This window comes from Christensenella sp. KGMB01412 (assembly GCF_055522415.1).
Map to the genome: position 1 here is coordinate 1 of NZ_JBVFVW010000005.1, position 115,343 is coordinate 115,343.

110 protein-coding genes and 1 other annotated feature (1 of these 111 running past the window's edge) are annotated in these 115,343 nt (G+C 47.1%); of the genes, 24 read left to right on the top strand and 86 right to left on the bottom strand.

Annotated features, from left to right (window positions below; all coding sequences use genetic code 11):
- On the bottom strand, positions 1–351 hold a 351-nt coding region (locus tag ACS5WU_RS09280), incomplete at its 3' end, for a recombinase family protein (protein ID WP_465089107.1).
- 406 nt (positions 352–757) lie between these two features.
- Between ACS5WU_RS09280 and ACS5WU_RS09285 the strand changes: the two genes are divergently transcribed.
- From ACS5WU_RS09285 to ACS5WU_RS09295, 3 genes are all read left to right on the top strand, one after another.
- Positions 758–1,939: an SIR2 family protein gene (locus ACS5WU_RS09285; RefSeq protein WP_465089108.1), complete on the top strand. Its 1,182-nt coding sequence runs from the start codon at positions 758–760 to the stop codon at positions 1,937–1,939.
- A complete protein-coding gene (locus ACS5WU_RS09290; protein WP_465089109.1) occupies positions 1,932–3,830 on the top strand; it encodes an ATP-binding protein in 1,899 nt (632 codons plus the stop codon). The genes ACS5WU_RS09285 and ACS5WU_RS09290 overlap by 8 nt, the downstream gene beginning before the upstream one ends.
- 157 nt (positions 3,831–3,987) lie before the next feature.
- A complete protein-coding gene (locus tag ACS5WU_RS09295) occupies positions 3,988–4,968 on the top strand; it encodes a hypothetical protein (protein WP_465089110.1) in 981 nt (326 codons plus the stop codon).
- Positions 4,969–5,230: 262 nt separating this feature from the next.
- On the opposite strand, the gene ACS5WU_RS09300 is transcribed toward ACS5WU_RS09295, so the two are convergent.
- From ACS5WU_RS09300 to ACS5WU_RS09315, 4 genes are all read right to left on the bottom strand, one after another.
- Positions 5,231–5,503 (bottom strand): hypothetical protein, encoded by a 273-nt coding sequence (locus tag ACS5WU_RS09300; RefSeq protein ID WP_465089111.1) that lies wholly within the window; start codon positions 5,501–5,503, stop codon positions 5,231–5,233.
- A 338-nt stretch (positions 5,504–5,841) separates the two neighbouring features.
- Positions 5,842–8,103: a WG repeat-containing protein gene (locus ACS5WU_RS09305; RefSeq protein ID WP_465089112.1), complete on the bottom strand. Its 2,262-nt coding sequence runs from the start codon at positions 8,101–8,103 to the stop codon at positions 5,842–5,844.
- A 13-nt stretch (positions 8,104–8,116) separates the two neighbouring features.
- Positions 8,117–8,551 (bottom strand): zinc-ribbon domain-containing protein, encoded by a 435-nt coding sequence (locus ACS5WU_RS09310; protein ID WP_465089113.1) that lies wholly within the window; start codon positions 8,549–8,551, stop codon positions 8,117–8,119.
- Positions 8,552–8,565: 14 nt separating this feature from the next.
- Positions 8,566–9,066 (bottom strand): hypothetical protein, encoded by a 501-nt coding sequence (locus tag ACS5WU_RS09315; protein WP_465089114.1) that lies wholly within the window; start codon positions 9,064–9,066, stop codon positions 8,566–8,568.
- A 95-nt stretch (positions 9,067–9,161) separates the two neighbouring features.
- Between ACS5WU_RS09315 and ACS5WU_RS09320 the strand changes: the two genes are divergently transcribed.
- On the top strand, positions 9,162–9,524 hold the full coding sequence (locus ACS5WU_RS09320) for a helix-turn-helix domain-containing protein (protein WP_465089115.1): 363 nt from the start codon (positions 9,162–9,164) through the stop codon (positions 9,522–9,524).
- A gap of 89 nt (positions 9,525–9,613) precedes the next feature.
- Here ACS5WU_RS09320 and ACS5WU_RS09325 read toward each other — a convergent pair whose 3' ends face one another.
- Positions 9,614–11,332, bottom strand: a complete 1,719-nt coding sequence (locus ACS5WU_RS09325) for a protein kinase domain-containing protein (protein WP_465089116.1) — start codon at positions 11,330–11,332, stop codon at positions 9,614–9,616.
- A 67-nt stretch (positions 11,333–11,399) separates the two neighbouring features.
- Between ACS5WU_RS09325 and ACS5WU_RS09330 the strand changes: the two genes are divergently transcribed.
- Positions 11,400–11,825, top strand: coding sequence for a hypothetical protein (locus tag ACS5WU_RS09330; RefSeq protein ID WP_465089117.1), 426 nt, complete (start codon positions 11,400–11,402; stop codon positions 11,823–11,825).
- Positions 11,826–12,275: 450 nt separating this feature from the next.
- Here ACS5WU_RS09330 and ACS5WU_RS09335 read toward each other — a convergent pair whose 3' ends face one another.
- The 26 genes from ACS5WU_RS09335 to ACS5WU_RS09460 all read right to left on the bottom strand — a co-directional run bounded on the left by ACS5WU_RS09335 (position 12,276) and on the right by ACS5WU_RS09460 (position 43,672).
- The gene (locus ACS5WU_RS09335; protein ID WP_465089118.1) at positions 12,276–12,770 is read right to left on the bottom strand and encodes a hypothetical protein; all 495 of its coding nucleotides are present in this window, start codon (positions 12,768–12,770) and stop codon (positions 12,276–12,278) included.
- Positions 12,771–13,259: 489 nt separating this feature from the next.
- Positions 13,260–13,484 carry a hypothetical protein gene (locus tag ACS5WU_RS09340; RefSeq protein ID WP_465089119.1) on the bottom strand — a complete coding sequence of 75 codons (225 nt, stop codon included), beginning with the start codon at positions 13,482–13,484 and terminating at the stop codon, positions 13,260–13,262.
- A 279-nt stretch (positions 13,485–13,763) separates the two neighbouring features.
- Positions 13,764–16,577: a PAS domain-containing hybrid sensor histidine kinase/response regulator gene (locus ACS5WU_RS09345; RefSeq protein ID WP_465089120.1), complete on the bottom strand. Its 2,814-nt coding sequence runs from the start codon at positions 16,575–16,577 to the stop codon at positions 13,764–13,766.
- 581 nt (positions 16,578–17,158) lie between these two features.
- On the bottom strand, positions 17,159–17,335 hold the full coding sequence (locus ACS5WU_RS09350) for a HepT-like ribonuclease domain-containing protein (RefSeq protein ID WP_465089121.1): 177 nt from the start codon (positions 17,333–17,335) through the stop codon (positions 17,159–17,161).
- 113 nt (positions 17,336–17,448) lie between these two features.
- Positions 17,449–17,847 carry an RrF2 family transcriptional regulator gene (locus ACS5WU_RS09355; protein WP_465089122.1) on the bottom strand — a complete coding sequence of 133 codons (399 nt, stop codon included), beginning with the start codon at positions 17,845–17,847 and terminating at the stop codon, positions 17,449–17,451.
- Positions 17,848–17,870: 23 nt separating this feature from the next.
- Positions 17,871–18,431, bottom strand: a complete 561-nt coding sequence (locus ACS5WU_RS09360) for a hypothetical protein (protein ID WP_465089123.1) — start codon at positions 18,429–18,431, stop codon at positions 17,871–17,873.
- Between the two features lie 55 nt (positions 18,432–18,486).
- Positions 18,487–19,281: a C40 family peptidase gene (locus ACS5WU_RS09365; RefSeq protein WP_302760329.1), complete on the bottom strand. Its 795-nt coding sequence runs from the start codon at positions 19,279–19,281 to the stop codon at positions 18,487–18,489.
- Positions 19,282–19,305: 24 nt separating this feature from the next.
- Positions 19,306–19,848, bottom strand: coding sequence for a DivIVA domain-containing protein (locus ACS5WU_RS09370; RefSeq protein ID WP_302760330.1), 543 nt, complete (start codon positions 19,846–19,848; stop codon positions 19,306–19,308).
- Entirely contained in the window at positions 19,824–21,164 is a 1,341-nt protein-coding gene (locus tag ACS5WU_RS09375; protein WP_302760331.1) for a hypothetical protein, read from the bottom strand. The genes ACS5WU_RS09370 and ACS5WU_RS09375 overlap by 25 nt, the downstream gene beginning before the upstream one ends.
- Complete coding sequence (locus ACS5WU_RS09380) at positions 21,161–22,954, bottom strand: hypothetical protein (RefSeq protein ID WP_465089124.1); 1,794 nt, start codon at positions 22,952–22,954, stop codon at positions 21,161–21,163. Before ACS5WU_RS09380 ends, ACS5WU_RS09375 begins: the two co-directional genes overlap by 4 nt.
- Before the next feature lie 30 nt (positions 22,955–22,984).
- Complete coding sequence (locus ACS5WU_RS09385; protein ID WP_302760333.1) at positions 22,985–23,533, bottom strand: hypothetical protein; 549 nt, start codon at positions 23,531–23,533, stop codon at positions 22,985–22,987.
- A gap of 15 nt (positions 23,534–23,548) precedes the next feature.
- Complete coding sequence (locus ACS5WU_RS09390) at positions 23,549–24,079, bottom strand: hypothetical protein (RefSeq protein WP_302760334.1); 531 nt, start codon at positions 24,077–24,079, stop codon at positions 23,549–23,551.
- Positions 24,080–24,212: 133 nt separating this feature from the next.
- Positions 24,213–24,845, bottom strand: coding sequence for a hypothetical protein (locus ACS5WU_RS09395; RefSeq protein ID WP_302760335.1), 633 nt, complete (start codon positions 24,843–24,845; stop codon positions 24,213–24,215).
- Positions 24,846–24,949: 104 nt separating this feature from the next.
- Positions 24,950–25,480 (bottom strand): hypothetical protein, encoded by a 531-nt coding sequence (locus ACS5WU_RS09400; RefSeq protein WP_302760336.1) that lies wholly within the window; start codon positions 25,478–25,480, stop codon positions 24,950–24,952.
- 13 nt (positions 25,481–25,493) lie between these two features.
- The gene (locus tag ACS5WU_RS09405; RefSeq protein WP_302760337.1) at positions 25,494–26,162 is read right to left on the bottom strand and encodes a hypothetical protein; all 669 of its coding nucleotides are present in this window, start codon (positions 26,160–26,162) and stop codon (positions 25,494–25,496) included.
- Positions 26,163–26,167: 5 nt separating this feature from the next.
- The gene (locus ACS5WU_RS09410; RefSeq protein WP_465089125.1) at positions 26,168–26,692 is read right to left on the bottom strand and encodes a hypothetical protein; all 525 of its coding nucleotides are present in this window, start codon (positions 26,690–26,692) and stop codon (positions 26,168–26,170) included.
- Positions 26,689–32,304, bottom strand: a complete 5,616-nt coding sequence (locus tag ACS5WU_RS09415; protein ID WP_302760339.1) for an alfin — start codon at positions 32,302–32,304, stop codon at positions 26,689–26,691. Before ACS5WU_RS09415 ends, ACS5WU_RS09410 begins: the two co-directional genes overlap by 4 nt.
- Before the next feature lie 30 nt (positions 32,305–32,334).
- Complete coding sequence (locus tag ACS5WU_RS09420) at positions 32,335–33,876, bottom strand: hypothetical protein (protein ID WP_302760340.1); 1,542 nt, start codon at positions 33,874–33,876, stop codon at positions 32,335–32,337.
- Positions 33,877–34,433: 557 nt separating this feature from the next.
- A complete protein-coding gene (locus ACS5WU_RS09425) occupies positions 34,434–35,039 on the bottom strand; it encodes a TetR/AcrR family transcriptional regulator (protein WP_465089126.1) in 606 nt (201 codons plus the stop codon).
- Positions 35,032–35,604, bottom strand: a complete 573-nt coding sequence (locus ACS5WU_RS09430) for a TetR/AcrR family transcriptional regulator (RefSeq protein ID WP_302760343.1) — start codon at positions 35,602–35,604, stop codon at positions 35,032–35,034. Before ACS5WU_RS09430 ends, ACS5WU_RS09425 begins: the two co-directional genes overlap by 8 nt.
- Before the next feature lie 172 nt (positions 35,605–35,776).
- Entirely contained in the window at positions 35,777–36,628 is an 852-nt protein-coding gene (locus ACS5WU_RS09435; RefSeq protein WP_059108852.1) for a tyrosine-type recombinase/integrase, read from the bottom strand.
- A gap of 331 nt (positions 36,629–36,959) precedes the next feature.
- Complete coding sequence (locus ACS5WU_RS09440; protein ID WP_302760344.1) at positions 36,960–39,749, bottom strand: AAA domain-containing protein; 2,790 nt, start codon at positions 39,747–39,749, stop codon at positions 36,960–36,962.
- 198 nt (positions 39,750–39,947) lie between these two features.
- Entirely contained in the window at positions 39,948–40,151 is a 204-nt protein-coding gene (locus tag ACS5WU_RS09445; RefSeq protein WP_302760345.1) for a hypothetical protein, read from the bottom strand.
- Between the two features lie 745 nt (positions 40,152–40,896).
- Positions 40,897–41,436, bottom strand: coding sequence for a methylated-DNA--[protein]-cysteine S-methyltransferase (locus ACS5WU_RS09450; RefSeq protein ID WP_302760346.1), 540 nt, complete (start codon positions 41,434–41,436; stop codon positions 40,897–40,899).
- A gap of 10 nt (positions 41,437–41,446) precedes the next feature.
- Entirely contained in the window at positions 41,447–42,907 is a 1,461-nt protein-coding gene (locus ACS5WU_RS09455; protein WP_465089127.1) for a DNA-3-methyladenine glycosylase 2 family protein, read from the bottom strand.
- 237 nt (positions 42,908–43,144) lie between these two features.
- A complete protein-coding gene (locus tag ACS5WU_RS09460; RefSeq protein ID WP_046442709.1) occupies positions 43,145–43,672 on the bottom strand; it encodes a nitroreductase family protein in 528 nt (175 codons plus the stop codon).
- A gap of 143 nt (positions 43,673–43,815) precedes the next feature.
- Here ACS5WU_RS09460 and ACS5WU_RS09465 point away from each other — a divergent pair, with 143 nt between their 5' ends.
- From ACS5WU_RS09465 to ACS5WU_RS09485, 5 genes are all read left to right on the top strand, one after another.
- Entirely contained in the window at positions 43,816–44,259 is a 444-nt protein-coding gene (locus ACS5WU_RS09465; RefSeq protein WP_046442710.1) for an Rrf2 family transcriptional regulator, read from the top strand.
- A 295-nt stretch (positions 44,260–44,554) separates the two neighbouring features.
- Positions 44,555–45,730, top strand: coding sequence for an MFS transporter (locus ACS5WU_RS09470; RefSeq protein ID WP_302762253.1), 1,176 nt, complete (start codon positions 44,555–44,557; stop codon positions 45,728–45,730).
- Between the two features lie 134 nt (positions 45,731–45,864).
- Positions 45,865–46,881 (top strand): NAD(+)/NADH kinase, encoded by a 1,017-nt coding sequence (locus ACS5WU_RS09475; RefSeq protein ID WP_465089128.1) that lies wholly within the window; start codon positions 45,865–45,867, stop codon positions 46,879–46,881.
- A gap of 99 nt (positions 46,882–46,980) precedes the next feature.
- A complete protein-coding gene (locus ACS5WU_RS09480; protein WP_302762326.1) occupies positions 46,981–47,469 on the top strand; it encodes a MarR family transcriptional regulator in 489 nt (162 codons plus the stop codon).
- 207 nt (positions 47,470–47,676) lie between these two features.
- Positions 47,677–48,957 (top strand): MFS transporter, encoded by a 1,281-nt coding sequence (locus ACS5WU_RS09485; RefSeq protein WP_465089129.1) that lies wholly within the window; start codon positions 47,677–47,679, stop codon positions 48,955–48,957.
- Positions 48,958–49,030: 73 nt separating this feature from the next.
- Here the strand turns inward: ACS5WU_RS09485 and ACS5WU_RS09490 are convergent, their stop codons facing one another.
- From ACS5WU_RS09490 to azlC, 17 genes are all read right to left on the bottom strand, one after another.
- Entirely contained in the window at positions 49,031–50,200 is a 1,170-nt protein-coding gene (locus ACS5WU_RS09490; RefSeq protein ID WP_046442715.1) for an N-acetylglucosamine-6-phosphate deacetylase, read from the bottom strand.
- A gap of 12 nt (positions 50,201–50,212) precedes the next feature.
- Positions 50,213–50,662: a hypothetical protein gene (locus tag ACS5WU_RS09495; RefSeq protein WP_302760975.1), complete on the bottom strand. Its 450-nt coding sequence runs from the start codon at positions 50,660–50,662 to the stop codon at positions 50,213–50,215.
- Entirely contained in the window at positions 50,659–51,096 is a 438-nt protein-coding gene (locus ACS5WU_RS09500; RefSeq protein ID WP_046442717.1) for a hypothetical protein, read from the bottom strand. The genes ACS5WU_RS09495 and ACS5WU_RS09500 overlap by 4 nt, the downstream gene beginning before the upstream one ends.
- A gap of 17 nt (positions 51,097–51,113) precedes the next feature.
- Entirely contained in the window at positions 51,114–52,082 is a 969-nt protein-coding gene (locus ACS5WU_RS09505) for a 6-phosphogluconolactonase (protein WP_465089130.1), read from the bottom strand.
- 21 nt (positions 52,083–52,103) lie between these two features.
- Positions 52,104–52,562, bottom strand: coding sequence for a hypothetical protein (locus ACS5WU_RS09510; protein ID WP_465089131.1), 459 nt, complete (start codon positions 52,560–52,562; stop codon positions 52,104–52,106).
- 11 nt (positions 52,563–52,573) lie between these two features.
- The gene (locus ACS5WU_RS09515) at positions 52,574–53,524 is read right to left on the bottom strand and encodes an ABC transporter permease (RefSeq protein ID WP_465089132.1); all 951 of its coding nucleotides are present in this window, start codon (positions 53,522–53,524) and stop codon (positions 52,574–52,576) included.
- Positions 53,521–54,525 carry an ABC transporter permease gene (locus ACS5WU_RS09520; RefSeq protein ID WP_046442719.1) on the bottom strand — a complete coding sequence of 335 codons (1,005 nt, stop codon included), beginning with the start codon at positions 54,523–54,525 and terminating at the stop codon, positions 53,521–53,523. Before ACS5WU_RS09520 ends, ACS5WU_RS09515 begins: the two co-directional genes overlap by 4 nt.
- 13 nt (positions 54,526–54,538) lie before the next feature.
- The gene (locus tag ACS5WU_RS09525) at positions 54,539–56,038 is read right to left on the bottom strand and encodes a sugar ABC transporter ATP-binding protein (protein ID WP_046442720.1); all 1,500 of its coding nucleotides are present in this window, start codon (positions 56,036–56,038) and stop codon (positions 54,539–54,541) included.
- 157 nt (positions 56,039–56,195) lie between these two features.
- Positions 56,196–57,257, bottom strand: coding sequence for a sugar ABC transporter substrate-binding protein (locus ACS5WU_RS09530; RefSeq protein WP_046442721.1), 1,062 nt, complete (start codon positions 57,255–57,257; stop codon positions 56,196–56,198).
- 71 nt (positions 57,258–57,328) lie between these two features.
- Positions 57,329–58,123 carry a creatininase family protein gene (locus tag ACS5WU_RS09535; protein WP_465089133.1) on the bottom strand — a complete coding sequence of 265 codons (795 nt, stop codon included), beginning with the start codon at positions 58,121–58,123 and terminating at the stop codon, positions 57,329–57,331.
- Positions 58,124–58,128: 5 nt separating this feature from the next.
- Positions 58,129–59,580, bottom strand: coding sequence for a xylulokinase (locus tag ACS5WU_RS09540; protein ID WP_465089134.1), 1,452 nt, complete (start codon positions 59,578–59,580; stop codon positions 58,129–58,131).
- 3 nt (positions 59,581–59,583) lie between these two features.
- A complete protein-coding gene (locus ACS5WU_RS09545) occupies positions 59,584–60,081 on the bottom strand; it encodes a secondary thiamine-phosphate synthase enzyme YjbQ (protein WP_046442724.1) in 498 nt (165 codons plus the stop codon).
- 27 nt (positions 60,082–60,108) lie between these two features.
- Positions 60,109–60,714, bottom strand: a complete 606-nt coding sequence (locus tag ACS5WU_RS09550; protein WP_046442725.1) for a KpsF/GutQ family sugar-phosphate isomerase — start codon at positions 60,712–60,714, stop codon at positions 60,109–60,111.
- Between the two features lie 4 nt (positions 60,715–60,718).
- The gene (locus ACS5WU_RS09555; protein ID WP_046442726.1) at positions 60,719–61,438 is read right to left on the bottom strand and encodes a triose-phosphate isomerase; all 720 of its coding nucleotides are present in this window, start codon (positions 61,436–61,438) and stop codon (positions 60,719–60,721) included.
- A 499-nt stretch (positions 61,439–61,937) separates the two neighbouring features.
- On the bottom strand, positions 61,938–62,723 hold the full coding sequence (locus tag ACS5WU_RS09560; RefSeq protein ID WP_046442727.1) for a DeoR/GlpR family DNA-binding transcription regulator: 786 nt from the start codon (positions 62,721–62,723) through the stop codon (positions 61,938–61,940).
- A 195-nt stretch (positions 62,724–62,918) separates the two neighbouring features.
- Positions 62,919–63,248: a branched-chain amino acid transporter permease gene (locus ACS5WU_RS09565; RefSeq protein ID WP_046442728.1), complete on the bottom strand. Its 330-nt coding sequence runs from the start codon at positions 63,246–63,248 to the stop codon at positions 62,919–62,921.
- Complete coding sequence (gene azlC / locus ACS5WU_RS09570) at positions 63,245–63,955, bottom strand: azaleucine resistance protein AzlC (protein WP_046442729.1); 711 nt, start codon at positions 63,953–63,955, stop codon at positions 63,245–63,247. The genes ACS5WU_RS09565 and azlC overlap by 4 nt, the downstream gene beginning before the upstream one ends.
- Before the next feature lie 251 nt (positions 63,956–64,206).
- On the opposite strand from azlC, the gene ACS5WU_RS09575 reads away from it, so the two are divergent.
- Both ACS5WU_RS09575 and ACS5WU_RS09580 read left to right on the top strand, forming a co-directional pair.
- Positions 64,207–64,668 carry a DUF6323 family protein gene (locus tag ACS5WU_RS09575; RefSeq protein ID WP_320607137.1) on the top strand — a complete coding sequence of 154 codons (462 nt, stop codon included), beginning with the start codon at positions 64,207–64,209 and terminating at the stop codon, positions 64,666–64,668.
- A complete protein-coding gene (locus ACS5WU_RS09580; protein ID WP_465089135.1) occupies positions 64,665–65,630 on the top strand; it encodes a DUF6179 domain-containing protein in 966 nt (321 codons plus the stop codon). Before ACS5WU_RS09575 ends, ACS5WU_RS09580 begins: the two co-directional genes overlap by 4 nt.
- A 39-nt stretch (positions 65,631–65,669) precedes the next feature.
- Here the strand turns inward: ACS5WU_RS09580 and ACS5WU_RS09585 are convergent, their stop codons facing one another.
- The 3 genes from ACS5WU_RS09585 to ACS5WU_RS09595 all read right to left on the bottom strand — a co-directional run bounded on the left by ACS5WU_RS09585 (position 65,670) and on the right by ACS5WU_RS09595 (position 67,225).
- Positions 65,670–66,518, bottom strand: coding sequence for an AraC family transcriptional regulator (locus ACS5WU_RS09585; protein ID WP_465089136.1), 849 nt, complete (start codon positions 66,516–66,518; stop codon positions 65,670–65,672).
- Positions 66,519–66,844: 326 nt separating this feature from the next.
- Positions 66,845–66,991, bottom strand: coding sequence for a cyclic lactone autoinducer peptide (locus tag ACS5WU_RS09590; RefSeq protein WP_082103375.1), 147 nt, complete (start codon positions 66,989–66,991; stop codon positions 66,845–66,847).
- A gap of 87 nt (positions 66,992–67,078) precedes the next feature.
- On the bottom strand, positions 67,079–67,225 hold the full coding sequence (locus ACS5WU_RS09595) for a cyclic lactone autoinducer peptide (protein ID WP_082103376.1): 147 nt from the start codon (positions 67,223–67,225) through the stop codon (positions 67,079–67,081).
- A gap of 669 nt (positions 67,226–67,894) precedes the next feature.
- Between ACS5WU_RS09595 and ACS5WU_RS09600 the strand changes: the two genes are divergently transcribed.
- The 3 genes from ACS5WU_RS09600 to ACS5WU_RS09610 are packed head-to-tail and all read left to right on the top strand — an operon-like array spanning position 67,895 to position 69,981.
- Positions 67,895–68,710 carry a sensor histidine kinase gene (locus ACS5WU_RS09600; protein WP_302761376.1) on the top strand — a complete coding sequence of 272 codons (816 nt, stop codon included), beginning with the start codon at positions 67,895–67,897 and terminating at the stop codon, positions 68,708–68,710.
- Positions 68,700–69,413, top strand: coding sequence for a LytR/AlgR family response regulator transcription factor (locus ACS5WU_RS09605; protein ID WP_302761378.1), 714 nt, complete (start codon positions 68,700–68,702; stop codon positions 69,411–69,413). The genes ACS5WU_RS09600 and ACS5WU_RS09605 overlap by 11 nt, the downstream gene beginning before the upstream one ends.
- A 10-nt stretch (positions 69,414–69,423) precedes the next feature.
- Complete coding sequence (locus tag ACS5WU_RS09610; protein ID WP_059108836.1) at positions 69,424–69,981, top strand: accessory gene regulator ArgB-like protein; 558 nt, start codon at positions 69,424–69,426, stop codon at positions 69,979–69,981.
- Here the strand turns inward: ACS5WU_RS09610 and ACS5WU_RS09615 are convergent.
- On the bottom strand, positions 69,978–70,115 hold the full coding sequence (locus ACS5WU_RS09615) for a hypothetical protein (RefSeq protein ID WP_465089137.1): 138 nt from the start codon (positions 70,113–70,115) through the stop codon (positions 69,978–69,980). The genes ACS5WU_RS09610 and ACS5WU_RS09615 overlap by 4 nt on opposite strands.
- Before the next feature lie 230 nt (positions 70,116–70,345).
- Between ACS5WU_RS09615 and ACS5WU_RS09620 the strand changes: the two genes are divergently transcribed.
- The gene (locus tag ACS5WU_RS09620) at positions 70,346–71,347 is read left to right on the top strand and encodes a 2-dehydro-3-deoxygalactonokinase (protein WP_059108835.1); all 1,002 of its coding nucleotides are present in this window, start codon (positions 70,346–70,348) and stop codon (positions 71,345–71,347) included.
- Between the two features lie 62 nt (positions 71,348–71,409).
- Here ACS5WU_RS09620 and melA read toward each other — a convergent pair whose 3' ends face one another.
- The 5 genes from melA to ACS5WU_RS09645 all read right to left on the bottom strand — a co-directional run bounded on the left by melA (position 71,410) and on the right by ACS5WU_RS09645 (position 77,698).
- A complete protein-coding gene (gene melA, locus ACS5WU_RS09625) occupies positions 71,410–72,747 on the bottom strand; it encodes an alpha-galactosidase (protein ID WP_059108858.1) in 1,338 nt (445 codons plus the stop codon).
- A 180-nt stretch (positions 72,748–72,927) separates the two neighbouring features.
- Complete coding sequence (locus ACS5WU_RS09630; protein WP_059108834.1) at positions 72,928–73,995, bottom strand: zinc-binding dehydrogenase; 1,068 nt, start codon at positions 73,993–73,995, stop codon at positions 72,928–72,930.
- A gap of 14 nt (positions 73,996–74,009) precedes the next feature.
- Entirely contained in the window at positions 74,010–74,990 is a 981-nt protein-coding gene (locus ACS5WU_RS09635; protein ID WP_059108833.1) for an ABC transporter permease, read from the bottom strand.
- A gap of 1 nt (position 74,991) precedes the next feature.
- Positions 74,992–76,485 carry a sugar ABC transporter ATP-binding protein gene (locus ACS5WU_RS09640; protein ID WP_046442736.1) on the bottom strand — a complete coding sequence of 498 codons (1,494 nt, stop codon included), beginning with the start codon at positions 76,483–76,485 and terminating at the stop codon, positions 74,992–74,994.
- Between the two features lie 64 nt (positions 76,486–76,549).
- A complete protein-coding gene (locus ACS5WU_RS09645; RefSeq protein ID WP_320606633.1) occupies positions 76,550–77,698 on the bottom strand; it encodes a substrate-binding domain-containing protein in 1,149 nt (382 codons plus the stop codon).
- A gap of 446 nt (positions 77,699–78,144) precedes the next feature.
- On the opposite strand from ACS5WU_RS09645, the gene ACS5WU_RS09650 reads away from it, so the two are divergent.
- The 6 genes from ACS5WU_RS09650 to ACS5WU_RS09675 all read left to right on the top strand — a co-directional run bounded on the left by ACS5WU_RS09650 (position 78,145) and on the right by ACS5WU_RS09675 (position 85,793).
- Complete coding sequence (locus tag ACS5WU_RS09650; protein WP_059108831.1) at positions 78,145–79,620, top strand: ATP-binding cassette domain-containing protein; 1,476 nt, start codon at positions 78,145–78,147, stop codon at positions 79,618–79,620.
- Positions 79,621–79,630: 10 nt separating this feature from the next.
- Positions 79,631–81,241, top strand: coding sequence for a response regulator transcription factor (locus ACS5WU_RS09655; RefSeq protein ID WP_302760075.1), 1,611 nt, complete (start codon positions 79,631–79,633; stop codon positions 81,239–81,241).
- Positions 81,242–81,282: 41 nt separating this feature from the next.
- Positions 81,283–82,626: a sensor histidine kinase gene (locus ACS5WU_RS09660; protein WP_465089138.1), complete on the top strand. Its 1,344-nt coding sequence runs from the start codon at positions 81,283–81,285 to the stop codon at positions 82,624–82,626.
- A 278-nt stretch (positions 82,627–82,904) separates the two neighbouring features.
- A complete protein-coding gene (locus tag ACS5WU_RS09665; protein ID WP_302760074.1) occupies positions 82,905–83,762 on the top strand; it encodes a transketolase in 858 nt (285 codons plus the stop codon).
- Positions 83,762–84,718: a transketolase family protein gene (locus ACS5WU_RS09670; protein ID WP_302760073.1), complete on the top strand. Its 957-nt coding sequence runs from the start codon at positions 83,762–83,764 to the stop codon at positions 84,716–84,718. Before ACS5WU_RS09665 ends, ACS5WU_RS09670 begins: the two co-directional genes overlap by 1 nt.
- A gap of 37 nt (positions 84,719–84,755) precedes the next feature.
- The gene (locus ACS5WU_RS09675; protein WP_046442743.1) at positions 84,756–85,793 is read left to right on the top strand and encodes a zinc-dependent alcohol dehydrogenase; all 1,038 of its coding nucleotides are present in this window, start codon (positions 84,756–84,758) and stop codon (positions 85,791–85,793) included.
- A gap of 47 nt (positions 85,794–85,840) precedes the next feature.
- On the opposite strand, the gene ACS5WU_RS09680 is transcribed toward ACS5WU_RS09675, so the two are convergent.
- The 20 genes from ACS5WU_RS09680 to araD form a co-directional block, all read right to left on the bottom strand.
- Complete coding sequence (locus ACS5WU_RS09680; RefSeq protein WP_302760072.1) at positions 85,841–86,851, bottom strand: alcohol dehydrogenase catalytic domain-containing protein; 1,011 nt, start codon at positions 86,849–86,851, stop codon at positions 85,841–85,843.
- Positions 86,852–86,855: 4 nt separating this feature from the next.
- On the bottom strand, positions 86,856–88,283 hold the full coding sequence (locus ACS5WU_RS09685; protein ID WP_465089139.1) for a response regulator transcription factor: 1,428 nt from the start codon (positions 88,281–88,283) through the stop codon (positions 86,856–86,858).
- A 277-nt stretch (positions 88,284–88,560) separates the two neighbouring features.
- Positions 88,561–89,007 carry an RrF2 family transcriptional regulator gene (locus ACS5WU_RS09690; RefSeq protein ID WP_302760070.1) on the bottom strand — a complete coding sequence of 149 codons (447 nt, stop codon included), beginning with the start codon at positions 89,005–89,007 and terminating at the stop codon, positions 88,561–88,563.
- A gap of 64 nt (positions 89,008–89,071) precedes the next feature.
- A complete protein-coding gene (locus ACS5WU_RS09695; RefSeq protein ID WP_302760069.1) occupies positions 89,072–90,445 on the bottom strand; it encodes an FAD-dependent oxidoreductase in 1,374 nt (457 codons plus the stop codon).
- Positions 90,432–91,328, bottom strand: coding sequence for a 4Fe-4S binding protein (locus tag ACS5WU_RS09700; protein ID WP_330697067.1), 897 nt, complete (start codon positions 91,326–91,328; stop codon positions 90,432–90,434). The genes ACS5WU_RS09695 and ACS5WU_RS09700 overlap by 14 nt, the downstream gene beginning before the upstream one ends.
- Entirely contained in the window at positions 91,321–91,479 is a 159-nt protein-coding gene (locus ACS5WU_RS09705; RefSeq protein ID WP_046442747.1) for a CD1871A family CXXC motif-containing protein, read from the bottom strand. Before ACS5WU_RS09705 ends, ACS5WU_RS09700 begins: the two co-directional genes overlap by 8 nt.
- Positions 91,476–92,627 carry a TlpA family protein disulfide reductase gene (locus tag ACS5WU_RS09710; RefSeq protein ID WP_302760068.1) on the bottom strand — a complete coding sequence of 384 codons (1,152 nt, stop codon included), beginning with the start codon at positions 92,625–92,627 and terminating at the stop codon, positions 91,476–91,478. The genes ACS5WU_RS09705 and ACS5WU_RS09710 overlap by 4 nt, the downstream gene beginning before the upstream one ends.
- Positions 92,628–92,647: 20 nt before the next feature.
- On the bottom strand, positions 92,648–93,073 hold the full coding sequence (locus tag ACS5WU_RS09715; protein WP_046442748.1) for a rhodanese-like domain-containing protein: 426 nt from the start codon (positions 93,071–93,073) through the stop codon (positions 92,648–92,650).
- A gap of 264 nt (positions 93,074–93,337) precedes the next feature.
- A complete protein-coding gene (locus ACS5WU_RS09720) occupies positions 93,338–93,661 on the bottom strand; it encodes a cell division protein ZapA (protein ID WP_052740282.1) in 324 nt (107 codons plus the stop codon).
- 64 nt (positions 93,662–93,725) lie between these two features.
- The gene (gene pheT / locus ACS5WU_RS09725; protein ID WP_302760067.1) at positions 93,726–96,095 is read right to left on the bottom strand and encodes a phenylalanine--tRNA ligase subunit beta; all 2,370 of its coding nucleotides are present in this window, start codon (positions 96,093–96,095) and stop codon (positions 93,726–93,728) included.
- A gap of 15 nt (positions 96,096–96,110) precedes the next feature.
- On the bottom strand, positions 96,111–97,127 hold the full coding sequence (pheS, locus tag ACS5WU_RS09730) for a phenylalanine--tRNA ligase subunit alpha (RefSeq protein ID WP_302760066.1): 1,017 nt from the start codon (positions 97,125–97,127) through the stop codon (positions 96,111–96,113).
- 26 nt (positions 97,128–97,153) lie between these two features.
- Complete coding sequence (locus ACS5WU_RS09735) at positions 97,154–97,912, bottom strand: TrmH family RNA methyltransferase (protein ID WP_046442751.1); 759 nt, start codon at positions 97,910–97,912, stop codon at positions 97,154–97,156.
- Between the two features lie 105 nt (positions 97,913–98,017).
- Complete coding sequence (gene rplT / locus ACS5WU_RS09740; RefSeq protein WP_046442752.1) at positions 98,018–98,377, bottom strand: 50S ribosomal protein L20; 360 nt, start codon at positions 98,375–98,377, stop codon at positions 98,018–98,020.
- A 27-nt stretch (positions 98,378–98,404) separates the two neighbouring features.
- A complete protein-coding gene (gene rpmI / locus ACS5WU_RS09745) occupies positions 98,405–98,602 on the bottom strand; it encodes a 50S ribosomal protein L35 (RefSeq protein WP_046442753.1) in 198 nt (65 codons plus the stop codon).
- A gap of 58 nt (positions 98,603–98,660) precedes the next feature.
- Entirely contained in the window at positions 98,661–99,206 is a 546-nt protein-coding gene (gene infC / locus ACS5WU_RS09750; protein ID WP_046442844.1) for a translation initiation factor IF-3, read from the bottom strand.
- A gap of 110 nt (positions 99,207–99,316) precedes the next feature.
- Positions 99,317–99,435, bottom strand: a sequence feature (ribosomal protein L20 leader region).
- Between the two features lie 128 nt (positions 99,436–99,563).
- Entirely contained in the window at positions 99,564–101,501 is a 1,938-nt protein-coding gene (gene thrS, locus ACS5WU_RS09755) for a threonine--tRNA ligase (protein WP_302760065.1), read from the bottom strand.
- 75 nt (positions 101,502–101,576) lie between these two features.
- Positions 101,577–102,953: a GTP pyrophosphokinase gene (locus ACS5WU_RS09760; protein WP_046442755.1), complete on the bottom strand. Its 1,377-nt coding sequence runs from the start codon at positions 102,951–102,953 to the stop codon at positions 101,577–101,579.
- A gap of 12 nt (positions 102,954–102,965) precedes the next feature.
- On the bottom strand, positions 102,966–104,153 hold the full coding sequence (gene nadE / locus ACS5WU_RS09765; RefSeq protein ID WP_465089140.1) for an NAD(+) synthase: 1,188 nt from the start codon (positions 104,151–104,153) through the stop codon (positions 102,966–102,968).
- Between the two features lie 26 nt (positions 104,154–104,179).
- Complete coding sequence (locus ACS5WU_RS09770; protein WP_059108703.1) at positions 104,180–105,166, bottom strand: helix-turn-helix transcriptional regulator; 987 nt, start codon at positions 105,164–105,166, stop codon at positions 104,180–104,182.
- Positions 105,156–105,833 carry an L-ribulose-5-phosphate 4-epimerase AraD gene (gene araD, locus ACS5WU_RS09775; protein ID WP_046442757.1) on the bottom strand — a complete coding sequence of 226 codons (678 nt, stop codon included), beginning with the start codon at positions 105,831–105,833 and terminating at the stop codon, positions 105,156–105,158. Before araD ends, ACS5WU_RS09770 begins: the two co-directional genes overlap by 11 nt.
- Before the next feature lie 223 nt (positions 105,834–106,056).
- Between araD and ACS5WU_RS09780 the strand changes: the two genes are divergently transcribed.
- On the top strand, positions 106,057–107,265 hold the full coding sequence (locus ACS5WU_RS09780; protein WP_302760063.1) for an OFA family MFS transporter: 1,209 nt from the start codon (positions 106,057–106,059) through the stop codon (positions 107,263–107,265).
- A gap of 129 nt (positions 107,266–107,394) precedes the next feature.
- Here the strand turns inward: ACS5WU_RS09780 and ACS5WU_RS09785 are convergent, their stop codons facing one another.
- A complete protein-coding gene (locus ACS5WU_RS09785; protein WP_046442759.1) occupies positions 107,395–107,799 on the bottom strand; it encodes a PaaI family thioesterase in 405 nt (134 codons plus the stop codon).
- 138 nt (positions 107,800–107,937) lie between these two features.
- Between ACS5WU_RS09785 and deoC (ACS5WU_RS09790) the strand changes: the two genes are divergently transcribed.
- Positions 107,938–108,642: a deoxyribose-phosphate aldolase gene (deoC, locus tag ACS5WU_RS09790; protein WP_052740287.1), complete on the top strand. Its 705-nt coding sequence runs from the start codon at positions 107,938–107,940 to the stop codon at positions 108,640–108,642.
- Between the two features lie 64 nt (positions 108,643–108,706).
- On the opposite strand, the gene deoC (ACS5WU_RS09795) is transcribed toward deoC (ACS5WU_RS09790), so the two are convergent.
- The 7 genes from deoC (ACS5WU_RS09795) to ACS5WU_RS09825 form a co-directional block, all read right to left on the bottom strand.
- A complete protein-coding gene (deoC, locus tag ACS5WU_RS09795) occupies positions 108,707–109,489 on the bottom strand; it encodes a deoxyribose-phosphate aldolase (protein ID WP_082103379.1) in 783 nt (260 codons plus the stop codon).
- Between the two features lie 21 nt (positions 109,490–109,510).
- Positions 109,511–110,476, bottom strand: coding sequence for an ROK family protein (locus ACS5WU_RS09800; RefSeq protein ID WP_302760062.1), 966 nt, complete (start codon positions 110,474–110,476; stop codon positions 109,511–109,513).
- A 19-nt stretch (positions 110,477–110,495) separates the two neighbouring features.
- Entirely contained in the window at positions 110,496–111,464 is a 969-nt protein-coding gene (locus ACS5WU_RS09805; RefSeq protein ID WP_052740291.1) for a uroporphyrinogen decarboxylase family protein, read from the bottom strand.
- A gap of 185 nt (positions 111,465–111,649) precedes the next feature.
- On the bottom strand, positions 111,650–112,834 hold the full coding sequence (locus ACS5WU_RS09810) for an ROK family transcriptional regulator (RefSeq protein ID WP_465089141.1): 1,185 nt from the start codon (positions 112,832–112,834) through the stop codon (positions 111,650–111,652).
- Positions 112,835–112,970: 136 nt separating this feature from the next.
- The gene (locus tag ACS5WU_RS09815) at positions 112,971–114,230 is read right to left on the bottom strand and encodes an O-acetylhomoserine aminocarboxypropyltransferase/cysteine synthase family protein (RefSeq protein WP_465089142.1); all 1,260 of its coding nucleotides are present in this window, start codon (positions 114,228–114,230) and stop codon (positions 112,971–112,973) included.
- A 40-nt stretch (positions 114,231–114,270) separates the two neighbouring features.
- Positions 114,271–115,002 carry an elongation factor P 5-aminopentanone reductase gene (gene ymfI / locus ACS5WU_RS09820; RefSeq protein WP_046442763.1) on the bottom strand — a complete coding sequence of 244 codons (732 nt, stop codon included), beginning with the start codon at positions 115,000–115,002 and terminating at the stop codon, positions 114,271–114,273.
- Positions 115,003–115,174: 172 nt separating this feature from the next.
- On the bottom strand, positions 115,175–115,343 hold the 3' portion of the coding sequence (locus tag ACS5WU_RS09825; protein WP_046442764.1) for a DUF2207 domain-containing protein. Its footprint extends 1,718 nt past the window's final position; the window shows 169 of its 1,887 coding nt (coding positions 1,719–1,887); its start codon lies off the right edge, out of view; it ends in the stop codon at positions 115,175–115,177.

Below are 115,343 nucleotides of genomic sequence, written 5' to 3' on the forward strand. Positions count from 1 at the left end.
TTTCTTCCTCATATATCTTCTCCTTTCTGTCATCGGGTCAAGTTCTGTCCGACAATCCACTTTGAATGTACCGAATATAATGCAAAGTTGTCGTTCCTTGGCTACCTCAATAATCTCACAAAGTTGTTTTGTACTTCTGGTAATTCTGCTAACCTCTGTCGCGATAATGGTATCGCCAACTCCAATGTCCAAAAACAACCTGTTTAGCTCGTTTCGATCTGTCTTTACTCCGCTCTCGTATTCTAAGTAAATATTTTCAAGCTTTACCCCCTTCAATTGTAGTTCTCGCACCTGACGTTTTATGTCCTGCCTGTTTTCGTCTGTTGAACATCTTGCATATCCATATAGCATTGCCACTCACTCCAATTTATATAATATGTGATACAATATTTCATTGCATACATATTATATGATGTTAACGAAAACATTCCGACCTTTTCTTTTATAAAAAACAGTCCTTTTGATGCTGATTAGAAGCCTTTTCGCCATGAGTAAAAATATAAACGAAAACATATGTTTGATTTTACAATTTTTTGAAGCAAAGGAATAAATTAGTCTTTCTCATATTAAATAAAGTGGTATAATAAAAATAAATTTTCTGCTATACAACATCAATATAAAACGCAACCAAAATTTCGACATCGTGTTGTTGAGATAATATGGAGTTCATATTATTTATCGAGAGGGATATAATGGCTATACTATAACCTAAGTTAAGGGTAGTAGTGATAACGAGTAATATTTAAGGAGAAGTAAAATGGAAGATAAGCAATATCAATTAATCAAAGGTACAATTGCTCATAAATTGAGTATTGAAGAATTGCGTATTGAAATTGCTCAATGTCTTCAATTTGAAAATCTTAACTTTCTAATTGGGGCTGGCTGCTCTAGCCTCCACATTGATGACGTAGAGAAAGCAATTCCAACAATGGCGGCACTCACAAAAGAGTTTTATGCAGAAAACGCTGATTTTACTACTCCAGATGGCAATGATGCTAAACACCGTTTTCCCGATAACCTCGAAGCCCTAATTAATTACTTGATGTCGATATATAATGTTTGTGATGAGAGTGAAAAAGATAGAATATTTGAGAAAGTCGAAATAATTAACAGGTTTATTTTTGATAAGCTTTGTTATACAGAAGAATGCATTGAGTTACTAAGTCTTTACAAGATCTTTTATCAAAAAATTGTAAAAAGGACGCGGCAGACCCCTGTTAATGTATATACCACAAACTATGACTTATATAATGAAATGGCATTAGATAGTCTCTCCTTTATGTATAACAACGGTTTCATGGGAAGTGCCAGACGTATTTTCAACCCCAATTCATATAATTATGTGATGGTCGAAAACCTCAACTTAAGTAAAGATGTTTGGAGAAGCGTAAGTAATTTTATTAATCTATATAAGATTCACGGATCTATAAATTGGGTTAAAGAACCTTCCGCGACTACAGATATGAGCATTATTGTGGAGAAGGATGTCGATGTGATACGCCAGCGCAATGATTTCAAGTCATTAATGATATACCCGACGCCACAAAAAGATAGATCCACCCTTATGGTTCCTTACTCCGACTTGTTCCGAATGATGCAGAATAACTTGTTGAAGAGTAATTCGACATTAATTACAATGGGATATAGTTTCAGCGATGAACATATAAATAGAATCATACTGAATGCTCTTTCTGTCTACAACTTTCGTTTAGTCATCTTTGGGGATTCTCCCAAAATACGAGAGTTGCAAACGATTGGTGATAGTCGTATTTGGATAATTAACTCAGATGATAAAATCCACTATTTTAAGAATATAGTTGAACGCGCGCTACCTCAACTTGACGAGGAACAAATAGAGGCTCAAAAGATGCGCGATTCAATAAATAAACTGGCCTCAGTACTAACAACTTCTACAAGTCGGAGTGATGATAATGCATGATAAAAGAGTTATCGGTAGGATTATCACAATAAACCACAACAATATTGTGGCTGAGATTTCCAATGATCTCGGCAACTACATTAATGTCTATGACGGAATACGATTTGTCGGAGAAATTGGATCGTATGTGGCTATTGATGATATTAATCGCCGAATAGTAGCAGAAATAATTGCGGTAGATGAGAAAAATGATTTGTCTTTTGAACGGCTAAATAAAGCAAGTAGTTCAAGGTACTTGCGTATCAGCCTTATTGGTGAAATAAGTAATGATTTATTTACCTTCGGTGTAACAAAAATGCCCCCCATTTTTTCCGAAATTAAGCTGATCAGTGAAAATGATCTTCAAACAATGCTGGACACACGTGATGATTTCCAACTCTGTGATGACGGCTGTACAAAACTAAAATCACTAACAATCGGAACTTCGGTTATATTTCCAGACTACAGGGTGAAAGTAAAATTGAATGACTTTTTCGGCTTTCATTTTGCTGTGTTTGGTAACACCGGTGCAGGCAAGTCAAATACTATTGCCAAAATGATTCAATCTATCTTCACTAAGACAAATTATTCGGCTTGTGGTGCAAAGTTTGTCATCTTCGATTCAAATGGTGAGTACAAAAATGCATTTCAAGAGATTCCACAATCCAATACAGAAATCAATGTAAAGTTCTTAACCACATCAGATTACGATTCTGATAAAAAAATTGTTATCCCCGTTTGGGCCTTGAGTGTTGATGACTGGGCAGTTCTACTACACGCGTCAGAAAAGACACAGGTGCCTGTTTTGCGGCGTGCGCTTGAGCTAATTAGGATTTTCGACTCTGATGACACCAAAAGTGGGGCAAAGGAGCTTAAGAAACATATTTTAGCAACTGTGGTAAAAGATATACTTGCTGGAACAGATTCACCCGCCGCAAAACACGATAAAATAACATCGGTTCTACAAAAATTTAACGAATCTGGTTTTGAACTAACCACGGAGATAACCATTAACGCTGAACTCGATGCAAGTACAAGAAGTGGTCAGTTCTCAATGGCTAAGGCTATTGAAATATCTTATGGACAAATGTACGCACCCGCAAGTGTAATTGCTTTTTGTGACACAGTGATCTTATCCGACATCAAGGAGGTTTCGAAATCGAAACAAATCATTCCATACTCACTTGAACGATTTCTTGAAGCTGTCAACTTTGCCATAATATACGAAGGCAGCACTAACTCAAACAGGATATATGAATATAGTGCAACGCTGGTTGCTCGTCTCCAAAATTTAATGGAAAGCGATACAGGAGATTTCTTCGCACAAACAGAGTATTCCACAGTAGAAGAGTATATTGATTCGATACTAGGAGATAACCAAATTCTCAATATTGACATTAGCAGTTTGGATGATTCTGCAACTGAAGTGATAACGAAAGTTATTTCAAAATTGCTCTTTGATTATTTGCGTCGTTTGACGCCTAGGAACTCTAAACCGATAAACTTAATTTTGGAGGAAGCTCATCGTTTTGTCCGAACGGATATGGATTATGGAGTGCTCGGATATAATATTTTTGAACGCATCGCCAAGGAAGGACGAAAGTTTGGCCTTTTATTGGGAATTTCATCCCAGCGTCCAAGTGAGCTATCAAAAACCGTAGTTTCACAGTGTAATAACTTCATCATTCACCGCATCCAAAACCCTGATGACATAAACTATATATCGCGTATGGTTCCATACATTAGTCAAGGTACTATCGAACGGATAACATATCTGCAACGAGGGTATGCTTTGATTTTCGGTACGGCTATCAATTTGCCTACAGTAACGAGCATTGAGAAGGCAGAACCCACACCAAACAGCGCTAATTCTAACATTGTAGAAAAGTGGTATGTCAAATCTGATGGATAAACAATGGCTATTATTAATGTGATATTATCTATATAATTGCACTGTGACATGTAACAAATGCATTGTTGGGATAATTGGAAAACATCAATAATCAACTTAGTCCTATAATCTGACTTTGAAATATAGAGGTATTTGTTTTCAAGTTATGGAGGTTGTCATGAAAGTTACTAGAAGCAATAAAGTTGACGGAAATATCGCAACAAGCTTATGCTCATATTTGACACAAATAAAGGATAGTAAAGATTTGCTTTTTAATTCTGAACATCCGTTAAAACACCCATTGGCAATTTACAATATCAGTGCCAGAAGATTTTTTGAAGCATATAACAAGTTGATAGATGTTGTAGGTTCTCAAAAAAAGGGGGATCCGACAAAACAAAATTTCTATTTGCCAACCAAAGAACTATTTGATAGTTTTAATTCGCATATAGATGGTATTTATCATATTTTCAAGTGCTTTTTTCCGGCATCATTTGTCTCAAAAGAGATAAATTTTGCCGACCGGTGGTTAGAAAGGGCAGCAAAAAACAACCAAATATGTAAGGATGCCTTAAAGGAATTTAAAAGTAACATATCTTTCTGTTTGCCCAATATAAAAATAAATAATAAGTTAAAACATAAACATGGCATAATTCATGAAATTATAATAAAGTCTTTTTATGGCAATGCTGTTGGTTTTTTCATTGAGGCAGTTGATTCATCAGGTGCCATTCTACCAGATGAGGAATTTCATAAAAAATATGGTACTGATAGTACTGGCTACAGCTATAACTGGCTATTACTGGAAATGCTGACACAGTTCTATTTTATTGATAATTATGCAGCAAAATCATTGAAAAAAATCATTGGAGGATTGAGTTCAATTGATATTCCTTTTGAAAAAGTAGAAATTCAAAATAGCGATATAATGGAGACGTACAAAAAGTTGGACACAACGTTATCAAATATACTTTTTCCTAACGAATACACAGCGGAAATTCCGCAAGTTGATTTTGATGGGGATACATTGACTCTTAAAAATCCCGCTTATAAGACCTATGCAAAAAGGTTTGTTCCGATATCCAAATGTCAAGTAAAATTGATATTACACCAGGATGGTATAACGACGAATTTTATATTGCCCTATGGTTCTCCATGAGTTTAATTTATTTCATATCACTACCAATCCATAGACTAGGGAGTGTGTTGATAAAATTGAACTACGTATTATGTTTAGACTAAATTCTTGGTTATAGTTTACAGAACCCAATGCATCATTATTGTAATAATACTATATAAGTTTGTATGTAGCGAGATGCAACTTCTATGTTAGGATAACCAATTTTAAAATTATGTGTATAGCAAAACCCTGTCTGCCTTGTGCACATAAGCAAACAGGATTTAATCAACATATGTAGTGCTTACGATTTACGCACCGTTTCTTGCATGTGATCTAAGCATACTTCCATTGTTCGAAGTAAAATAATCATTACTCCAATGTCTTCTTTATCGGCGCATTTGTTTTCTGGCTCGATTGCATTGCAATAATCTTGAAGCTCTTTTGAAGCTTCTATTAATTGCTGTTTGTGATTAGTGTTTTGCCGAGGAATAGATTTCCTTTCCCTTACAAGTTTGATTGCTTTTGGTTGTGAGGATGGCTTGCAGGTGCTCTTTTCTTTTTGTAATTGTAGCATTTGATTCTCCTTTAAATTTAATTTTCATGTAAAAACCTATAGTCGGGATTGTTACATAATATATAAAAATAGTCTTTTGTAAGCTGGAATAATTAAAAACGTTAATATTATACGATTTGAATTTGTTTAGAATTTACAAAATATACGGTTTTTGGTTTCAAAATTTAGTTGATTTTGCTTTAATAGTTGCTTTATGTGTAGGAATATTAAGTCTTTGATCAATAATTGTGGTTCTATGATATGCTTCTATATTTATAGTATATACTCTGTTTTATATTAGGGCTAGTGCAAAGAACTCCCGCATATTGTAATACGGGAGTTCTTTGGCAAGTATTGTTTTATAAGCTATTGAGGATTTTTGATATAGATATGTCCTGTAGCCCCAGCGCTGTGAGTAAATCCTGTGTTTTTCCCCAAAAATATTCAATGTTCGTTTTGGGTGCAAACGAATCTACCGTTGCGGTTAACATGTAGCCCGCGCTTTGACTGTCTAAACCCGCTTCAGCTAGAACTCGTCCAATGGGCGAATCATCTGATATATCAAAAGATGTTGTTCCCGATGATGCGTTTTTATTTTGCTTCAAATCAGCCACTACCAATTGTGAGGACAGTTTATCGCCATTTAACATTGCAAGGGCAATCGCGTTTTCTATTTGCGACACTTTTTTGTCCGTAAGGCTATCTCCGCCAATCAACACCGTTGCCGCCTTTACCGTGTTATTTGCATTATTAACAACAAAGTATAGATTGCCACTTTCGCAAGAAGTGCGGTAATAGGTATATGCTTCGTCCGACAAATCGTCCATAGGTGTACTATTTGCCGCCTCTGGAAATTGCTCTGAAACAGCAGTGACAAACTGTTCTTTTAAAATAGTTGCTGGCGCTGCATTTGCTCCTGCTTTTGGGGCGGCAGATGCTGTGCCACTCGTTGTGGTGGGATTAGGGACTGGTGGTGCGTCAGGGAATAAGGCTAAAATTTCAGGTTCTGTTGCTCTTACGAATGTCTTATCTCCTGTGTTTTTAAAATTGATATTGATTGTATTTGCGTCAATTGAGGAAACAATGATTGATTCTGTGGAAGCTTGTCCTAAATCGCCGCTTGCAAAGGAATCCGTATGTGATTCATGATTTTTATCAAGCCAAGTAACTCCCTCGTCTGTCAAGATATTATAATCTGTGATCTGTGCACCGTTAATGACATAAGCTAAGCGCTCCTGATCAAACTCTGACTGAATCCATATGCCATCTAATGTGGAGTTCGTGACAGTTGATAAATCAGGAGCAATAAATTCGTCTGGCTCATCTGGCTTATTGACATAAGCAAATTCTTTTGCATCATCGAAAAATCCATCGGTAATAGGGTTGCCGTCTAAATCAATATAAAAGCACTTAATATACTTTGATGTTGTTGGATTAGGAGCATCAGTATGTCGCTCAATCATCGCCAATCCGTGTTTGAACTGTTGACCGCTATCGCCGCTTTCGAGAGAAATAACAACCTTTCCTGTCCTATCTATATAATACCCACTGAACAATTCTTTGGTTGATTCCGCATTTTCGTTGATCGAACTTACACCAAGCAGTGATTGTTCGCTAAAGTTAAACTCGGTCGCAGCAGCATAAGCTAAAAAAAGCTGATAAGAATAAAGTGGCTCTACAATAATATTGCCACTGCTATCTATTATTCCCATATCGTCATTATTATCGCAAACCGCGTATAGATTCTCTGACAAAGGCCATAGGCTAGAATATTCCGTATTCAGGATTGAATTTCCATTGACATCCACAATACATGCATTTCCATTGACATCTTTAATAATATATCCGTTTGTAGATTCATCATAAATAACAGGAACAGTTATTGCGTCAAAGCCAGGTTCAACGCTCGCCAATTCATTTTGCAAATCAGCTTTTTTATACTCTAGCGATATAATGTCAGCATTAGCAAAATCAACATCTGATTCTATTGCCCATGAGTTATAAATCCTATTACCCACATATCCAATGTAAAGCGCCATATTATCGGGAGTATTTGTTGTTTCAAGGTTCCAAACAACTTCGCCGTTTTTATTTAATAAATAAGATGTAGCAATAAATTCTTCTGAAATTGTACCAACATTCACATAACCATTTTTATCAAAATCGCGAGCAACATAGTTATCTCCTTGCAACGGAATGATTTCATTTACGTTAATAATTACATTTCCACTCTTATCAATATAAAGAGTTTCCGAATCCCGACTTACAGATGCACGTTCTTGAGAAAATTTATTGGCACTGCTGAATTGAGGCTCAATAGCAATTTTACCGTTTGCATCAATATATCCCCATTTACCATTTTTTTTAACAGGAGCCAATCCTTCTGAAAAACTGCCAGCATCTTCATATTGCGGTTCTATTACAAAATCACCTTGAGGGTTTACATATCCCCATTTTCCTTCAATGCATACCGCCGCGACTAAATCATCATCTTTTAAATTGACTGCCTGTTTGTCTTCTTGTGTCGTGACAGATGTGGATGGCTCAGCGTCTTGCATTGCGCAAGCAAGAAGACTGAAACAAAAAATACTGCTAAGTAAAATACAAATCCATTTTTTCATATTGTAAATCCTTTCATTCGGACATTTTATAAATACGCCCGTTTTTTAGCATGATTTTTTTACTGCAAACAGAACAATCGGCACTTAGTGCCTTAATTGGAAAAAGCGTTTCATTGCCACAATAAGGGCATTTTACAACGTATGCTTTTAAAAAAAGAGGGAATAAACCTAATGTAAAAACAAACAGCGTTACTATGATCCATATTCCGATGTTCGCTCCACTCATTTGCGTTATGAAAATCAGCATAAAAATTCCGATTGGAATCATAAATATAGATACCCATAGATAAGATTTTACGCTCACAACTTTACAATTAGCAAGCAAATTACCTTGTTGTTCTGGTAACGGTTCGTTTCTCTCCGATGGTTCTGCCTCGATTCTTTTGCCGCAGTTGGAACAAAAGGCAGTATCATCAATGATTTCCTTTCCACAGTGTTTACAAAACATCATAAACCTCCTATCTATTTAGTCACGTCTTTTCCCATCAAGCGAAACAGCAGTCCGGAAATGAATACGCAAACCTCATGCGGACTCCCGTTTTGATCCTTTGCGCGTACAGCAACATATGTTGTTTTTTCAATGCCATATTGTTGTGCTAAATCAGAAATATAAATACTATAATTTTGTATATTGCTAAGAAATTGCTCCATCGTATCCGATTGAAATGAATATGAGACACCTTCCCAGTCAATTCCCTCATCGTTTGTTAAAAGTGCAACTTCAATAGTGTCTTCATACTCAAATACATACGGTTTCACGTCAAAATTTGTATCATTTTCGACTTCTTTCTTAAATGCTTCAAATCCTCCGCTTTTTCCAGATGATTTGGAACTGGTAACTGTTGTTGATGCAGCAGCAGACGCGGTTTGAGCAGGCTCCGTCTTTTTCGGATTTTGAGCAGAGCACGAAACAATGCCTACACACAATACACTGACCAGTAAAAAACAAATTATTTTTTTCATTTTCCCACCTCTTTCTTTTAATTATAAGGTCTGTTTGCTTATATGATTTATTAAATTATATGATAATCGCCTATACAATTCAAGTATATAACTGAATGGGCGGTGAATTATTTACTGTGAATTATCATGATATCGGGAAACGAATTCGTTCCAAACGAAAAGAACTGGGTATGTCGCAGGAAAAGCTGTCGGAAATGGTCGAGATTTCCGTCACACATATGAGCCATATCGAAACAGGTAATACAAAGCTGAGCCTTCCTGTTCTTGTAAAAGTTGCCAACGCACTAAAAGTAGGTGCTGATGAACTCCTGTGTGATACGCTTGTATCCTCCAAGCAAATCTACAATAATGAAATTGCAAATTTATTGGAAGGGTGCGACAATACCCAAATCCGTGTTATTACGGATATTATCAAAACAGCAAAGCAGTCCTTGGATAAAAACTATCCAAACAACTGAAATGCGAACAAAAAACCTCCTCCTGTGATTTATCTTATCAAAGGAAGAGGTGCTATTGTTGTGCTGTCAGCACAATATTTCATATAAAATTATGCTAATATCCTATAGATAGAATGTTCTGGATTTGCAATTGCGTTAAACTGCCAAGTAGCATCAGCTCCATCACACAGTAATGACCCTTCATTTGGTAGTGTCAGTACATAATAATTTTCTTCATTATTTGTTTCGAGCATACGGCAGGAACCATCAGGCTGAATTTTTAGCGTATAGATTTTGTCAGGAGTCATATTATTATATGCATCGAAATTGACATACTCATACGCCACACTTTCTGCTATCTCCAAGTATCGCGTATCTTCTAACGCAATACTTTGTCCGCTCTTTTCTTCGTAGACTGCCCGCCAAGCACCCTCGAAGAAATTAACGGCTTCGCCGCCTTCTATTACTGCCTCCGAAAACTCTATTGCTTGAAAGCTATACCCGTATATACTGTTTGGGTTCTCAACTATACGAACTAGCATATCGTAGGTAGAAGGAAAAGAATCTCCTTCCCACTCGACATCGGCGCTGTATTCATAATCTTTGTTATCATTATAAATAGTTGGTGTATCTCCAACGTACTCCACAGTTATTTTAGGAGAATAATCTCTTTTAGTAAAATAGTAGTAACCACCCCGCGCTTCACATATATAGTCTGGTGGTTGATAATTGTTAACGTCAAACTTGTCGTTGCCAAAGACAGACACAATAATTTCTTCTATTTGCGGCATGGATAACCTGACGCTGCGGGTAAATGAAACTCCTTGTTCTCTGTAGTCCTGCATATCATCCCTCAATGCAGTATTACAATATCTGTACAAAAACTGATTGATATATTCATTGGTCAATGTATCTTGCGGATAGGGAACTCCGCTTGCGTGCCACATTTCTGTGAGTACCTCCAATGGCTGAGAAAGGTTTGTGAGATTTGTTTCTTCAATATATTGTTCGTTTGTTTGCGGAAGTTTAGATATTTCGCTCGTTGTCTTCCATGGTTGCCATGTGAAAATAATCATAATGCATACTACGGCTATCATGCCTATCCATAAATACTTTGCTTTACCATTCATACGGAGCGCACGCTTTAGGTGCAATGCGTTTTTATATCGGTTGGCAGGCGATAGGTCTGTACATTTTTTGATGATATTACGAAAATAACCAGTTGCAAGTTTTTCACTGGGCTTCTTTCCTGTTAGCAACAGGTTTAACAATACGCCCAATGAATAAAGATCACTTCGCGCATTGGTCTGATGAAAGCCATATGCTTCGGGTGCGGCATAGCCATGCGTACCTATTTCAACGGTGTCATGATCAGAACTCTCGTCATAAAATCGTGCCGCATCAAAATCCAGCAGGGTAATATCCCCATGATCAGATAAAATAACATTGGACAACTTGATGTCCCTATGAATGATGGGCGGTACATGATTATGAAGCGAGATCAATGCATCACATAGTTGGCATGCAATTTCTTTGACTGCGACATGGGAGAAATTGTGCTTTTGGTCTAAATATTCTTGTAATGATTTACCTCGTACATATTCACGTAATACGATACATTCCTCTCCATCATCAAAAACACCGTATATTTCTGGAAGATTCGGGTGCTGCATCTCTTGCAAGGCAAGATAAATCTGTTTCTGGCTAGAACGAATCAATTTCTGAATGGCAACATGACCTGTTTTTCGATTTTTGACAATAAGAACCTTACCGGCCTTTAATTCACTGGTCTGTTCATATTCCCATAGCTTATATTGATAATCGCTCATGTTTGCCCTTTGACCTTTTTCGGTTTATGATATAAATTATATATATTAAATAAAAATGAGGCAAGTCATGCAGCACACAACCACTGAAAAACTAATGGGTGTTTTGAAAAATGCCAGTACTTTTGAAGATTTCTTGCAGCATACACAAACAAAGCAAGCTGAGTTTTCGCAGATGGAGTACTTTGATTATCTGTTCGATGTAAGGCAAGTAACAAAGTCACAAGTCATAAAGTCATCATTGATGGACACTTATTATGCCTATCAGGTTTTCAGAGGGGCAAAAACGCCTTCTCGTGATAAGCTTCTGTTGCTAGCATTTGCATTTCCTCTTGATGTAAAGGAAACGCAACTTCTACTGTATATCTGCCATTCGGAAAAATTGTATGTTAAGAACAAAAGGGATTCCATTATTCTGTTCGCACTGGAAAAGAGTTACTCGTTGGAAAAGACAAACGACCTGTTAGCAGAAGAAAACGTACAGACGCTTATATAATCTTGTACCAACTCCCCATAATGAATCGGCGCTATGGCTCGATAATATCGGCAGGAGAGCAGTCGATTTTAATATCATGTGGTTTTTTATTGTAAAAACAATGCTTTTTACCATTTTTTCCTCTTGCCTATACATTTGTATTGCCCGATCAATTCACCTCGTAAAACCATGGTAATTTATAATAAAAACGGTAGAAAAAACAGATTGTAACGTCGAGGATAAAATGATGTCTGACTTGACACTGGCAGGATGCAGTTACGATTAGTATGGCGTACATATGAATATTGCTTATACACCATACTAATATAATGCCCATATAATATACTTATATAGAATACAGAGATCATCCCATGGCGAAAACCCGTTTGCTGAAAGACTTTATCGCTGATTGTTTTTTCAATTCGGGTAAATATTATTTTTACCCATTGTTTTATTAGTGTCGTCGAAATATTATTGGTAAAATGTTTCCAGTATTTCTTTGTTATATCCAAATCGCACAACGCTGGCTTGATCAATAATATATTCATAGGGTATTTTGTTATCATCTCTACGTTGTGCAATTACAGGCATCTTTTTCACCTTGGTGTTTGGATATTTACTATAATATTGCTTACACTGAATCTGTGCGAATTCTCTTGCCGCTGATGCCGCATATAACCCGCCGAGATAGCAATGTATGTGCGGGAGTGACGATGATTGCTGCTTTGATATATTGGCAAAGCCTATCTTAGGTCTTCCTACAAGTCCGTCTCGCAAATTAATTTTTCGAGCCAAGTCTGCATTAACTGTGCTTAAACACATGAAAAATGAAAACCCGTTTTCACGCTTTCCTTGTAGACGCTTTAACGTTTTACATTGTGAGTTTAATGCTTTTAAGCCATCTTCATAGGTTAGGAAATGCTGCTGCTTGATATAGTATACTGTTTCCTTTGGAGGCGCGCTCATTTATGACACCTCCTTAGAAATCTTGAATAACAGTAATCTTTCGGCGGCTTTCTAGGAACCGCGATAATCAGTGCGTCTAGGTGTCCTGATGATTGTGATGGGGAACCCTCTCCGCCAAATAGGAAAAGCATCGTGCAAAGCGCGGTGCTTTTTCTGTTTTACGAAATGTTGACTCGAAGCCACGTGGGTTCATGCAGGACGAAGTCGCGCTATCCCACCCTCTCCGCCATTTTCAGAGGGTTTGTGTTTCTAACACTCACCCAGTACGTTTTCCATCGTTTTAGCCGATATTTCTTTGGACTTATAATCCAGATGTGCATAAATATCTGCTATTTTTTTATATGGCAATTCCTCACCATATCTTCTTGTATTTACAATCACAGCGCCGCCAATGAATAAAGATATTTTTATCGGCATAGTCAACAGTATCACTTTTATCGGAATTAACTGAAGGGAATATTATGGAAAAAAACACAATCATGCGGATTTTTAGATGGACGGGATAATTCGTTCAGAAAGCTCGGCAGCAAAATGGACGATTTCCCTTATTACAGTAAACGTATACGTGCTGCGCTTCGTTACGATATAGCATGCCTGTATCAAAAGAATATCCAATGCTTCTGCGTATCTGAGAACAATGATTCCGACATCACTTTTATGTCTTTGGTAGCAGAAATGCGTGATGATATAAAAAGACATGATATCGGCACCCATGTTTATTGTTCACCCGATCAGGATGATTTCATGACTTTCATAAAGAATTTGGCTCCATATTCAGGTATATCTTTATTTCTATGAATTCGGATTCTCCGCAAAAAGCGATGTTACAAAACATAAATTGCCTTATTTATGTCGACAGAAATAACAGGAAAAAATCACTTCCGGCGATTTTTAGTAATGCTCTAATGGAAGGCGTCGTTGTTCATTGTTTGACAGCTTATATTGACTTTCAGGATCAAACATTACAGATATTATGATGGCCATTATGACTTATTAAGTTAAATATCTGGCCATAATTTCGCTCAAGCAGCCCAAATCCACAGGCTTTGCAATGTGCTCATTCATACCCGCATTCCTTGCATGGTCAACATCTTCGGCAAAAGCGTTCGCCGTCATCGCTACAATTGGCAGTTTGCGGACATCTTTTCGATCCATGTTCCGGATTGCGGCAGTCGCCTCATATCCATTCAGGTAAGGCATCTGCACATCCATAAAAATAATGTCATAATACCCTTCCTGGGATGCTCCTACCATTTCCACTGCCTCCTTGCCATTACGCGCCCACTCAACCTGCAAACCGGACATTCGGATCAGCTCGCGCATAATTTCTCCATTTATTTCATTGTCTTCCACCAGCAGGGCGCGCTTGTCCTCAAGGTACATATTGCTGATTACTTCCGTTCTGGTAACCGGAGGATCGTCAGTAACCCCAAGTATTTTTTGAAAGCAACGGATAATCCTGCTTTTGAATAACGGTTTGGAAATAAAATAGTCTACTCCTGCTGCGCGCGCCTCCGCTTCTATTTCAGACCAGTCATAGGCGGCTAAAATAATGATCGGGATATCCGGCCCCACCTCTTCCCGAATTCTTTTCGCAGCCATAAGTCCATCCATTCCAGGCATCTTCCAGTCCAGTATCACAGCAAAGTAATCTTCCTGAGCCTGATGCCTGGTGCAAACACGCTGAACCGCTTCCTGTCCCGAGAAACACCACTCTCCCATCATCCCAATTTCATTCAGGATAAGGTTCGTGCTTTCCGCCGAAGCTTGTTTATCATCCACAACCAATACTGGCAGCCCGATCAGTTCTTCCATATATTCATGCTGTTCCCTGAGTAATTTCAAATGTATCGTAACCGTAAAACGCGATCCCCGCCCGTATTCGGATTCTACCTTAATATCTCCGTCCATCATACGGATCAGGTTGCGTGTGATCGTCATTCCAAGACCAGTACCCGTTTGCTTCTGCACATCGCTGTCCTTCGCCCGTGCAAACGGCTCAAAAATTATTTTCTGGAATTCTTCCGTCATTCCGATCCCATTGTCTTCAAAAACAAATTCATATTCTCCGTATTCCGGGTTTTTCATTGGTTTTTCTTGTATCCGGACATTTATTTTCCCGCCATCCGGCGTATATTTCGTAGCATTGCCAATCAGGTTCACAAACGCCTGCTGAATCCGGAGGCTGTCCCCAACAACACGCTCGTGCTTAATATTTACCACATTGACTTGTAGGTTATGTCCATGTTCATTAATCTGCGGCAATACCATTGTGATCAGGTTGTCGATCAGGTCGGCCAGATTGAATTCCTCATGCTGTAGCTCCATCTTTCCCGCTTCAATCTTACTCATATCAAGCACTTCATTAACAAGCGATAAAAGGTGTTTCGACGCTGAAGTGATCGTCCGCAGGCATTCCTGCACCCGTTCATGGTTTTCAATCTGTGTACTGGCAATCGCCGTCATCCCGATAATGGCATTCATTGGCGTCCTGATATCATGGCTCATTCTCGAAAGGAATTCTGTTTTGGCCGCATTCGCAGCTTCCGCACAATTATATGCCTCCTGCATCGCCTGCTGCTGCATGAGCTTCTCTGTTTTTACCTGGTCGATATCGAATTGGTATATGATGGCCTTGGTCGGTATTCCATCCTTTTGTTCTACAACCTGGAAACTGGTTCTCCACCAGTTTTGTTTTTTGCAGTTGGTCAAATATTCGATTTCAATACGGCGGTCCTGATGCAGCGCTTTTCTCAAAAAGTCTATGCTGGTAAACTCAATATATGCTTCCAAATAGTCAGGAGCTGCTACCGCCCTGCAGACCCATTGCATTGTTTCACTGTAACAACCGTCCGCTGGCAGTGTCGGAACAGGCTCCGCTCCCTCGAAGGAAAGCGTTGTATAAAAATCATTTTCCAAATCCACTTCAAAGATTCCAATATACTCGTCCTTCAGGCATTGCAGGACATGTTCCAGCTTCCGATGTGAACTTTCCCGTTGCTTAATATCCGTTATATCTGCAATCGTACCAACAATCCGTTTCGTGGTTCCTTTTTCTTTCATAATGGAATTGGTAATCGCATACCAGCGCTTTTCTCCTGTCTTTGCACTGTAAAGCTGTACTTGTACTGGCTTGAGAGTACTGCTTGTAAACATATTCTCCAGAATCATCACATCGTCTTTCGGACATAATTCTTCTTTTCCCAGTCTCTCATGGAAATGTTCAAAAGTATGACTTACTTCCTTTCCCCCACTCTCCGCAAGTGAAGGATAGATTGACAGCAGATCCTTGTCCACTTCATATTCATAGGTATACCGTTCGGAAGAAAAGACGATTTGCTGGTAGCGCTCATTGGCCATGTCCTTAACATACCGCTCCGTGATATCCCGGTAAACTCCTACCGCAGTTCCACTCGGCCTGCCGTCTTCATTCATAATCATACGGAACTTAAGATCATAAATCGTTTCCCGCCCATCTGCGGGAATCAGTTTTACAATTCCTCCCGCTTCTTTTTCTCCATGCAGCATCGCTTCATGAATCCGGATATATTCTTTCACGGATTCTTGGGCAATAATTCCCCGGTTTACCATTTCATAAGGAACCCCTGTTTGTATCGGTTCCACATGAAATGCCTGGGCCGTTTTCTCGTCCACCAGTATTTTTTGCTCATTTGTGTCATAGGTGAACACTAAGCTGCCGCTCTCCTCCGCAGCGATTTGGAATGCCTGCATACTGTTATACAGCTTTTCATTGCTTTCCTTGAGCGCCCTGTTTGCCTCCTCAAGGCATTTAACCTTCTGTTCCATTTTATACCTCTTAATGTACGTGTCCTTACTATTTTTGATACGCTCTTAATAATTTATTATCATGACTCCGCGCATAGATGATGCCGCTATTTATGTAAACTTCGGATGCACCTCCTGCATTTTAAGTAAATTGTATACATCGTCATTTTATATAATATCTTTCTACATCACAATCCCAATAATAATATATATTTTTGTGCTATTTTTGACAAGGTTTTTTAAAATATTTATATATTCACTATTCTTTTTTCATTGCGTTGCAATTCGTTTTTACTTCTGATTTCCATTCTTTCCAGTATCTTTCCAATTACATTATCACCGTATTTAGAAACTCCTTTTTCAACAAGCACCAATATCACAACTGACAGTAACTATTCTTTTTGTTAAACGCTCATAATGGAAAAAAGCCACCGGTTATCCTGATGAACTGGATAACCGATGGCTTTGCCCTATGAAGTTGATGCTACTTTTCTCATATAGTCAAGCGCCTTCTCAATGTGCAGCTCTTCTACCACAATTACATTTTAAGCAAAGTAGTGGGCTAATTTTTAATTTATTGCGCAGCTTTTACTACGGTATATTCATATTTTGAGATTATCCATTTCGTCTCGTAATGCTGGGATATCTTGCGTTATTGTCTCCCATAATACACCTACATCAATAGCGCCATAACGATGCGCCAATACATTCCTCATTCCACGAACCTTACGCCACGGAATCATTGTATGCGTTTCTCTATAAACTATATTTGTTGGCAATTTTACGATAATTACTTATGAATATTATAAAATCGTTTATCATTGATCAAAATATTTTCCGTATTTTGACCAACCGGCAACCCTCGTTGTATCCCGATATATAAATATGCCGATTATTTGCCCATAGCGTGTCCTTGGTAGATTTTTACCAGGGATGTTTCCTTCAGGCGTTCCGTTTCATTGGCAAAAAACTCATCCATGTATACCTTGAACGGATCGTTCTTCAGGAATTCCTTTCCTTCAATCATACGGATATTTTCAGACTCGAAGATATTGATCACATCATATACCGTTATACCCTCCGGTTTTTTCTTCAGGCGGTATCCGCCCTTGCATCCCTGCTCCGATTCAAGTAATCCTGCCCTCTTCATTTCGTTCATGACCTTCATACAATATTGGTAGGTGATCCCCGTCTCCTCTACGATTTCGCTCGCAGTGCTGAGCTTATTGCCTTTCAATATAATGTATTTCAATATCTGGGCGGCGTAAATCGTCGTTACTTTTATCTTCATCGCACCTGTTTCCTTTTTATACCTTAGTCGTCGATCCCCAACTTCAGTTCAAGTCCGTCTTCCGCATGGTCCAACCTGTCCTCTATCCCCTCTACCAGCCTTTCCATCTCCATATATGCTTCAATCGCAATATTCCCTTGTGTATACGCGCTTTCCAACTCCCATTCGATCCTGTCCAGTTGCTGTTCTGCTTCCTTCAGCTTTTGCCTGTTCTCCAGGTATAGATTCATCCGTTCCGCATAACCGCCAGCCGTTCCATCGTTCCCTACCTCTGCAATGACTGCATTTGCAGTTTGTTCTGCCTCTTTGATCCGTTCTTCAAAACCTGTGCCCGAAACCATCGTGCCTTCTTGCGGTTGCGCCTGAGTAGCTGTCGGCTCAGCCGCAGGTATGGATGTTCCTGCGGCTGACGTATTTGTTTGTTCCATCTCCCTTTCCCGCAGCTCTCCAACCTCCTGACGCAGTTCCCCGATCGCTTCCTCCAATTCGGATATATCCTGTTTCCCTACTGGTGCGCAGCCAAATGCCATAACAGCCAGAACTAATATCACCCCAACCAGTATCACATCTTTTACACGTTTCATATTTTCCCTCCACAAAACATACTTCGCGAAAACCGTTTGCTGCTGCCCCTGTTCTTTATCCATATATCTTTAGCCGCCCGAAGCCGTAAAAGTGTTCCGTCCAGTACGGTGTATCTACCCGGCTGTACCCGATCGGCTTCCCGCAGTGCAGCATATAGTTGTTCCCTACGTAGATCGCCACATGCGTCACCGGCCAGCTTGCCTCATACGTCCCCTGGAAAAATATGAGGTCCCCCGGTTTCGCCTCTTCCCGGGTTATCTTTTCGCATTCGTTATATATTCCCTGCGCGTTTGCCCGTCCCAGGTCATACAGCCCCGTCTGGTTGAATACCCAGCACACATACCCCGAGCAGTCAAACGAGGTCTCAGGCGTACTCCCGCCCCACACATATGGCATCCCGATATATTTCTTTGCCTCCGCCATCAGCTTCAGGTAACTCTCGTTGTTGTATACCTCGCCCGGGTATCCGTTTTCCCCGCCGTCTGTTATATGGCTTTCCGGCCGGTCGTCCCGCGCATATGTCGGCGCCGTCATAGAGATTTCATCACTGCGGATATATGCCATCGTTCCATCTTCCAGGCGTACAGCGTCAAAGCCGCCGTTCACATTGACTGCATATACCTCCAGTTCCTCCCCGATCCCGACTTCCTCAACCGTTTCGGCATCCTGCTCCGGTACACTGTACAGCACCGTATCGCACAATACGGTCCCAACCGTTTTCGGCTTCTTCTGCTGTTCCTGCGCTTCCGCCAGTGTCAGCGGCAGGTCGTACGCATACGCCCTTCCCGCCGCCAGCACCACAACAATGAGGAGAGCTATGAAAAAAACCGTTCCTTTCCTTCGCGTCATTCGATTTTGTCTCCGCACATCACTTTATTCTTCCCTGGTAAGCGGGCTGCGGAACCTCCGCAGTTGTTCCTCCGGTTCCTTTCTGCCCACCGCCTGCTTTTGTTCGTCCGCAGCGTTGTCAAACGGCCCAAGCTTTTCTTCCATCAGTTTTTTCTGCTCGTTCATAAAACCGTCAAGGCGTTCCCGGTATTCCCTGATCTGCTTTTCGCTTTTCTTTGTTTCCCTCCGGATATCCCGCAGCCGTATTTCGGCGCTCTCCACAATCAGGCGGGCATTTTCATTTGTTTCTTTCAAAATCTGCTGCGCCCGGCTTTCTGCCTCTTCTAATAACTTTTCCGCCTGCCGCCTGCCGGAGGCCGATACATTCTTCCCGCTGGGCAATCCCTGTTTTTCATCCTGAACATTCCTGCTTTTCAGGCCTTGTATTTCTTCCTCAAATTGCTCTATTGTATAAATCACGGCATCCAGGAATTCATCTACTTCGTCTGCATCATATCCTTTCATCCGCTTTTTGAACTCTTTCTCCAGAATCTCCTGTGCCGTCAGCTTCTTTTTAATCTGTTCCATTGGTTATCATCTCCTACCGGTCTATTCCCAAGCTCCTCGACATCCTTCAATAGCCTTGCTTTCTCTTCTTCCGTATATCCGTAATCTTTCAGCAGCAGTTGTTTGGCTTTGATATATGCCGCATCGTATTCCCCTGCCAGCTTCAGGCATTCCACCGTCCTCAGCTCCGCCGCGTTACGGATACTGCTGTCTGTACTTTCGCTTGCGCACTCATGGTACATCTTGGCCGCCATAATGTAATTCCCCTGCTCCATCAGCAGATATGCCTTTCTGAGTCCGTTTTGCAAATCATATCCGGCAGCAGGTATATTCCCATATCCCGCTGTATATCCATTGGTGTATCCCCTGGTAAATTCTATACCGTCCTTCCTGTATCCGAGCGCCTGTCCCCAATCCGCGGTCAATTCCTGCCTGCGATATCCCCGCTCCGCATTCTCCATTCCCCTTCTGGTTTGCAGTTCTTCGTACGCCTCCTGCCGCGCCCGCCGGCGCTCTTCTTCCTGCCGTTTGCTCCTCACACGCAATAAAACAAACACAATGGCCGCTGCCATTGCTGCGCCGCCGACTATCAGCCACAGGTACGGTATCTCAAGCCCTCCGATCACAAGACTGTCAAGGGCGCTTTTTTTCGGCTCTTCCGGTGCCAGTTCCGTCTCCAAAGACGTTGCCTGGGCCTTCGGCTCCATTGTTGCAGGCGCAGGCGTTACTGCCGGAGTCTGCTCCGGCGTTGCCATTGGCGTTGCAGATGCCTGCGGTACTCCCATCGCAAACGTCGCAAGCTGCTTTTCTGCCAAGCCTAACGCCTCTCCTTCCGCTGCATACAGCAGCGTCACTGTATAAACCTTTCCGCCGTATACAAGCGTCCAGAGCGTTTCCCGGTATCCGTCATAGTCTGTCCTGCTGCCTTCCACTGTGCTTGCATCTACGCCCCCCAGTGTATCTTCAGCTATTTCCCCAAACGTATATTGCCCGGCTTGTTCTTCTATCAAAGCCTCGATCCGTTGCGTGGCGGCCTCTGTTTCTGCCGTCCCCTCCGCAATATCTTCCGCTTCAATTTTCAGCGAGTATTGCAGGTTCCCTTCTCCCGTTTCTTCGTATACGCCGGTCAGCAGCAGGATTTCCGATTCCTGCTGTGCACTTTCCAGCATCTCCCCGCTCATGTTCGTATCGTCCGGCGTATAATAATATACCGTGTCTCCCTGTGGTATCTCTACCGAAAATGCCTCTCCTCTATATGTTTTTGCATAGGCTGCGCTACCCAGCAACAGGACTGCCGCCACCACAAACGCCGCCATCCACTTCTTTCGTTTCTTCACTCTATCGTGTACCGTTTTTCTTCCTGTTTTTTCTTTTTCTTCCGTACAATCAGGACTACCGCTATGATTACTGCTGCCGCAATGATAAATAGCCATGCCCAGCACGGCAATCCAAGAAACAGACATATTCCCATCGGGTGTCCGAACAGCGTTGTCATCAAGCAGATTGGCTTGCACTCTTCTGTGCCCTCAGCTTTAATCATTTCATCCCCTTGTCCAGCAATAACAATACTGCTGCCTTCATCCGTCTTTTCCCGGTAGCCTTCGCGCACCGCCACCACCTGTGCGTCCCCACCGTTTCTTGGTATTTCCACCTCAATAATGATACTAAATACGCCATCGCGCACTGTGATCCCGGTACCTTCATCCAGCAGGAGATTTGTCATACTGTCACGGTACAGGTCGAAATTCCTGCTGGCAAGCACCTTTCCCTGTTGCTTCACGTATACTGTATGCATACCCATTTCAACATCATGGATTTCTTCCCATCCTTGCTCATCCGTTCTTCCGTCCCTCACTGTGGAATGAAGCTCCAAATCCAGATTTGCCGCCGGTTCTCCGTCGTCGTACCTCACCCAAAATGCAATATCTACCGGCAGGCCCGCATACTTGTCCACATTCGCAGTGGACATAGGGCTTGTAGAGGCGTTCACAGACGCCGTTGGCGCCGGCCTTGCAGCTCCGCTGCCGCCACCGTTTTCCCCACCGATATGGCTCCCACCCGGATTTCTGCTTGGTACCGGCCCCGGCTGATCTGTTTGTCCCGGTTCCGGGGTATCTGTCGGCGCCGGTTCATCTGTTGGTTCTGGCTTCGGGGAATCTGTTGGTGTCGGCGTTGGTTCAGGTAGCACCTTTCTGAGCCTAATCGTCAACACATTGTTATCTGCCGGTATGCTTGCCGTTTCGCTGTACTGCACATAGCCCGGTGCCGTCACCGTTACCGGATATCCACCCGCATAAAGATCCAATATCTTGCCATGCCCATAGCTGTCCGTACGCACTGCCTGGCCACCCATATTGACTACCGCATCTTGTATCGGCACGCCGTTTTCGTCCAATACATACACATCCGTATCAAACTTCCGGCGCTGCATCACGATTTCTTCCGTATGGCTTGCTTCCGCGTTGTGGTCAATCTTCAACGTACAGGTATAATCTTCATGATACGGATGTGTCACATGCACCGCATACATCCCGTCCGCAAGCTCACAATTTGCGTGTCCCATACTGTCACAGGTATGCATATGCGCTGCACGCAGCACGGTATCTTGTATTTCTACCAACGCTCCTGCTACCGGCTGCCCAATCTCGTTTTTTACCACAAACAGGGTGGGCAGCTTGATCCGTTCAAGCTCTACCCGCACCTCCACAAGACCTTTCGTATAGGTCACAGGAATTTCGCCGCTGCTCTTGTATCCAACCGCGCTTACAATGAACAGGTAATCCCTTCCTTGGGTATACACAGGCTGCTCGCAAAAATATTGCCCATTCTCATTGGTTGCCGCTTTGGTCAGGTCAGGCTTATTCTCCGTCACGAGACGCTCCGAAAAGGTCGCTCCTTCGATCGGTTCCCCTGTTTCCTTATCTACAACTGTGAACAGGATACCGTTTCCTTTATTAGTCAGCTCTATTGTGACCGTACTGTCAAGATCATGCTCTTCCCCATACTGCGGATAATCCCCGCCCATATCCGTTGGCACTACCCCCGGCCCAATATCTACGGCAAGGCCTGTACCGCCGAGGCTAAAAACAACGCATATGATTAAGATGATGGCTACGCATTTCTTCATTCCTGTTACTTCCGTTCTCTTCCTTAGATATTAGTTTTTAACCAATATGTTGATACGCACGCCTGCCGTCCCGATCTCATTCTTGCTGTCCTGGTCATACGCCGTAAAGGTTGCTTTGCATGGATACTGCCCTGCCGGGAGGTTCTTGTCCAACTTCACATACTCCATGAAATATCCCGGATCGATCAGCCCGCTTTTGTAAATTTCCTCGCCATTGTCTTCGCGTGTTACCGTTACCGTCACCGCATAGCGGTTTGCCGGGATATTTTCGATGCGCATATTCCCTTCCGTATCTCCGCTTTCGTAAACAGGGTTTGGGTTGATCCCCACATTAAGCATCCCTTCCGCTACGATCGCGTTAAGACGCGCTTCCACATCTTCCTCGTCCATGCCCGGTATGATACCAAGTTCCGCGTTCTTTTCCGCCACCAGTGCCTGCTGCTGCTCTGCCGCATTGTTTTGCGGCTTGAACACAAGGATATATACCATAAGGGCTGCTACGATTGCGATCAGCAATATGATGATCACGATAAGGCCCTTCTTCTTTTTCTTTTCTTCCTGCTTTTTTCTCTCCGCCATCAAACTGTTCCCCTGTTAGTTGAGTATATTCAAAGTAACCTTGGCTGCTGCCGTACCAAGCTCGTCGTCCGTTTCCATATCTACTGCTGTGAATACCGCCGTGCAGGCGTATTGTCCCTGTGGCAATGCGGTACTCAGTTTTGCTTTTTCAATGTAGTATCCCGGATCGATCAGCTTACTTTCATAGACCACTTCCCCCGTGTCGTCACGCGTGATTGTAACTTGCGTACTGTAATGGTTTCCCGGGATGTTCTCGATGTTCAGCGTCCCTTCCACGTTTCCGTTTTCAAACACCGGCGACGGATTGATCGTGATATTCAGCATCCCCTCCGCCACTACCTGGTTGAGCGTCGCTTCAATATCTTCCGCACTTTTCCCCGGAAGTTGTCCCTGCAGGGCTGCACGGTCCCGTTCCTGCCGTGTTTGCGGCGTAAATGCTCCGCTAAAATACAGCGCCGCAACCACCGCAACTGCAGCAATCACAATAATCAGTATAATGATCCCCGTTTTCTTTTTCTTTTTTTCCTGTTTCACTCTTTGTGTCATAAACCATGCTCCTTTTGCCTCTTCGGGCCGGATTTGCACAAGGGACAGCTTACTCTCCCCTCTGCAAAACCGGCCCTGCCGGTCTTGCTTCCATCCAATCAGCGGATAGAATTGTCACTGAACTCGCTTTTTCTTATGCGTGTGCTGCAACCGTGAACTGTACCTTGAAGATGTCTGCCGCTACGCCATCCTGGAAATTCGTGTAGTCTGTGTTCGTGCCGCCAGCGGTAGCCAATACGGACAGGTTTGCCGTTGCGCCACCCTGGATGTTTTCATAGCCGCTCGCAATCGTATCCAGCTTTGACGTACCGCCCGTCGTTACGTCAAGATCGCCAAATGTGCCGCCGCACAGGCCCAGCTGAAGCTTGTAAGCGCCAGCCGTTGCTGCCGCCGGAGCCGCCTGAGACAGCGACCACTGTGTGCTGCCTGCTGCTACCGATGCCGTTACATCCGTAATGTCGATCGCGACCCCACTGCCATCGCCAAGATCCTTTGAATTGTTAATGATCGTGCAGTCTGTCGGTGCGAAGGTATTTACTTTGTTGTTCGTATTGTCTACCTGTACTGCCAGCGGGATCGTGATCGGCACTGTTGCCGAAATGCTGATCGGAGCCGTTTCCGACATCGCCAATGTGACGGTGGATTCCGCCGTGCCGGACTGCGCACCCTGTCCGATGTCCGGTTCAGCAGCCAACGCGATGCTGCCAAGAGAGAATACCATTACAGCGGCCATGGCCACTGCCACCAATGCTTTTGTTCTTTTCATTGTCTTTTCTCCTTTCGATCAGAACAAATATTTTTGTTGCCCTTAAATATTAAGGCTGTTTTATATATATATTAACGGTACGGGCCGTACCGTTAATATCCTGCTTAATTCAATACATGGATCGTGATTCGCGCTGCCGCGGTTCCCAGCTCCTCATATGTTTTCGGATCTACTGCCGTGAATACCGCCGTACACGGATATTCCCCTTTCGGAAGATCTACCGACAGCTTTGCGTTTTCAATGAACTGCTCCTGCTTGATCCCCTTGCTCTGGTATACCTCTTCCCCCGTATCGTCCCGCGTAATTTTCACCGTCATGTAATACGGGTTGTTCGGTACATTTTCAATCCGCAGGTTCCCTTCCGCTTCCCCATTTTCAAATACCGGGTTCGAATTGATCGAGATATTGAACATCCCATCGTCTACTACCTGATTTAAAAGTTCCTGAATATCTTCCTGTGATTTATCCTTGAAAAAACCGTCCTGCGCCATTTCGTCAATATCGAATCTGCCATATTCCTTATGCACAAGGTTCTGCCAGATGAAGTATCCGGCGACCGCTCCAATCGCTATGATGATCACCACCAATATGACGATCACTTTCCTGTTTTTCTTTTCTTCCTGCTGCCTTGCCATTTCCTCTCCTCCGTTATGCCCCCGCCTTCGAGACAAGGAACACTGTATCAAACACTACCTCTTCCCCCTTATGCGTACGCACAAGCGAATTTTCAAATTGTCCGTCAAATATGTATTCCGTCGCGCTTTCCGGCCCTATCATCCCCATATCTACCGGTGATGTACGGATTGTCGTCACATCCTGTGCCGGGAATTTGGTGATGCTGTTTCCCGTCGGCTGTATCTGCATGGCAACCTGGTGCTGTGTCAGCCGCGTCGCATCCCATTTGGCAAGCGTGACCTCACTCGTGCTGCCCGCCTGCCGGACAAACGACGTCATCGACACCTCCACCGAAGAATAAGCGCTGTTGTTGCGGACAGTTCCTATTGCTGAATAAAACTCTTTTTCCGCACCGTTATACATTGCCACCACCGATACATCAAGCGGCACCGTCACGTCTATTATGTCTTCCATGGGGACATTGAGATCCATCTCTCCGTCTCCATCAATATCTATTTCAGTATTTGCGTTACCCATATACCCATAGACCGGGGATTCATTTTTCATACGCTTATCCCCTTCGTCCGGCGCCTGTGTTGCTGTTTCTCCCGGCGGAGCGTCCACCCATGTTGGCGCGGCATAGGCTGTCGCGCCAAACAACAGCGCTCCCGCGAGGATCATTCCCATAACTGCTTTTTTCATTTTCTTTAACCTTCCACCGTGACCTTGACGACCGCCGCATTCTGCCCCATAAGTTCCTGCGTCTCCATGTCATACGCATAGATCATGGCAATCGCGTCATATTCGCCCGCCGCGAGGGGAACATCTAATCTGTCCCGCACGATACCGCTCCCCGGCGGCAGGATATCTGTCGCATAAATCTTTTCGTTTTCTTCTTCAAGGATCAGTTCTACCTTCATGCCATAGCGATTATGCGCCGGGCATTCGATCACCATTTCTCCCTCTGTCTGTGCATTCTCAAATATCATGTTGGAATTGATACGGAAGGAAAACATGCTCTCGTCTACCGCCTTTTGTAATTGCTCCCGCGCGTTATCCGGCGTAAGCTCCGCTGTATCCGTTGCCTTGTCGTCCACCACAAATGCCGCCCGCGCCTCCTGGCCCAAAACACCGGTGAAGAATAACAGCAGAAGTACTGCCGCAACTACTATGATGGCTGCTATGGCGATCATAAGCGGCCTCTTCGTTTGTTTCCTACGTTCCTTCCTCATCCCGTATAATCCTTCTCAAATAACAGCGTCATATTAAATTTGGCGCGCATTGCCTCGAGCGTCCGCAGTTCCATCAGGTCAAACTCCGGGATATCGCCTGCAAAGGTATATTTCCCGTTTTCGTTTGCTGCGCCCGCAGCCGTCTTTTTCGCAAGCTTTCCAAGCTCCACTGCGTTTTCTTCATCAAACGCCCCCGGCATCAGTGCTATCCGGGGCAATCCCGCAAACCCGCCGGCATCGTTTTCTATCCCGCTCAGGTACAGCGTCATCTGGTTCTTTCCAAGCTGTGTTCCCGGCGCAGCAAGCTCGAAGCCCTTACTGGAGTCATCCGCCTCGAAACCAACCAAGCTTACATTCAGCTTATTTGTCTCGCTGTTGTTGCGCACCGTGTACTCCGGCGCAAAGAACTTTTCTCCCGCAACATTCGGCAGGGCTGCAAACAGCATCTTTGTGGGCACGCTGACCGAGATCACGCCGCTCTGGTTCACCGCTTCCTTTTCTACCGCGTTTCCTGCATAGTCTTCCGCATAGATATAATGGATCGTATCCTCGATACTTCCATCGGTCAGGAAATAATAGTGGTTGCCGTCCGCGAAGGAAGTATCCTGCACTGCCGGAACATATGCGCCTCCCATTCCTTTTTTCCACTGCACGGTCGACGGATCCACTCCCGTCGCAGGCTCCGGCAGCCTTGGCGTATCTTCTACGGTAAACGCCACCTTCCAGCTTCCGTCTGCCTGCTGCTCATAGGTAATATTCGAGATATCCGGCGGAGTCGTATCAAAGAGCTGCGTTACTTCCACCGGCAGCGCCTCGCTTGCATTCCCGACCGCATCCACCGCATACACATAATATGTGCCAAGCTCTGTGATCTCGCCCGAGGTATATGCGCCGTCCTGCAAAGCCATCTCCTTTGCTTCGGAGCCATCTGCATTTGCAGACCAATACATGCTGCCCATACCGCTCTGCGCATCCTCTGCCATAGCCTGTATTCTGTTATTCCTCCCAAGCGCGGCATAGGTAATATCCGGCGGAGTGGTATCAATTTTGATTCCGACCGGTTTCATTGCAGTAAGGCCGCTTGTTTCGTCTGTTGCAGTCACATACCATATCCCGCCCGTTTTCACTTCTGCTGTGGAGTACGTCCCGTCCGCGTTTTCGGAAAGCGCATATTTCTCTCCGCTTCCGTCCGCGTTCTGCGAAATCTCCACCTTCTTCTGTATCGCCGTATCCGCGAACTTTACTTCAGCGGTTATGGTTTTTTCCGCATCTGCTCCCGTCCAGCCTTCCGGCTGTTGCGTGATTCTCATAATTTCCGGATTGCTTGGCAGCACAAGGTTTCCCATCTCGAACCGCAGTGGGCTACACGCATTTTGCCCTGTTTCGTTCTCATTCCATACGAATAGCAGGTAGTCCGGATCGCCGATAACGCTCTTGCCGTTCACCTTAGGCAGCACGAGGTTTTGCTCCCCGTCTGCCGACGAAATTTTCCCGATCCGCCCCGACCACTTCTCATGCGTCGTCTTGTTCACCAGCATCACGCTCATGTAGTTGTTTTCCCCATACGACGCGCCTTCATAGCGGATCACCATGCTTCCGTCCGAGGTCGCAGCTGCGGCTGTGGTTTTATCCGGCTGCAGCACTGCGTCCGTGCCATCCAGCCGGAACACGCGGTAGGTCTGCGCGTTTCCGATCTGCGCACCTGCGTTCCATATCCGCGTTTCATTTGCGCTATTGGATTTGAACGCGCCCATCGAACGTACCAACTTCGTATTTGCTTCCGGCGCTCCACCGCCATCCGCCGCGGGTACGAATAACGCCTGTGTATGGTCGAGATAAACCTCCGGGCGTATCCCATAGGTTCCCGTCACAACATAATTCTGCATCTGGCCGATCTGGTTGGCAGTCCACACGCGGCTTGTCGTCTTATATCCCGTACGCGTCCACCATGTAAGCCCCGTGGTCGGGGAACTGGTAAGGCCCGCATTACGGCTTGTATTGCCCTGCGGGAAATATGCCGTGTTTTCAAGCTCTGAACCAGTAGTATCCGTACCACTCGGCCCGTGATGCAGAGGAAACGCCGTTTGTCCTTCCGCCCCAACATCCGGCAGGTCGATCGTTTTTAGGCCGGGCGTATCCGCAACTGTGCCGGCAAACCGTTCCATTTCGGTCAGCAACAAACTTCCCGCATATGCTGTGCTCGTGCGATCATTGAATTTTGTTGTGCCAATCAGGTCTTCCGCGAGGTAAGCTCCCGGTTCCATCGTACGGAACAACGTATCGCCCATCCACACAAGCGCCTTGGTGCTGTCCATCTCCGCTGCGCTCACCGCGCCGCCCGGATAGTCCCCGCCTTGGTAATATGCGTCGATTCCACCGGTTCCCGATGGGCCAATGGGCGTTCCCCCGCCCGTAATGATCCCGTCTACCGTGACCGCTGCATTTTTACTGCGGTTTCCTGCTTTGTCGTAACAGAACACGTAATACGTCCCTGCCTGCGCAAGCGCCGGGGAATGGTATGTCCCGTCATCCTGCAAAGTAAGCGGCGTGCCGTCAGCCGCAGCTTCATCATTGTCTGTCAGCAGGTACACGCGCGACGAATCGATACCGCTTACAGGCTCACCACTCGGCCCGGCAGGATCGTTTGCCACAGCGACAATGATCTTGCTCTTTGCCGGATCCTCCGGGCTTTGCGATGCCGTTACGACCGGGGCAGTCTTGTCTGCATTGGTGACTGTAACCTCTGCCGCGGCACGGTTTCCTGCCTTGTCGTACGCGGTCACATAATATGTCTTGCCTTCTTCTACCTTCGCAGAGATGTATGTATCCGTATCTTCCTGCCTCGCCATTACCATTCCGGTTTCCGCATCCTTATCCTCGGATAGGTAAACCACGCCTACGCCTGACAGAGCATCCGTTACCGTGGCGCTGATGGTGCGATCCGCGTTCACCATTATGTTTGTGATGACAGGCGGCTCGCGGTCTATTCCGTCTACAGTAAACGCAGGTGATACCGATCTATTACCCGCCACGTCATAAGCAATTACATACCAGTCTCCGTTTTCTGTCAGCAAGGCGCTGTACAGGTTGCCGTCTGTTCCCTTTACAAGCGCAATGCCATCCTCCGTGTTTAGATCCTGCGTAAGGTAGGCGCGGCTCATTCCGCTCTTTTCATCGGTAATATCTACCGATACCCGGACGTTCATCCCATTGGCTTCCTGCTTCACTTCCCCTATTACCGGAGCCGCAAAATCTGTTTTAAATATGACGGGCAGGCTTGTCGCGGGATCGTTCCAGTTCCCCGCTTTATCTACCGCGCGCAGATAACCTGTCATATCTGCCGCCGGACTGTATTTTCCGGTATATCCCCCCTCCGGGCTTTTGGTTAACCCCGCAATAATATCTTCATTTGCCGTACTGTCCATGGTTTTCATCAGGTACACCTGGGCAATATCCGACATGATGTCCGTCTTTCCGCTGACAAGTCCTGTTTTCATCACATCTTCCACGCCTGCCGCCTCTACCTGCACAGTTTCAGCGCCAATATGCGCCCATTCCGGTATAACCGAGACAGAATCCTGCGCGCCCACGACAGGTGCCGTTGTATCGAACACCATTCCATCCGTTCCCAAATAGGTAACGTTTCCCGCATTGTCCGTCAGCCTGGCGTAGACGATATACCGATCCTCCGGCAGCAGTGTAAACGCAGCGTAATCCTTCCATGCCGAAGCATCCAGCGACGCTACCTGCTGGTGCGTCAGAGCGTCCGACGATATATAATATTGCGTCTGTTTCAACCCGCTCCCGCCCGTATCGCTGGCAGTGATAACGACCGGCTGCTGCTCATTAAAATATATGCCAAAGGTAACGGCGTTCACAAACGCACTCCATGGCGTATGCTCTCCCACCTTGATACTGCCCGTCGGCGCAGCGGTATCCCGTTTGGCGGTCACGTTTTTGACGGTGCTCAAATTCCCCGCCCCATCTTTTACGCGGATATAATAGGTGGTCTGCGCATCGGCGGGCGGCGTGACCGTCGCCGTTGCCGTCGCGCCGGCCAACGTCATTGCCGTGCCGCTTGTGGGACTGGACGACGATGTACTGTAAAACACCTGCGACACGCCGCTGCCTCCCGTATCCGCTATGTTTGGCACGGTAATCGTCCATGAGCTGCTGTTGCTCCACCCTGCGGGACTGATCGCCGGCGTGCCTGACGTCGGCGCAATCCGGTCGATGCCAGTGACCGCAACGGATGTCTGGCTACGGTTTCCCGCGTTATCATAGGCGATAATATAATAGGTTCCTGTCTCTGTCAGCGCACCCGACGTATACGTACTGCCCGACGCCGTCATCGCCGTGCCGCTCGTTGCGCCGCTCGTTTTGCTCCAGAAAACGCGGTTCACACCGCTTTGGCTGTCCGTTACTGTCGCACTGATCGTCTTGCTTGCCGCCCACCCGCTTGGATTTTGCTTTTGCCCGCTGATCGACGGGGAAGCCCGGTCGATATTATTGACCGTAACGGATGTCTGGCTGCGGTTTCCTGCGTTATCATAGGCGATAATATAATAGGTTCCTGTCTCTGTCAGCGCACCTGATGTATACGTACTGCCCGACGCCGTCATCGCCGTGCCGCTCGTTGCGCCGCTCGTTTTGCTCCAGAAAACGCGGTTCACACCGCTAGTGTCCGTCACAGTCGCGCTGATTGTCTTACTCTGCGCCCACCCGCTTGGATTCTGCTTTTGCCCGCTGATCGACGGTCCAGTAGAGTCTTTGGGGATATAAAGGGTTTTTTCATTCCCACGATTCGACGCACCATCCCTTGCCCAATATGTTATTGTTTTTCCAGCGACTTCATCCGCCTCAAAGTACAGATAGTATCCCGCCGAATCCTCAGACATCGACCATATATTGGGCTTGCCGCTTACAGTCAACTGTACGCCGCTTATACCTGATAGTGTGTCCCGAGAACCCGTTATTCTCAAAGTATATCTAGGATAAAACGTATTGTCGTATGTTGCCGTCATCGTCCCAGTAGTTGGCGGAGTCGTATCCCGTCTTGCTTCAGTAATCTTATAGCTGGAAGATACTCCCGATGCGGATACCGCTCTAACAAAATAATAGGTTACCTTATTGGCTGGAGGATCAATTAAAAATGAGAAAGTATAATTATTTTCTGTATCACCGAGCTTAACTTCCTTTGGATTATTGAAACTAGCTGTAGTGTCGTAGAGTATTGCCACCGCATTTTCCACTGTGCCTTTTAATCGAAAAGGTCCAGTACTATTGGTCCAGTTGGTTGTTGGTGAAACAGTTAGGGAAGTTACGGCCGCTCCCCCTGCCCTTGCCGCTTTTTTTTCCTCAATACCTTCCTCTAAATAAAATTCCGCTTCATCGGAATACACAGCCCGATTCTTGTTCAATTGTAATGGCAGCGCTTCGCTTATCTGCTCCGGCTGTTTCCGTGTCGTTTCTTCTCCTGTTTCCATTTGCATCGGAAGCTCCGCCGCATAGGAAACCGGAAGCACGCCCAGCATAAACGCAGCAAGGAGAACCATACTGACGATACGGATAAATTGACTTTTTTTTCCTTTCTCACTGTTTGCCTGTTTCATTCTGTTTCGATCCTGTTTGATTCTAATCCCTTACTGTTCCGCGCTCTCTGCCGCATGTTCCAATATGGCGCAGCGGAACCGCTTCCCGTGATCTTCTTGTGTTGCCGTAAAGACATATTCCGTCTCATTTGCCCCGGGAATATCCGTCCATGTCTGTCCGCCGTCTGTGCTTTCCTGCCATTGGTATACAAGCCCTTCCCCTTCGGCGCGCACGCGGAATGTTATATTGTCCCCCACCGCGCCTGTCTGGCTCTGCGGGTTTTCCACTATGGATATTCCGCTTGCAAGATCAACGCTTTGTTCGATTTGGCTTGGAAAGATATCGTCCAATGGCTCAAGCGGCTTTACCTCGTCGATCTGGTTCGGAAAAATCGGATCGATCGGCTCAAGCGGCTTTTCTTCATTTACATTTTGCGAAACGATGACCGGCGTGTAAAAGCGCACCTCGCTTTTACTGCCGTCCGCCCATTCCTTCTCATATACCGCTGCAATATCTTCCGCTCCCGTCTCGTCCCGGCTCACGACCTTCGCCCTGCCGTCATCCATATCGCTGCATTCAAGTATGATATTATCGAACGACCATTCCCGGAACAAAAGCCCAAAACGTTCCGCCGTTTCTGTGTTTGCCTGAACCTCCGCGCTTTTTCCGCCTGCCGCCAACGTCACATACGAAGGTTCCGGGGTTATTGTATATACGCCGTCCGCTTTGTTCATTAAGCTATCTACCCCAAACGCAGTATCGCTTCCATAGGCATTCGACCATAAACACTCGCGATACACGTCAGCCGGTGCGTTGTTGTTTCCCACAAACGCACCGTCCAGCTTCCCCCTGTTTGGGTTATCTGCATAGGCCTGTACATTACTGATGCTCTTTGCGCTCTCTATTACCGCCGCGAAACCACCCGACGCCTCCACTGTATTTTCATCCTGTTTCAGCAAGTCTCCTTCAATATATATATCCGTTATTTCAGCCTCGCCCGATATAACATTAAATAATATGCTTTGTCTGCTTTTTGTATTGACTTTAATGTCTGTCAGATTTACACTGCTTATTGCCCCGGTAAAATAATTGAATATGCCGGTGCCTTCATCTGATTGAATAACGAGGTTTGATATGCGATGTCCATTGCCTGAAAACTTACCGGAAAACGGCTTTTCACTGTTTCCGATCGGCGTAAACGAAGCGCCCTCGCCGTCGATATCCTGTATCAGTTCATATGTTCCATCCAGCGGGTAGCCTTCACTGCCGATCCTTTGCAATTCGTCCAACGTCGTAATTGCTATTGTGTTTTTATCCGGTGATGCTGTCTGCACAGGCTGTTCGAATATTGGCTCGTCTGCATCTCCTTGCGGCGCGACGTTTGCAGACGCAGTGGGTATATCCGATGGATCCGCTGCTCCCTTCTCGCCAGACAATTTGGGCTGAGCCGTCGTTTGAGTAACAATATCTTTTTTGCTCGGTATTGTTTCGTTCGTTGCAAAAACGGGCGCACAAAAAGACGCTGTGAGCAGCAAGCTCACCATGGCCGCTGTAATGATCTGTTTTACTTTTGCAGGTTTGTTGCTCTTCATACTCAATACCCTTTTCCAATCAAAACTCCCCCGGAGGAAACCCTGCGTTTGCTTGCTATAATTGATATTAACGCAATTATGGAGAAGAAACCTTTTTCCATACGAAATATTGATTGGAATTGTTGTGGCAATCCCGAATACAAAACAACAAAAACAATTAAGGCTGCCTTATCCAAAGCAGCCTTATCGGAAAATCCTGTAAATCTCCTAAATTTTTAATAAAATTTTACGCCACAAAATATAGTTGCAGATTATGCCATACATACGAATATATAACAATAATTCCATAATACAGGCAATTCTCAACTCTCAAAATTCTATTTTAATCATGAAAAATTTAAAAATGTAATTGACAAAAAATATTACAAAATGGTATTGTATTCTTGAAAATAATACTAATTAAGTGAAGGATATGTATTTGCATTCTGTAATATCAATTATAGCAAGCATATATGCAAATTTTTACGGGCATTGTGCCCGTTTTTTGTTATTAGTTACAGTATATCCTATTTTTTGGTAAAGCAATCGTTAATTTTTTCAAATATCCGTTCCTCGCCTTATCCTATATCGTCCGGTTTGGCTTTCAAGCCTAATATTTCCTCCATCATATAAACAACATATTCCTTGAGTCCGCATTGTAAAACAAGGCTTCCGCGAAGGATTCGCCCTGAAATCCCACGGATCAATGCACGGATCAGCATAAACGCTTTCTCCATATCCTCTTCCGGAACACCGGCCCTTTTATAAAAATCCGCCGCTATATTCCAGTATTCTTTCATTTGGGCTATGAGCTGCTCATTGTTTCCCGCATATTTGTCGATTTCGTGGATATTCTCCCCGGTTAAAAAAATCGAGGAATACCCTGGATTGTTTACATAGTAGCGTATCGATTCCTCGATAATCACCAGATATGCCTCTTCCCCTCTCTGCTTTCTCAAACGCGCCCGTTTCAAAACATAGTTACCCAGCGCGATCAGTATCCTTGTGTAAAGCTCCTGTACCAAGCCCTCTTTGGAGCCATACATCCGGTACGGCGCCTGTCTGTCGCATCCGCACGCTTCCGTCAGCTTTCTCACGGAAAAGTTTGCTATTCCTTCTTTCTCGATCATTTTTAATGCCGTTTTTATGAGCAGCTCCCTTTTTATTTCCACCTTATTACTCATTGCCGCGTTCTTCCTCCGCACGTTTAAACCACTTTACAAGCAATTCAAAATATTGCTTCCATTCTTCCCCGGGGACGACTGCCGGAAGAAGCTCCAGCACCGCGCCCGCGACGATAGTCTCATGTGTTTGGACGTCAATATTCCGTTTTTTATATGGATATGTACTGTACGGATAATCCACAATAAACCGGTTGACTTCCATATCCTTTTTCACGCAATATTGGGGAATTTGATTTGCAACAGGCATCCGCAGTAAAAAACCGTATTTTTCATTGTTTTTCCGGCAAACCTCTTCGATCACAAGCAGCTTTTCAACCGGATCGTCAATCCCGTGGATATTTTGTGCCTTCAGTTCTTCCGCAATTTCAAATATTACAGATTCCCTGATCGCCATAAGCAGCTCCTGCACATTCCTGAAATGGTTGTAGGGAGCGCGCGGCGTCATATTGCAAAGCTTGGCCACTCCGCGCATCGATAAATGGCCCGGCCCACCCTCTTTGATCATTTTGATTCCCGCCCGCACTAATTTTTCCCTGATTCGTTCGCTGCTTTGATGTTTTGTCATTGTTCCATCCTTGTTTCTGATTGTTATACCTGATTATATCCTGTTTCCCACAGAAATAATATACCCAGAATAAAAAAGGGGGATTCTCAGACAGGCTTCCTCCCCCGCCATCCCGGCCAACTTTCCCCACTGCATTTGACGCAGGGGGAAGTTTGACCATTACATGCTTTTATCACAAATCGACCGCCTCGATTTTCGCCTTTTTCTCTGCATTCGTTGTCCGCGTATAAATCCTCGTCGTATCGATGCTCGTATGCCCAAGGACGTCTGCCAAGGTAACGATATCGTTTGTTTTTTCAATGAACCGCTTGGCAAACAGGTGGCGCAGGTTGTGCGCAAATAGTTTTTCTTTTTTGATTCCCACTCTCGTCCCAAGCGCTTTCATTTCCGTACAGATATGCGACCTGCTGATTACTTCCCTGCCGTACTGGCCTCCAAAAATCACACCGCCTAATATGTCGTGATTCTCGCAATAATCCTCCAGCATCTTCCGCACTCCGTCTTTGAGCATAACGTTACGGATTTTTCCTTTATTGACGATCTTTGCTTCGCCGCGTTTAACAGCATCTACCGTTATATATTTTAATTCGCCCACACGTATGCCCGTTCCTGCAAGTGTGCGGATGATGTAATACATTTTGGGATTTCTCACCTTGGCCGACATCAGCAGCCGTTTGTATTCTGAAAAGGAGAGGACATTTTCTACGCTGTTTGATTTCTGCATTTTCAGCTTCTTCAGCTTCATAACCTCCATCCCCATAAAGGTGAATAAACCGTTCAGGGCGCTGAGCATCAGGTTCACTGACGCCGGAGAATATTTCGCAAGCAGCCATTCCTTAAATTCAACCGCGTTGATCTTGTTGAACCTGTCAAGGCTGCGTTCATCTCTCAGATACCGGATAAAGGCGTCAATATGCCGTGAATATGCGTTTACCGTATTTTTCGCTTTTTCCTGCATCATAAGGTACTCCACATACTCCTTTTTCTTTTTTTCCACTTCTTTCAGGGTTACATATTTGTTCATTCTTTCCTCCCATTTATTGCGTTAACCTACGCATAGTAAACATAACCCTAAAAAGTGGATAAACTATGTATAGTTTTTGAACAGGATGTTTCCGGCAGATTAAATTATTTTATCACAAAAATCAAAGGAGCCCGTACCGCAGATCGGGAAATTCGATTAAACAAACTGCAGGAAAAAAGGACTGACAAAATCAAGAAGTGTCGTTACAAAAATCAAAAGGACAAACACAAAAGGCAAAGCATATTAAATTCATGTCACCTTGCCTTCTTATCAGATATCATGATTTAAAAGCTAAAATCAATTCATCGCAAATCTGATTTTCAATTTTCAGTCAACTGATGGTTTTAAAATTAAGGTGCGCTTTCAACTGCCCCATAAACTCTTCTTTTGTATAAGCCTCCTTTGAAGAAATTCTCCATAATGGAATTCCCATATGCTCCAACGCTATATTCTTTTTTTCATCCCTTTCTTTTTGATCTGCTCGCATATGGCTGCTTCCATCCAGTTCAATGGCCAGTAGCGGATTATTGATTTGATTCAAAATGGTAAAATCGACATGTGTATTTTCATGCAGTACAAAACGCCTGATATCCAGATGAGAATCAAGAAATTTCTTATCAGTAACCAAATCCCCCAAAGGTAATTTCTTCCTGCACCGCAGCATTCCGCGTGTCATTTCACAAAAATCATTGATATGATCAAACAAGGCTTTTTCAAAAATATTATCCAAATCGTCCCTCGCAGTATACGAACGCATCTGCCTATATAAATCATCAAATATACAGACGGATTTATCAGGGATTTCTTTTCCGTAGGTTTCAATATAGTTGATCAAATCACACAAATCCTGATTCTTTTTTCTCAGATAATTCTTATCCGATACCAAAACAAATTTCTTTTTTGAACGCGATACTGCTACATTAATGAGTTCTTTGTTAAACATGCAATGGCCTCCCTCAAGATGCCGGTTTGCAAAATCCAGATCATTCAAGACCGTGGAAAAATACACCGTTTCCTCTTCCTTTCCCTGAAAGGCATGAATCGTTCCGCATACGTCTTCTGTACAATCCAGACGCATCCTTAAATGCTTTTCCTGCGCAGAAAACGGAGTAATGGCAAAGCTTTTTTCAAATTGGCCTCCTGTAACCTCTTGAATAGATTCAATCTCCCTATCATTATAAAAAGATTTTTCCTTTTCTTCTATAGCGGCGTATTTTCCTGAATCGACTGTTAATAATTGCATTGAGCCATGATTGGCTTCCGTATAAATAATCAGGGAATTATCATAGAAAAATTTATTGCAATAATTGATGATGCCATAGTCACAGCGGTAATGCTCCTGCAAAACAACAGGCCGTATATTCCATGTTTTTTCAATGCTGCTCAAAAATGTCTGCTTTGCGTAATCACGATCTTCATCAGGCGCCTTGATATCGGCAGGACAGTTGTTTCTGATGGCACTCAGTTGTTTCTGGTCTCCCACCACAACACAGTTGTCTGCTAAAGATAACATCGGTATGCCTGAAACCAGATCACATTGCGAGGCTTCGTCCATGATGATATAGTCGGCTTTTGTTCCAGCTTTCAGCATATCAAAAAAATGTTTGACCAATGAATCTGCCGTTGTCAAAAACACTGGATAGATCGTCCGCAACTGTTTTTTATATTTGCTGTAAAATATCCCGACGTCCTGCGAGAGAATTTCACACGCACTTGCTTTGTAATCCTTTTGGTTGCTTCGCTCATATAAGTAGTCCTGTAGTAGCAAAATAGATTCTTGTATGTATCCTGCCCCTGATTTGGACGCATATAATTCCGCCAATTCAGCTCTTCTCTCATCCAATTGCTCCTCCTGTAATTCCTTTCGGAGCATATCGATATTCTTGTTGAGATAGATATCCTCCAGTTCAAATTGCAGTAATAAGCCATCTTTTACAAATTGGTCCGTTGTCATGCTCCATAACAGCCGATTCAACAAACGATGCCACCAGGAAATTTCCCCTTTATCATCCAATTTTTGCAGAACATGGGCAATACGGTCAATTTCGCGGCGTAAAATCTCAAACCTGCTGCTTTTTTTAAAAAACCGGATATTACGAAAATCCTTTGACTCCTGAAAGGCCAACTTCCGCTTTTCTACATGCCGTAATTGATTCTCACATTCCTGTAGCCGGTTCTTTTTTTTGATGATACCATTGATACTCTCTTCTAACTTTTTCAGGCTATGGTATTTCTTATGGAGGGATTCTCCATTTCCGCCATGTGGCTGCATATTTTTCAAGTTCTCTGTCGTCTCATATACTATATCTCTTAGGCGGCTATTCAGTTCTTCCATAACCTTTTTGTTGCCAACCCTCAAATAAAAACGCGGTAAATTCAATTTATCCAATTCTTCTTCCACATTTTTAATTGCCGAATTATTTTTGGAAATAACAATGACTCGTTTTCCCCGTATCACAAGGTTTGCAACAATACTTAATATAGTAGTCGTTTTCCCCGTACCAGGAGGGCCTTCAATCACAGAAACCCGGTTATGCAGCGCTGCCTCAATCGCTTGTTTCTGTGAATAATTGGATTGGCTCAGCAGTATAACCGGCTGATTGTCGGCTTCTCTGCTCTTATTGACTTCTTTGGAAAGCAGATAGTTCAACAATAACCCATCGGCCTTATGATATATATTTCCAAATATGATATTATAAATATCTTGGGTATTACGTATGAAAAATTCCCGTTCCTCCGGTGATAAATCGTGTTTCTCTTTCGCGTGAGGGATAATATCCTGATAATACTTTTCATATCGCTGGATTAATTCCATCGCATCTTCAGCATTTTGCATTATCTCCGCAAAGCATTTTTTCTCATATTCCTGCTGGTTCGTTTCGTTTTCAAAAGAATAGTCGGCGACATTTTCAAATTTATATCCCTTACTCATCTTACTCTTAGAATTGGCAAAGCGTCCCGAAAAACTTTCTAATTCGATATGATCCACCAAAACATTCGTTGTTTTCCCTGTTTTTATATGCCTGACTGAAAGCACATATTGTTTTTCGCGAGCAAACTCTAAACAATGTATCAGTTCCTTTTGATCTGTCGCCATTTCATGAGCCTCTTCTTGTATCATAAGTATGAATCCAAAGCATCCACAATCACTTGATCTCTATGATCTTTTACAGCAAATTTGAACTTATGTCCCAATGGACAACAGCCTGATGCTCCGCCGTTCTCCGTTCTTTTCATGACATTCATATATTATCCTACCAATTCAAAAGAGTCAAACATTTCCAGGCACATCTCCATTATATTGCCAAAGTTATCCTCCTCAACGCTCATTCCTACTATAGTGCATAATTTGCCCTCTGCCAAAAAACACGATATGAATCGCATCAATATCGATTATATCGCCCGGTGAAGATGATTGGGCAACTCCTTTGGCAATCATCAATTTGTCAGGATATTTTGTTGCTTCCATTTCATATTGCATCAGAATCGCCGCATCGATCGCAGACAAATAGTCCTCATACATTTCCTTGCCTTCCTCCCTGTCATCCCTGTATACGGCACCGCGGAAGCCGTTAACGTTATATACGAACCGTCAATCGATGTACTCATGAATTTTAATATTAAATTATCGAGAACATAAAAAGGCTATCCCGAAGAATGGCCTTGCCGTCTATAGATTTTGCTTTTGTAATTATTAGAGCATAATATTACACCCGACCTCTTTCCTGAAGAAATCCGTCAGGAAATGGGTTCCCTGATCAAGCAGGAAGCAAGGCAAAAAGCGTGTCCATAAATGGCTTGTGGGCGCTGCCTGCTGCGCCATTTCCGCGATGATTCTCTTTTCAGTTTTTGCAACTCCAAGAGTCAACGCGGTTCATTATATGTCGACCGAGAACAGCGGTCATCTCAAACGGCCATACTGGAGGTGACACAAGAAAGTAATTCAAGGCAAAATTAGATACGTTGGAAGAAGCTTTTTATAACACCCTTTTAGCTGAGCAGAAATAACAAAAGAGTCTCCCGCCGAAGCGGGAGGCGTTCCTTTACTTTTCCGGTGTCTGTTCATCAGCTATTTTCATCGGATCATCGATGTGTTCGCTGGCTATTCCCATTCTATCTAATTTGTCTTTCACAGATGCTTTCTCTTTGATAACGGCATATTTGTCATCTACATAATATTTTCCGACAAACCCATTGAATAGCGCATGGCAGCGCACACCGTTGTATTCAGCCAGATAGTCGTTGTCCCAATACAGTTTTAACGCTTGCTATAGCGCCGTCCCTTTTTCAGGGATAAAAAAGCGTGACGTATCCACCCCTTCATGTTCAAGCAATTTGATTTTGGTTTCCACTCCACCGGCGTACCCCGTCAGGTTGCCATTCGATCCTACAACACGATGACATGGAATGATAATAGATATGGGATTATGCCCCACCGCACCTCCAACTGCCTGGCTGGACATACTCTTTTTACTTGTCCTGACGGCTATTTTGTTGGCAATCGCGCCATAAGTGGTGACTTCGCCATAGGGAATATCACATAAGATGCTCCAAACCTCCTGCCGGAACCCGCCGCCGATTGGTTTCAACGGCAACTCATAGATAGCCGGCTTTTCACCTGCGAAGTATCTGTCCAGCCACTTTTTCGTTTCAATAAACACCGGGAGATCATCTTTTTCTGTCATTTTTTCAGGAACCGTATTCCCAAAATATTTTTGTCCTTCCATCCACAGTCCAACAAGATTCTTTCCGTCACACGCAAGCGTAATTTTGCATATTGGCGAAGAGTAAGTGGTTGCATAATACATTTTTTCCTCCTCAAAGCGTATTCCAAAGGTTGACCGTTGCATAGCTGCGCCAAGGCCGCCACGCTTCCGCCATCTGTAATAATTCTTTCGGCGTATATGGCGCGAGCGCTTTTTTTACGCCCGCGTCTGTTTCCAGAAAAGCGTCGGGCCATCCCAAAGCGCGCATGGCAATATACTGCGCTGTCCAGTTCCCGATTCCTTTTATTGCCATCAGTTTTTTTATTTCCTCTTCCGGGTTTGCACACAGGTCAAGGTCAATGTCTTTCTTTTGAAGTGCGCGTGCAAGATCAAAAATCGTTCTTGACCGTGCGGATGTAACGCCCAATTCGCCCAAACGGCTTTCAATGTCGTCTCCAGGCGCAAGGATGTCTTCCGCCGACGGGAAAATATGCGTCAAACCATCTATCCCCGTCTCTGCATGCGTGCCAAACGCCTGCACCAGCCGGGCAGCTAAGGTGCCAGCCGCTTTGACAGTGATCTGCTGCCCTAAAACAGCTCTCACAGCCATTTCAAAAGAATCAAAGCAGCCGGGCAGCCTTGTTCCCAAAGTGCAAAGGCCGGGCCGGAGTTCGTTCATAGAGGAAAGCGTTCCATAGACCGCATCCGGATCGCAATACAGGTCAAAAAGCCTGCGTACCCGTGCCAGAACCTGAGGCAACGCCCGCAGCAGCGTTTCGCTTACAGTGACGGTCAATACATTCTTTTTGGGTTTATGGCCTACCTTTATCCAGCCGTAAACATGCTTTCCCTTTGCGCCGGTCAGGCACACTGTACGCATATATTCATTATTGCTTACCGTTTCTACACCTGTAATTGCGCGGTCTGCCAGAAAACCCAGAATTTGTTCCCAACGGTAAGGGGGGCGGTAGCCCAAAGCCAGCGTAATATTGTCATTGCTTTGTTTTTCTTTCGCCCTTTGCTTTCGCAGGGCGCCGGGCGAAAGATGATAACGTTTTTTGAATAGGTCGTTAAAGCGCCGCAAGCTTCCAAATCCGGCAGCCATTGCCACATCGAGAACCGATAAATCCGTATCTGTCAGCAGATTTTTTGCCAATAGCAGCCTGCACGTTTGGAGATATTGCACAGGAGATACGTGATATTCTTCTGTAAACACCCTTCGCAGGTGACGATCCGTACACCCAAGCTTCGCCGCAAGCTCCCCCACGCTTTGTCCGCTCCCACAGTTTTCTTCCAATAACCGCGCAGCTTTATGGACGAGCACAGCGGACGCATCCGTTACGGAAGTACCCGGCGCGAGCTCCGGCCTGCATAAAAGGCAGGGACGGTAACCAGCCTGTTCCGCTTCTGCCGCGGTGGAATAAAACGTACAGTTTTCTATTTTAGGCCGTTTCGCCCGGCAAACCGGGCGGCAGTAAATACCTGTTGACGATATTCCCACAAAGAAACGTCCGTCAAACCGCGTATCTTTTGCCATAAACGCATTGTATAAGCCGTTTTTGTTCCCAAGCATTTGCCTGCCTCCTCTGCTTTATAGTTTCATTATATCATAGCCGTTTTAAAAATCCGGCCATTTTCGGACATGGTTTTATGTTTTTTCTATATAGTTTAAATTTAATAGCCCCGGCGCAAAAAAACGTCCTTAAGGACGTTTCTTTGCATACAATAAATGTGCGCGAACACATACGGGTTCGCCAGAGCAAACCCGCAGGTATAAAGCGCTGTCGTATTCTTCCGCCCGAACCAGCGGCTAAACTACTCGAATATAGTCCTTTTTACGCTCAGCGGCCTCTGGCTGCTCACAGTCCGCATATCCCAAAGCGATTGAAGCGACGCCCATCATATTTGCAGGAAGCTTCCACTTTTTAAGCAACGCTTGTCCTTCCGGCGTTTCAAGCATTTCTTTTGTCCTATGAATCCAGCAACCGCCCAGGCCCGCCGAATAGGCGGCATTCAATAAATTGCCCGCAACCAAACTTCCATCTTCCACCGGAGCGATCCCATCGGTGGGAGCCAAAACGAGTATTATGGTTGGCGCGCCATAATAGGGATGCGTTTCTTCATTCCCATTCATAATTTTCCCATTTATTTTATCCAGTTCTTCCACGTATTCCTTATTTTGAACGGCAACGATGATAGGTTGCTGTTGACCACCAGCCGTAGGCGCATAAGTCCCCGCCTCCAAAACTACACCGAGCTCCTCTGCCGTTATCTGCTCCGGCTTGAATTTACGAATACTCCTTCTGTTTTTTAAAACTTCCAACGCTTCTTTTTTCATGATTTTTTCCTTTCTTTGCGACCATTTGTTTATTTGTAGTGTTAATAACTACAAATAATTATATTGTATTTTAATTGTAGTGTCAATGGCTACAGTTGATTTGTAACCAAAAGTCTATTAGAATAACAATAGAGGTATCGAATATGAGAATGAGCAGCAACTTTACGGTTTCAATTCAAATGTTATTATTGATGTTGATTTCCGGCAATCAAAAAATTACAAGCGATATTATTTCACAGAGCACGGGCGCTAATCCCGTGCTAATCAGGCAGCTATATAAGAAACTGAAAGACGCCGGTATCATTAAAGTGTCAACCGGTCAGGGCGTTACGACATTATCGAAGGATCCAAAGGAGATATCGCTATGGGATATTTATACGGCGGTAGAAAAGCACAATGTTGACGATTTATTTAAATTTCATCCTAAAATCTCCGACGGATGCCAAATTGGCCGTTTTTTCAAAGAAATCCTGAGCCCGCATTTAGAGGATGCAGTCGAAGCCTTGTCAAAAGAAATGTCCGGCGTTTCATTGTTCCAATTAGCAACGGAATGGGCTGAATTAAACAAGGAGACTGCGGGGACATAATTGCGGCGTCTGGTTTTTCGAGACAATTTCAACGTGTACTCAGTTTAAGGCGGACGGTATTTATATGTGGATATCAATGAAAAAGCTCATCGTAACCATAACGGTATTTCTTCTGGTACTTGCCTGTTATCCACAGCATTGAACCTGTAACAAATATTAAGGGCCTATTGGATGGTAACTTTATACAGACATATAAAGCAATTTTGTCAGGTTGAATTTTATTCATACAACTTCTGGCTTTTCCATAGCTCTCCATGCTAAAATATATTATTAAGGTATCAAAGGAGCTTGGGGAATGGTTGTACTGCTGGTTATCATCTATTTGGCTTTTATCAGCCTTGGCCTTCCGGATTCGCTGCTTGGCAGCGCGTGGCCCGCAATGTACGGCGGCTTTGGCGTAGATATCGCAAGCGCCGGGATCATTTCGATGATCATTGCGGGAGGCACTATCGTTTCCAGCCTGTTGAGCGACCGCCTGATCCGCAAGCTTGGCACATCTTATATTACGCTGATTTGCGTAGCGATGACGGCTGTCGCCCTTTTGGGGATTTCATTTTCAGGCAGCTTTATCGCCGTTTGCTTATGGGCTGTACCGTTAGGCCTTGGCGCGGGCTCCATCGACGCGGCATTAAACAATTTTGTTGCCCTGCACTACAAGGCCGCCCATATGAATTGGCTCCATGCTTTCTGGGGCATAGGCACCATCATCGGCCCCCTCATCATTTCATCGGTCTTAATACAGTCCGGCACATGGAATACGGCCTATCGCGTCATCAGCTTTCTTCAGTTCGGCCTTGTCGCTATCCTTATTTTTTCCCTGCCGCTCTGGAAAAAAGCCAGGTCTCCTTCAAAACCGGAAGAGGCGGATCAAAAAACATCGATCGCCTTGCCCACGGCAATACGCCTGCCCAAAGCAAAACCCACGCTGCTCGCCTTTTTCTGCTATTGCTCTGTCGAGGCAACCGTAACGCTTTGGGGCAGCAGCTATCTGGTTACGGTCAGGGGGATTGCTGAGGACGTTGCAGCGGGATGGATATCCCTGTATTTTATCGGTATTACGCTCGGCCGCATCCTGTCTGGTTTTTTATCCATGAAGCTGTCGCAAAAGCAGTTGATCCGCCTGGGCCAGCTTTTAATCGGCATAGGAATTATCGTATTGCTCCTTCCCTTACCCTCTCTCGCGGCGGTAGTCGGGCTTCTGTTTATCGGCCTTGGCTGCGCGCCCATTTTTCCCAGCCTTCTTCATGAAACGCCAAATACCTTCGGTAAAATCAATTCACAGGCGCTTATGGGTATACAAATGGCTTCAGCTTATGTCGGTACAACCTTCATGCCCCCGCTGTTCGGCTTGCTTGCCGAACGGACTGGCTACGGTGCGCTTCCCTTTTACCTGGGTGCGTTACTTGTGCTGATGGTATTTATGGTAAACAGGATTTATCCAAAGGCAAAAACAGCCCCCGGCAAAGCGTGAATCAATGTGCGGCAGCTTTTTCACTTGATTCCGTCAAAACGCCTTAACCGTCTTGTTTTTCCAGTATGATAGTGCTAGGATAAAGAAGCCGGCGGTTTGAAAAACCGCCTTATGCTTAATGCTGTGGCAATCGAATGAAAGCGGTGAATCATATGGGAACGATTGGAATTGTTGCAAATCCAAACTCCGGAAAAGATATCAGGCGCATCGTGTCGTATGCGACCACCTTCAACAATCAGGAAAAAATCAGCATCGTGAAGCGGATACTGTCCGGAATTTACGAGCTTGGAGACCATCATATTTACATTATGCCGGATGATAACCATTTGGGATATCACGCGCTGGACGGCATGAGTCAGAAAGAGATTCAGGACAGGGTTACCATCCCTGACCTCTATGTATCGGGCGACGCACAGGACACCTCCGATTTTGTGGATTATATGGCGCATGAATTGAAGGCGGACGTTATTATTGTGCTTGGCGGGGACGGCACAAGCCGCGCCGCAGCAAAAACGATAGGAGACATACCGCTGATTCCTGTATCTACGGGTACAAATAATGTTTATCCCCAGTTCATCGAAGGTACCGTCGTGGCAATCGCAGCTGCGGCATTAGCCGACAACGTACTGAAAAAAGATGATATTCCCCGCGGAAAACTGATCGAGGTAAGCGTTTCCGACGGTCAAACCGACATTGGGCTGATTGACGCAGTTGTTTCAAGAAAAAACTGTATCGGCGCGCGCGCCATTACCGACGAGGGAGATATCGACGCAATCCTCGTAACGCAGTCGCATCCGGCCAATATCGGCTTCTCCGCCCTGATCGGCTCTTCTAACATCGTATTGCCGGAAGACGATTACGGCGTATATGCGGCGCTTGACTGGCAGCGCAGGGATTATGTTGCCGCCATCTCTGTCGGCGTACTCGTACGGTTTGGCTTGCAGCAAGTCCGCACGCTGAAGCCAGACGAAGAGCTTCGGCTAAAGCCCGGCTATTTTGGCACGGTTGCGCTTGACGGCGAACGTGAAATAACTTTTTGTCCGGAAGACACCATTACAATGAAGATAACGCGCAATGGGCCTCGCAAGGTAGACGTAGCGCAAGCGCTTCAAAGGGTGGTGGATCTTGGTTATTTGCGCGCTTTGAAATAAACGGCCCTGTGGGCAAATCCAATACAGCCAATATTGTTGAAACGGAAACAAAAAAGCAATATACTGTTGTTACTATCACAATAAAAGGGAGGAAAGACCATGGATAAATCAGAGCAGGTTTTAGCCGGCCTTTGGGACTTGTTCAGCAAACGAATGTGGCTGGATGAATTCAGGATGAAGGCTGCGCTGAAGGAATATACCCCTTCCGAAGTACATTGCATCGAATATATTGGCAAAAATGAGGATCCCAACGTAACAAAGCTTGCGGAGGCCTTTTATATGACGAGAAGCGCCATCAGCAAATTAACAAAGAAACTCATAAAAAAGGGATTGATTGAAAGCTATCAAAGGCCTGATAACAGGAAAGAAATCTATTTCAAGCTTACCAGCCATGGAAAAACGGTAAATGAAATTCATAACCAGCTGCACAAAGAATCCCGGGAAAGGGATAGAAAAGTATTTGAACAGATGACCGCACAGCAATTTGACAGTATACTTCGCTTTGCAGAAAACTACAACAGGCATTTGGATGAACAAATCAAGAAATTGGGCGTTGATATTACATCAGGCTACTGCGACAGGCTGTAACCATAGCGCTCCTTTTTGCCTGCATGCAAAGCACAGGCGGTTTTAGCCGCAATAAACCCAGTGTTTTCGATGTAAAAATGTTAAGCGGCCCGCTTCCAAAAGCAGGCTGTTTTTTTATCCCCTTCATTTTTGTTGACAAGGACACAAAAATATGTTACCGTAGCTTTTAAGTCTTAAGACTCAATACGCTTTCGGAGGATACCATCTATGAAACAGGAAAAAGCGATTTTTTCAAGGGATTTTACGCTTGTTGCAATGGGCCAGATCATTTCCATATTTGGCAATCAAATTTTGAGGTATGCCCTTCCGCTCTATTTATTGAACCTTACCGGCTCGTCCGCCCTGTTTGGAACCATTTCAGCATCCGCTTTCATCCCTATGCTCGTTTTATTTCCAATCGGCGGGATCATCGCCGACCGCTTTCACAAGAAAAATATTATGGTGCTACTGGATTTTGGAACGTCAATTCTGATTTTCCTGTTTTGCCTGTTGGAGGGCAAAATGGATATTGTACCGCTTGTGGCAATCACAATCGTCGCGTTGTATGGCATACAGGGTGCTTACCAGCCCGCAGTACAGGCAAGCATACCTGTTTTGGTCAGTCCAGAACATTTGATGCAGGGCAATTCGATCATCAATCTGATCAACTCTCTCGCCAGTATGCTGGGGCCGGTTTTTGGCGGCATCCTGTTTTCTGTTTTTGGCCTGTCTCCTATTCTGTATGTAAGCATCGGCTGCTTTTTTGTATCCGCAATCATGGAAATCTTTATCCATATGCCATTTGAGAAAAAGCAGGAAAAAGGCAATATATTCGCAATAGCCATTGGCGATCTGAAAAAAAGCTTTCACTTTATGCTCCGGGAACAACCTGTACTGTGGAAAATATCGTTGGTTTATGCTTCTTTGAATCTTTTCCTGACCGCATTAATCCTGATTGCAGTTCCCGTCCTGGTTACGCAGCGCCTGGGATTTGCCGGGGATACCGCCAACCGGCTGTATGGATACGCACAGGGAGTCATCGCCGCCGGCGCGGTATTGGGCGGACTGCTTGCGGGAGTATGTTCTAAAAAATTGAAAGCAAAGGCAGGCCCGTTCCTGCTGATTGGCTGCGCGTTGTCTGTCCTTTTGGCCGGGATTGGGCTGCAAATGTTAAAAAATCCAATGGCTGTCTATGTTGCATTGCTGGTCGGCAGCGGCCTGTTGGTGGCGTTATCAACTGTATTCCAGATTCAGGTACTGTCATATTTGCAGATTTTAACCCCTGCGGATTTGATCGGAAAAGTAACGTCGTGCTTTATTTGCATCTGTATGTGCATGAATCCCCTCGGTCAGCTAATCTACGGTAATGTTTTTGAGAATATCGGAAATAATGTATATCTTCCATTTTATATTGCCGCGGTAATCGTGATTGGAATCAGCGTCGTTACCCGCCGTATTTTCAATGGAATCGATCCTTTGCTTGAAAACAGAAAGACCAAGGACTGCTAACCGCCGCCCCCTGGTCTTTTCCCGTCCTTATGAAGCAACCGGGCTTTTTTGCATAGGGGCAGGCCGATTATCCTCAGGCCTCCGCTCCTTCAAAAAACACTTTTTTAATACCGATTTTGTCATCCATAATCACAAGGTTCGCTTTCTTGCCTGTGTCGATGCTTCCAACCGTATCAAACATACCCAGCATCTTAGCGGGATTTGCGGTTGCAAATTTGATCACATGGCAAATGCCGTAGCCTGTGTGCATCATCATATTCCTGCACGCCACGTCCATCGTCATCCTGCTTCCGCATACCCATCCCTGCTTATCGTAACCAAGGTCCGGCGCTTTTGTACCGCCCATTATCGGCCCCTCCGGATCCGCACAGTCCAACGGATAATGATCGGTTACAAGAATAATTTTCTCCAGCCCTTTGATCTTGACCACCATACGCAGCATATGCGGCTTTACATGGATTCCGCGCGAGTCGCAAATCAGCTCCGCATACATATCGTCGTCATACAGGCATGCCTCATCCGGCCCGACGTCCCTGATGCCAACATTGCTTGGAATGATCGGATTAACCACGGCGGTTGCATTGCAGTGATGCGTCTGATTTTTCAGTCCATACTTTTTGAGCCGGTACGCCATATATGGCTTACATTCCGAGTGCCCCATAGAAAACACAACCCCAGGATTTACACGCAGCGCATACCTGACAAACGTTTCGATGTCATCACGTTCCGGCGCAACGCACCATACGCGCACATCCTTACCCGCATAATCCACCAGCTCCTGCATAACCGCAGTGTCAATCGCACCATGCCATTTGACATCGTTTGCTTCGGAACCGTATTTGGGATTCATGAACGGCCCCTCCATATACAGCCCGTCGATGATTTTTCCTGCGCCGCCCGATTTTTGTGCGTCGCGTATCAGGTCTATCGCATGCTTGAATTGCTCAAGGTCAAGGCTTTGGTACAATGCCGGCAAAACGCTCGTGGTGCCATGTGCCAGAAATTCCCTGCACGCCGTTTGCGGATCTTCATAGAAAAACTTGTTGTTCCCGCCATGGCAGTGTACGTCGATAAAGCCCGGCGCAGTATAATTCCCACCTGCGTCAAACACCTGCGCGTCCTCCGGAATACAGACGTCTTTCCCCGTTCCGGCTTCCAGTATCCCGTTTTCGTCAAACAGGACGGCTCCGTCATAAATAAGCCCATCCTCCAAAACGACCGTCGTATTTACAATCGCTTTCATGATATTCCTCCGTTATTTTTCCTTTGCGTACCATGTGCAGTTTCCCGCGCACGTCCCATCCTCATTGTACTCCGGCAGAAAATGCAGCTCGATTCCATATTTTTCAGCTACATGCCCATAGAGTGCATCGCAGTGGTCGCAATAGGTAAGCGCGCCGACATGAGGCTCCTGTCCCCTGCTGCGCACGTCTGCTACCGATGTACAGTTGCGAATCTGCCCATGGAATACGCCGTCCTCCATCCATGTTTTGAAATCGATCTTTTCTCGGGACAGCGTGCCTGTATCCCCTCCCCAGTATTTCATGCAGCCTTCCACGCCATAGTCGCGGATACATTCATCAAGATGCGCACAGTACTCGTCGGATATCTCACGAAATAAATCCTCAAGCGCTTCCGTTCCGAATTTTTCTTCCACATATCCAAAGGTCATGTTGTATGCCGCAATATAATCCCTGATCGTCATGCCGCATCCTCCTTTGTAAATTGAAATTTCAGCCTGCCGTCCGCGTCATATTTCAGCAATTCAAAACCAAGCTCCGCCATCGCCGCGACGTCCCCGTAAATCACTTCGTAGGAGCGGTAGTAGTTTTCACGCGGCATACCGCCAATTTCCAGATATTCCTTCTGCCAGATGTGATCCGGCATTTCGAGCACCTCGACGGTCAACTTGTTCCCGTCCTCTTCAAAACGCACCTTTCCTTCGTCTTCCTCGATAATCTCTCTGAAATAATCGCGGATATAGGGCAACCCACCCTCGCGGAATTGCTTTGCGAGCCCCGTATACACCGCCTTTGCGATATAGTGCCAATATTCCTCCAGAGCCTGCTTTCCATAGTTATCCTCAAACCAGTTGTAAATGATGCTGTATCCGCTATACCATTCCCTGATTGCAGCCATTTTTTATCCCCCCTGTTTCAGCGGTATTGCCGCTCTGTGTCATAATCAATCTTCTCCGCGAACAAATTTGAAATATAAACGTTCGCCCTGCATACCTGAATCAGCGAATCAGGCACAAGCGGCGTAACCGGTCCAAAGCAAACCAGGCGCGACATCATTTTTTCCCAGCTGATATCCGTATTGCCAATCAGGAAGTTATGGAATTCAAAAACCTCCCTGCAATTCACAAAATCGCGCGGGCCGATGGTCGCCGCGCGCGGCGGTACAAATGCGAGGTCCCCCGCAAGCCCAAAGCTTGCGTGCAGTGAATTTTGCGCCTGCGTTAAAATATGCAGGTCGGCTATCCGCGCGCCAAGTTTCAACCATTCGTCCGTGGGGATCACCTGGTCGCCATCCACGCCAAACTGCTTTACCGCATCGATAAACGCACTGTGCCCCGACCATCCGCATGCAGAATAGGCGATATCCGCTTCTCCCTCGTCTTCGATCATTTTAGAATACACTTCGATGTTTTCGTTTGTCGGATAATGGATATTTTTGATATCAGGGCGCAATTCTTCCCTCAGCTCATTCATAAAGAAACGGAAAAACGCATTTGTGAATCCCGCAGGATAGCTTTCCGGCGCAATCCGTCCATCCTGATCCGCCCATTCGTCCATCGTAAACACCACCAGATTGCGGCAGCTGATATTGCATTCGTTGAGCATATACGCAACCCGCTTATAAATAGCCGCAGGGTTTGGAAGAATCATCACGCATTTCTCATCCTTTTCGTCGCTGTCCCTGATCCGTTTGAACATATCTGTGAGCCACGCATACGAGATAAAGTCGTCATCCACGATCTCCAGCTTCCAGTTTGGGCGCGTCTGGTTGAGCGCCAGATAATCCTCCCTTCCCTTTTTCCTGCATTCGTCCAAAACCGCCACATCACGAAACGGAATCCCGGGATGCGGCTCGAATGTAAATTCCCTGCAAAAATTGCTCATTCTTCTTCCCTCCAATTTGTATTACTTTATTTTTTGCACCGTCGTCAGGCATTTACCGGCGCATGATCCATCCATGCCATACTCTATTTCTACGTCAAACGTCAGGCCATACCGGTTCAAAACCGGCGCATAAAGCGCGCGGCAATGGTCGCAATAGGTTATGTTCCCTGCGTACGGCTCGCATCCGCGCGCCCGAAGCTCTGCGACGGACGGGCATTCGTTCATCTCAATCATAAAAACGCCGTTTTCCATCCATATTCTGCACGAGGCTTTTTCACGTTCAAGCGTTCCTCCTCCGTCTTCTCCGCCCCAATATTCCATACATCCGTCGATCCCGCTGCGCTCCACGCATTCATTCAGGTGCACGCACCATTGATCGGAAATCCGGGAAAACAAATTTTCCAGAGCGCCGCTTCCAAAACGTTCTTCCACATAGCGGAACGTTTCGTTGTACGATACGATATAATCACGGATCGTCATATATTCACTCCTTATATCGCGCTTACCTTGCGATAGTTTGCAAAGCTTGTCGCGCCGATGATCGCAACCGTCATCGCCCCCTGTATTACCTGCTGGTAATATCCGGAAAGGCCGATAAGGCTTAACAGGTTTGTGAGCACGCCGATGATCATAAGGCCGATAAAGCTTTTTGGTATGCTCCCCACTCCGCCCGCAGGGCTGGTACCGCCGATGATAATGCTGGAAATTACGATCAGGTTCAGGCTGTCTCCCGCAATCGGCGTTGCGGACTGCAGCCTCATTGTAAGCAGGATACCCGCAAGCCCTGCGGTTACGCCCACAATCACAAAGGACATCGTTTTATAAAACACCACGCTGATTCCTGAATTGTTCGCAACCTCGGCGTTCCCGCCAACCGCATAGATGTTTCGCCCAAACTGCGTGCGCGTCAGCACATATGCGCTGATTAACCCCACGATAATGAAGATCACAGGAAAAATCGAGAACCCGCCGATCTGCATATTGCTGACCTGCAACACCTCCTCGGTGCGCGCGGGAACCGGCTGCCCCTGGCTGAGCATCAGTGCAAGCCCTTTATAGGCATACATCGTGCCCAGTGTGCCGATGAACGAACATACGCCCAGCTTCGCGACCAGAATGCCGTTTATAAGCCCCAGCGCTGCCGCAAACAGTAAGACCACAACGATCGCCAGACCAAAGCTCATGTAAGAGAGCATCTGCGCGAATAAGATTCCGCACAGCGTCAGGTTTGAGCCCACCGACATATCAAACTCGCCCGCAATCAGCGTAAACGTCATACCAAAGCTGATGATCCCCTGGATCGATATTTGCAGAAACAGGTTTTGCAGATTGTCGATCGTGAAAAACATAGAAGAGGCGCATGCGGCAAATATGATAACGATTACCAGAATGACAAACGATTTTTGTTCTTTTACAAATCCCAATGCTTTGCTGCTGTTCATCTCGATTTACCTCCTGCCCTTTTTACGCGAATATATACGTCGAGCCACACTGCAAGGACAAGGATCACACCCTGCGCCAGTATTTGTTCGTAAGCGCCCGCGCCCACAAGGTTCAGTACGTTGTTGATGATCGTATATACATATACGCCGAGTACTGCCCTCCACACGCTGCCATAACCGCCGAATACCGCGAAACCGCCGATTACGAGCCCGCTCATTGCCATCATTTCATAGTCGTCGCCCGAAAGCGCCTGTATCGCCATCGTGCGCGACGCAAGGAGAATACCTGCGATGCCCGCGCACAGGCCGGAAATCATAAAGCACTTGAGGCGGGTTTTTGTGATACTGATTCCCGCAAGCCTGCTTGCTTCCGGATTGATACCAACGCTCGTGACCTGCCTGCCAAATTTCGTCTTTCCCAGTACGACGCCCAGAATAACCGCCACAACCGCCATAATAATAACGATGTTGGGTATGACGTCAAAGGTCATTCCCTTTCCCAGGCTGCGGAAAAAATCGGTCGTGTTTTCCCGGAAGGTAGCGTTTCCTGTTACTGCCTGTGCAAGCCCCCGGTAGGCCATTTTAAGTCCAAACGTGATCATCATGATCTCGATTGCCCGCGCTTTTGTGATATAAATGATCAGCATATTAAAGGAGCTGATCCCTATTCCCACAAGCAACGCCAGTATAATCGCGCCCGCATCGCCCACATATTGCTGCATCACAACGGAAACCAGCGCGCATACCGCCATATTGATTCCCACGCTCAGGTCAATACAGCCTGAAATCAATACGTATCCCATTCCAATGGAAAGCACGGCAAGTACCGCGCCCTGCTTCAGTACGTTTTGGATGTTCGTATCCGTAAAAAACACCGGCGAAACGCATCCCGCGACGATCAGTACGATGACGAGCACCACAACGCAGGCATATTCAGGAACCTCTGAAAGGAGATTCTTAAACGATAATTTTCGATTTTCAAGACTTTTCATCTGATTCATAGTGCCACCCCCTTCAGTTTTTTAGAATAAGCTGCATAACGTTTTCGGCAGTGATATCTTCCTTGCGCTCAAGGCTTCCCTTGATCCTGCCCTCGTTTACAACAATAATCCTGTCGCTCATCGCCAGAAGCTCCGGCAGCTCTGAGGAAATGAATATGATCGATTTCCCTTCCTGCACAAGCCGGTTGATCAGCAAGTATATTTCATGCTTGGCGCCAATATCGATGCCCCGCGTCGGTTCGTCCAGTATGATGATATCGCTGTCCGCAAACAGCCACTTTGCAATGACTACCTTCTGCTGGTTCCCGCCTGACAGGTTGATCGCCCTTTGCTCGGTTGAAGGAGTTTTGATGGAAAGCAGTTCCACATATTCCTCCGCCACATCCTTCTCCTGCTTGCGGCTGACCATACCGCGGTGCGTCACCTTACCAAGGTTTGCGAGCGATATATTTTTGGAAATTGGAAACTGCAATAACAGCCCCTGTGATTTCCGGTCCTCCGTCAGGAGCGCGATCCGGTTTTTGATACTATCCTCCGGCCTTGTAATGTTGACTTTTTTGCCGCCGAGAAAAATCTCTCCCCCGTCAAGCTTATCCGCGCCGAAGATTGCCCGCACAATTTCCGTTCGCCCCGCGCCTACAAGCCCCGCAAGTCCAAGCACCTGACCTTTTTGCAGCGTAAAGCTGATATCCTCAAAAACGCCGTCACGCCGCAGGTCTTTCACTTCCAGAATGTTTTCCGAAGCCAGCACCGGCTGCTCGCGGACGGGGAATTCCTGTCCGATCGTCCTTCCGACCATATCCACAATGATTCCCTCGCGGGTTACGTTTTCAACGTTCTTTGTACTGATCAGCTTTCCGTCGCGCATCACCGATACGCGGTCGCTGATTTCAAGCACTTCCTCGAGCTTATGTGAAATGTAAATTACGGTCACGCCCTTCTCGCGCAATCCGTTCACGATCCTGATCAGGCTTTCGACTTCCCTCGACGTGAGCGTCGCCGACGGCTCGTCCATAATGATGATTTTGGAACCATAGGAGATCGCCTTAGCAATTTCCACCATTTGTTTTTCCGCCACGCTCAGGTCTTTTATGAGGGTGGTTGTATCAATGTCATAACCAACCTCTTTCATAAATTCGGCAGCTTTTCGGTTGGCCTCCTTCCAGTCGATCCACATCCCCTTCGATTTTGAGAGCCTGTCTATAAAAATATTTTCCGTGATGCTCAGCGCGTCTATGAGGTTGAATTCCTGAAAAATAATGCTTAGCCCTTTTTTGATGGCGTCCAGCGGGTTCCGAATTTTTTCTTTGATCCCATTAAGCCATATTTCACCCTGCTCGAGCGAATAAACGCCTGTCAATATTTTCATGAGCGTGGATTTTCCCGCTCCGTTTTCGCCCGCAATGGAATGTACTTCGCCTTTGAAAAAATCAACAGAGATATCATCCAACGCTTTTACACCGGGGAAAGTCTTGGTTATATTACGCAACGATAATATAACTTCCTGTTCCATGACGCTTCCTCCCTTATCCCTAAATTAAGTTTTACTGATTAAAGTGTGGTTCCCCGGCGGCAGAAAAGAACGGCCTGCCGCTCTTTTCTGCTTTGCACGGGAAGAAAAGATATGTTTTGTTTTTCGTGGTTTGAGTCTGAGTCAGAGTTTAAACGCCTTATTTTGCCGCTACGAAATCAAATTCAATCGAATCTGCCTGGTCAACGTTTTGCGCGGTCACAACAACCGGCGCTGCGTAATACTTTGGAGCAAACTCAGCCCCTGGATCGTTAAAGTAATCGGAAAGCTGCCTCATTGCAAATCCGCCGCACTGATACAGAAGTACGTACCCAAAGCAGGTGACGGAACCATCCTTGACATATTGCAGGTAATCCGGTATGCCGCACGCGCCGACAATCGCGATTTGCTCCGCTTTGCCCGCATCCTGCACTGCCGAAGCAGCGCCCAGCGCCATGACGTGATCCTGGCAGTAAATAACGGACAGTTCAGGATATTTCGTCATAAGGTCTTCTGTGATGGACATTGCCTTCGCGCTGTCAAAATCACCTGCAAAATCACCTGCGTAATTGATATCCGTATCCTTTGTCGCATCCTGGAACGCCTGAATGGTTTTATTGGTCGGATCTGTTCCTGCCGCGCCTGTAATGAGCGCTACCTGCGCGCCTTTGTCCTTATAATTTTCTGCAATCCATTCGCAGCCGGTGAACGCAAGGCTGTAATCGTCAACGCCCGCAAAGAACAGGAGCTGGTCCATACATTCCTTGTCCATTTCCATTCCAACGCCCACAACGGGAATCCCCGCTTCCTTTGCCGCCTGAATTGAGGGGAGCAGTGACGTGGTATCCGTGGGATTCAGGATAATCGCGTCTACCTTCTGTGAAATCAGGTTCGCCATCTGGTCCGCCTGCGTGGACGGATCGCCCTGAGCATCCAGCAGCGTTACCTTCCAGCCGAGCTCGTCGGCGACTGCCTGAGCCTCTTTTACGAGCGCTACGCAGGAATCTGCGTCCATCGAGTAAATTGCGATACCGACCGTCTTAGCCGATCCGCCGGTTTCCCCGCCGCCATTATCCGCGGGAGCCGCTGTTGACGCTGCTGCCGAAGCCGCCTCTGTCGAAGCCGCCTCAGACGGCGTTGCCGGAGCGGCGCACGCGCTGAGTAATACCATAGCAGCCATAATAATCGCTGTTGCCAAAGCCAATCCCTTTGTCTTTTTCATTTTGCACCTCCAATATTTTTTGTTTCGGTTCTTCCGAAAATTGATTTTAAGTTCATTCCCATTACCGGATTTTATTCCGGCAGAATAGTTTCATGAAAATAGTATTCCTTCAAAAAGCGTTTGAAATTTTTCCTGATTGCATCCACAATAACCTGCCCGGTCTGCGCGCTCGCCTGTGTGGGATCTCCGCAGGCTCCATATTTGGGCTGCTGTATCCCAAAGGTTGACCATACTACCTTTTGTCCGCCAAAGCAGGCGTCTCCCGCTACAAAATCCGAATGATGCTTCAGCAGATCGTCGCTGCAGAACTTTTCTTCCTTTACAAGCTCCGGGCTGATCAGCATTATAAGCGACGCTTCCCATTCCCCGGAATGGCTGCAGCCGCCGCGCGGGGATTTCCTGATCCGGTTAAACTCTGCCGCGGAAAACGCCACCGGCGAAGCCACTGTATAATAATATCCATACTCGTCGGCAATCAGCTTTGTGGCCATATTGAGCATGGGCCCATGCTGCCCGTGGCAATCGAGCATCAACAGCCTGGAAAAACCCATTTCCGCTATCGATGCACATATATCGTGGATCATATCCGCAAACACCTGCGGACGCAGGCGCATTGCACCCGGCCATTTTGCCACCGCCTTTGGCGTGTAGCCCGACCAAACAGCAGGCATCACCAATACGGGAATTTCGTCCTGTATTTCGTCGGCAATCTGCGCGCACAGGTATTCGGCGATCCTCGCGTCGCAATCCACCGGTAAATAAAGCGAATGCTCTTCCACTTCCCCCACCGGAAGGATAATGAGCGCATCCCGGTCGACATATTCCTTTAGCTCCGGCCACGTCTTTTCCTGAAAATAAAACGACATTTTATTCACTCCGTTTCTCTCATGTCAAAACAGCGTTTTCTCGTTGTTTCGTAATCAATGTATCGTTCCTTGTACTTTTCCACTTCACACGGCTGCGGCAGGAACTCCCGTTCCGGCGCAAGCGGCTTCGTTTCCATCCCAAGGCTTTTGAAAGCAAGCCTTGCCGCCCCGGCAAGGGCTGTTTCGCACGATTCCAGCCGCACCACGCATTTACCTGTAATATCCGCGATCAGCCTGCACCACAGGTCGCTCTTTGATCCGCCGCCAAATACGCGCAGCGTATCGGCGGCCTGCCCCGCCTTGTCCATAACATCCGTATTTGCTTTGATGTGGTATGCAATTCCCTCCAGAAGCGCACGTACGCATTCCGGTATCCCGCTCTGGAGCGTCAGTCCTGTAAATGCGCCCGCGCCTTCTCCCCAGTGCGGGGAGGCTCCCCCGGATAAATAAGGATAGAAATTCAATCCGCCTGTTTCCGCATGGGCCGCCATGCCGCTTAGCTCTTCATAATCCATGTTGGGCGCAAACTTTTTCCGGAACCATTCAAGCGCGGAGCCCGCGGTATTTACAACCCCCTCCATGTCCCAGCAACCTTGATACAGGTAAGAAAATACGGGAATCCGCATTTCATCATCCAATACAGGCGCTTCTGAAAGCTTTGTGATGCAGCTGCCCGTTCCCAGCGATACCGTTACAACCCGTTCGGATGCTCCTCCGCCGTAGGCCGCGCACTTCTGGTCCTGCGCCCCAACCGCTACGATGACGTCCGTTCCAAGTCCCAGCTCTTTGGCTGTTTCGGGCAGGAGCGTTCCGGCAACGCTGCCCGCCCACGCAATATCCGGAAGCAATCCTGCACCGATACCGTTTTCACCCAGCAGGTCTTCCATCCACGCTTGACCGTGAATATCGTACATCATGGTTCCGGCTGCCATCGTATGGTCTGTGACGCAGTTTCCGCAAAGACGGTATTGGATAAAGTCCATGGGCATTAAGAAGCGCTCTGTTTTTTCAAAAACCCGCGGTTCGTTCTTTTTGATCCACATCAGCTTTGGCAGGGTGTAGATCGGGGAAATCCGTTTCCCTGTCCTTTGAAAGATATCCCGCGCGCCATAGCGCTTGATGATCTCGTCGGTTTCACACGCCGCCCTGCCGTCAAGCCAGCTGATTGCCCCGCACAGCACCTTTCCGTCTTTCCCAACGGGTACAATGGATATGCCCTGAGAGCTCACGCCAATACTTCTGATAGCTGCGCTCTTTTTCCCAAGAAGCGCCGTAGCCTCCCTCACTGTCTGCCGGACCGAATCCCACCACACGCCTGCATCCTGCTCAATCCGGCTGCCGCCAAGGATTGACAACGGATACTCTGTACGGGCCGAACAGAGCATATTGAGCCTGTCGTCAAATACTGCGCTGCGGCATCCGCTTGTCCCAAGGTCAATACCCAGTACAAGACTCATTTTTTACTCCCCCATCACTTGTACGATCACCGTGCGTTTTCTTGCCCGCACCTGATCCCAATCGCCAAAATAGATACATCCAAATTCGCCAAGCTGCAACTCGCCGTCTATCACAGGCATCGTAACCGAACGTCCCATGACCACAGACCGCAGATGCGCATCCGTGTTAAGCGACCACGCGGGCTGTTCGTTCCTGTCTTTTCCCGCAAGCTCAATGTGCCTGGGGCAAGGGTGCATATACTGGCCCTCAGCAGTACAGGTAGGAATGATTTTTGCCAGTACGTTGGCAAGATCCTGCATAATAAGCTCAGTACCCCAGTAGGTTTGCCCGTCCGAAAATTCCTGTATCTGCACGCTGCAAGTGGTATGCCCCGTATAAACGAGTACCGTTCCGTTTTGAATTTCCGAGCGCCTGAGAATCTCGCGCACCGTCGTTGTAACATCGTCAAACGTTGGTCTCCTGTCCGACTGCACTTCAAATTTTTCGTTGTAAACCTTCATTTTGTATCCTCCGTCCTGAATGTATATTTAATGGCTGCGAAGCATCTCGCCGACCTTTCCGCCGGGATGCGTAAGCAATAAATCTTTCTTCGTATAACCGCTGACATCCATGATGGTAAACGCAACCGCATCCCATGCCGCTATGGTCGCCGTGCAGCTTGCCGACGCGCACATATTGAATTTATCCGATTCCTCCCCGACCTCGATCTTAAAATAAATATCCGATTCCTTTGCCAGCACGGAATCGTCGTTTTGCGATACGCCGATGATCTTTGCGCCTTTTTCTTTGCAGCAGGGAATGTAGTTTAATATTTCCGGCGTATTTCCTCCCTTGGAGAACAGCACCACTACGTCGCCCTTTTGAATCGCTCCCATGCCGCCGTGGATCGAATTTGCCGGCGAGCAATAGAATGCGGGCACTTCCACAACGCTGAGCGTATGCGCTACCCTGCGCGCAACGGTTCCCGAGGTTCCGCAGCCCGCCGTTATCACCTTATGCCCTTCCGGTTTTACACGGAGCAAAAGATCGATCACCCTGTCTGTTATTTCGCGGTCAAGCGACGTTATGAGCCCACTGACCGCCCTGCATTCGATTTTTAGTATCTTCTCAACGGACACATCGTATTTTGCCATATCGCTATCCCTCCATCATGACGCCGCCGCATCTTTCATTCCACGCGTCCCGCGCCGCGCTCAGCATCTCTTCGATCATTGCCCGCGGATTGCGCGCCGTTGCAATCGCACTGGATGAACCCGTTGCGTCCGCGCCTGCGGCGATCACATTGTAAACATCCTGGCCGCTGTTGATGCCGCCGCCCACCAATATTCCAATATTGGGATCAATGTTCATAATCGTATCCACCGATGTGCGGACATAAGATACGTCCGCCGCGCACGCAGTGGCAATAAGCTCCGCAGGCTCTGTCACCATCATGTCCGGCTCAAGCAATGCAACTGCTTTTGTTTCCGGAATCGAGTCCGCACAGACAATGCTCATCATTCCAAGTTCCCGCGCGCGCCGAATCGTCCCGTACAATTCTGCTATCCTCATCGGTTTTTCAACGTGGTTGAGCATAACCCCCTGCGCTCCCGCAGCCCGCAAAGATTCCGGCAACACTGCCGCCAGTCCGCGGCCTACCTCGATATTATCCATATGTGGAGCAAATACGATCAGCTGCTTCGTACATTCTGATACCCGCGCAATATTTGCATAGGGCGTGGTAAAAATAACCCTTACATCGTATTTTTGCGATGCTTCGTCTGCAAGCCGTGCCAGATCAATGATCTGATCTCCATAAAGATAATTTTTCGGACCAATTTCAAAAAATGGGGGGCGAATGCGTAAGTTTCGTTTCATGGCATCCTCCAAAAGATTTTATTAAAATTCGTTTCTAATTTCTTTCTTTTCTAGAGAATAGCACATATTATTTACGTTTGTCAATATTATATTTACGTTTTTTCTGATTTTTCCATTAAATATTTTCTTTTTGCTTATTATATTTGCTATTTTAATTTCTTTTTATCGCTTTTTCTTTCTTTTTCAGGGAAAATAACATTGTTTTTAATATGAAGCAATCTTGTAATTTTTCGAAATGATCATTTTTGGTTAAAAAAAGAAGTCAAAGGGATTCCATTTCTCTTTACAAAAAGTACAGAGTCATCAATTTTTTTGTTTTATTACTTTATTTGGAAACTGTTATTTGAAGGTTATTCGACACGCTGTGAAGCGCGATAGGAACAAGCTGTTTTCAAAATCTGTGATTTGTTTTCTATGAAATGGCAGCCCGGCAACAGGCTCCTCATCCCAGGAACCGGGAGCATGCAATACCGCATGCCCCGGCCTGAAGCCTAAAAAATCATACTGCGATAACCTGCAGTCCCGACCTGCGGATTTTTTCGAGTTCTTCCGCCTTCGATTCATTGTAATTGGTTACCAGTATATCAAAATCATTTAACGCGGCTATATGGGCAAACGTTACCTTTCCAATCTTTGAATCGTCCACCACAAGAATTTTTTCTTTGGCCTGGGCGATCATTTGCCTCATGATCGCGTCTTCCACATGATTATAGGAGGTAAGGCCCGCCTGAATGTCAACGCCGTCCATTCCCATAATCAGCTTATCCGCTTTATACTTGGATAATTGGTCGCTCACATCGTCGCCGACTGTAATCTGCATATCCGTGTCAAATCTGCCGCCCAGAAAAAATGTTGTAATATGTTCACAGCAGGCAAGCTCGTTTACGATATGCAGGGCGTTTGTGATCACAATCAGGTTGTTCTTATTCTTCAGCTCCTCACAAATATAAGCACACGTGGAGCCTACGTTGATAATGAGCGATTCGCCGTCCCTGACAAGCTCCGCTGCCGCCTTTGCAATCAGTCTCTTCTCTTCCGCCTTGCGGCTTTTACGCTCCGCAAAGTTTTCACTGTATTGGGATTTCCTGTTGATAACCGCTCCTCCGTGTATCCGTTTGAGCAACCCTTCATTTTCAAGCTCGCTCAGGTCCTTGCGAACCGTCACAACCGAAACGTTGAGCGCGTCGCTCAGGTCTGTTACACGCAGCCTTGAATCCTTTTCCAGCAGATCCATAATTGCGTTCCGCCTTACTGTCTGGTTTTTGTCTCCACTGACCGAAATCATAGGTTCCCCCGCTCCTTTGCATTATCCCTCATTGGCGCGCAAACAGCACGCTCCTTTATGATTTGATTTTACTTGAAAAGGCACGGATAAGTCAATACATTTTTTCTTTTTAATGCAAAACGAAACGGAAACGAAATTTAATGTTGCCTGTACATCCACAGTCTCCTGCTGCTGCAAAAAGCTTTCCTGTACCGTTTAAACAAATACGGCCTGTACCAAAATCATATACAAAATGGTTCCCGCCGCAATGGATAGCAGCATTTGCCGTTTCCACACATGAAGCCCGACCACCACTGCAATGCAAATTGCTTCAGGAATGCCGTGGTTCCCCGCGAATATACTGACGTCCTTCAGGCAGTATACGACCAATAACCCAAGCACGGCCGCGGGCAATACTTTTCCAAGATACCGGATAAACTTCGGCGTTGGTTTACTCGCGGGAAATACAAGGAAGGGCAGGAACCGGGTAATCAGCGTGCCCAGCACCACCATTCCGATGGTAATGATTTGCTGCGTTACGCTCATGCGCCCTCACCCGCTTTCCCAAGTGGATTTTTAAACACAGTGATTACGGCAAATATTGCGATCATGGAAGGTATGATAAAACTGCTCCCGCCGAATATGAGAAGGCACGCAAGCGACAGCCCCAGCCCGATCAGCGAGCTGTAGTGCTTCTTTTCCTTCAGCCATTGTTCGAGGAAAATAACGACAAAAAGGGCTGTCATTACAAATTCAAGCCCCTTCGTATCAAACGTAATAAACGATCCGAACACGCCGCCAAGCGTTGCGCCCATTACCCAGTATATCTGGTTTAGCAGCGTCACAAAAAACATAAACCATCCTTTGTCAACGCCTACCGGAATATCGGCGGTATAGTTGATCGAAAACGACTCGTCGCACATTCCAAAAATCAGATAGATTTTCTTGCGCCCCGTCCCTTTATACCGGTCCAGCATGGAAATACCGTAAAACAGGTGCCGTGCATTGATCACCAGCGTCAATAGCAGCGCCCGCAATGGATCAAACGCCGCCAATAAAAGCCCTACTGCCACAAATTCAACAGAACCCGCAAAAATTGTCGCGCTCATAATAATTGGATAGATTGGGCTGAAGCCGGATATATTCATATAAATTCCGTATGCAATCCCCAAAAATAAAAATCCCGCAAGAATGGGGATCGTATGAGGGAATGCGGCATAGAATGCTTTTTTAAGGGTACTGTTTCCTGCCATGACCGCCTTTTTCCATAACCGATTTTATTATATTATATCAAACGGAGCGCTTCTTTCAAAGCAGTACATGCTTCACGCATCCCTCTTTTGCCACATCTATCTGCCGCGGGGATTTCGATTTGCATTCTGAAACAAAAAAACGAATGATAAAATTCATCCGCTTTTATGTGTTTATATTACCACAAATCAGCAAAAATTTCAAGTCTGTCAATTCCTGCCGGGACGTGGTATTAAGTATAGGGAGGGTTTTTATGATGAATCATTTGATAAACCTGTCTGATTCTGGCATTGCTCAAAGACTAGCGGTTGAGCAAACGATGAAGTGCAACGATTTCACACAAAAATTCGGTCTTACGCTCACCAAAACCCAGGCGTTTGAGCTTGTGTCGGCTCGTGCGCGCTCGCTGGATTCCTGTGGACGGATTGAGTTTGGCGGAGGCGTTGTTGAAAAGCTGATTTTCGCATTTTGCGATTCGCCATATATTTGTCAGGACAATTACGCGCAAACCATGCACGAGCTGATCGAGTGCTTCTATTTTTATAAAAACGAGACGCTTGACCTGTGCAGCGACGATGAGCTGATCGATTTTATGAAAAAATCCTTTGACAGTGTTTGCCACGGTTCGGTCGAGCTGCTGCGGGACCGCGAGCTTGAAAAAATGGCCGTCGCCCTGCGGTACGGCCTTCCCATGCAAAACGAGGAATCCAAATGAAAGAGATGGCAAGCTCACCGTCCCTCAATCCCTGCAATCTTGACGGCGAATTTTACGTCCAATCCCTTCTTGCAGAAGGCTGCAGAACCCGTATGCTCCCAGAGGCGGATGTATCCATATTCCAAAACAGGTGCGTCGAATTCCTCGCGCAAAAAAGCAAGCTGTATACCAGTGGCGACAGCAGCAGTATCAAAATAGAATTGGCACAGAATATTTTAGAATCTATCCTGTACACGATTGGCGTACCTTTAAAAGCAAAAGAGCCTTCTTCTGCAATCGCGCTGCTGAAATCCAGCAGTATTCATGAGCTATACAGTGCAGGACGCAAAAAAATCGAAATAAAGCGCAGGACGGCAAAGCACCTTCATACGCTCGTTCTCAAAACTCTTGTCAGAACGGCAAACGAAACTTATACCTCCACCCTGGTAGACGGCATCAAGGGATTCTTTCAGCTTTACGACGCCGACTACAGCGCTCATGAAATCCACATTACCGCCGATTATCTACTCAGCAATCCCGTCACTCATCTTGCCGGTATTGAATTTATTGTCGAATACCTGAGGCGCGCACTTTACGAAAATGAATTTTGCAGCTGTTTTGATCCTCAGCCTATCCACCGCGCCATGACCGCCTTCCACGCAGGCTATCAGCACCTCGTGATCAATCTCTTTGACCAGGTGCTTGCTTCTTCCCTTGGTTGTATTCTTACAGATACAGACCTTTACGGACTTCTTGTTCCGAGGAGCAAGGTAATAAAATTACAGTCCGGATGGCTGCTCAAAAGCAGGGAAGAAATCGATACACTCCTGCTTGACGCATGTGGAATATTATTTACGGAGTTTGGACTGTCTGATGAATCTCTGGCCGGCTATATCAAAAAAAGCCTGTTACATGTTAGCTCATCTGTGTTTTTCGCAATAGAAACGCTCACCCTGGATAAGATTTTTGTTTGTTCCGGGTGAGCGCTGTTGCTTTTATAAACGCGAACCAAATGTTCCCGGTTATTTTTTTACCACCGGAACCCACATTTCGTATTTTGCGTTTTGCGGATCAGCGTTCAAATAGACCTCGATATCCGGCGCGTCTGCGTATTCGTAACCGGATCCCGGCAGCCACTCTGTCACAATACGCTGCTCAAGCTCCTGTATGGAAAGGTTTGTTCCACTGCCGGTAAATATTGCCCATGTGGAGGCAGGAACCGTGTATTCCTCTAACGTATCGTCAATTTCTTTTGTACTGGAAACCGCAATAAAGTATTTCCATTCCTCTTCTGCGTTGCATGCGCTCACTCCCAGCAATCCCATCGGCTCCGAATCCATCATTGCCGCAAGTTTGCCGATTGTCCCGTCTTCTGAGGCTTTTTTCCACATCTGCGGCACAATGGCAAAATTTTTCTCAATCTCCTTTTCGAGCGGATGGGAAATCCCTATGATGCGAAACGCTCCCTTGTTCTCAATCCTGTAATTCATTTCCGCAGCTCCTTTGACTGTAATTTTAAAGCTGATTGGAGGAAACGCACGCAGGGAAACCCCCTCTTCCCTCACGCGTGAGGGCGCGACTCCATGAACGCTTTGGAATGCACGATTAAACGCCGTTGGCGAGGCATAGCCATATTTGTATGCCACATCGATGATCTTTTTTGCACCGCCCTGCAAATCTTCCGCCGCAAGAGACATCCGTCTGCGGCGGATATATTCGGAAAGCGATACATCAGCCATATATGCAAACATCCGCTGGAAATGATAGGTCGAGCAGCAGGCCACCTGTGCCAGCCGTTCGTAATCAATTTCCTCTGTAATGTGCTTTTCGATATAATCCATCGCCTGGTTTAACCGCTCAATCCATTCCATCGTATCAGCTCCTTCATTTCCCAGTATATCCTTATTTTCAAACGTTCTCCTCTCTTTTCCTGCACAAATCAGAGAGGCTACCCGGCTGCTCAGTCAAGTATAACATCGCCGGCATACGGCGCCAACCACAAAAGTCCGCAATGATGAAATGCAGGGCGTATTTTACGCAAAAAAATAACGGCCTTACGCCGCAATATATTTGCCTGAACATCCGTGTGCAGAGCCATCGCTATTTTTGCTCCTCCCCATAATAAAAAACTATTTCCATTAAGGCCAGACAAACCAGTAGGGGGTGTCGCCCGGCCTTATAGGAAATAGAAACTGAATTACTTTTTAAGTTTTTGCGGCATTTTGGGTTCATACCAAGGTCCTTGACATGCAAGCGCCGAGAACGCATCCGCAACCTTCAAAAGAGACTTTTCGGTGATTTTGGTAATGGCTTTTTTTACGTTTGATTCATTCATCTTTTTCATTTTGTTCTCCTTATTTAGCAGGATATCGCCTCTTCGTTAAATTGAAACAGGGGATATTATCCGGCCCTGCTAAAAATAGAAACTATATTATTTTTTGAGCTTTTGCGGCACTTTGGGTTCATACCAAGGTCCACAGCAAGCAAGCGCTGAGAAAGCATCCGCAACCTTTAAAAGAGATTTTTCCGTCATTTTTGTAATAGCTTTTTTTACGTTTGACTCGTTCATCTTTTTCATTTCTGTTCTCCTTTACTAAGGGAATATGCTCCCCAATTTAAATATAAAATATCATATATTTTCATCTTTGTGTGAAAATATGAATGAAACCATCATTTTAATGAATGAAAAGTTTTCTGTTTCAATGGTTTCAGTATATAATAGAAAAGGATCGCAATGAATTTATGGGGGTAAAGCATGGTTATTCTTTGGGGAATATGGGAAATATTTGTCAATGTCATCGAATACTATTTTCTTTTCTTTTTGTTGTCCAAGCGACTCTCCTATTCCAGTTCCAGAAAATATCAAATTTATATTGTATTGTTTTGCCTGGTTGCCTTACAAAGTATCATGAATTTATTCGAAGTTGATTACCAAATCACGATGATAGTAATGTCCTCGCTGAAAGTTTTTTATGCTCTGTTATTCAAAGGGAACATAGGCGCCCGTCTCTTTTGGGGTGTTATTGGTTCCTTTGTAGCAATTGCTGCTAATTTGCTGATCTCTTTGATTCTTACATGGATGTCAGGTATCAATATCAGCGATACCCTGTTACCCTCAGAGTCTCGCTTTGGAACTACTATTCTATATTGCATGATTATTATTACAATCAATTGGATACTATCCCGGATACGGGTTAGCCAACACATCAGTTTGCCTTTTTATTTCCAGATATTTATTGTAGCCATCATGATTTTAGGTATTTTTGCATCCGGCGAAGCAATCGCATTTTCCATCGGCTCTAACCGTTCCTCGCAGGAGCGGATTGTTCTGACGGTAATCAGCGCCGCCATCCTTGCCATGATTGTTTCCATTATTTTCCTGTTTGAAAAAATCGGCGAAACATTATGGGAAAAATCCCGGCTGGAGCGGGCCCATTTAGAGGATGAAAACAACAAACGAACCGAAGCAATGGTGCGGGCGTGGCGGCACGATTTCCATAATTACCTTGAGGTAATGCAGATTTATATCGAAAATAAGGATTTTGACCAGCTAAAGAAATATGTCGGTGAAGTGAAGAAGGATTTTCAATCGATTCTATCGCTTGTGGCCACTGGAAATCCTGCAGTCGACGCAATTATTTCCAGTAAAATGCTTATTGCAAGCGAGAAAAACGTTCAGGTCCGTTTGAATGCCCAAAAAATACTGCGCCTTCCCATCAGCGAAACCAAGCTGTGCGTAGTGCTTGGAAATCTTTTGGACAATGCAATCGAGGCCTGCAGCAAAATCCCTGATCCGGAAAAACGGCATATCAAAATTGATATTTATCCCCAACGTGGTATGCTCATGATCCATATTGTCAATCAGTCGTCCGGCGGCTACAAAATGAAGGACGGCCAGCTTATTTCCACCAAACCGGAGGGCAGTCATGGCTACGGCCTTAAGCGCGTCAGGCAAATTGTAAATGATGCGGATGGAATCTACAATATTTCATATACTGACGACCAATTCGAGGTTACATTATTTTTTTCCATAAAGGAGGCGGCCGATAGCAATGAAAATTAAAATTGCGATTATAGAGGACGAACAGGCTTTTGTCGATAGTCTTGGCAGGCTCCTGCGGCAATGGTCGGAAACATATAAATATCTGATCGATATCAAAAGCTATGCTACAGGCGAAGCCTTTTTACTCGCATGGGAAGCTTCTGAAATTTTCGATGTTATTTTTGTTGACATCATGCTTCCCAACTCTGTAAACGGAATGGACCTTGCAAAATATATCCGCGAAAAAAATCCGCAGGTTCCTATTATTTTTGCAACCAGCGTAAGGGAAAATATAGGGGATGGCTATCGCGTCAGCGCTATGCAATATTTGGTCAAACCCGCTATGTATTCGGATATCGAAGAGTGTATGAATAAAATATCAGTTGATTTATCACGCAAGAAAAGCTCGATCTATTGTTTCCGCAAGAGTAAAAACAGTATCTCCCGAATCCAGTATCATGATATCCTTTATTTTTCAAGCTCCTTGCAATATACTGAGATCCATACCATTTATGGAGTTGAGAAACAACTGGAGCGCTTAAAAAATATCGAAACTTCTTTGCCTGATGAATTTATACGCTGCCACAGGTCGATTATCGTAAATATCGAAGCCGTTCATTCTATTTCCCCGGTCTCGATTACTCTGCCTGATTTTACAACGATTCCCATAAGCAAAACATATTTTAACGCAGTCAAAAACAAATATCTGGCATATTTTGGATAGGAAGGTTACCATGGAAAAATTTGCAAACAAATTCGCCGAATGGCTGGTTTCCAAAGGCGCGGATGAAGAAAACAAAGAAATATTTGCGTATAGTATGGAGTGCCTGCTCAATACTGTTCTCACGTTTGGTATCATTTTGATCGTCGGAGCTATATTGGGGCGGCTGCCGATTACGCTGGTCTGGATCGTTTTCTTTTTGCCGCTTCGCCACGCTTCCGGCGGACTTCACGCGCCAAACCACATTGGCTGTTTAATCCTTTCCCTTTCCGTTGGAATCGGCTGTATGTTACTGAACCCTTTCCTTGTGGGGTTTGACTGGTTCATCGCAGCAGGTGTCGCAGGAAGTATTATCATCATTTTCCTGTTTGCCCCTGTCATCCACGCCAACCATCCCTTATCAGAGCAGCGCATCCTGCACATGAAAAAAACGGCCCGGACGATCATTCTGGTTGAAAGCTGCCTTGTGGCCTTTCTGTTCTTTTTTACACCCGCGCAGTTTGCCACAGCTGCGGTACTCGGTATCCTTTCAGCAACGATATCGACTTTGATTGGCCATATTACGAATTAGTATCCGGGCCGTTCCTTCACGACCTGCTCCTTCAGGCGCAAAAACGTCTGAACCGCTGCGCTCAGCTTCGTATTTTTTTCACGCTTGCGGCTTTTGTTCAGATACCCGGCAGAAACATACGATAAATTTTCCAATCAAATTTTAGGGCAGATAAAATCCCATGGGTTTTATTAAGCAGCCTGCCGCGCATCAAAATTCATTTTCCGCAAAAATATCCTTTTCACCCGCTCTTGAAATGTGTATAATAAAAACAAGCAGGCGTTGGCGTATCATTCTGATATGACACGCGTCCAGACCTTCCCTTCCCGCCGTAATGTAATCATTTTTTGTTTCAGTTGCGGCTATTCTATCAAGGAGTATCAAAATGAATTATATTTATATTAACTGCGGTACAACTACCTCAAGGGGCTATCTGGTAAGGGACGGCAAACCGTCCGGTTACGTTTCAAAGGTCGTGGGCACCAAGGATTCCTCCCTTTCGGGCGGTAACGATATCCTGCTTGCCGGCCTGCGCGAAATTTACGACGTCCTCATCGACCGCAACGGCCTTTTTGAACGCGATATTGAAAGCGTATGGATTTCCGGCATGGCCACAAGCCCGTTTGGAATCACGGAGATCCCCCATATGACGATGCCGGTAAACGCACAAAAGATGTACGACGAATCCGTCACGTTTTATGAGGAAAGCTATTTTGACCGCGAGCTCAGGCTGCTGCGCGGCGTAAAAAACGTTCCTGACGGCACGGTGGTCGATCTGGAAAATATCGAATACATCAGCAGCATTCGCGGTGAAGAAATCGATATTGTCGGGCTTCTTTCCAGCAATTATACGCCTGAAGGGCCGTTTGTCGTAGTCGCGCCAAGCTCCCACACCCAGTTTTGTTATGTGAAAGACGGAGCGCTTACCGACATCCTTTCCTCTTTTACCGGCGAGCTGCGCTATGCGCTCTCACGCGATACCATGCTGTATGGCGAGCAGGAGCACGGCGACGTTGCAATGACGGAGCAATTTGTGCGTAAGGGCTGTGAATACCTGCGTAAATACGGTTTTTGCCGTGCGGTTCAAATCGTGCACGGCGCAAACACCTTTGGCATCCTTTCCAAGGCTGAACGCACACAGATTTTAAACGGGATTATCACCGGTTCCGTAACAGACCTTCTTGCCCAGCATATCAGTAAAAAATGGACTGATGTGGAGGAAATCGTGATATTCGGCGGCAAGCCGTATATTGAGGCTTATCAAATCCTGTTAAAGGATACGCTTCCTTCCATGCCCGTAAGGCTCATTACAGATATCAACGGAAACAGCTTTGCGCTGAGCGGCTTCTTGGAACTTCTCAAAATCGAGGAAAATAAAACGCATTAATCAAATATCAAAAAACATCCCTGAGGACAGGGATGTTTTTTTGTGTTCCAGGCTTATCCCGGTTATTTCATGTAGGCAATATATTCCTCATTCGCGGCCATAAGCTCATCCACCATTGCATGAATCTGGTCGAGCGTCAGCTTTGCCGCCGTAAATGGATCGAGCTTTACTGCCTCATAGATATATTTCCTGTCTTTTGTGACGACCGCGTCCGCCATCAGCTTATGAACGTTTACATTTGTCAGGTTAAGGGCTGCAAGCGCGTCCGGCAACGCTCCCGCATAGCAGGTATGGATGCCTTCGGTGTCCGTATAGCACGGCACCTCTACAACGCAATCGTTTGGCAGGTTTGTGATAAGCCCGGTATTTTTCACATTCAGGTTCGCGCGGAACGGCTTTCCTGTATAATACGCGTGAATGATCTCAGGTGCATATTCAAAGGTTTTCTCCATCGGTATCTCTGCACCCCTGCCCAGCATTCCTTTCAGCTCTTCAAAATACTCGTCCGCCGCTTCCTCATGGGCAAGCCACCAGCGGTCGTCAATGCGCAGACGCTTAATCTCCTCTTCGTTTTTCCTGAAATAAGGAAGATATTCCGACAGGTGCAGCGGAGACTCCGACACAAAATACCCAAAATGCCTCATAACGTCAAACCGCACGAAATCGTAAAGCGTTACTCCATAAGATTTATAATCCTGTTCGTATTGCGCAAGGCATTCAATTTGCTCATAGGTTTTTGAAATCTCTCGCAGCGCGGGATAAGCGTCCTTGCCGTCCACCTTGAATTCCAAAAACCAGTCCATATGGTTAATGCCCGCCGCCCAGTAGGATATGCGCGACATATCCTTAATGCGCAGATAATCCGCAAGCTGTGTCGCCGTGCTTTGCACATTATGGCAGAATCCGAAAATTTTAATGCTTGTGGTACGGCTGAGCGCGAGGCACAGCGGCGCCATCGGATTTGTATAATTGAAGAAATACGCGTCCGGGCACAGTTCCTCCATGTCCTTGCAAATTGCGTAAATCTGCGGATACGCACGCAAAAAGCGGAACATGCCTCCCGGCCCGATGGTATCGCCGATCACCTGGTCAAGCCCGTATCGATCCGGAATTTCAAGGTCTTTACGATACTGCCCGGGGCCTCCGACGTTGATCGTGTTGATTACAAAATCAGCGTCCGCAAGCACTTCCCGGCGTTCGCTCGCCGCCTCAACCGTCACTTCTTTCCCGGCCTGGCGGCAAAGCTGAATTGCAACCTGCTTCATCACCTCAAGCTTTTCCGTATTGAGGTCAACCAGTGATATATTGTCGATTTGCATATCGTCAAACAGCATTAAATCCCCAATGAGCTTTTTTGCAAACATCGCGCTGCCCGCGCCGATCACAACGATTTTCTTCATATTTCCCTCCCTTATTCTTTTGTAAAAACAGATGATTGTTTCCAATAGAAATTCTTTCCTCTATCATAACACCCCTGTTTTTTATTTGGAAGGCTTTTACCCAAAAATGCCCTGAAAGAGTCCGCCGCTCTTATCAGGGCTTTTTGGTATCATCCTATAGAGTCCTTGTGAAGAAAACGATTATGGCTGTAAAACAACCTTGATTGCATTCGGATCTTTTTCCGCCGTTTCAAACGCTTCCTTCCAGTCATCAAGCTTGTAGATATGCGTCACGACTCCGTCCGTGCGTATTGTGCCGTCGGCAATGCCCTTGATCACCGCGTCATAGCAATGGCCGCTCAAATGCGATCCCCTGACGTCTATTTCCTTGGTATCCCCAATGATATTCCAGTCTATTGTGATATCTGTGGGGAAAACGCCAAACTGCACATACCGTCCCAGATTCCGTATCATTTCAAGCCCCTGCCGCACGCTCGGCTCGCTGCCGGACGCTTCGATATACACGTCGCAGCCATAGCCGTCCGTCAGCTTTTGGATTTCTTTTATCACATCCGTCTCAAGTGGGTTGAATACATAATCCGCGCCAAATTCCTTTGCCTTTTCAAGCCTGCTCTTTTTTAGATCAAGCCCTATGATCAGCTTTGGCGCGAGCTTTTTTGCCGCGTTTATCATGCCAAGGCCAATCGCCCCGAGCCCGCTGATAACAAGCACGTCCTCATGCGTGATTCCGCCCCGTTCCACGGCGTGCATCGCACATGCAAACGGCTCGACAAGTGCAGCCTGCTGAATTGTAAAATCATCCGGCAGCGGATGCAGCACGCTTTTTTCCGCATATTTCATATATTCCGCAAATCCCCCCTGCGCGTCATCCTTAAAGCCGTAAATATGGTGGGGCTGGCACATCCAATAGTTTCCCTCGCGGCAAAATTTACACTCGCCGCACGGCAGGATCTGCTCCGCAAGAAGAAGCTGCCCTTTTTTGATTCCCTGAACATTTTTCCCAAAATCCACAACCTCGCCATAAAATTCATGCCCGCCAGTTGCAGGGACTTCGATATAAGCTGTTTCAGGGGATGTGCCCCATACGCGCTGCCCTCCATGCAAGGTTTTTACATCCCCGGCGCAGATACCGCATCCACGGATTTTTACCAGAATTTCGTTGTCGCTGATTTGTGGAACGTCTATTTCTTCCACCCTGTAATCATACGGCGCATACACACGCAGCGCCTTCATCTTTTTGTCCATCATAAAACCTCCCTTTTTTAAACGCCCTGGTTTTTCCTGTTTGACGTTGCGACCTGTAGCAGCACGGATGCAATGATTATAAAGCCCTTGATCACATCCTGCGGATAGGACGGCACTGCCAGCAGGTTCATAATATTTCCGATCAATGCCAGAATCAGTACGCCGACCAGCGTTTTTACCGCCGAGCCCTCGCCGCCGGACAGGCTCGCCCCGCCAATAACACACGCTGCGATTGCGTCAAGCTCAAAGCCTTCCCCCACGACCGGAGAACCCATCGCAGTCCTTGATGCCGTCAATATTCCCGCGACCGCCGCGCAAATCCCTGAAATTATATATACGGACGCTTTATACGATTTCACGCGGATGCCCGCCAGTGTCACAGCTGTTTCATTGCTGCCGATTGCCACCACAAGGCGCCCGAACGACGTATATTTGAGCAGGAACCAGAACAATACGACTGCTATGATCCCAATCAGCACCAGTGTGGGCAGCCCGCCGAACACCATGCCGGTTCCCAGCGCTTCGATGGTTCCCGCCGGTATTTTAATCGGCGTTCCGTTTGACACCATAAACGCGACACCCCTTGCAATGGTCATCACCGCCAGCGTCACGATAAACGGCGCCATCTTGACCTTTGCCACCAGAAACCCCGCAAAAGCCCCAAGCCCCGCGCCCACAAGTATGGTGATTGCCACCGCGCCCGGCGTACCGACATTAAATTTGTTCAGGAAAAGCGCCACGATCACGCCGCCAAGGGCCATCACCGAGCCTACGGAAAGATCGATCCCGCCTGTCAGGATCACAAGCAGCATTCCCATTGAGATCACAGTAAGCGCTGCGTATTGCCTGCCAATGTTGATAATATTATTCACCGTAAAAAAATCCGGCGATATGCTGATACAGATGATGATAAGCACCGCCAGCATAATATAAGTATTGTATTTTACGATAAATTTGGAAAAACTCTTTTTGAAACCCGTATTCAGTTCTTTTTCCATCTCACCTGACCCCCATTGATAGTTTGATCAAATTATTTTCTGTCATCTCATTTTTTTCAAGCTCCCCGACGATTTTTCCCTGCCGCATGATCATAACGCGGTCGCACATATTGATGATCTCTTCCATTTCGGAAGAAATCATAATGATCGCCATTCCCGACTCGGCAAGCTTATTGATGTTCTTATAAATTTCCGCTTTTGCGCCTACATCCACCCCGCGCGTCGGTTCGTCGAGTATCATACACTGGCAGTCCGCGGCCAGCCATTTTGCAAGCGCGATCTTCTGCTGGTTGCCTCCGGAAAGGCTGGAGACGTTATCCTCCACGGAGGCATATTTCGTGGCAAGCTCCGCCAATATTTTTTTGGAGAATTCCTTATCCTTTTTATGCTTTATAATTCCCATCTTGCTCACCCGCCCAAGCGAGGTAAGCGTTGTATTCACACGGATGGACTGCTCGATCAGCACTCCCTGGTTTTTCCGGTCCTCCGGCACAAGCCCGATCTTCCTGCCGACTGCGTCTACGGGCGATTTCAGCAGCACCTCTTTTCCCTGGTATACGACCTGCCCGCTTTCCATTTTGTCCGCTCCAAAAATCGCACGCATCGTCTCTGTCCTGCCCGCGCCCACAAGTCCGCTGAAGCCAAGAACCTCCCCGCGCCGCACAGAAAACGATACGTCGTCCACCATCCTGCCCGCGCAGATGTGCTTTGCCTCAAGCAGCGTTTCACCGATTGTTGCGTTTCGTTCCGGGAACAATGTCGAAAGCTCCCTTCCGACCATCAGGTTGATCAGTGACTTTTTATCGGTGTCCTTTATATTCAATTCCTTTACCAGCATTCCGTCCTTTAATACGGTCACTGCGTCGCACAGTTCAAAAATTTCATCGAGCCGGTGGGAAATATATACGATTCCAATCCCCTGGGCCCGCAACGAACGCAGGAGCCCAAACAGTTTTTCAATTTCGCTGAAGGTGAGTACTGCCGTCGGTTCGTCCAGCACCAGTATTTTTTCGTTTTTTGCCAGTGATTTGCAGATTTCCACAATTTGCTGGTAAGCCACCGGCAGGTCTGCAACGGGCATACCCGCGTCGATATCGCCAAATCCCAGCTTATCCAGAAGCTCTCCCGCCTGTTTTTTCAAATTTCGCCAGTCGATCACCGGTTTTTTCCCTGAAAGCCTGTCAATAAAAATGTTTTCCGCCACCGTAAGATGCGGCGCAAGCATAAACTCCTGATAAATAACGGCTACGCCAAGATCCTTGCTCACTTTGGGAGATGTTATGTTGCACGCCTGCCCGTCGATGCGGATCGTCCCGCTGTCCATCTGTACCGCTCCGGATAATATTTTCATCAGTGTCGATTTTCCTGCCCCGTTTTCCCCTACAAGCGCGTGTATTTCGCCCGGCTTCACACGGAACGAAGCGTTTTTCAAGGCGTATACGCCGCCAAACGTCTTTGTGATCCCTTCCATCTCGACCTTATAAACGCTTTGCAAGATTTTGCCCTCCTCTGTTTATTTTTTGCAGGCGGCCCCAAAGGACCGCCTGCGGTTTTGCTTCTTAGAATAAGGAATCCGGATCGTAGAACTGGTCGACATTTTCCGGGTTGACACAATTTGCATCTGTAAAGATCTCCGCTTCGAAAGAATAGGGATCTTTTCCATCGTCAATGATCTGCGAAGCGATATTCATTGCCTGCTCCGCAACCTTCACCGGGTTGTTTTCGCCTGTGGCTTTGTAGGCCGTCCCTTCCTTGATCATTTCATACGCTTCCTTTTGACCGTCTGCGGATGCAAAAATCGCAACGGAATCAAGCTTATTGGCATTCTCAAGCGCCGTCATCGCGCCAATCAGCATATTGTCGTTTTCTCCAAATACTGCGTTGATGTTGGGGTTTGCAACCAACAGGTCTTCCATCGCCGGAAGTCCTCCGTCTGCCGTCCAGTTTCCCCAGCCCTGTCCGACAATTTCAAGCTTTGCCTCTTCGTCGCTCGCTTTGCCGTTATCCGTAAGCTGCTGCTCAAATTCAAGCGCCCTGTTCCACGCGTCCTCCGGACTCAGGCCCAGCCTTGCTTCAAAAATGCCCGCATAAATGCCCGCGCGCCTGATCAATCCGGTCGGATGGCCTTTCGTACCGCTGATCTGTGCTGCCGTAATCTGCTTGTCTCCAAAATATTTTGCGGCGTATTTTCCTACCTCGATACCGTTGTTTTGATTGTCGGAGCTAATTGATGTTGCGGCTCCCGCACTCGGATCAATGCCGCTGTCCACGACAATCGTAGGGATTCCCGCTTCTTTCCCCGCCATTACTGCCGGAGCGCAGGAAAGCGTATCGATTGCATCCAAAAATACGATATCCATGTTCTGCGAGTTAAATGTCTCGATATTCTTTGTCTCTTCCGTGATATCGTTTTTTGCATCGAGTACAGTTACTTCCCAGCCTTTTTCTTTGCACAGGTTTTCGAGGGTTTCTGCCAATGCAATAAAGTACGGGTTATCGAGCGTCTTCATTGCAACGCCCACCTTAACCGTCTTTCCGGTCTCTTCGCCGGTGGTCGAGGCTTCCGGCTCAACGGACGCAGCCTCAGACGCCTGCGCGGACGTTTGTGCGCCGGATGAGGCGGACTCTGCCGCCGGCGCGCCGCAGCCTGCGAGCGTTACGCTCATCAGTGCGAACAAAACCACCAATACAATCGCAATCTTCTTCATTTTGTTTCCTCCTGAAATATGTTTATTTTATTCTGTATCATACAGAAATCGATATCCAAAATAGCAATCCGTTTTTGATTTCAAACTTTTAATCTGTAAAACGCATTTGTTTTGCTGCCGGAGTGAAGAAATGATGATAGTATTATGGTATTCGATAAAATTCCCGAAAAAAAGGCGCCTGAAGTCAGAATTCAGGGTAATAGTTCCATATCTTTTGCCGCCTGCCTCCTTATTTTGATTCAAAGGCGGACAAAATTCCGCAAAATATTTATAAAATCAGGATTTATTCCCCCCTATATGGAATTTGTCTCCCTACTGCTCCAATGTCTGGTCAAGGTATAATTTTCTTAACAGATTTGATACGCTGTTTATTTTCAAACGCCCTGCTTTTTAAGGGGTGCGCGCCTTCTTGACGCAATGTTTCAGTTACCGGAAAGGAAAACCTGTTGAGAAAAGAACTTTTGCGTGCCGACGCAATTTGTAAAAGCATCCACCAAAAATCTATCCTGAGCCATGTGACCTTCCACATTTTCGAAGGGGAAACCTTTGTCGTTCTGGGTGCGAGCGGCGCAGGAAAAAGCTGCCTTGCACAAATACTTGGAGGCATATGGCATATGGATTCCGGACAAATTTTTTTTCAGGGCAGGCCCGTCTGTTTCCACTCGCCGGAGGATGCGCAGGCCCTTGGCGTCCACATTGTGCAGAAACACGGCAAAATCGTGGATGCGTTATCGATTTCCGAAAATATTTTTTTGCTCAGGCAGCAGCAATTCATGATTCCACGCCAGCAAAATTCTGAACAGACAAAGCGGCTCGAACACATGGTCGGCCTTTACCGTTCTCCCGATACGCCCGCCGCAGACCTGAGCGGCCCTGAAAAATCGCTCGTTGAGCTTGCAGGCGCCCTCAGCGCCGATCCATGCCTGCTGATCCTGGATGAGGCAACTCTTGGCTATTCCGACATAACCAGGCAAAAAATGAATCATGTGATTTCCCTGCTCAAACAAAAAAAATCATCTGTCCTCTATGCTACGGACAGCATCAGGGACGCACTCAGCATTGCGGACCGTATCCTCGTCCTGAGGGACGGAGTCGCCGCAGGAATTTTTGACACAAACGAAAAAAAGCCGGACGAGCATACGCTCATTGCTGCCATGGCAGGCAAAGACAGCATCCGTCTTCCACAGGAGCATAAGATTAAAAAACATCCTGTCTTCGAGGTGCAAAACCTTTGCAGCAGTCTTATTGCAAATGTCAATTTTGTGGTCAACGAAGGCGAAACACTTGGAATTATCGGTCCCGCAGGCGGCAACAAAACAGTTTTGCTCGAGCTGTTGTATGGTTTTCTCAGGAAAAAAAGCGGCAGTATGCTGCTCGATGGGGTTCCAATACAAATCCGTCACCCTGCGGATGCTAAAAAATACGGCATTGGATATTTCACATCAGACCGCTCTCATTCAAGCCTCGTCTCCGAGCTTACCGTGCTTGAAAACATTTCGCTGTGCGCTGCAAAAAAGCTTGGGCAATTCGGTTTTTTGAAGCCCCACATCGAGAAGCATTACGCCAAAGAGCTTTTGGAAAAAATGAGTATTCCGCTTAGCTGCCTTCAAAAGCCCGTTGGGCAGCTAAGCAGCAGTATCCAGCAAAAGGTACAGCTCATACAGTGTATGGTCCACCATCCTCGTATTCTTCTGATGTATGAGCCAATCAACGATATCGACCTGCAAACAAAGCAATTCTTTCGGCGCTTCATCAAAAAGCTTGCCGCCGACGGCGTAAGCATTGTGATCGCCACCTACAACATGGAGGAAGCGCAGGATTTGTGCGACCGTTTCATCATTATTTACGACGGGCAGATCAAAGGCGAGCTTTCCAAAAAAGAAGCACTGCAAAGCAGTATGATTGCCCTCATGCAAAAATAGGAGGAAGAACATGATTAGGACTATGATCGTAGACGACGAAGTATGGGTATGCAAGCTTATCTGCAATATTATTAAATGGGAGGATTTTGGATATACGGTCGTAAAACAGGCCTATAACGGAAACGACGCGCTCCAGGCAATTAAGGATCTGAAACCGGACCTCGTTTTTACAGACATCCGTATGCCGGGGCTTGACGGCCTCGAGTTGATCAAGGAAACCAAAGCCTGTGGACTTACGACAAAATTTGTGATCATCAGCGGCTACAGCGATTTTGGCTACGCCAAAACCGCGATTGATTCCGGCGTGCTCGGTTATCTGCTCAAGCCGGTGGAGCCGGAGGACCTTTCCGTGCTTCTGGAAAAACTGAAAACAGAGCTGGCGGCAGACCATCCCTCCAACCAAAAGCAGATGCTGGATGAACAACTGAAAAAGAGCCGGCGGCAATACCGCGAGCAATTTATGTATAATTACCTGATTACCAGCCCCAAGCTTGCGCCGGGGTTCTCTCTCGGTCAATTCAACGAAGAATTTGGAAGTGCCTTTGAAAGCGGCAATTTTCAGGTTTTCCAGATTATTCTGGATCAGAAGGGAACTTCATCCTCTGATCTCAACCACATTGTGCTGCAAAGCATTACAGAGCAATGGTACGAGCACATGAAGCCCATATGCTTTGACGCATGCGTCATACGAACCAATATGTCCGTTATTTGCATTACAAATTACGCGTCCGCCATGGAAAAACAGATTCGCATGCTTGCCGAAGAGGTTTTTCACTTTTGCTGCGAACGCGTTCCCCACATTGCCCGTTACCAGGTAACCCTTGGCATAGGAGATATCGTTTCCTCCTTCCGGGAGCTTCCGCATTCCTTTTTATCCGCACAAAACGCAATAAGGGCAAGGATTTCCCTTGGAACCGGGCAAATCATAGACCTGTCGGAATCCAACAGCGAGCCGCTTTGCGCGTCGGAGATATTTACAGAACGAAGCCGTGGCCTGCTGACGCGCTTTTTAAACCACGCCCAGTCCCACAGCGCCCAGGAAACCGTAGAGGAAATCTTTGCGGAGCTAAGCCGCAATAATGTTCATAATCATCCTGGCACCGTCTTCCAGCTTGCGCAGCTTTTTCTTGACGCGCTGTACTCCTGCCTTGCAAATATCAATATCGATTACGGCAGGAACCATCCGAAAAAGATTGCCGAACAGGAAATCGAATCCATGCACTCCATTGCACAGCTCAAGCAATATCTCGCAGACCTTCTGGGCAGCGCAGCCATGCAAAACAGCCCGGGCCGCGGAAAAAACACGTCTGTCGTTGAAATTATGAAAGCCTATATTGACGAGCATTATAAGGAAGATATCAGCCTCAAAGATCTTGCCGCGCGTGTGTACCTCAATCCCAAATATGTGTGCGAGCTTTTCAAAAAAGAAACCGGAGTCAACTTCACAGATTACCTTTCCTTCAAGCGAATGGAAAAAGCAAAGCTGTTCCTGCTCGATCCGCGTTATCGCGTTGCGGATATTTGCGGGCTGGTAGGATATAACGACACAAAATATTTCAGCAAGCTGTTTAAAAGGATGATCGGCGTCACTCCATCACAATTCAGAAAACTGCACTGTTAGAAAGGCATCTTATGGTTTCCATGTTTTCCCGTTTCAAAAAAATGCTCTTCAAAAATTCACGTACTTTTCGCGTCCACAAAATAGGCGCGAGCCTGATTGCCCTTTTTTCAATCTGTATTGCCGCGCTTATCATTTTCCCGGTGATCTATACCACGGTTTTTTTTAAACTGCAAACCCGCCAGGAAGAGGCAATGCGTGATTATGAGGCCAATCTTGCCTTTGGTACGATGGAATTGTTTTTATTGCATCCGGATACCTATGAGCTCGCGCCCCTGCAGGATTCCTCAGCCGTGTTTGCCATCCGCGACGAGCAGGGAAAGCTTGTCTATTCCACTGGCCCCACACCGGAGTCCGTCTTAACCTCCTCTTCCTTCAGCCTTAGCGGAGTATCAGATACGGACGGTTACACCGCCTATTATCAAAGGCTTTCAAACGGCTATACCGTTTATTGTGTTTATCCTCCAAAAAGCGAAGAAAGTCCCCTTCTGTTATGGGCGAGCTTCCTTTACCTCGTTCTTTTTGCCATCATTATTTTTGTCATCAAAAAGAAAATATATGATCCGATTACCAAAGTCGAAAACGTATTGCACGGCGTTGTAAAAGGCGAAACCGACCTGCAGTTTGACCATCTGAAAAAGTCCGATCCCTTCTCCCCCATGTTTTCCGACCTCAATATGCTTTTTGACAATATGAAAACGCTTATGCTGCGCGAATCAAACGCACAGCTTGTAAAAAAGCAGGCCGAACTGGACGCCCTGCAAAGCCAGATCAATCCGCATTTTTTATATAATACGCTCGAATCGATCCGCGGGCAGGCGATTGAATACGGAATGAAGGATATCGAGATCATGACACGTTCCCTCTCCAAGCTGTTCCGTTACAGCATCAGCAATCACAACACCCTCGTTTCTTTGAGAGAAGAGCTCGATAATGTGGATAATTACCTTTACATCCAACACCTGCGCTTCAACAACAAATTTGAAAAAGCGGATCACGTTGATGAAGATGCCCTTTTATGCCAGGTTCCAAAGCTTATTATCCAGCCAATCGTTGAAAACGCGATTTACCACGGCCTTGAAATGAAAATCGGACGGGGCCTCATTACAATCAGCGCCTACATCACCGAATCCCTTCTTATTATCAATATACAGGACGACGGGCTGGGCATTCAGGAGGGTAAACTCAAAGAGCTGAACGCCGTACTCGCCGAAGGGCATACGCAGATTACCTCTTCAAAAAAAGGCGCTTCTGTGGGCCTTTGTAATGTAAACGCCAGAATCAAACTGATGTTTGGCAAAAACTATGGAATCAATCTTTACAGCACGGAAGGCGTGGGTACGGACGTACAGCTCACCCTTCCGCGTATCGACGCTTCCAAACCATAATAACGAAAACTCCGTAAAATAATCCACATAATGTTTTATTTGATATTTTTTTAACTATTCACATTTAAAAATCCACATGCTTTTTTCGTAATACGTAAATCTATCTCATTGTTGCGGGATTTTACGCTTGCTACAATGTAGCTGCATTCAAAATTTCTTATTGTACCCCAAAATCACACGAATGGCTTGTTTCCTTTCCGGCACGAAAGCATAAATCTTGCCGGATCGCCGTATCCGGCAGGCGAAGCAAAAGAAACCGGATAGAAACGGAGGGTTTTATGGCAGACAAAAAACTGGTAAAAAAGCTGGATAAGGACGCGCTGGAAATCCGGCTGAAGCTCTTAAAATTATGTGAACAGACTCTGATCCATGTGGGAGGGGATCTGTCAGTCGCGGATCTGATGACTGTAATCTGGCAATATGCCATCCGCTATGACATTAAAAACCCCCATTGGGAGGAACGGGACCGTTTTATCCTTTCCAAGGGGCATGCTTCTGCGGCAACGTCCTTTTGCCAGGCAATGAAGGGATGTTATACCTACGATGAAATCTACAGGGAGTATTGCACCGACAACGGACGTTTTGCCATGCACTCATGCAATCTGCTCAATCCTTACGTGGATGTTTCCACAGGTTCGCTTGGCCATGGGCTTCCGGTGGCAACCGGTATCGCGCAGGGCCTGCGCCTCAAGGGGAATTTGCAAAGCAGGGTTTATGTTGTGATGGGCGACGGCGAGTTGAACGAAGGAACCATGTGGGAGGCCGTTGCGGTCGCGCGCCAATATAAGCTTGGAAATATTGTCGGGTTTGTTGACTGCAACCATATGTCGTTTGACGGCAGATCCAAAGACGTTCTTGATATGGGGAATCTTGCTGATAAATTCCGCTTATATGGCTGGCATGCCATCGAAGCAGACGGTCACGATATCGGTGCGCTTATAGACGTGCTCGACGAGCTTCCCGGTCCGGAAAGCAAAGTCCCGGTTGTGATCGTAGCGGACACCATCAAGGGGCGGGGCGTAGGTTTTATGGAAAATTCCGCAGCGTGGCACGCCGGAAAAATCGATTGTGAAAGCAGAAAAAAAGCGGAACAGGAGCTTATTGCGGCTTTTGAACAGAAATGGGGTGGGCAATAATGTCAGAAAAAGCATATACCTATTACGACCTGATGGCGGCAAGAGATATTGCAGGCGATACCATGACAAGGCTTGGAGCTGAAAATGATAAAATCGTAGCAATCAATGCTGATTTGATGCGTTCGTCCAGAATGCAGGGCTTTGCAGCCGCATATCCGGAAAGGACATTTAACGTGGGTATCGCTGAACAGGAAATGGTCAGCTTTTCAGCAGGCATGGCAAAGGAGGGCTTTCTGCCTTACTGCTTCACGTTTGGAGCTTTTATGTCTATGAGGGCGTGCGAACAAATCAGGACAGACGTGTGTTATAACGGCCTGCCTGTAAGGTTTCTTGGTAATAATGCAGGCTACAGTGCAGGCACAATGGGCGCGACGCACTGTGCGCTGGAAGATGTAGGCATCATGTGCTCAATCGGCAATATGACAGTCGTTGAGCCCGGCGATCCATTGCAGATCGCTAAGATACTCGAAGCCTCGCTCACATGGGAAGGGCCGATCTACATCCGTATGGGCCGGGAATCGCAAACGGCAATCTATGACAGGGATTATAAATACGAGATCGGCAAGGCAATCACTGTGATGGATGGCGGCGACGGCGCCTTTATCTGCAGCGGAAGCATTGTTCACCTTGCGCTGGACGCCGCAAAAAAGCTGAAGGCCGATCTTAGCGTGGATATCCGTGTAATAGATATGCACACAATCAAGCCCATCGATAAGGCAGTGGTTGCTTCGGCGGCAAAAACAGGCCGCATCGTTTGCGCGCAGGACGGAAATATCCAAAACGGTCTCGGCTATCAGGTAGCGGCCGTACTAATGGAGTCAGGCTTGTGCTGCAAATTCAAAATGCTCGGCTGCCCCGATCACTTTGTCCCAATCGCAACGACGGAATACCTGTATGGCAAAAATGGCTACGATGTTCAAGGCCTTTATGACAACATGAAACAGCTTTTGCAGTAAAATCCAAAGGAATCAAAAGGATATTGGAGGTAAAAATATGAAAGTATTGGCAATGACAAAGCGCGGAATACCCGCGGAGCATAAATACGGAACGCTGGAGCTGCTCGACTGGGAGGTGCCGAAGGTTGGCGATGAAGACGTTTTGATCAAAATCGCTTATTCCGCGATCTGCGGCTCTGATCCCCATATTCTGGCCGGCCTATTGGAAAGCGCGCTCCCCACCGGCATGGGGCATGAGATGTCAGGCTATGTGGCCGCACTCGGATCAAAGGCCACCAAGCGCGGTCTCAAAGCAGGCGACAAGGTAACCGGAAATTTTGTACGTTTTTGCGGCACCTGCTTTTTTTGCAGGAATGGGCAGGAAAACCTTTGTCCTGTACTTCTTGACGGCTGGAACGCATGCCAGGCGGAGTACGTCCTCTGGCATGAATCGCAGGTTTATAAAATTCCCCAAAACGTAGACCTTATGGACGCCTGCCTGACCGAACCAAGCGCGATTGCCCTGCGTATGGTGGAAAAATCTGAAATTCGCATCGGAAACCGCGTCGCCGTAATCGGCGGGGGCGGAATCGGCCAGCTTGTTTCACAAATCGCAAGGATTTCAGGCGCATCGTCTGTCACGCTTGTGGAGCCCGTTGCAGAAAAGCGTGCGCTTGCAGAATCCGTGGGCATCGACCACACACTTGATCCTGTCCACGATGATCTGCTTGCGGCAACGCAGGAAATTACGGAAGGCCGCGGTTTTGACAATATTGTAGAAACCTCCGGTAACCCCCGGGCATGCGAACAGGCGCTTGCCATGACAGCCGCAGGTGGGCATATCGTGTATCCCGCCATGTATGCAGCCGATTATAATCTTCCGCTGAACCTGTACAGGGAATGCTACCTCAGCGAAAAAACGATTCACGGCTGCCTGATGTCTCCTTACAGCTTCCCGCGCACTGTCCAGATGCTTCCGCGGCTGCAGCTGCGCCCGCTTATCCAGCGTGTCCATACACTGGATGAGTACCAGCAGGCTTATGACGATGCAATTTCGGGCAAATATATTAAGATCGTTTTTGACTGCACCAAATAACCAGCTTCTTAAAAAGCGGCAGGGTTAATGCCCCGCCGCTTTTGTGCTTACGCCATTTTAATCAATATCTTGATATTCTTTTGCGAGAGATGCGCACAAAACGCATCACGAATCTCTTCAAGCGGATATACCCGGCTGATCAACGGCTTTAAATCAAGCGTCCGCATGACGCTCGCAGCGGCTTCCAGCATATAGGGCGCGAGAAAAAACGGCCTCAATACCGCTTCCTTCATATACAGCTCCATCAGGCTCAAATCATTCGTCGTTGTCAGGTCATACATATAGGAGTACAGGATCGTTCCCCTCCTTGCCAAAATCTGTGCGGCGCAAGGCAAAAGATCCGGGTTTCTTGACATTTCATAAACCATATCATATCCATATTGCAAAGTGTAATCCATTGCATTCGCAGCGATTTGTGCGGGCTCCGCCGGCACCACATGATCTGCCCCCAGCCTGAGTGCGAGCCTGCCTTTTTCCGTGTCATTCTCCGCAATATCCACCAATACCGCTCCCTGTTTTTTTGCAAGCTGCAGCATGATCAGCGACATAGTATTCACACCGAATATCATTACCTTGGGCGCAGAGGAATTTTGACGGTAAAGACTGTTGTAAAGGCAATAGGTGACCGGGTCCAGAAGCGCGCCGCCCTCAAGTGAAACTTCATCAGGCAGCCTGCATAGCTGCTTTTGGTGCAGCAGGGCATAATCTGCAAAGACAGACGTGCATTTAATATTCATACAATGGTTTTCCATTCCGCCTTTACAATAATGGCAGGTCCCGCAAAACAGCCACGCCTGCCCGCTTACGCGGTCCCCTTCGCAAAAACCGTTTTTTCGGGCGTTTTCACCAAGCGCCTCCACCGTGCCGGAAAACTCGTGTCCCGCGATTGCGGATGGCAAGGGCCAGTTTACCGTATCCATGGTGTAAAGCGGAATATCATCATCACAAATTCCCGCATATGCAATCCTGACCAATACATCGTCCGGCCCGCTGACCTGCGGCTTTTCCGCCGTAATGATTTCGATCTTCCTTGGCGCAGCATAGCGAACAATCCTCATATCCTCACTCCCTTTCACCCAATACGCTTTTTCTATATTCTGTGGGCGTCATACCCGTATGTTTTTTAAACATACGGCTGAAATACCTCTGGTCCCTGATCCCCACCATTTCCGCAACCGCCCCGACTGTCTCCCCGCTTTCCCGCAGGAGATATTTTGCATTCCTGATACGCACCCTTGTTAAGAAATCAATATAGCTGACATGAAGTTCCCTTTGGAACAGGAAACTCAGATAGGTGGGCGCAATCCCGACCTGCCCGGCTGTTTTTGCAAGCGAAACATCCTGTGAATAATGGGCTGCTATATAAAGCGCAGCATCAATGACAACGCCAGCCCATCTTTGCTCATTCCCATCAAGCGACGCAGCCAGTGAACAAAAACGCTTTGCAGCACAGGAGGCCTCCTCCTGAAGCGTGGCATGCGCTTCTATTGCAGGACTCTCTTTTCCCATACTGAAAAGCGTGAAAATGTCCTCCAGCTTTTGACGCAGCATATCGCGTTTTTCCATATCCAGGCTGTTTTTGAGTGCCAAGTACAGATCATTTACACACGCTTCCACCGCTTTTTCATCCCCCACTGCCAGACCCCTTGTCAGGCGGCGCAGCCCAAGGTCAATCGTATCCGCCGATAAGCCCTGCGCATGCTTTTTGAAATAAGCGCTGTCTGCCAATATTCCCTCGATTCCAAAATAAATACAGTTTTGCAGCAAGGCTTGCGTTTCCTGAAACGCCACGGGAAGTTCTTCCACATTTGAGGCAAACCCACAGCAGCAAACAAACCTCTTATGCCATTTTTCACGCAACAACCGTTCCAGTTCCATTGCGTCGTCACTTTCCGATATGATGCAGAGCTTCCGGCCTTCTGGCAAAAGGACAGCCCTCGGCCCGTAAAAACGTTCCAGAATGTCCGCCACGCAGCCCGCTTCTGCCGGGTTTTCGCAGCCAACCATAAGGACGGCGAATCCTTCCCACTGGTCAAAAAGGGTTTCAAGTGCTGACCAGCCCGACAGCCCGGGCCGTCCGTGCAACAGCGTTTGAATTTCCTCCAAAGGTTTTGCGGATTTCACGCTGTTTTTTGTTTTATCGCCATTTTCAAGCGATGCGCACGCCTTCAAAAGCAAGCTGCTCAATTCGGCTTCTGTAAGGCATGCCGACTTTAAAATTGCGTCCGCACCTGCCGGGCAGCCTGCAATCATTTCCTTCTCATCATAGAGTATAACAAACAGCTCCTTCGCCTGTTTGCGCATAAGCGCGATAAACTGTCCAAGCTCTACAAGCGGCGATCTTACGTCCAGAATCACGATCTCAGGCTCCAGGCTCATCAGCCGCCGCAATCCTAAAGCCGCATGATATTCAATTACCGGCTTCCGGAATCCAAACGCTTCCCAATCCACCAGTTTTTTGATGCGTTCACCAGTTGCATAATCGCTCATCATGAACAAAACGGAATGCTGCAAGGTAACCCTCTTCCTTATCTCAATTTAGTTTGCTGTCCCGAAAAAATGAAGTGATTTCTACTGTTTTTATTATAACATTTTTTGCAGGATTGTGAAATTTTTTCCTTTCTGAAGATATTTTTCCCGGTTATCCGGTTTTTCATCTACAGATAGCTGGTTAAGCCCATCTCCAGATTTTCGGCTCTATAAAAGGAAAAACAGCTGTATTATATATAATAATACAGCTGTTTTTTATCTGTTTTGACACAAAAACCTATTCTTTTCCCCGCGTCGCGCTTTCATTTTTTCTACCGCTGAAAATTTTCCTGTCAATTTGTTCAATCGTAATGTGCGAAAGTCTCTCCCTGCACAAATGGTCGAGCCCTCCGTAAATTTCATCCATCACATCCGCCATTCCCGATGCAATCAGGCACTCAAGGTCCATGCTCCCCGATCTCCATGTTGCGGAAACAATCTTTACCTCCAGTGCATTGCAAATATCCCGCAGGGTGACGCTGCCCGGATCGAGATCAAAGGAATACCCGCCGTCGATCCCTTCTTTGGTTTTCACGAGGCCCGCCTTTTTCAATCTTGCCATTACTTTCCTGATTCTGGCAGGATGGGTGCAAACATTTTTTGCAAGCTCTTCACTGCTCTTGCTCTCCTTTTTATGATTGAGAAATACAAGCGCATGCACCGCAATGGTAAATTCACTTGTCATATTCATCCTCTCCCGTTGCTTTTTCTACTGTAATCATAATTGTTTCGTTTCAAAAATACAAGTTTTATTTTATGGGAGCAAACAGGTCGTTCAGGGCTTCGCTCATCGTCGGATGCGTAAAGACCTGCCGATGCAAAGCTGACGCCTTAAGTCCCGAATCGATCGCAAGCTTCACCGTATTGATGACCTCATGTGACTCCGCACAGATAAGCGACGCACCGAGTATTTCATCCGTATCCGCGTCGACCACCGCTTTTAAAAAGCCCTCTGTTTCCTTCAATACCTGCGCCTTTGGCACTGCCGCCGCCGGCAGCTTTGCGATGCGGATATTGCGATTCTGCGCACGCGCTTCCTTTTCTCTTAATCCAACCGTTGAAAGCGGCGGATCGATAAAAACGCTATTCGGAACATTCTTCCGGTCGTTCGCCGTATAAAGCGGTCCTTCCCCTGCCTGCGACCACACAATCCGAAAATCGTCGAGTGAAATATAGGTGAATTGCAGTCCTCCCGCAACGTCTCCCATTGCCCATATGTTCGGCGCTGTCGTGCACAGGAACTTGTCGGTTTTAACCGCCCCGCGTTCTGTCTGTTCCACGCCTGCCGCCTCCAGCGCCAATCCCCGCGTATTCGGCTGCCGGCCAGTTGCCACAAGAACTGCGTCCGCTTCAAGCACGTTTTCCTCTCCGTTCCACGTCATATGCAGCGCCACTCCCTGCGCGGTTTGCGACACAGAATGGATTTGCGCACCCAGCCGGAACTCTACGCCTTTGTTCTCCAATATTTTTCTGACCTCCTGCGCTACGTCCTCGTCCTCGCGCGGCAGATACGTTTCACCATCCTGCAGCACCGTCACCTTGCTGCCAAAGCCCGCGTACATAGACGCAAATTCCGTGCCGATGTAGCCTCCGCCTATAATCGCCAGTTTGCGCGGCAATATATCAAGCTCCATCATCCCCTCGCTGGTATATACGCACGGATTGCCCGAAAGTCCTTCAATGGGAGGAAACACCGGACTCGAACCTGTATTAATGAATATCTTTTCGCCTTCCAATACCTGCTTGTTGCCGCCCTCATCAACTTCCACCTGCGTGGCGGACAGGAACCTTGCTTCCCCTGTCAAAACAATTACATTTGGCAGATCGTTCAGCTTGTCAAAATTCTTTTTACGCAGCATCGCGGTAAGCTCGCGTTTTTCCGCGATCGCCTTTTTATACCACTGCGCCTTTTCCTCAAACGTGCTCCCCTTGCTAAGCGCAGCGAAACGCGCATTTTTGATCAGTGATTTTGAAGGGATACAACCGACGTTGATGCACGTCCCTCCATACATCCGATCCGACCTCTCGATCATCGCGACCGTATCTCCCCGCGCGGCAAGTTTTCCTGCCAGCGTTTTTCCGCCTTTGCCAAATCCAATGATAATTGCGTCAAATTTCTTCATTCGTAATCCCCTTTCTTTCCCTTGTCCACTTCTCAAACGTAGAACAGATCGCGCCATTTGGACAGGCTTTTTTGCACGCTCCGCAACGAATACATTCCGGGCTGTTCGGCTGCTCGAATACCGGAATGTCGAGCTTGCACGCCTTTTTGCATGCGCCGCATTTCGTACACTTTTCCTCATCCACGATCAGCCGATACAGCGAAACCTTGTTGAATAACCCGTATACCGCCCCAAGCGGGCACAAATACCGGCAGAATGGCCTGTATACGGCAATGGACAAAAACACCAATACCACGAGTATCCCGATTTTCCAAGCAAACAATCCCCCGGCGGCATCCTGCAATCCCGGATCGGCCGCAACGAGTGGAATCCCCGCCATAAGCGTTCCCGAAGGGCAGATGTATTTGCAGAACCACGGCTGTCCCTGACCTATAATATCGGTCACAAGCAATGGCAGGAGAATCACAAACCCGACTAAAATACCGTATTTCAGGTATTTCAGCCAACGGTCCCCCGGCAGCTTGCGTAATTTTTTGACAAAGGGTATTTTATGGATCGCATCCTGCAAAAGTCCAAACGGACATAACCAGCCGCACACCAGTTTGCCAATGAGGGCGCCCACAAATATCAAAAAGCCTGCAATATAGAATGTAAATTTAAAATCCCTGCTGCCAAGGACAGCCTGCAATGCTCCGATTGGGCATGAGCCTATCGCTCCGGGACAGGAATAACAATTCAATCCCGGTACGCACACGGCCTTGGATGCGCCAGTGTAAATCGTCCCGTTCGTAAAGCCCGTCATATATCCGTTTGTCACCAATGTGAAGGCAACCTGCACGACGTGCCTGATATGGCTGCCAATCCAAATAAACAGCTTACCCAATTCCAATACACTCCAGGCAAATATTAACCGCTTTGGTCAGTACAACAAACGCTTCGCCACGCAAAACGCCAATTACAATAAATACGGCCCCAACGGCTGCCAGCAATATCCAGATTTTGTTGCCGGTTTTTACCGTGGTATTCGTATTCATCCGCAGCACCCGCTGTTGACGTCCGTAAGCGCGTCGTCGATCCACGCGCTCCACTCTTTTACGTCGCTGCCTGCTGCAAGCGGCTTGCCAACTACGCTACCCCACGGTGCAATCGCCAGTACAAGCGGCTCATCACCAAGGATATATCCGGCCAACTCCTGCGTGGGCTTCAACTGCGGAAAATCCGCCCTCGCATGATTGGCTGTTTCCTTTATTTCTGTTTCCTTACCATCTGCATTCAATACAAATCCAATTCCATTGATCGCTGTACTGCCCTTCAGGTATTCCTGCATTTTTTGCAGCGCCTGTGCGTTTCCTTCCCAGGCCGGATCCCATACAAGCGCAAGCGTGAGCTGTGTGCCCTCGTTCAGTATCTGGTCTGTAACGGTATTTCCATCCATATCTGTCGTTGTAAACTCATAAAAAATCGGTGCGTTGATCATAGCAGTTTCCCCGCTGATGTTACTGCTAACCCCGGCAGCCTGCTGCGCATCCTCCTTTTGAGGAGCTTGTGCGGCATCTGTATCCGGCATCGATGCAAGCAGTCCGTCTATGATCTCCTGCCATTTTTCCTTGGAACGCGCGCCCATATAGGATTCCCCGACCTGGTTGCCGTTTTCGTCGACAAAAACGGTTTCCGGGACAGCCGTGACATTTTTCAGCTTCGCATCGATCAAATCCTGAGACGGAAGAATATGCGTATAATCCGCTCCCGTTTTTTCTGCGATCTCATTGACAAGGTCTACCTGTTCCTGGGAAATACTGCCATCCTGATTGAGGACGTCAATCGGCATTCCAACAACCTGAAACCCTTTGTCTTTATATTCCTTGTTGAGTTCGCCAAGCTCAGGCATTTCGTTCAGGCATGGCCCGCAGTAGGTTGCCCATATATTAACCATCGTAAGCTTATGCCCGGAAAAAATATCCTGCGTCACATCATTTCCATTGGAATCCACAGCCGTGAACTGATTGAAAAGCTCCGTTACCTGCGGTGCTGACGACGCTTGCAAATCCTGCGCAGGCGTTTGCGGCGAAGCTTCGCTTTCTGTTTTCACTTCCGCTTTTGGCGCGGAAGGCGCACAGGCCGTGAACATAACCATACCTGCCACCAAAAATGCTGCTAATATCCATCGTTTCTGTTTTCTCATTACCTTCTCCATTCTGTTTCTCACTCTGTTACAGTTTCATAAGGCCAGTCATTGATGCCACCCATGTCGTAAACATTCCCATAACCCATGACCACAAGCTTATCCGCAGCCTGTTTGCTGCGAACACCGGAGCGGCAATACACCAGTATCCGTGCATCCTTGTCTGGTAGTTGTTCCGGTTCCTTGTCTGTTATCTCCTCATTTGGAATGTTGATTGCTCCTTCAATATGTTCTTGTGCATATTCTTCCGGGGTTCGTACATCCACAATGATCATGCCGCTGTTTTCCTCTATTTTTTGTTTCGCCTCTTCCGCTGATATTTTGTGATATGCCCCTGCCGCCTGCATTGATTCCGACTCCTCCTTTTTGGAAGATGGCGCACAGGCTGCTAAACCAGTTGTCATAAGTGCGCCTGCAAGGATTAAAAACAGGAATTTACTTTTCATCTGGAAACCTCCATAACTGTAAACTTAATTTTATCAGTTTAATGTAATTATAATTATATCAGTTTGTTATGTCAAGTCCCGAATGAAAAAAGTAAAATTTTTGTGCTCGACATAAAATATACTCTATTATCATAACCAAATCAAAACGCCAATAAAGTATTTTTTATCTGTTTAATTGTCTCTGTAAATAACAAAAAAACGCAAAAAGCAGGATGAAAGTCATCCTGCTTTTGTTTCAATTCCAACCGCCTGATTGCCAACCGCTCAGCGATGATAAGGATTATTCCGGTTCGCCTGATTGCCGGAAGAGGGCGATGGCTTTTCGTACTTTTCCAAATCCTTTTTCGCCTTTTCCAGTTCCTTTTTGGCTAGCTCCAACTGATCAAACAGCTTCATATATTCATCAGCAATATTGATGGAAGTAAGCATGGCAAGCTGCATATTATTCAGGTCCGGATTTCCCTTTTTGATCTCGTCCAGTTTACTGTTCACCTTAAGTGCAACCCTGTGGATATATTCCGCGCTGTCCGTACCGCAGATCGTATATTCTTTTCCGCCGATACTGACTATTGTTTTTATTTTTTCCATGCGTCACACCGCCTTACTCCATTTTTTTTATTATACAACATTGATGCTCTTTGCACAACCGCTTTTAACGGAGCTGCGCGCCAAAATCCTTTTCCAGTGCCTTTAATATTTTCTTCATCACCGCTTCAACTTCTTCATCGGTGAGCGTCCCCTCCGGGCTGCGCATCGTAATTGCATAAGCTACGCTTTTCCTGCCGGCGCCAATCTGCTCTCCGCTGAACACGTCGAACAACTCGATTTTTTCAATCCGTTTGCCCCCTGCGTCTTTCATGACAAGCATCATGTCGCCCGCGCCCGTCTCCTCATCCACAATTACGGCAATATCGCGCGTAGCTGCGGGATATTTGGGAAGCTGCACAAACTTGATCTCCGGCTTGCTGATCGCGAATAACTTCTCAAGATCGATTTGCGCGATTACCGCTGGCTGAGGCATCTCAAATAGTTTCATCGTATCGGGATGCACGCTGCCCATAACGCCTATTTTTTCATCTCCAACATAAATATCTGCGGAAATGCCCGGATGCAGATACGGCGTCTGTGCACGCCTGCAAAGTATATCCTTTCCACAGGTTAACGCGACAATGTTTTCCACGATTCCCTTCAGGTCGTAAAAATCCTTCCCGCCGCTTTGCGCAAGCACCATGATCGGTACTTCCTTCGGCAACGCTTCTCCCTCCTGCGGGAAATACCCGCGGGATATTTCATACAACTGAAGATCGTCGTTTTTGCGGTTCTGGTTCATGGCTACCACGCCGAGCATATGCGGCACGAGCGTCGTACGCATAAGGGAAGTATCGTCACCGAGCGGATTGATAATTTTGACGCTTTGCGGTACCTCTACACCTATTTTTGCATAATCCTGCGGTCCGGTAAACGAATAGGTAATACATTCCAAAAATCCGTTGTCTCTGAGGTAATCCCTCAGCAGGTCCGTTTTGCTTTCGAATTCCGACACCCTTCCGCGGCGCATCTCGATGTTTGCGTCTGTCTCCGGGATATTATCATATCCGTACATACGCGCAACTTCCTCTGCAATATCTGCGTCGCCGTAAATATCCGAACGGAAGGTCGGCACTGTGCATACCAGTTCGTCTCCGATGAGGCCCGTCTGGATAAACACGCGGTTCAGGAGCTGCTGCATGGTTTTTGCGGAGAGGTTCGTCCCCAGCTTTGCGTTGATCCTGCCTGCGCCCACCTTGATGACCTTTTGCTTCAGATCTTCGCTCAAAACGTCGATCATACCCTGCGCAACCGTTCCCGCGCCAAGCTCGTCTATCAGCGTAAGCGCACGCTGCATCGCAAACATGGAGGTTGCCGCATCCACGCCCTTGGAAAAACGCATAGAGCTTTCCGTCGCGAGACCAAGCCCGCGCGAGGTCTGGCGGATATTACCGTACATAAACTTCGCCGATTCGAAAATAACCGTTTTCGTCTGCTCTGTGATTTCCGAATCCAGTCCGCCCATCACACCCGCAACGCCAATCGGCCCGTCATTATCGCAAATGAGCAGCATATTTTCCGTGAACGTACGTTCCTTGTCGTCGAGCGTTTTCATCTTCTCGCCGTTCCTGGCGCGGCGCACGATGATTTTTTCGCCGCGGATCTGCGCCGCGTCAAACGCGTGCATCGGCTGCCCTGTTTCCAGCATCACAAAATTCGTGATGTCAACGATATTATTGATCGGACGTATTCCCGCCTCGCGCAGGCGGATACGCATCCACTCGGGCGACGGCCCGATCTTCACATCCGTCACGCCGGCTGCCACATAACGTGTGCAAAGGTCCTTTGCCTGTACGTCCACGCTGACCATATCTTCTGTTTTCCGGGCGCTCTGTTCATACTTTATCTCAGGCAAATGAAAACTCACCTCGTCCGCGGCAGCCGCTTCACGCGCCGTACCGATGATGGACAGGCAATCAGGCCGGTTTGCACCCACCTCGAAATCGATTATCGCGCCCTTTAGGTTCAAAAGCTCGCGGACGTCCATTCCAACCTGTGGTTCCCCCTGCAAGATCATGATGCCATCTACGCCTGCACCCGGATAATCCTCTTCTTTCAGGTTCAGTTCCCCGCCGGAGCACAGCATTCCAAACGATTCCACGCCGCGTAGCCTGCCTTTTTTGATCGGTCCCGCCGGAAGCATGGACGGCGCTTTTGCAACCGGGATATACGCCCCTTCAAATACGTTGTCCGCGCCCGTTACGATCTGCAGGAGCTCTTCGTCTCCTACGTCGATCATACAAATTTGCAGCTTATCCGCGTCAGGATGCTTCGTGATCTTCTCGATCTTTCCCACAACAACATTTACAATATCTTCCCCCAGCAGGACGATTTCCTCCACACCGTTTCCGGTCATGACCATCTTATCCGCCAGAGTCTGTACGTCTGATTTTACATCTGCATAATCGCAGATCCATCTATATGGTGCCAACATTTCTTTTGCCCTCCCTTATACGAACTGGCGCAGGAAACGCGCGTCGTTTTCATACAGCAGGCGGATATCCGTGATGCCGTATTTGGTATTTGCAAGACGGTCGATACCCATTCCGAACGCAAATCCGGAATATTCCGTGGGATCGATTCCGCAATTTTCAAGTACCACAGGGTTCACAAGGCCGCAGCCAAGCACTTCGATCATACCCGCACCCTTGCATGCGCCGCAGCCCTTGCCGCCGCATACCGTACACGTAACGTCCACCTCGGCGGACGGCTCTGTGAACGGGAAAAAGCCCGGACGAAATTTTGTTTTGACGTTTTCCCCATAAAAGTTGCGGATAAACGTATTGATCGTTCCCTTTAAATCGGAAAAGCGAATGTTCTTTCCAATGACAAGCCCTTCCATCTGCATAAATACAGGCGAATGCGTTGCATCCACATCGTCCGTACGGAACACACGTCCCGGGCATACCATGCGGATCGGCGGTTTTTGGGTAAGCATTGTGCGTACCTGCACTGGCGACGTATGCGTCCTTAGAACCACATCCTCGCTGACATAAAACGTATCCTGCATATCGCGCGCCGGGTGATTTTTGGGGATATTCAAAAGCTCGAAATTGTATTCGTCGAGCTCTACCTCCGGTCCTTCGGTTACATCAAAGCCCATAGAGAGGAAAATGTCCCTTACCTCGTGATAGACCTGCGTGAGCGGGTGCAGCGCGCCCGGCTTTTGCGCCCGGCCTGGAAGCGTGATATCGATGCGCTCCGCTTTTAATTTCTGCTCGCTTTCCTGCCGTGCGATCTCCTGTGCCGCACGCAGGAGCGCATCCTCCACACTCTTTCTTGCCGCGTTAACCGCCTGCCCAAATGCGGGGCGCTCATCCGGGGCAAGGCCGCCCATCTGCTTCATCAGCATGGTGATTCCGCCTTTTTTGCCAAGATACTTGACACGGATATCGCTTAGCTGCGTACTTGTTTGCGCACTGCCGATTTCCGCAAGCGCATCGTTTACTATTTGCTCGCTTACCATTCTCTTTTCCTTTCATCTATTGAAACTTAAATTAAATTTTTTCTTACATCATATAACATTATACCCGCGGCAACGCTTGCATTCAAGCTTTCCGCCCGCCCGTAAATTTCAATTTTATACAAATCGTCCGACGCTTCCCTGACCTGCGCAGAAATGCCGCGCGCCTCGTTGCCGATGACAACGCACGCCCGTCCGATCTGCGCCGGAAGCTCGCTGCTTCCCTCCAGGCACCCGGAAATTACCTTCACTCCCGTTTCGCGTAACCGTGAAAGCGCCTCCATAAGATCGCACACCTCTATGGGCAGATGGAACGTACTGCCCATTGCTGCGCGCTGCGCCTTTGGGCCGTACAGGTCAGCGCTGTTTCTGGAAATAAAAACGCCATCCGCCCCCGCGGCGTCTGCCGTACGAATAATCGTGCCAAGATTTTTAGGATCATTGATATCGTCCATCGCTACATAAAAATTCCCATCATAATCCGGAAGGTTTTCCTGCTTTTTGAGGCAGGCAATCTCCTTTGGTGGTGATTTTGTGTCTGCAATTTGCTGTATTATTTCATATGGTACAGCTATCAGGTCAATTCCTTTATGGCGTGCAAAGCCCGCTGTAATGCTATTTTTGTCGGAGACAAGGATGCACTCGATTTCCTGCCCGTACCGGACTGCCTCCTCAATGGTCTTGCTGCCTTCAACAATGTATTTGCCCTGATCATCCCTTCCTTTTTTTCGTTTTAAGGACTTGAGCATCTTAATATATTCGTTGGAATGGCTTTTAATTTCCTTCATTCAGCTTCACCGCCTCGTTGACTGCGCCAGTTTACCTCAGGCCTCCCTGCCGTGCATAAAAAAGGGGATAGTACCAGCCTATCCCCTAACCGTCATTTTTACTGCTTATGCCTGAACCTTTTTCTTTGCTGTTTCCGCAAGCTGTTTGAATCCAGGTTTATCATTGACCGCCATATCAGCCAGTACTTTTCTGTTCAGATCGATCCCGTTTTGTTTGAGACCGTTCATAAACTGCGAATAGCTGATACCGTTCTGCCGCGCTTCTGCGTTGATACGCACAATCCACAGGCGGCGCATATCGCGCTTTTTGAGCTTTCTGCCTGTGTAGGCATAATTCATTGATTTCATCACTGCCTGTTTGGCAGATTTATATTGCTTGGATTTTGCTCCGAAATAACCTTTTGCGAGTTTAAAAACTCTTCTGCGTTTTTTATGCGAGCTTACCGCTCTTTTTACTCTAGCCATTTTTGTTACCTCCTGTTTTCTTTCTTCTTACTTATACGGAATCAGAACTTTAATGTTCTTCTGCTCTGCCGCGCTGATATAAGTACCTTTGCGCAGATTCCTCTTCCGCTTGGAGGTTTTCTTATTCAAAATGTGGCTTTTGTAAGCTTTCGCTCTTTTTACTTTTCCTGATTTTGTGACGCTGAATCTTTTTGCCGCGCCTCTGTGTGTCTTCATCTTAGGCATTCTTTACGCCCTCCTTCGATATAAAAACTTTTCTCTTTGAAACCAAACTAAAATTGCCTTACGCTTTGGGAACAAGTATCATGAACATACTTCTTCCTTCCATCTTGGCATTTTTTTCGACCGCTGCACAGTCGTCAAGCATTTCAAGGAACATATTCATGACGAGCCTGCCCTGGTCTGTATGGGAAAGCTGACGGCCGCGGAAACGGATGGAGATTTTAACTTTATCTCCCGCTTCCAAAAACTTTCTGACGTTTTTGGCCTTAACTTCCATATCGTGTTTGTCTATGGTGGCGGAAAGGCGCATTTCTTTTAACGTAACGATCTTCTGGTTTTTCTTTGCTTCCTTCTGCCGTTTATTTTGTTCAAAGCGGTATTTGCCGTAGTCCATAATTTTGCAGACGGGCGGCTTTGCCTTCGGAGAAATATTAACGAGATCAAGCCCCGCTTCGTCAGCCATCTTTTGCGCTTCCTGCGAAGACATGATTCCAAGCTGTTCGCCTTCTTCTCCTACCACTCTAACTTCCGGTTCTCTGATTTGTTCATTGATGAACGGTTCGTTTGCGATTGTATTTCCCTCCTTGTCGCCAGAAAATGCCTTCATCCCGTTCGGGCAATTTTCCCACTTTCCCCATACGCCGGCCCTTGTATGCCTGCATATTGCTTTGGCCCGGCCGCGCTTTTGGAGAACCCTTTTCATTCGTCTTCTATCCCGTTTTATAAAAAAAGCGGGCAGCATACGCTACCCGCAATAATAACCAAACGATTGTTTGTATTTAACCTGCTGAGCCTTTGGCGGCAGGTGAGAAGCGGGTAAGCCTCTGCTTTGTTTTACTTTGTAATCATAACACAGCCCCAGCAGGCGTGTCAAGCGCTATTTGCCCCGCTACTCCGCTATTTCCTTCTGTTGCAAAGCAAACTAAGCGCCGTACCTCCATCCGGTTTTAAGGCGAGCTTCCCGTCAGAAAATCACTTTATCCCTATCCTGCGAAACCGCAAGCTCTAAAAATTCATCCTGGGACATATTACCGATCTCGCCTTCGCCGCGTCTTCTGACGGCAAACGTTCCGTCCGCGATCTCCTTTTCGCCCGCAACGAGCATATAGGGGATACGTTCATTTCTCGCCTCGCGGATTTTATAGCCGATTTTTTCCTGCCTGTCGTCCACCGTAACGCGCAGGCCCGCAGCCTGGAGGCGTTTTGCATATTCGTGGCAGTACGCCGCCGCATCTTCTGTAATGTTCATCAGGCGGACTTCCTCGCTCATCATCCACATTGGCAGCGCGCCCGCATATTTTTCTATCATCATGGCAAGCGTACGCTCGTAGCAGCCGATTGACGAACGGTGGATAATATAAGGCATCTTTTTCTGTCCGTCGCGGTCTATATAGGTCATACCGAAACGCTCGGCAAGTGCAAAATCGATCTGCACTGTAAAGAGAGTATCCTCTTTACCGAATACGTTCCTGAACTGGATATCGAGCTTGGGGCCGTAGAAGGCCGCTTCACCATCCGCTTCCTTATATTCAAGCCCTGTATGGTCGAGAATCACGCGCATCGCATCCTGCACGCGTTCCCATTCCTGCGCGTCTCCAATGTATTTGTCCCTGTCGTTCGGATCCCACTTGGAAAAACGGTAATATACGTCGTTCTCGATGCCAAGAACCTTCATATTGTATTTAATGAGGTCGAGCACTCCCATAAATTCATCCTCAAGCTGCTCGGGCGTACAGATAATATGCCCCTCCGAGAGCGTAAACTGACGCACACGGATGAGACCGTGCATCTCTCCCGACGCTTCGTTACGGAACAGCGTAGAGGTTTCGCCATAGCGGATCGGCAAATCCTTATAGGAATGATGCTCCGCATTATAGATCATATACTGGAACGGGCAGGTCATGGGCCTCAGCGCAAGCACCTCGTCGTCCTTTTCCTCGTCGCCCAATATAAACATGCCGTCCTTATAATGATCCCAGTGGCCTGATATCTTATAAAGATCGCTCTTAGCCATGTAAGGCGTTTTGGTCAGCACATATCCCCGGCGTTCCTCTTCATCCTCGACAAAACGCTGCAACAGCTGTATTGTCTTTGCGCCTTTGGGCATCAGCAATGGCAAGCCCTGCCCAACCGCGGGATTCGTAGTAAAGTAATGCAGCTCGCGCCCCAGCTTGTTGTGGTCGCGCTCTTCCGCTTCCCTGAGCTGCTTGAGATACGCGTCAAGCTCCTGCTGCGTTGGAAACGCCGTGCCATAGATACGGTGCAGCATTTTATTGTTTTCATTGCCGCGCCAATACGCGCCCGCCGTCCGCATAAGCTTTGGCACCTTCACCTTGCCTGTGCTCATCACGTGAGGCCCGGCGCACAGGTCGGTAAAACCTCCCTGCTCGTAAAAGCTCAGAACCGCGTCCTCAGGCAAATCCTCAATGAGCTCTACCTTGTACGGCTCGCCCGCCTCTTTCATCTTTTCGATGGCTTCTGCGCGCGGAAGGGTATACTTTGTAAGCGGAATATTTTCCGCTACGATTTTTTTCATTTCCTTTTCGATTTTAGCAAGATCCTCGTTTGTAAAGGGCTTCTCTGTATCGAAATCATAATAAAACCCGCTGTCTGTCGCAGGCCCGATTGCAAGCTTCGCATCCGGATACAGGCGCTTAACCGCCTGCGCCAGCACATGCGAAGCCGTATGCCAAACTGCCTTTTTGCCATCCTCGTCGTCGAATGTAAGGATTTCAAGCGTTGCGCCGTCCCCAAGTGTTGTCCACAGCTCCGTGACCGTGCCGTCGATCTTTGCCGCAAGCGCATTCTTGCCCAGTTTCTGATTCAGCTCTTTTGCGATCTCAAGAGCAGTCATCCCATCCTTAAATTCTTTGACGCTGCCGTCAGCCAGTTTGATTTTCATCTTGTTTCGTCCTCTTTTTCTAAAGTATCTTGTCTTACCATAATAAGCCCGCAGGACTTACCTTGTCAATTTTTCTTAATTCCGCGACTCAAGGTTTACGCTGTTGTTCAGATACAGGAAATAGATGCTTTTTTCCTTGTTCCAGTCCGGATTGTCTTTGATGATATTTGCCACCGTCTTTTTGAGCGCCTTTGTCAGCTCGCAGATACCTTCGTTTTGCAGCAGCGCAATATCCACGTTGCGGCGGAACACATAACCCATTTCGTTGATGAGGTCCGTCCTGATTTTTTGCGCCGTTTCCGCAGGGAATACCTCGTCGAGCCTGTGCAGCTCCGCATTGGCGGTAAGCCTTCCCTTGTAGTAACGGATAAAGGTTTCGAGCGCGTCGATCCTGCTGCCGCGTTCCAGCTCAAAGAGAATCATGCAGTAAAGATGCCAGTTGAAATCTACGTTCATCAGCTTTTGGATTGTAACGCCCACCGTATCGATAAACGGATCCCCGGTATTAAATTCGCGTTCCAGCTCAAGCGCTTCGCGAAAATTCATTTCTTCACCCGCCATGGTTCCGGTAATGTAGAACATCTCCGTCATTACACGGCCATAATCCTCCATTTGCGCGGCATTGTTCACAATAAAAATATATTCCACAATGCTGTCGCAGCTGTCCTTGAACTGCACGACGAACCCAAGGTCGTTTTTCATTTTCCGCGCGATGGTATCGTGAATCAGCTTGGAGATAATATTTTCAATATTTTCCTTGCGGTAGTGGAGCTTTGAGCTGTCGTCGCGCTTATACCGCTTATAAAGGTCGTGAAGCTGGTGGTCGACAAGGTTCAGGTTTTCCTTGATGGATACAAGGCTTTCCACCACCTGCTGCTCTACCATGAAGTAAGACGGGTTCTTATAAATGATGCGGTGCTCGATCTCTCCCCAGAACATATTGATCATGGACTTGACCTGAACCTCAAAATTAACGCGTATCTCATCCGCTTCGCCCTTGTGGTCCTCGTAGCGCGCATCGATTTTATAGATATCAAATCCGTTTTTCTGCTTAACCGGCTGCTTTTCATTGAGCTTAAAGCGCATTTTTGGAAACTTCTCATTGTAATAAAATATCTGGTCGTCCGTTTTGTCAAAGAGCTTCAGCATCAACGAATACACATACTGCTCGTCGTCGTTGAACTTGCATTCAATCCGCAGGCCGATGATATCCTGTATATTTGCCACGATCTCTTCCTTGGTGGTATGCAGGCGGTAGTAGCTGTTTCTTACGAGCTTTTCCCGCACGCTCTCCGATTCCTTGACACGATAGGAAATATTGAGCGTATACTCTGAATTTTTAACGATCAGCTCCTCCATCATGTGCTTCAGATCGTGAGCAATATTTTTATATTTATACTGGATTTCCTCATAGTAATCAACTACTTCATCCACATATTTAAAAATGTCCATACTATCCCCTCATTATTTTTTGACTTTTGTAAGGCAATCTTTCAGCAGAACCACTTCCCGCCTGCTGTTCATCAGGCTGAGCATAATGCGCTGCAACGTTTCCCCTACTTCGCCTGACACCACCACATGATCTGCGGCATTGTCCAGCAAATCGCCAAACGCACTGTTTACGCCACTTTCTCCTTTCGGTTGAAATACGTTATAACGGGCCACAGGCGTATTGACCGTTTTTTTGATTTCGTTATAAAACGCCTCGTGGAGCGGTTCGCCTGTCACATATAATACATTCTGCTCCGGATGGGCGTTGATATCGCAAATCGTGCTTTTGAGGACGCGCCCATCCCCGACATTGCCGATATGGATGCGCGTAACCTGCGCTTTCTTTGTATATTCGTCCTTTAAGGAGGCCGCCATTGACCGTTTGTGCATGGAACGGTCGTATGCCGCTTCCAGTTTTTCCATCGGTTCCTTTGCGATCACGTTCCCTTTCAGGTAGGCGCAGATATCCGCGTAACGGATGCCCAGCTCTTCCTCGTCCGTTTGGGATATCCCAAGCCCTGCGGCAGGCTGTTTTTCCATTACTGCCTTCGGCGCGCCGTAGGTTTTCGACATCGCGTAGATATCGTCTTTTACCAGCTCCTGCAATGGATTGAAATCGCTTCCCCCGTCGCCATATTTGGTATAGAAGCCGGTGATTGCTTCTGTCGCGTGGTCCGTCCCCGCCACAAGCATTCCCTTTGCAAGCGCATACTGGTACATCATACGCAGGCGCGGCTGCAGGTTCCCCAACGTATAAGCGTCGCGATGAAAGCCCTGCGCGCCCGCAAGGTCGCTTACCGCCCCTTCGTAACCGCCCGCAATGGAAACCGTATCGCACATGACGCCCGGGCTGTTTTCCATGATTTTCTGCGCGCACTCCTGCGCGTCGGCAAAATCAGACTGCACGCCGTTTGGCAGCAGGACGATATACATTTGCTTTCCTTCTTCTTCGCACGCCTGCGCACACAGCGACGCGCATAAAAAGCTGTCTACCCCGCCGGACACGCCGAGCACTACGCCCCGTGCGCCCGAGCTTTTGAGGTAACGCTTTATAAAATCAACCGTTTGTGATTTTTTCGCTGCGATATATTCTTCCTGAGTCCTGTTGTCCCGCTTGAAATCCGGAGAAATGTCATTTAGAACCACTCTCTGCTTTATCATTCCGTTTTCCCTCCTGTATTGCCTGCTTACAGATACATCCCGCTCATAGCCCTTACTTCCTCTTTCAGCTCGTCTTTGAGCGATTCCGGCGAAAGCACCTTTGCCTGCGCGCCGAACGAAAGAATCCATCCTACAAGGTCTGGGGTGATGGCTGCCTTCTTATAAAAAAGAAGCCCCTCCTCCGCGTCTTCAAGCTTATCCGCTTTGTGCGCGTGGTATTCCTTCACCAGCTTTGCCGCTGCTCCGGTAAACTTCACACGGATTTCCTGTGCGTTTTCCCCCGCAAGCTTATCAAAACGCGTTTTGCGGTATTCCTCGTAAAACCGCTGCGGCACTTCAAACTCCCTGTCCGTAAGCTCCGCATCCTCGATACGCGACACGCGAAGGTCTCTTACCGCATTGCGTAAATGGCAGTGACCGATCGTGTGCCAGCAACCTTCCCTTATTTCAAGTACATAGGGATCGAATACGCGTTCCATCGTCTCGTCTGTCGAAAAGGTATGGTAACGCAGCTTAAGGCCGCGCGACGTTTGCACTGCCTCCTGCACCGTTTCGAGGATATCCTCGTCCGTTTCCTCTTCTGCGGTGATTTCCGGCACGATCTTGATCATTTTTTCGATATTCTGTGTCGCCGAGCGCGAAAGCTCCGGCATTTTCGCAAGGATACGCTGCACGATTTTAAGCGCGTCCTTTGCCATGCCAAGCGATTGGTAAGACTTCAGCACCTCGCGTGTGAAATGGAGCGAGATGATTTCCGCCATCGAAAAGTCCATATCCGAAAGCGCATATTTATCCGCCTTGTAAACAGTCTTACCGTCAAGCTCTTCCTCATACACAAAGAAATTCTGCGAAATGTAATCCATATCGCGCGCAACCATGCGGCGCGTTGCGTCGATATCCGCCATGCGCTTTAAGCTGTCTATAATTTCGTTTACCGTGTATCCGCTTTTCCGCTGTGAAAGCAACGACAAAATAAAAAGCTGCCTCTCCGTAGAAGTGGATTTATTGCCCATTTTTCCCGCCCATCTTTCTTAAGGTGTGCTTATCGATCAAATATTTGTTCATTTCCGCGTCCGTATTAAGGCGCAGAGTGTAAAAAGCCATTTCCGCGACATATTCAAGCGCCACCGCATTATCCACGGTATCCATAATGCTCGCTCCCCACATGAACGGGCCGTGGTTCTTCACAAGTACGGCGGGAGTTGCAAGCGGATTTTTGAGCGTAAACGCCTCCGCTATGATTTTGCCTGTGTTTTTTTCGTAATCCCGCGCGATTTCTTCCGGACGCATGGTACGCGTAACGGGAATATCGTATTTAAAATAATCCGCGTGCGTCGTTCCAAGGTTTGGGATGCTTTTACCTGCCTGCGCAAACACCGTCGCCCACTTGGAATGCGTATGCGCCACGCTTTTCACATCTGCAAACGCTTTATAAATTTCCAGATGCGTAAACAGGTCTGAGGACGGGGCGTGCAGCCCTTCGATAATCTTTCCTTCCATATCGCACACAATCAGGTCGTCCGGCTTGATCTCTACGCACGCCCTGCGGCTCGGTTTGATGACGATATAGCCCGTTCGTTCGTCCCGCGCCGAGATATTTCCCCACCGCAGCGTAACAAGCCCCTGCTTCGCGAGCTCCTGATTTGCCTTGTATACCTCTATTTTCAATCCTTCCAGCATTCTATGTTCCCTCTTTTTCGCAATCACCGTAATGTCGATACCGCCAAAGCGGGCAAACCCTGCTTAAGCTTACTCTTATTCTACATCCTGCTCGCATTTTTCACAAGCATTGCGTTGATTTTTGCACACAAATCATGTACTATGAATGCGTACCACACCGTGCGGCTGCGGGGCTTCATCGCACCCTGTGCGGAAATCATTTCATTTCAGGAGAGATTATCCCATGGAGAAAAGAGAAAACAAGGTAATGCCCCTCGTTTCCGGAGCAATTATTCAGCTGTGCATCGGTATCATTTATATCTGGAGTATTTTCCAGCCCGCTGTTATGGAGTATTACTCGTGGAGTGCGGATAACGCATCCGTGACTTTTTCAATCATGCTGGCGACCTTTGTGCTGGGCATCGTAGTCGGCGGACGCCTTAACGACAAAAAGGGGCCGCGGCTGGTCGTATTTTTGGGCGGGCTTATGTTCTGCGCCGGTATTTTCCTGTCGTCGCTCGTGCCGCAGGATATGCCGTGGCTGATTTACCTCTTTTACGGCGGTATGGCGGGCTTTGGCGTGGGCGCGGCTTACACCTCCACCATATCATGCGCCCAAAAATGGTTCATGGATAAAAAGGGCTTTGCTACAGGCGTAATCGTGTGCACATTCGGCGCTTCCACGGTGGTATTCACCCCGATCGTCAATACCCTGCTAAAGAATGTCGGCGTATCGCAAACCTTCCTGACATTATCCATCATCTTCCTTGTAATCATCCTGATTTTCGGTTGGTTTGTAAAAAATCCATCCCGGAAATATATGGACAGCTTTGCGCTGCAGCTTCCAGACCTTTCCACACAAAAGCAGTTTACGCCGCTCGAGGTGCTCCGTGCAAAGCCATATTACCTGATCCTGTTTGGCATGATCCTGCTGACTCCGGCGTACTTTATTATCAATCCGCTCTTAAAGTCTTTGGGCGAGCTGCGCAACCTCACTGAAGCCGCAGCCCTTGCAGGCGTTATGGTGACTGGAATCGCTTCGGCTGCCGGCAGGCTTATCGCGCCATGGCTTTCCGACCGTATCGGCAGGCGTAACGTGCTGTTCCTGCTCTACATCATTACGCTCGTATGCGTATTGATGCTGACATTTGCGCAAAGCTATCTGTTTATCGTGCTGATTGCTTTCATCGCATTTGCGTTTGGCGGCAGCGCGGGCGTATTCCCGGCGGTGACGGCGGATTACTTCGGCATCAAAAACAACGGTGTGAACTACGGCCTTGTGATGATCGGTTTTGCGATCTCCGGCCTGTTGTTCCCCGCAATCGCCAAAATTGTCAGCGTGGACGGTATTCCCTCGGCATGGACGTTTATCATTCCGGGCGCGGCGTGTGTCATCGGCATAATCGTGACGGCGGCCCTCAAAAAGGACCATCCTGAAAAAGCAAAAGCATAACGCATGACATACAGAAGAGACCGTCCAAACAGCGGACGGTCTCTTTTGATTTGTTCCACATTCACTTACATAAAACCTTGCTTTTTCACTGGAAATTTCGGCAAATCCATTGCAGGATATCTTATTCTGTTACAGTCCGATGCTTCCGCCCTTGATATACCCCGTGGCGGTCATAAATGCAACCTGCGTGCCGAGCTCGTCCGTAAGCTCTACCTCGTAAAGGCACGTTTTTCGTGTGGCGGATATTTCTTTTGCACGCGCTATCAGCGTTTTCCCCTTGGGCGGGCGCACATACGTGATGTTGTTGTTCATCGACACTACGTTGGGATGCTTGCAGTTTGAGGCAACGGCAAACGCAAAATCCGCAATCGTAAAAATCATACCGCCCTGCACGACGTTTCCTGCGTTCAGGTGGCTTTCTGCAATCACCGCCGCGCATTCGCACGTCCCTTCGCCTGCGCTTACGATATCAATCCCATTGGCATGCACAAACCTGTCTTTTTGAAAAAACTCCTTAACCTTGTCAATATCCATTTCATCTTCGCCCCGCTTTCTTTGCTTTTTCCATTATACAACGAATTTTATCAAATTTCTTCCATTTTTTAATTGACACTCGAACGATCTCGGTTTAAGATAATACTGTTTTCAAAATACATTCGGAGGATCCACGCTATGTTTCCATTAGAAACACTTCCCGGCATGATCGACATCAGCGCGGTGGCGGCTGGCGAGCGTCTTTCAGACATCGACCGCGTATGTGATATCGCAAAAACCTATCACTGCGCATCCACAATCACATTGCCCTGCTACCTTGTTTACACCATCAAAAATACGATTGGCTATGAGGATATCATTCACGGCACTGTAACAGGGTTTCCATACGGCGGCGAGCTTACGTCCACAAAGGTATACGAGGCAAAGCAGCTCGAGCTTATGGGCGCCCAGGAAATCGATATGGTAATGAATATCGGCGCATTCCTGTCGGGCAACAAAAATTATGTAAAACAGGATATTTCAGCCGTGTGCGAAGCGGTAAAAATCCCTGTTAAGGTTATTATTGAAACGGCATTGCTTGACGACGTGCAGATTGCAAAGGCATCGGAAATCGTCGCGGCGTCCGGTGCGGCATGGGTAAAAAGCAGCACGGGCTTCCAGGGCAAGGCAACCACGGTTGAAATGGTGCGCATTATGAAGGACGCCGTTGGCGAAAGCATCCGGGTGAAGGCCTCCGGCGGTATCCGCGATATAGATACCATGCTTGAAATGATCGATGCGGGCGCAGAGCGTTTTGGCCTTGGCGCAAACAGCGCAGAGCCTCTTTTGCGCGATCTGGATAAGCGAATCGGACGCGAAAGCCTGATGGATTATATTAAATAGGTCTTTCATTTTTTATAACAAAAACAAAAGCCGGCAATCAGTTGCCGGCTTTTTGCGTAATCGTTCAGTCGAATTTTGGCGGCTGGTTATCCTTTGAAGCGCTATAGGCCGACGGATCTCCCGTCACAATCTGCACCAGCTTACTCGTTCCCATACGGACTGCGCCCGCCTTTACAAAGGCGATCACATCTTCCTTCGTATCGATGCCGGTGGAGGCCTTGACGAGCATATCTTCGCCGACGGTAAGCTTCATCAGCCGTACATCCTCCAGCGTCGCGCCGCCTGTTCCCATGCCGCTCGACGTTTTTACGTAATCCGCGCCCGCTTTTTTTGCAAGCACGCAGGCCGCTATTTTTTCCTCTTTGGTCAGATAACAGGTCTCAATAATTACCTTCACGTGCGCCTTTCCTTTTGCCGCGTCAACCACGCCTTTGATATCGTCAAATACCAGATCGTAGTTTTTGTCGCGCAGTGCGCCCACGTTAATCACCATGTCTACCTCCTGCGCGCCGTCCTTTACAGCTTCGGCAGCCTCGTATGCCTTTACCGCAGGCGTATTCGCCCCTAAGGGAAAGCCTATAACACAGCACGTCTTAATATCCGTCCCCGCGAGCTCGCTATGTACCAGCTTAACCTGGATTGGGTTGACGCATACGGACGCTGCGCCATACTCTTTTGCCTCCGCGCAGAATTTCTTTACGATATCAGCAGGCGTATATGCCCTTAGCACCGTGTGGTCGCAATATTTCCCCAAAGGAAGCGTGACTTCGTATTCTTTCGCTGGCTGCTTTTCCGCTTCCTCAACCCGTTGTATTTCCTGTTCGATCAGTTTCTGTAATCCTTCCATTTCTTTTCTCGCTTTCTTGTTTTATAATTTGCTGCAGCCTGCCGCATACAGGATTGCGCCTGCAATCACGACATGGTCAGCCAATTCACTCTGTACGATTTCGCATCTTCCCCGCACTGAAATAAACGCAACTTCATTTACATATTTCCTGACAGGTTCGAGTATTATTTCCCCCAGGTTTGCCACGCCGCCGCCTATCGCGACGAGATCCGGGCTGACAGACGTCATCATATTTCCAAGGCCAATGGCGTAGGAACGTGCAAACAGGTCAATTTCACCAAGTGCAAACGCATCTCCCTGCTTTGCCGCTTCCCCAAGCATACGGCAGCTGAGCATTTTTTCATCCCCGCCGCAAAGCTCCATGAGGAGCGAACTGCCATCCACATATCCCGGCTGCCGCAGCCGGCTTTCGATGGCTGCGCCTGAGCATATGTTTTCGAGCCGGGTTGCCTGTCCGGCACGCTGCGCGAATGGATCCGGTATATAGGTGTTTCCCATATAGGCAGCACCGCAGCCTGCACCGTCATAATATTTCCTGCCAATGAAAAATGCGCCGCCGATTCCTGTGCCAATATTTGTATAAAAGAAGTTCTGTGAAGCGCGGCCTGCTCCCAGAACCAGTTCGCCATAACCGCCTGCCACGGTATCGTTTAAAACGTATGTATCCACTCCAAATTGTTTCTGGAACCATGTTTTCAGCTCAAAATCTTTCCAGCCCTCCACCTGCACAGAGATCAGCACTTTTCCCGTCCCTGTCTCAATCGGGCCGCCAAAGCCAATACAGGCGGCAGCGATACGCGAATGATTCGTTGTGTATTTCCCTGTAACCACCGGCACTTTTTCTAAAAGCCATTCACGGATGGAAAGCGCGCCTTTTGTGAGCGCAACCTTTTCACAGACTAACTCCACAATCGTCCCGTCTGCCTTTCCTATGGCAATTTGCTGTTTGGTTCCGCCAATCTCTACACCCAAATAATAGACGTCCATTCCCTGCCCCTCCATGCTCCTATCGTATTTCTTCAAATGCCCTGATCTGGTATTCTGTATTGCGCGGGTTTTCGGGCTGCCACCCCATTTCTTCATAATCAAACAGTTCTGCAATAAGCCCGCCCTTTTTACACGCAAACGTTTCCTTTATCTCCCGCGCTTCAGCGTAAATCTCTTCCTTCGTTCCGCTGATGCCTGTGGTCTGATAGTTGATCGGCTGGCAGAAGCAAAGCCTGCCGTTGTACTTTTCTTTGAGCATATTCATATCGTTGATATCCGCCTGTCCCAAATTCAGAATATCAACGCCTGCCTCGATCAGGTCTTCAATGATTGGGGCGACATATCCGCAGGTGTGGAAAAATACATCCATTCCAAGGCTATGCACGAGCGCGAATTGGTCTGCATAACGCTTCTTGAAGTATTTGCGCCATAACTCCGGCGAAATCATCATAGACTGCTGCATTCCCCAGTCGTCAAAAAGCGATACCCCGTCAAATCCATACTCCGGCATTTGCCTGATGATCTCGTTTTCAAAACCAAACACAATATCCGCAAGCTGTTCCACCCGCTCGGGCATATCGTACATGTCGATCATCAGCAGCTCGAACCTGCGCAGGAAGCTCATGACCGTAAACCCTGAAAGATAGAGGCTGCCCATCAGGTAACGGTCGCCTTTCTCAATTTTGCGCACCGCTTCAAAGCGTTCCTTATCGTAGGGATCAGGCGCAATATTGTTCACATAATTCTCGTAATTGTCCCAATCCTTCAGAAGGTACTCCTGTGGTACGCCCATTGAACTGGTATCCTGCTCGCTCTTCTGCCACAAAAATCCCCATTCGGTTTCCCGTCCGCTTTCGCCGGCATCCCATCGTTCAAGCACCACCTGCACGATATCCGTATCGCAGGCGTTTCCGCTGAACAAAAAGACCGGTATCCTGTCCGGCGTTCCAAAATGAATTGCCCTTTTCACGGTTTCTCTCCTATCCATGCTTTCCCCTCCCATATATACTTGCTTCTGTCCGCGCGCTATCAGCGCCTGTCCCGGTAAATCTGTTTTTTCCTTCCTGTTATTTTATGGCGTCCACTCGATTTAAACTACTTTTGTAAATGTTGTTTTATATCTTGGCAAAAAATATTGCTGCACCGAAAGCACAAAATTTGCCGCATTTCCATCTATTGCACATTCAGCCTCAGCTTGGGCGTTTTAAAGAATTGATCGAGAACAAAAATACTTCCCCCAAGGGCGTAGGCTTCTTCCTCAACCGTTCCCCGCCGGACGGTGATTTTACCATTCCTGCTGTATGGAACATAGTCGTTTACTACATTGTTTATTGTCCTGAGAAATAAATCATTTTCTACATACGGCAGGTCTCCCAGCACAACAAGCGAAATATCAAAGAGCTTCACCGCGTTTGCAATCGCGATTCCAAAACACCGGGCCGCCTCCTGTACGATCTGCCTTGCGGGTTCTTTTCCATCCGCGGCTTCCGCAAGGATCACACGGAATTCTTCTTTCTTCCCTGTTTTCCCGGCATACTGCCCGCACATGGTCACCTTGGAGCAGTAGAGCTCCAGGCATCCGCGCTTGCCGCACGTGCATAACGCGCCGTCTTTATCAAAGGTCGTGTGCCCAAGGTATCCTGAATTTCCACACTCACCCTCATACAGCGCGCCTTTCTGGTATACTGCCATACCAATACCCGTACGAAATGCTACATACAGCATATTTTTATTCACGCCCGCAAAGGCGCTCCTGTCTGCAAGAGCAAGCAGGTGTGCGTCATTACGGATAAAGGTCTTGATTCCAAGGTCCCGTTCGATGAGGCTGCTGATTTCGATATCCTTTGCCCCGGGCATCCGCGCAACGCTGATCGGCTTATTTTCTGTGATGTCTACCAGCCCCGGGATGCCGATTCCTGCGCCAATCACGTTGCCTGCGCTGATTCCAAGGCTTTCAAGTCCCTCGCGGATTGCAGAAAGAATGGCGTGTGAAACATCCTCCATTGAATCCGCATAGGATTGCTCCCAGCGTTTTGAAAAAACGATATTACCTTTAAGGTCGGAAAAAACGACGCGGATCGGTGGAAATTCAAAATCCACCCCTACCGCAAAATACCGGTTTAAATCCAAAGCATACAGCATCGGCTGCCTTCCGCCCATGGATTCTCCCAAGCCGGTTTTTTGGGCGATTCCTTCCTCCACCAGCTCTCCGAGCAGCTTCAGCACCGTTGGCCTGCTCAGCCTGGTGCGCTGCACCAGCTCCTCTACGGAAAGCGCATCGCTATCGCGCAGCGTACACAGCACAAGATGCCTGTTTGCCTTTTTTAACATCCTGCTGTTGTTGATTTCCTGTGCCATAACGCCACCCTCCTGTTTACAAAAGTATAATGCGGACAGGACGAATTTGTCAACCACTTTTATAAATCTTATTTTTTAAGTGCTTTTATGAATAAAAAAGCCGTGCGTTCAATTTCCACACGGCTTTTCCTGAACTTTAGATTTGTGCAAAACCCCGTTTGAGGTCGTCAAGGATATCCTCGATATTCTCGATACCGACAGAGTAGCGTATCATGCCCGGCGTAATTCCCGCAGCCACAAGCTGTTCGTCCGTAAGCTGCCTGTGCGTTTCGCTCGCAGGATGCAGCACGCATGTTTTTACCGTTGCAACATGGACTACATTAGAGGCCATCGTGAGGCTGTCCATAAACTTTATGGCAGCATCCCTTCCTCCCCTAAGCGAAAAGGACACGACTCCGCTGGCGCCCTGCGGCAGGTATTTCTGCGCCAGATCGTAATATTTGTCGCCTTTGAGCCCCGGATAGTTCACAGACTCCACAGCATCCTGCGTGCTCAGGAATTCCGCTACCTTTTGCGCATTCTGCGTATGCCGCTCCATACGGAGCGCAAGCGTCTCCAGTCCGAGGTTTAGGAGAAACGCTGCATGGGCCGTTGGGCTTGCGCCGATATCGCGCATCAGCTGCACGCGCGCTTTCATGATGTATGCGAGCTTGCCAAACGTTTCCGTATAGACTACCCCGTGATAGCTGTCGTCCGGCTGCGTAAGGCCTGGGTAATCCTTCCAGTCAAAATTTCCGCTGTCTATGATCACGCCGCCAAGCTGCACGGCGTGTCCGTCCATATATTTTGAGGTGGAATGCGTCACAATATCCGCCCCGAATTCAAACGGCCTGCACAGGATCGGCGTGGCAAACGTATTGTCTACAATAAGCGGCACGCCGTGCTTATGCGCAAGGTTTGCAAACCGTTCGATATCGAAAACCGAAATCGCCGGATTGGCGATCGTTTCACCGAATACGAGCTTCGTATTGGGGCGGAACGCCTTTTCAAGCTCTTCGTCCGGCGCATCCTGATCGACAAAGGTACACTCGATTCCAAGCTTTTTAAGCGTCACGGAAAACAGGTTTATCGTACCGCCATAAATCTCTGAGGCACAGACCATGTGGTCTCCCGCTCCCATAATATTGAGCAGCGCAATCATATTCGCCGACTGGCCGGAGGATGTGCACATCGCGCCCACGCCGCCTTCAAGAGCGGCAAACTTTTCTTCCACATAGCCAACCGTAGGATTGGCAAGGCGAGTGTAAAAATACCCTTCCGCCTTCAGGTCGAACAAGTCCCCGATGTGTTCCGTGGAATCGTAATTGTATGTCGTACTCTGATAGATCGGCAGCGCGTGCGGCTCGCCGTTCTTAGGCTTCCAGCCTTCGTGAAGGCATTTTGATTCGATTCTCATTTCTATATCCTCCTGTAAATTGATGTCATATCATTATGGTTCAGATCACGATACCGCCGTTGGGGCTTATGACCTGCCCGGTGATAAACCGGCTGCGGTCCTCTGCCAAAAACAAAATCGCCTGTGCGATGTCGTCCGGCTCGCCAATACACCCAAGCGGCGTCTCTTCCCTTAATTCCTCTTTTATATCCTCACTTAGCGCTGCGTTCATATCGGTCTCTACCACGCCGGGCGCAACGCAGTTTACCTGGATGCCGGATGGGCCGACCTCCTTTGCAAGTGCCTTTGTAAAGCCGATTACCGCCGCCTTTGAAGCGGAATAATGTACCTCGCAGGATGCGCCCGCAATTCCCCAGATTGACGATACGTTGATAATCTTTCCTTTTTTCCTGCTGATCATGTCCGGCAGCACGCCCTTTGCACAGTGGAACATTCCTTTGATATTCACATCGAACATCCGGTCCCATTCCTCTTCCGTGATATCCGTAAACAGCTTTTGCTGCGCCATACCGGCGTTGTTCACCAGAACATCAACGCTGCCAAAATCCTGCCTGATTTTCAAAAACATTGCGTCTACCTGCGCCTTATCCGATACGTCCGCCCGAAAAAGCCTTGCACAGGCTCCAAGCGCACGCAGTTCTTCCCCAAGCTCTTTTGCCTGTTGCTCATGCGTATGGTAATTTGCCGCAACGCAAAAGCCCTGGCGTGCAAACGCAAGAGCCACTGCCCTGCCGATTCCGCGCGATGCGCCTGTGATGAGAACGGTACCCATTGTTTCCCCTTTTCGCAATAAATCGTATTAGATTTATTATACTGTATCGCATTCTAAAATAAAACAGGAAATTATCTGATATCGTTCAATATGTGCGCATGCCTTCGAGTCTCGAACGATATCACATAATGAAAAGTCCGGAGCTCCCGCCCCGGACCGTCCTTTTTTTCTGTTACCAGCTGCCGAAGCTTCCGCCGCCACCTCCGCCACCGGAGAAACCGCCGCCGCCAAAGCCGCCGCCTCCGCCGATTCCACCGCCGGAGCTTTCTTTGGTCGCAGACATCGTCTGCTGTGTATAGTACATGGTATTGGAGAGCATACTCGCAAACCAGATCGTAGTG

Coding starts and splice junctions, on each gene's coding strand:
- ACS5WU_RS09285 (WP_465089108.1), top strand. CDS start 758: ATGGAAGATAAGCAATATCAATTAATCAAAGGTACAATTGCTCATAAA.
- ACS5WU_RS09290 (WP_465089109.1), top strand. CDS start 1,932: ATGCATGATAAAAGAGTTATCGGTAGGATTATCACAATAAACCACAAC.
- ACS5WU_RS09295 (WP_465089110.1), top strand. CDS start 3,988: ATGAAAGTTACTAGAAGCAATAAAGTTGACGGAAATATCGCAACAAGC.
- ACS5WU_RS09300 (WP_465089111.1), bottom strand. CDS start 5,503: ATGCTACAATTACAAAAAGAAAAGAGCACCTGCAAGCCATCCTCACAA.
- ACS5WU_RS09305 (WP_465089112.1), bottom strand. CDS start 8,103: ATGAAAAAATGGATTTGTATTTTACTTAGCAGTATTTTTTGTTTCAGT.
- ACS5WU_RS09310 (WP_465089113.1), bottom strand. CDS start 8,551: ATGTTTTGTAAACACTGTGGAAAGGAAATCATTGATGATACTGCCTTT.
- ACS5WU_RS09315 (WP_465089114.1), bottom strand. CDS start 9,066: ATGAAAAAAATAATTTGTTTTTTACTGGTCAGTGTATTGTGTGTAGGC.
- ACS5WU_RS09320 (WP_465089115.1), top strand. CDS start 9,162: ATGGGCGGTGAATTATTTACTGTGAATTATCATGATATCGGGAAACGA.
- ACS5WU_RS09325 (WP_465089116.1), bottom strand. CDS start 11,332: ATGAGCGATTATCAATATAAGCTATGGGAATATGAACAGACCAGTGAA.
- ACS5WU_RS09330 (WP_465089117.1), top strand. CDS start 11,400: ATGCAGCACACAACCACTGAAAAACTAATGGGTGTTTTGAAAAATGCC.
- ACS5WU_RS09335 (WP_465089118.1), bottom strand. CDS start 12,770: ATGAGCGCGCCTCCAAAGGAAACAGTATACTATATCAAGCAGCAGCAT.
- ACS5WU_RS09340 (WP_465089119.1), bottom strand. CDS start 13,484: ATGGGTGCCGATATCATGTCTTTTTATATCATCACGCATTTCTGCTAC.
- ACS5WU_RS09345 (WP_465089120.1), bottom strand. CDS start 16,577: ATGGAACAGAAGGTTAAATGCCTTGAGGAGGCAAACAGGGCGCTCAAG.
- ACS5WU_RS09355 (WP_465089122.1), bottom strand. CDS start 17,847: ATGAAGATAAAAGTAACGACGATTTACGCCGCCCAGATATTGAAATAC.
- ACS5WU_RS09360 (WP_465089123.1), bottom strand. CDS start 18,431: ATGAAACGTGTAAAAGATGTGATACTGGTTGGGGTGATATTAGTTCTG.
- ACS5WU_RS09365 (WP_302760329.1), bottom strand. CDS start 19,281: ATGACGCGAAGGAAAGGAACGGTTTTTTTCATAGCTCTCCTCATTGTT.
- ACS5WU_RS09370 (WP_302760330.1), bottom strand. CDS start 19,848: ATGGAACAGATTAAAAAGAAGCTGACGGCACAGGAGATTCTGGAGAAA.
- ACS5WU_RS09380 (WP_465089124.1), bottom strand. CDS start 22,954: ATGAAGAAATGCGTAGCCATCATCTTAATCATATGCGTTGTTTTTAGC.
- ACS5WU_RS09385 (WP_302760333.1), bottom strand. CDS start 23,533: ATGGCGGAGAGAAAAAAGCAGGAAGAAAAGAAAAAGAAGAAGGGCCTT.
- ACS5WU_RS09390 (WP_302760334.1), bottom strand. CDS start 24,079: ATGACACAAAGAGTGAAACAGGAAAAAAAGAAAAAGAAAACGGGGATC.
- ACS5WU_RS09395 (WP_302760335.1), bottom strand. CDS start 24,845: ATGAAAAGAACAAAAGCATTGGTGGCAGTGGCCATGGCCGCTGTAATG.
- ACS5WU_RS09400 (WP_302760336.1), bottom strand. CDS start 25,480: ATGGCAAGGCAGCAGGAAGAAAAGAAAAACAGGAAAGTGATCGTCATA.
- ACS5WU_RS09405 (WP_302760337.1), bottom strand. CDS start 26,162: ATGAAAAAAGCAGTTATGGGAATGATCCTCGCGGGAGCGCTGTTGTTT.
- ACS5WU_RS09410 (WP_465089125.1), bottom strand. CDS start 26,692: ATGAGGAAGGAACGTAGGAAACAAACGAAGAGGCCGCTTATGATCGCC.
- ACS5WU_RS09415 (WP_302760339.1), bottom strand. CDS start 32,304: ATGAAACAGGCAAACAGTGAGAAAGGAAAAAAAAGTCAATTTATCCGT.
- ACS5WU_RS09420 (WP_302760340.1), bottom strand. CDS start 33,876: ATGAAGAGCAACAAACCTGCAAAAGTAAAACAGATCATTACAGCGGCC.
- ACS5WU_RS09425 (WP_465089126.1), bottom strand. CDS start 35,039: ATGAGTAATAAGGTGGAAATAAAAAGGGAGCTGCTCATAAAAACGGCA.
- ACS5WU_RS09430 (WP_302760343.1), bottom strand. CDS start 35,604: ATGACAAAACATCAAAGCAGCGAACGAATCAGGGAAAAATTAGTGCGG.
- ACS5WU_RS09435 (WP_059108852.1), bottom strand. CDS start 36,628: ATGAACAAATATGTAACCCTGAAAGAAGTGGAAAAAAAGAAAAAGGAG.
- ACS5WU_RS09440 (WP_302760344.1), bottom strand. CDS start 39,749: ATGATACAAGAAGAGGCTCATGAAATGGCGACAGATCAAAAGGAACTG.
- ACS5WU_RS09445 (WP_302760345.1), bottom strand. CDS start 40,151: ATGTATGAGGACTATTTGTCTGCGATCGATGCGGCGATTCTGATGCAA.
- ACS5WU_RS09450 (WP_302760346.1), bottom strand. CDS start 41,436: ATGTATTATGCAACCACTTACTCTTCGCCAATATGCAAAATTACGCTT.
- ACS5WU_RS09455 (WP_465089127.1), bottom strand. CDS start 42,907: ATGCTTGGGAACAAAAACGGCTTATACAATGCGTTTATGGCAAAAGAT.
- ACS5WU_RS09460 (WP_046442709.1), bottom strand. CDS start 43,672: ATGAAAAAAGAAGCGTTGGAAGTTTTAAAAAACAGAAGGAGTATTCGT.
- ACS5WU_RS09465 (WP_046442710.1), top strand. CDS start 43,816: ATGAGAATGAGCAGCAACTTTACGGTTTCAATTCAAATGTTATTATTG.
- ACS5WU_RS09470 (WP_302762253.1), top strand. CDS start 44,555: ATGGTTGTACTGCTGGTTATCATCTATTTGGCTTTTATCAGCCTTGGC.
- ACS5WU_RS09475 (WP_465089128.1), top strand. CDS start 45,865: ATGAAAGCGGTGAATCATATGGGAACGATTGGAATTGTTGCAAATCCA.
- ACS5WU_RS09480 (WP_302762326.1), top strand. CDS start 46,981: ATGGATAAATCAGAGCAGGTTTTAGCCGGCCTTTGGGACTTGTTCAGC.
- ACS5WU_RS09485 (WP_465089129.1), top strand. CDS start 47,677: ATGAAACAGGAAAAAGCGATTTTTTCAAGGGATTTTACGCTTGTTGCA.
- ACS5WU_RS09490 (WP_046442715.1), bottom strand. CDS start 50,200: ATGAAAGCGATTGTAAATACGACGGTCGTTTTGGAGGATGGGCTTATT.
- ACS5WU_RS09495 (WP_302760975.1), bottom strand. CDS start 50,662: ATGACGATCAGGGATTATATTGCGGCATACAACATGACCTTTGGATAT.
- ACS5WU_RS09500 (WP_046442717.1), bottom strand. CDS start 51,096: ATGGCTGCAATCAGGGAATGGTATAGCGGATACAGCATCATTTACAAC.
- ACS5WU_RS09505 (WP_465089130.1), bottom strand. CDS start 52,082: ATGAGCAATTTTTGCAGGGAATTTACATTCGAGCCGCATCCCGGGATT.
- ACS5WU_RS09510 (WP_465089131.1), bottom strand. CDS start 52,562: ATGACGATCCGTGATTATATCGTATCGTACAACGAAACGTTCCGCTAT.
- ACS5WU_RS09515 (WP_465089132.1), bottom strand. CDS start 53,524: ATGAACAGCAGCAAAGCATTGGGATTTGTAAAAGAACAAAAATCGTTT.
- ACS5WU_RS09520 (WP_046442719.1), bottom strand. CDS start 54,525: ATGAATCAGATGAAAAGTCTTGAAAATCGAAAATTATCGTTTAAGAAT.
- ACS5WU_RS09525 (WP_046442720.1), bottom strand. CDS start 56,038: ATGGAACAGGAAGTTATATTATCGTTGCGTAATATAACCAAGACTTTC.
- ACS5WU_RS09530 (WP_046442721.1), bottom strand. CDS start 57,257: ATGAAAAAGACAAAGGGATTGGCTTTGGCAACAGCGATTATTATGGCT.
- ACS5WU_RS09535 (WP_465089133.1), bottom strand. CDS start 58,123: ATGTCGTTTTATTTTCAGGAAAAGACGTGGCCGGAGCTAAAGGAATAT.
- ACS5WU_RS09540 (WP_465089134.1), bottom strand. CDS start 59,580: ATGAGTCTTGTACTGGGTATTGACCTTGGGACAAGCGGATGCCGCAGC.
- ACS5WU_RS09545 (WP_046442724.1), bottom strand. CDS start 60,081: ATGAAGGTTTACAACGAAAAATTTGAAGTGCAGTCGGACAGGAGACCA.
- ACS5WU_RS09550 (WP_046442725.1), bottom strand. CDS start 60,714: ATGGCAAAATACGATGTGTCCGTTGAGAAGATACTAAAAATCGAATGC.
- ACS5WU_RS09555 (WP_046442726.1), bottom strand. CDS start 61,438: ATGAAACGAAACTTACGCATTCGCCCCCCATTTTTTGAAATTGGTCCG.
- ACS5WU_RS09560 (WP_046442727.1), bottom strand. CDS start 62,723: ATGATTTCGGTCAGTGGAGACAAAAACCAGACAGTAAGGCGGAACGCA.
- ACS5WU_RS09565 (WP_046442728.1), bottom strand. CDS start 63,248: ATGAGCGTAACGCAGCAAATCATTACCATCGGAATGGTGGTGCTGGGC.
- azlC (WP_046442729.1), bottom strand. CDS start 63,955: ATGGCAGGAAACAGTACCCTTAAAAAAGCATTCTATGCCGCATTCCCT.
- ACS5WU_RS09575 (WP_320607137.1), top strand. CDS start 64,207: ATGATGAATCATTTGATAAACCTGTCTGATTCTGGCATTGCTCAAAGA.
- ACS5WU_RS09580 (WP_465089135.1), top strand. CDS start 64,665: ATGAAAGAGATGGCAAGCTCACCGTCCCTCAATCCCTGCAATCTTGAC.
- ACS5WU_RS09585 (WP_465089136.1), bottom strand. CDS start 66,518: ATGGAATGGATTGAGCGGTTAAACCAGGCGATGGATTATATCGAAAAG.
- ACS5WU_RS09590 (WP_082103375.1), bottom strand. CDS start 66,991: ATGAAAAAGATGAATGAATCAAACGTAAAAAAAGCCATTACCAAAATC.
- ACS5WU_RS09595 (WP_082103376.1), bottom strand. CDS start 67,225: ATGAAAAAGATGAACGAGTCAAACGTAAAAAAAGCTATTACAAAAATG.
- ACS5WU_RS09600 (WP_302761376.1), top strand. CDS start 67,895: ATGATTTTAGGTATTTTTGCATCCGGCGAAGCAATCGCATTTTCCATC.
- ACS5WU_RS09605 (WP_302761378.1), top strand. CDS start 68,700: ATGAAAATTAAAATTGCGATTATAGAGGACGAACAGGCTTTTGTCGAT.
- ACS5WU_RS09610 (WP_059108836.1), top strand. CDS start 69,424: ATGGAAAAATTTGCAAACAAATTCGCCGAATGGCTGGTTTCCAAAGGC.
- ACS5WU_RS09620 (WP_059108835.1), top strand. CDS start 70,346: ATGAATTATATTTATATTAACTGCGGTACAACTACCTCAAGGGGCTAT.
- melA (WP_059108858.1), bottom strand. CDS start 72,747: ATGAAGAAAATCGTTGTGATCGGCGCGGGCAGCGCGATGTTTGCAAAA.
- ACS5WU_RS09630 (WP_059108834.1), bottom strand. CDS start 73,995: ATGATGGACAAAAAGATGAAGGCGCTGCGTGTGTATGCGCCGTATGAT.
- ACS5WU_RS09635 (WP_059108833.1), bottom strand. CDS start 74,990: ATGGAAAAAGAACTGAATACGGGTTTCAAAAAGAGTTTTTCCAAATTT.
- ACS5WU_RS09645 (WP_320606633.1), bottom strand. CDS start 77,698: ATGAAGAAGATTGCGATTGTATTGGTGGTTTTGTTCGCACTGATGAGC.
- ACS5WU_RS09655 (WP_302760075.1), top strand. CDS start 79,631: ATGATTAGGACTATGATCGTAGACGACGAAGTATGGGTATGCAAGCTT.
- ACS5WU_RS09660 (WP_465089138.1), top strand. CDS start 81,283: ATGCTCTTCAAAAATTCACGTACTTTTCGCGTCCACAAAATAGGCGCG.
- ACS5WU_RS09665 (WP_302760074.1), top strand. CDS start 82,905: ATGGCAGACAAAAAACTGGTAAAAAAGCTGGATAAGGACGCGCTGGAA.
- ACS5WU_RS09670 (WP_302760073.1), top strand. CDS start 83,762: ATGTCAGAAAAAGCATATACCTATTACGACCTGATGGCGGCAAGAGAT.
- ACS5WU_RS09675 (WP_046442743.1), top strand. CDS start 84,756: ATGAAAGTATTGGCAATGACAAAGCGCGGAATACCCGCGGAGCATAAA.
- ACS5WU_RS09680 (WP_302760072.1), bottom strand. CDS start 86,851: ATGAGGATTGTTCGCTATGCTGCGCCAAGGAAGATCGAAATCATTACG.
- ACS5WU_RS09685 (WP_465089139.1), bottom strand. CDS start 88,283: ATGAGCGATTATGCAACTGGTGAACGCATCAAAAAACTGGTGGATTGG.
- ACS5WU_RS09690 (WP_302760070.1), bottom strand. CDS start 89,007: ATGACAAGTGAATTTACCATTGCGGTGCATGCGCTTGTATTTCTCAAT.
- ACS5WU_RS09695 (WP_302760069.1), bottom strand. CDS start 90,445: ATGAAGAAATTTGACGCAATTATCATTGGATTTGGCAAAGGCGGAAAA.
- ACS5WU_RS09705 (WP_046442747.1), bottom strand. CDS start 91,479: ATGAATACGAATACCACGGTAAAAACCGGCAACAAAATCTGGATATTG.
- ACS5WU_RS09710 (WP_302760068.1), bottom strand. CDS start 92,627: ATGAGAAAACAGAAACGATGGATATTAGCAGCATTTTTGGTGGCAGGT.
- ACS5WU_RS09715 (WP_046442748.1), bottom strand. CDS start 93,073: ATGAAAAGTAAATTCCTGTTTTTAATCCTTGCAGGCGCACTTATGACA.
- ACS5WU_RS09720 (WP_052740282.1), bottom strand. CDS start 93,661: ATGGAAAAAATAAAAACAATAGTCAGTATCGGCGGAAAAGAATATACG.
- pheT (WP_302760067.1), bottom strand. CDS start 96,095: ATGTTGGCACCATATAGATGGATCTGCGATTATGCAGATGTAAAATCA.
- pheS (WP_302760066.1), bottom strand. CDS start 97,127: ATGGTAAGCGAGCAAATAGTAAACGATGCGCTTGCGGAAATCGGCAGT.
- ACS5WU_RS09735 (WP_046442751.1), bottom strand. CDS start 97,912: ATGAAGGAAATTAAAAGCCATTCCAACGAATATATTAAGATGCTCAAG.
- rplT (WP_046442752.1), bottom strand. CDS start 98,377: ATGGCTAGAGTAAAAAGAGCGGTAAGCTCGCATAAAAAACGCAGAAGA.
- rpmI (WP_046442753.1), bottom strand. CDS start 98,602: ATGCCTAAGATGAAGACACACAGAGGCGCGGCAAAAAGATTCAGCGTC.
- infC (WP_046442844.1), bottom strand. CDS start 99,206: ATGAAGGCATTTTCTGGCGACAAGGAGGGAAATACAATCGCAAACGAA.
- thrS (WP_302760065.1), bottom strand. CDS start 101,501: ATGAAAATCAAACTGGCTGACGGCAGCGTCAAAGAATTTAAGGATGGG.
- ACS5WU_RS09760 (WP_046442755.1), bottom strand. CDS start 102,953: ATGGACATTTTTAAATATGTGGATGAAGTAGTTGATTACTATGAGGAA.
- nadE (WP_465089140.1), bottom strand. CDS start 104,153: ATGATAAAGCAGAGAGTGGTTCTAAATGACATTTCTCCGGATTTCAAG.
- ACS5WU_RS09770 (WP_059108703.1), bottom strand. CDS start 105,166: ATGGGCAATAAATCCACTTCTACGGAGAGGCAGCTTTTTATTTTGTCG.
- araD (WP_046442757.1), bottom strand. CDS start 105,833: ATGCTGGAAGGATTGAAAATAGAGGTATACAAGGCAAATCAGGAGCTC.
- ACS5WU_RS09780 (WP_302760063.1), top strand. CDS start 106,057: ATGGAGAAAAGAGAAAACAAGGTAATGCCCCTCGTTTCCGGAGCAATT.
- ACS5WU_RS09785 (WP_046442759.1), bottom strand. CDS start 107,799: ATGGATATTGACAAGGTTAAGGAGTTTTTTCAAAAAGACAGGTTTGTG.
- deoC (WP_052740287.1), top strand. CDS start 107,938: ATGTTTCCATTAGAAACACTTCCCGGCATGATCGACATCAGCGCGGTG.
- deoC (WP_082103379.1), bottom strand. CDS start 109,489: ATGGAAGGATTACAGAAACTGATCGAACAGGAAATACAACGGGTTGAG.
- ACS5WU_RS09800 (WP_302760062.1), bottom strand. CDS start 110,476: ATGGACGTCTATTATTTGGGTGTAGAGATTGGCGGAACCAAACAGCAA.
- ACS5WU_RS09805 (WP_052740291.1), bottom strand. CDS start 111,464: ATGGATAGGAGAGAAACCGTGAAAAGGGCAATTCATTTTGGAACGCCG.
- ACS5WU_RS09810 (WP_465089141.1), bottom strand. CDS start 112,834: ATGGCACAGGAAATCAACAACAGCAGGATGTTAAAAAAGGCAAACAGG.
- ACS5WU_RS09815 (WP_465089142.1), bottom strand. CDS start 114,230: ATGAGAATCGAATCAAAATGCCTTCACGAAGGCTGGAAGCCTAAGAAC.
- ymfI (WP_046442763.1), bottom strand. CDS start 115,002: ATGGGTACCGTTCTCATCACAGGCGCATCGCGCGGAATCGGCAGGGCA.